General features: G+C 42.7%; 105 protein-coding genes, 3 pseudogenes and 2 riboswitches. Of the genes and pseudogenes, 28 read left to right on the forward strand and 80 right to left on the reverse strand.

Annotated features, from left to right (window positions below):
- The 5 genes from AOQ70_RS15540 to AOQ70_RS15560 all read right to left on the reverse strand — a co-directional run.
- Window positions 1-989: amidohydrolase family protein (locus tag AOQ70_RS15540; RefSeq protein ID WP_059377193.1), on the reverse strand; the 989-nt coding region annotated here is incomplete at its 3' end.
- A gap of 727 nt (window positions 990-1,716) precedes the next feature.
- Entirely contained in the window at window positions 1,717-3,174 is a 1,458-nt protein-coding gene (locus tag AOQ70_RS15545; protein ID WP_059377195.1) for a glycoside hydrolase family 32 protein, read from the reverse strand.
- A gap of 19 nt (window positions 3,175-3,193) precedes the next feature.
- On the reverse strand, window positions 3,194-4,582 hold the full coding sequence (locus AOQ70_RS15550; RefSeq protein WP_059377197.1) for a sucrose-specific PTS transporter subunit IIBC: 1,389 nt from the start codon (window positions 4,580-4,582) through the stop codon (window positions 3,194-3,196).
- Window positions 4,583-4,838: 256 nt separating this feature from the next.
- Window positions 4,839-5,672 (reverse strand): PRD domain-containing protein, encoded by an 834-nt coding sequence (locus AOQ70_RS15555; protein WP_039182354.1) that lies wholly within the window; start codon window positions 5,670-5,672, stop codon window positions 4,839-4,841.
- A gap of 52 nt (window positions 5,673-5,724) precedes the next feature.
- Complete coding sequence (locus AOQ70_RS15560) at window positions 5,725-6,003, reverse strand: hypothetical protein (protein WP_059377200.1); 279 nt, start codon at window positions 6,001-6,003, stop codon at window positions 5,725-5,727.
- Window positions 6,004-6,503: 500 nt separating this feature from the next.
- Between AOQ70_RS15560 and AOQ70_RS15565 the strand changes: the two genes are divergently transcribed.
- Window positions 6,504-8,930, forward strand: coding sequence for a S8 family peptidase (locus AOQ70_RS15565; RefSeq protein ID WP_058838483.1), 2,427 nt, complete (start codon window positions 6,504-6,506; stop codon window positions 8,928-8,930).
- Window positions 8,931-9,250: 320 nt separating this feature from the next.
- On the opposite strand, the gene AOQ70_RS15570 is transcribed toward AOQ70_RS15565, so the two are convergent.
- From AOQ70_RS15570 to AOQ70_RS15580, 3 genes are all read right to left on the reverse strand, one after another.
- A complete protein-coding gene (locus tag AOQ70_RS15570; RefSeq protein ID WP_059377204.1) occupies window positions 9,251-10,255 on the reverse strand; it encodes an LLM class flavin-dependent oxidoreductase in 1,005 nt (334 codons plus the stop codon).
- Between the two features lie 53 nt (window positions 10,256-10,308).
- Window positions 10,309-11,058: an oxygen-insensitive NADPH nitroreductase gene (nfsA, locus tag AOQ70_RS15575; RefSeq protein WP_058838481.1), complete on the reverse strand. Its 750-nt coding sequence runs from the start codon at window positions 11,056-11,058 to the stop codon at window positions 10,309-10,311.
- A gap of 111 nt (window positions 11,059-11,169) precedes the next feature.
- Entirely contained in the window at window positions 11,170-12,384 is a 1,215-nt protein-coding gene (locus AOQ70_RS15580; RefSeq protein ID WP_059377207.1) for an FtsW/RodA/SpoVE family cell cycle protein, read from the reverse strand.
- A gap of 475 nt (window positions 12,385-12,859) precedes the next feature.
- Between AOQ70_RS15580 and AOQ70_RS15585 the strand changes: the two genes are divergently transcribed.
- The gene (locus AOQ70_RS15585) at window positions 12,860-13,123 is read left to right on the forward strand and encodes a spore morphogenesis/germination protein YwcE (protein ID WP_008345491.1); all 264 of its coding nucleotides are present in this window, start codon (window positions 12,860-12,862) and stop codon (window positions 13,121-13,123) included.
- Window positions 13,124-13,200: 77 nt separating this feature from the next.
- Here AOQ70_RS15585 and qoxD read toward each other — a convergent pair whose 3' ends face one another.
- From qoxD to AOQ70_RS15625, 8 genes are all read right to left on the reverse strand, one after another.
- A complete protein-coding gene (gene qoxD / locus AOQ70_RS15590; RefSeq protein WP_007497818.1) occupies window positions 13,201-13,581 on the reverse strand; it encodes a cytochrome aa3 quinol oxidase subunit IV in 381 nt (126 codons plus the stop codon).
- Window position 13,582: 1 nt separating this feature from the next.
- The gene (gene qoxC, locus AOQ70_RS15595) at window positions 13,583-14,200 is read right to left on the reverse strand and encodes a cytochrome aa3 quinol oxidase subunit III (RefSeq protein ID WP_039182371.1); all 618 of its coding nucleotides are present in this window, start codon (window positions 14,198-14,200) and stop codon (window positions 13,583-13,585) included.
- Window positions 14,200-16,158: a cytochrome aa3 quinol oxidase subunit I gene (gene qoxB, locus AOQ70_RS15600; protein WP_007497822.1), complete on the reverse strand. Its 1,959-nt coding sequence runs from the start codon at window positions 16,156-16,158 to the stop codon at window positions 14,200-14,202. Before qoxB ends, qoxC begins: the two co-directional genes overlap by 1 nt.
- Window positions 16,159-16,185: 27 nt before the next feature.
- On the reverse strand, window positions 16,186-17,142 hold the full coding sequence (qoxA, locus tag AOQ70_RS15605) for a cytochrome aa3 quinol oxidase subunit II (protein WP_099663814.1): 957 nt from the start codon (window positions 17,140-17,142) through the stop codon (window positions 16,186-16,188).
- 517 nt (window positions 17,143-17,659) lie between these two features.
- Window positions 17,660-18,742, reverse strand: coding sequence for a M24 family metallopeptidase (locus AOQ70_RS15610; protein WP_059377210.1), 1,083 nt, complete (start codon window positions 18,740-18,742; stop codon window positions 17,660-17,662).
- A gap of 12 nt (window positions 18,743-18,754) precedes the next feature.
- The gene (galT, locus tag AOQ70_RS15615; RefSeq protein ID WP_059377214.1) at window positions 18,755-20,266 is read right to left on the reverse strand and encodes a UDP-glucose--hexose-1-phosphate uridylyltransferase; all 1,512 of its coding nucleotides are present in this window, start codon (window positions 20,264-20,266) and stop codon (window positions 18,755-18,757) included.
- 35 nt (window positions 20,267-20,301) lie between these two features.
- Window positions 20,302-21,294 carry a UDP-glucose 4-epimerase GalE gene (gene galE / locus AOQ70_RS15620; RefSeq protein WP_058838477.1) on the reverse strand — a complete coding sequence of 331 codons (993 nt, stop codon included), beginning with the start codon at window positions 21,292-21,294 and terminating at the stop codon, window positions 20,302-20,304.
- Window positions 21,294-22,475 (reverse strand): galactokinase, encoded by a 1,182-nt coding sequence (locus tag AOQ70_RS15625; protein ID WP_059377294.1) that lies wholly within the window; start codon window positions 22,473-22,475, stop codon window positions 21,294-21,296. Before AOQ70_RS15625 ends, galE begins: the two co-directional genes overlap by 1 nt.
- A gap of 181 nt (window positions 22,476-22,656) precedes the next feature.
- Between AOQ70_RS15625 and AOQ70_RS15630 the strand changes: the two genes are divergently transcribed.
- Window positions 22,657-23,502: an AraC family transcriptional regulator gene (locus tag AOQ70_RS15630; protein ID WP_059377217.1), complete on the forward strand. Its 846-nt coding sequence runs from the start codon at window positions 22,657-22,659 to the stop codon at window positions 23,500-23,502.
- Window positions 23,503-23,536: 34 nt separating this feature from the next.
- On the opposite strand, the gene AOQ70_RS15635 is transcribed toward AOQ70_RS15630, so the two are convergent.
- Window positions 23,537-23,794 (reverse strand): hypothetical protein, encoded by a 258-nt coding sequence (locus AOQ70_RS15635; RefSeq protein ID WP_039182389.1) that lies wholly within the window; start codon window positions 23,792-23,794, stop codon window positions 23,537-23,539.
- A gap of 27 nt (window positions 23,795-23,821) precedes the next feature.
- Window positions 23,822-24,253 carry a GtrA family protein gene (locus AOQ70_RS15640; RefSeq protein WP_039182392.1) on the reverse strand — a complete coding sequence of 144 codons (432 nt, stop codon included), beginning with the start codon at window positions 24,251-24,253 and terminating at the stop codon, window positions 23,822-23,824.
- Between the two features lie 407 nt (window positions 24,254-24,660).
- Here AOQ70_RS15640 and AOQ70_RS15645 point away from each other — a divergent pair, with 407 nt between their 5' ends.
- From AOQ70_RS15645 to AOQ70_RS15665, 5 genes and pseudogenes are all read left to right on the forward strand, one after another.
- On the forward strand, window positions 24,661-24,801 hold the full coding sequence (locus tag AOQ70_RS15645; RefSeq protein ID WP_008345506.1) for an anti-repressor SinI family protein: 141 nt from the start codon (window positions 24,661-24,663) through the stop codon (window positions 24,799-24,801).
- 300 nt (window positions 24,802-25,101) lie between these two features.
- Window positions 25,102-25,792 (forward strand): annotated as a pseudogene (locus AOQ70_RS15650) (class I SAM-dependent methyltransferase).
- A complete protein-coding gene (locus AOQ70_RS15655; protein WP_059377220.1) occupies window positions 25,785-26,453 on the forward strand; it encodes a glycosyltransferase family protein in 669 nt (222 codons plus the stop codon). Before AOQ70_RS15650 ends, AOQ70_RS15655 begins: the two are co-directional and overlap by 8 nt.
- A gap of 107 nt (window positions 26,454-26,560) precedes the next feature.
- Window positions 26,561-26,875, forward strand: a complete 315-nt coding sequence (locus AOQ70_RS15660) for a DUF485 domain-containing protein (RefSeq protein WP_024423845.1) — start codon at window positions 26,561-26,563, stop codon at window positions 26,873-26,875.
- The gene (locus tag AOQ70_RS15665) at window positions 26,872-28,413 is read left to right on the forward strand and encodes a solute symporter family protein (RefSeq protein ID WP_024423846.1); all 1,542 of its coding nucleotides are present in this window, start codon (window positions 26,872-26,874) and stop codon (window positions 28,411-28,413) included. Before AOQ70_RS15660 ends, AOQ70_RS15665 begins: the two co-directional genes overlap by 4 nt.
- A gap of 27 nt (window positions 28,414-28,440) precedes the next feature.
- Here the strand turns inward: AOQ70_RS15665 and AOQ70_RS15670 are convergent, their stop codons facing one another.
- The 4 genes from AOQ70_RS15670 to cidR all read right to left on the reverse strand — a co-directional run bounded on the left by AOQ70_RS15670 (window position 28,441) and on the right by cidR (window position 31,333).
- Window positions 28,441-28,815 (reverse strand): nuclear transport factor 2 family protein, encoded by a 375-nt coding sequence (locus AOQ70_RS15670; RefSeq protein WP_047203665.1) that lies wholly within the window; start codon window positions 28,813-28,815, stop codon window positions 28,441-28,443.
- A gap of 133 nt (window positions 28,816-28,948) precedes the next feature.
- Window positions 28,949-29,617 carry a thiamine phosphate synthase gene (gene thiE, locus AOQ70_RS15675; RefSeq protein ID WP_059377223.1) on the reverse strand — a complete coding sequence of 223 codons (669 nt, stop codon included), beginning with the start codon at window positions 29,615-29,617 and terminating at the stop codon, window positions 28,949-28,951.
- Window positions 29,604-30,428 carry a hydroxyethylthiazole kinase gene (thiM, locus tag AOQ70_RS15680; RefSeq protein WP_059377225.1) on the reverse strand — a complete coding sequence of 275 codons (825 nt, stop codon included), beginning with the start codon at window positions 30,426-30,428 and terminating at the stop codon, window positions 29,604-29,606. The genes thiE and thiM overlap by 14 nt, the downstream gene beginning before the upstream one ends.
- Before the next feature lie 17 nt (window positions 30,429-30,445).
- Complete coding sequence (gene cidR / locus AOQ70_RS15685) at window positions 30,446-31,333, reverse strand: cidABC operon transcriptional activator CidR (protein ID WP_059377299.1); 888 nt, start codon at window positions 31,331-31,333, stop codon at window positions 30,446-30,448.
- A 165-nt stretch (window positions 31,334-31,498) separates the two neighbouring features.
- Between cidR and AOQ70_RS15690 the strand changes: the two genes are divergently transcribed.
- Window positions 31,499-31,882 (forward strand): CidA/LrgA family holin-like protein, encoded by a 384-nt coding sequence (locus AOQ70_RS15690; protein ID WP_080967207.1) that lies wholly within the window; start codon window positions 31,499-31,501, stop codon window positions 31,880-31,882.
- Window positions 31,876-32,556 carry a CidB/LrgB family autolysis modulator gene (locus tag AOQ70_RS15695; protein WP_039182414.1) on the forward strand — a complete coding sequence of 227 codons (681 nt, stop codon included), beginning with the start codon at window positions 31,876-31,878 and terminating at the stop codon, window positions 32,554-32,556. Before AOQ70_RS15690 ends, AOQ70_RS15695 begins: the two co-directional genes overlap by 7 nt.
- Before the next feature lie 237 nt (window positions 32,557-32,793).
- On the opposite strand, the gene AOQ70_RS15700 is transcribed toward AOQ70_RS15695, so the two are convergent.
- A complete protein-coding gene (locus AOQ70_RS15700; RefSeq protein WP_059377228.1) occupies window positions 32,794-33,975 on the reverse strand; it encodes a class I SAM-dependent rRNA methyltransferase in 1,182 nt (393 codons plus the stop codon).
- 118 nt (window positions 33,976-34,093) lie between these two features.
- Between AOQ70_RS15700 and AOQ70_RS15705 the strand changes: the two genes are divergently transcribed.
- On the forward strand, window positions 34,094-34,477 hold the full coding sequence (locus AOQ70_RS15705; RefSeq protein ID WP_039182421.1) for a VOC family protein: 384 nt from the start codon (window positions 34,094-34,096) through the stop codon (window positions 34,475-34,477).
- Window positions 34,478-34,564: 87 nt separating this feature from the next.
- On the opposite strand, the gene AOQ70_RS15710 is transcribed toward AOQ70_RS15705, so the two are convergent.
- From AOQ70_RS15710 to AOQ70_RS15720, 3 genes are all read right to left on the reverse strand, one after another.
- Window positions 34,565-35,293 carry an amino acid ABC transporter ATP-binding protein gene (locus AOQ70_RS15710; protein ID WP_039182423.1) on the reverse strand — a complete coding sequence of 243 codons (729 nt, stop codon included), beginning with the start codon at window positions 35,291-35,293 and terminating at the stop codon, window positions 34,565-34,567.
- Window positions 35,290-35,934, reverse strand: a complete 645-nt coding sequence (locus tag AOQ70_RS15715) for an amino acid ABC transporter permease (RefSeq protein ID WP_059377231.1) — start codon at window positions 35,932-35,934, stop codon at window positions 35,290-35,292. Before AOQ70_RS15715 ends, AOQ70_RS15710 begins: the two co-directional genes overlap by 4 nt.
- A gap of 70 nt (window positions 35,935-36,004) precedes the next feature.
- A complete protein-coding gene (locus AOQ70_RS15720; protein ID WP_024423857.1) occupies window positions 36,005-36,769 on the reverse strand; it encodes a transporter substrate-binding domain-containing protein in 765 nt (254 codons plus the stop codon).
- Window positions 36,770-37,288: 519 nt separating this feature from the next.
- Here AOQ70_RS15720 and AOQ70_RS15725 point away from each other — a divergent pair.
- Together AOQ70_RS15725 and AOQ70_RS19805 are read left to right on the forward strand one after the other, a co-directional pair.
- Window positions 37,289-38,374 (forward strand): Rap family tetratricopeptide repeat protein, encoded by a 1,086-nt coding sequence (locus AOQ70_RS15725; protein ID WP_039182425.1) that lies wholly within the window; start codon window positions 37,289-37,291, stop codon window positions 38,372-38,374.
- A gap of 19 nt (window positions 38,375-38,393) precedes the next feature.
- Window positions 38,394-38,534, forward strand: coding sequence for a hypothetical protein (locus AOQ70_RS19805; protein ID WP_180272453.1), 141 nt, complete (start codon window positions 38,394-38,396; stop codon window positions 38,532-38,534).
- 44 nt (window positions 38,535-38,578) lie between these two features.
- Here AOQ70_RS19805 and AOQ70_RS15730 read toward each other — a convergent pair whose 3' ends face one another.
- From AOQ70_RS15730 to AOQ70_RS15750, 5 genes are all read right to left on the reverse strand, one after another.
- A complete protein-coding gene (locus AOQ70_RS15730) occupies window positions 38,579-39,211 on the reverse strand; it encodes a GTP pyrophosphokinase (protein ID WP_039182427.1) in 633 nt (210 codons plus the stop codon).
- A 93-nt stretch (window positions 39,212-39,304) separates the two neighbouring features.
- On the reverse strand, window positions 39,305-40,318 hold the full coding sequence (locus AOQ70_RS15735) for an ABC transporter permease (RefSeq protein ID WP_039182429.1): 1,014 nt from the start codon (window positions 40,316-40,318) through the stop codon (window positions 39,305-39,307).
- A complete protein-coding gene (locus AOQ70_RS15740; RefSeq protein ID WP_059377234.1) occupies window positions 40,315-41,811 on the reverse strand; it encodes a sugar ABC transporter ATP-binding protein in 1,497 nt (498 codons plus the stop codon). The genes AOQ70_RS15735 and AOQ70_RS15740 overlap by 4 nt, the downstream gene beginning before the upstream one ends.
- 69 nt (window positions 41,812-41,880) lie before the next feature.
- A complete protein-coding gene (locus AOQ70_RS15745) occupies window positions 41,881-42,999 on the reverse strand; it encodes a sugar ABC transporter substrate-binding protein (protein WP_041087658.1) in 1,119 nt (372 codons plus the stop codon).
- A gap of 171 nt (window positions 43,000-43,170) precedes the next feature.
- A riboswitch (SAM riboswitch) is annotated at window positions 43,171-43,280 on the reverse strand.
- A gap of 97 nt (window positions 43,281-43,377) precedes the next feature.
- Complete coding sequence (locus tag AOQ70_RS15750; protein ID WP_059377236.1) at window positions 43,378-44,805, reverse strand: DUF1565 domain-containing protein; 1,428 nt, start codon at window positions 44,803-44,805, stop codon at window positions 43,378-43,380.
- A 368-nt stretch (window positions 44,806-45,173) separates the two neighbouring features.
- Between AOQ70_RS15750 and AOQ70_RS15755 the strand changes: the two genes are divergently transcribed.
- Entirely contained in the window at window positions 45,174-46,265 is a 1,092-nt protein-coding gene (locus AOQ70_RS15755; protein ID WP_059377239.1) for a branched-chain amino acid aminotransferase, read from the forward strand.
- A 95-nt stretch (window positions 46,266-46,360) separates the two neighbouring features.
- Window positions 46,361-46,555, forward strand: coding sequence for a hypothetical protein (locus AOQ70_RS15760; protein WP_039182442.1), 195 nt, complete (start codon window positions 46,361-46,363; stop codon window positions 46,553-46,555).
- Between the two features lie 19 nt (window positions 46,556-46,574).
- Here the strand turns inward: AOQ70_RS15760 and AOQ70_RS15765 are convergent, their stop codons facing one another.
- The 13 genes from AOQ70_RS15765 to sigY form a co-directional block, all read right to left on the reverse strand.
- A complete protein-coding gene (locus AOQ70_RS15765; protein WP_059377241.1) occupies window positions 46,575-46,973 on the reverse strand; it encodes a hypothetical protein in 399 nt (132 codons plus the stop codon).
- Between the two features lie 122 nt (window positions 46,974-47,095).
- Window positions 47,096-48,424 (reverse strand): 6-phospho-beta-glucosidase, encoded by a 1,329-nt coding sequence (locus AOQ70_RS15770; RefSeq protein WP_059377243.1) that lies wholly within the window; start codon window positions 48,422-48,424, stop codon window positions 47,096-47,098.
- The gene (locus AOQ70_RS15775) at window positions 48,421-48,747 is read right to left on the reverse strand and encodes a PTS lactose/cellobiose transporter subunit IIA (protein WP_039182451.1); all 327 of its coding nucleotides are present in this window, start codon (window positions 48,745-48,747) and stop codon (window positions 48,421-48,423) included. Before AOQ70_RS15775 ends, AOQ70_RS15770 begins: the two co-directional genes overlap by 4 nt.
- Window positions 48,748-48,773: 26 nt before the next feature.
- A complete protein-coding gene (gene celB / locus AOQ70_RS15780) occupies window positions 48,774-50,123 on the reverse strand; it encodes a PTS cellobiose transporter subunit IIC (protein WP_024423868.1) in 1,350 nt (449 codons plus the stop codon).
- A gap of 14 nt (window positions 50,124-50,137) precedes the next feature.
- Complete coding sequence (locus AOQ70_RS15785) at window positions 50,138-50,443, reverse strand: PTS sugar transporter subunit IIB (protein WP_003214824.1); 306 nt, start codon at window positions 50,441-50,443, stop codon at window positions 50,138-50,140.
- A gap of 122 nt (window positions 50,444-50,565) precedes the next feature.
- Window positions 50,566-52,509: a BglG family transcription antiterminator gene (locus AOQ70_RS15790; protein ID WP_058838462.1), complete on the reverse strand. Its 1,944-nt coding sequence runs from the start codon at window positions 52,507-52,509 to the stop codon at window positions 50,566-50,568.
- 238 nt (window positions 52,510-52,747) lie between these two features.
- Window positions 52,748-53,359: a class F sortase gene (locus AOQ70_RS15795; protein ID WP_059377245.1), complete on the reverse strand. Its 612-nt coding sequence runs from the start codon at window positions 53,357-53,359 to the stop codon at window positions 52,748-52,750.
- Between the two features lie 59 nt (window positions 53,360-53,418).
- On the reverse strand, window positions 53,419-54,810 hold the full coding sequence (locus AOQ70_RS15800) for a hypothetical protein (RefSeq protein WP_059377247.1): 1,392 nt from the start codon (window positions 54,808-54,810) through the stop codon (window positions 53,419-53,421).
- 121 nt (window positions 54,811-54,931) lie between these two features.
- Complete coding sequence (locus AOQ70_RS19985) at window positions 54,932-55,045, reverse strand: hypothetical protein (RefSeq protein WP_223250414.1); 114 nt, start codon at window positions 55,043-55,045, stop codon at window positions 54,932-54,934.
- 82 nt (window positions 55,046-55,127) lie between these two features.
- Complete coding sequence (gene gdhA / locus AOQ70_RS15805) at window positions 55,128-56,498, reverse strand: NADP-specific glutamate dehydrogenase (protein WP_039182467.1); 1,371 nt, start codon at window positions 56,496-56,498, stop codon at window positions 55,128-55,130.
- 311 nt (window positions 56,499-56,809) lie between these two features.
- A complete protein-coding gene (locus AOQ70_RS15810) occupies window positions 56,810-57,022 on the reverse strand; it encodes a hypothetical protein (protein WP_039182469.1) in 213 nt (70 codons plus the stop codon).
- Complete coding sequence (locus AOQ70_RS15815; RefSeq protein ID WP_039182472.1) at window positions 57,019-57,330, reverse strand: YxlC family protein; 312 nt, start codon at window positions 57,328-57,330, stop codon at window positions 57,019-57,021. The genes AOQ70_RS15810 and AOQ70_RS15815 overlap by 4 nt, the downstream gene beginning before the upstream one ends.
- Window positions 57,327-57,860 (reverse strand): RNA polymerase sigma factor SigY, encoded by a 534-nt coding sequence (sigY, locus tag AOQ70_RS15820; protein WP_039182475.1) that lies wholly within the window; start codon window positions 57,858-57,860, stop codon window positions 57,327-57,329. The genes AOQ70_RS15815 and sigY overlap by 4 nt, the downstream gene beginning before the upstream one ends.
- A 452-nt stretch (window positions 57,861-58,312) precedes the next feature.
- Here sigY and AOQ70_RS15825 point away from each other — a divergent pair, with 452 nt between their 5' ends.
- A complete protein-coding gene (locus AOQ70_RS15825) occupies window positions 58,313-59,350 on the forward strand; it encodes a pectate lyase family protein (protein ID WP_059377250.1) in 1,038 nt (345 codons plus the stop codon).
- 53 nt (window positions 59,351-59,403) lie between these two features.
- Here the strand turns inward: AOQ70_RS15825 and cydC are convergent.
- The 15 genes and pseudogenes from cydC to AOQ70_RS15900 all read right to left on the reverse strand — a co-directional run bounded on the left by cydC (window position 59,404) and on the right by AOQ70_RS15900 (window position 75,924).
- Window positions 59,404-61,136, reverse strand: a pseudogene (gene cydC / locus AOQ70_RS15830) (thiol reductant ABC exporter subunit CydC).
- Window positions 61,126-62,862, reverse strand: a complete 1,737-nt coding sequence (gene cydD / locus AOQ70_RS15835) for a thiol reductant ABC exporter subunit CydD (RefSeq protein WP_059377253.1) — start codon at window positions 62,860-62,862, stop codon at window positions 61,126-61,128. Before cydD ends, cydC begins: the two are co-directional and overlap by 11 nt.
- Window positions 62,862-63,878, reverse strand: coding sequence for a cytochrome d ubiquinol oxidase subunit II (gene cydB, locus AOQ70_RS15840; protein ID WP_059377256.1), 1,017 nt, complete (start codon window positions 63,876-63,878; stop codon window positions 62,862-62,864). The genes cydD and cydB overlap by 1 nt, the downstream gene beginning before the upstream one ends.
- Window positions 63,865-65,280 (reverse strand): cytochrome ubiquinol oxidase subunit I, encoded by a 1,416-nt coding sequence (locus AOQ70_RS15845; RefSeq protein ID WP_039182485.1) that lies wholly within the window; start codon window positions 65,278-65,280, stop codon window positions 63,865-63,867. The genes cydB and AOQ70_RS15845 overlap by 14 nt, the downstream gene beginning before the upstream one ends.
- Window positions 65,281-65,601: 321 nt before the next feature.
- Entirely contained in the window at window positions 65,602-66,717 is a 1,116-nt protein-coding gene (gene isdG / locus AOQ70_RS20100; RefSeq protein WP_269433634.1) for a heme oxygenase, read from the reverse strand.
- 7 nt (window positions 66,718-66,724) lie between these two features.
- The gene (locus AOQ70_RS15855) at window positions 66,725-67,738 is read right to left on the reverse strand and encodes a FecCD family ABC transporter permease (protein ID WP_047202949.1); all 1,014 of its coding nucleotides are present in this window, start codon (window positions 67,736-67,738) and stop codon (window positions 66,725-66,727) included.
- Entirely contained in the window at window positions 67,735-68,673 is a 939-nt protein-coding gene (locus AOQ70_RS15860; protein WP_059377261.1) for an ABC transporter substrate-binding protein, read from the reverse strand. Before AOQ70_RS15860 ends, AOQ70_RS15855 begins: the two co-directional genes overlap by 4 nt.
- 18 nt (window positions 68,674-68,691) lie before the next feature.
- Window positions 68,692-69,441 carry a class B sortase gene (gene srtB / locus AOQ70_RS15865; protein ID WP_059377264.1) on the reverse strand — a complete coding sequence of 250 codons (750 nt, stop codon included), beginning with the start codon at window positions 69,439-69,441 and terminating at the stop codon, window positions 68,692-68,694.
- A 26-nt stretch (window positions 69,442-69,467) separates the two neighbouring features.
- Window positions 69,468-70,238, reverse strand: a complete 771-nt coding sequence (locus tag AOQ70_RS15870) for an ABC transporter ATP-binding protein (protein WP_059377267.1) — start codon at window positions 70,236-70,238, stop codon at window positions 69,468-69,470.
- Entirely contained in the window at window positions 70,225-71,211 is a 987-nt protein-coding gene (locus AOQ70_RS15875) for a FecCD family ABC transporter permease (protein WP_059377270.1), read from the reverse strand. Before AOQ70_RS15875 ends, AOQ70_RS15870 begins: the two co-directional genes overlap by 14 nt.
- 34 nt (window positions 71,212-71,245) lie before the next feature.
- Entirely contained in the window at window positions 71,246-72,133 is an 888-nt protein-coding gene (gene isdE, locus AOQ70_RS15880; RefSeq protein WP_059377273.1) for a heme ABC transporter substrate-binding protein IsdE, read from the reverse strand.
- Between the two features lie 76 nt (window positions 72,134-72,209).
- Window positions 72,210-74,066: an NEAT domain-containing protein gene (locus AOQ70_RS15885; RefSeq protein ID WP_059377276.1), complete on the reverse strand. Its 1,857-nt coding sequence runs from the start codon at window positions 74,064-74,066 to the stop codon at window positions 72,210-72,212.
- A gap of 19 nt (window positions 74,067-74,085) precedes the next feature.
- The gene (gene isdC / locus AOQ70_RS15890; RefSeq protein ID WP_059377302.1) at window positions 74,086-74,742 is read right to left on the reverse strand and encodes a heme uptake protein IsdC; all 657 of its coding nucleotides are present in this window, start codon (window positions 74,740-74,742) and stop codon (window positions 74,086-74,088) included.
- A 20-nt stretch (window positions 74,743-74,762) separates the two neighbouring features.
- Window positions 74,763-75,221 carry an NEAT domain-containing protein gene (locus tag AOQ70_RS15895; RefSeq protein ID WP_048237822.1) on the reverse strand — a complete coding sequence of 153 codons (459 nt, stop codon included), beginning with the start codon at window positions 75,219-75,221 and terminating at the stop codon, window positions 74,763-74,765.
- A 370-nt stretch (window positions 75,222-75,591) separates the two neighbouring features.
- Window positions 75,592-75,924: a winged helix-turn-helix transcriptional regulator gene (locus tag AOQ70_RS15900; protein ID WP_047202942.1), complete on the reverse strand. Its 333-nt coding sequence runs from the start codon at window positions 75,922-75,924 to the stop codon at window positions 75,592-75,594.
- A gap of 177 nt (window positions 75,925-76,101) precedes the next feature.
- Here AOQ70_RS15900 and AOQ70_RS15905 point away from each other — a divergent pair, with 177 nt between their 5' ends.
- The 3 genes from AOQ70_RS15905 to ribD are packed head-to-tail and all read left to right on the forward strand — an operon-like array spanning window position 76,102 to window position 78,812.
- Window positions 76,102-76,956, forward strand: coding sequence for a VOC family protein (locus AOQ70_RS15905; protein ID WP_047202941.1), 855 nt, complete (start codon window positions 76,102-76,104; stop codon window positions 76,954-76,956).
- A gap of 16 nt (window positions 76,957-76,972) precedes the next feature.
- Window positions 76,973-77,734, forward strand: coding sequence for a GTP cyclohydrolase II (locus AOQ70_RS15910; protein ID WP_024427515.1), 762 nt, complete (start codon window positions 76,973-76,975; stop codon window positions 77,732-77,734).
- Entirely contained in the window at window positions 77,721-78,812 is a 1,092-nt protein-coding gene (gene ribD, locus AOQ70_RS15915; RefSeq protein ID WP_041087597.1) for a bifunctional diaminohydroxyphosphoribosylaminopyrimidine deaminase/5-amino-6-(5-phosphoribosylamino)uracil reductase RibD, read from the forward strand. Before AOQ70_RS15910 ends, ribD begins: the two co-directional genes overlap by 14 nt.
- Before the next feature lie 44 nt (window positions 78,813-78,856).
- Here ribD and AOQ70_RS15920 read toward each other — a convergent pair whose 3' ends face one another.
- The 8 genes and pseudogenes from AOQ70_RS15920 to AOQ70_RS15950 all read right to left on the reverse strand — a co-directional run bounded on the left by AOQ70_RS15920 (window position 78,857) and on the right by AOQ70_RS15950 (window position 85,945).
- Window positions 78,857-79,225 carry a VOC family protein gene (locus AOQ70_RS15920; protein WP_039183384.1) on the reverse strand — a complete coding sequence of 123 codons (369 nt, stop codon included), beginning with the start codon at window positions 79,223-79,225 and terminating at the stop codon, window positions 78,857-78,859.
- Window positions 79,226-79,524: 299 nt separating this feature from the next.
- Window positions 79,525-80,373 (reverse strand): polysaccharide deacetylase family protein, encoded by an 849-nt coding sequence (locus tag AOQ70_RS15925; protein ID WP_059377278.1) that lies wholly within the window; start codon window positions 80,371-80,373, stop codon window positions 79,525-79,527.
- A gap of 65 nt (window positions 80,374-80,438) precedes the next feature.
- Entirely contained in the window at window positions 80,439-80,768 is a 330-nt protein-coding gene (locus tag AOQ70_RS15930; protein ID WP_024423898.1) for a PTS lactose/cellobiose transporter subunit IIA, read from the reverse strand.
- A gap of 19 nt (window positions 80,769-80,787) precedes the next feature.
- Entirely contained in the window at window positions 80,788-81,111 is a 324-nt protein-coding gene (locus tag AOQ70_RS15935) for a PTS sugar transporter subunit IIB (RefSeq protein ID WP_047202937.1), read from the reverse strand.
- Window positions 81,112-81,123: 12 nt separating this feature from the next.
- Complete coding sequence (locus AOQ70_RS15940; RefSeq protein ID WP_059377281.1) at window positions 81,124-82,557, reverse strand: glycoside hydrolase family 1 protein; 1,434 nt, start codon at window positions 82,555-82,557, stop codon at window positions 81,124-81,126.
- Between the two features lie 31 nt (window positions 82,558-82,588).
- Window positions 82,589-83,898 (reverse strand): annotated as a pseudogene (locus tag AOQ70_RS15945) (PTS sugar transporter subunit IIC).
- 89 nt (window positions 83,899-83,987) lie between these two features.
- Complete coding sequence (locus AOQ70_RS20105; protein ID WP_269433632.1) at window positions 83,988-84,836, reverse strand: BglG family transcription antiterminator; 849 nt, start codon at window positions 84,834-84,836, stop codon at window positions 83,988-83,990.
- Window positions 84,830-85,945, reverse strand: a complete 1,116-nt coding sequence (locus AOQ70_RS15950; RefSeq protein ID WP_269433633.1) for a BglG family transcription antiterminator — start codon at window positions 85,943-85,945, stop codon at window positions 84,830-84,832. The genes AOQ70_RS20105 and AOQ70_RS15950 overlap by 7 nt, the downstream gene beginning before the upstream one ends.
- A 137-nt stretch (window positions 85,946-86,082) precedes the next feature.
- Here AOQ70_RS15950 and AOQ70_RS15955 point away from each other — a divergent pair, with 137 nt between their 5' ends.
- Window positions 86,083-86,286 (forward strand): hypothetical protein, encoded by a 204-nt coding sequence (locus tag AOQ70_RS15955; protein WP_039182539.1) that lies wholly within the window; start codon window positions 86,083-86,085, stop codon window positions 86,284-86,286.
- A gap of 48 nt (window positions 86,287-86,334) precedes the next feature.
- On the opposite strand, the gene AOQ70_RS15960 is transcribed toward AOQ70_RS15955, so the two are convergent.
- From AOQ70_RS15960 to AOQ70_RS15985, 6 genes are all read right to left on the reverse strand, one after another.
- Complete coding sequence (locus AOQ70_RS15960) at window positions 86,335-86,760, reverse strand: YwqH-like family protein (protein WP_039182541.1); 426 nt, start codon at window positions 86,758-86,760, stop codon at window positions 86,335-86,337.
- A gap of 287 nt (window positions 86,761-87,047) precedes the next feature.
- Window positions 87,048-87,311: a YwqI/YxiC family protein gene (locus tag AOQ70_RS15965; RefSeq protein ID WP_024423905.1), complete on the reverse strand. Its 264-nt coding sequence runs from the start codon at window positions 87,309-87,311 to the stop codon at window positions 87,048-87,050.
- 37 nt (window positions 87,312-87,348) lie between these two features.
- Complete coding sequence (locus AOQ70_RS15970) at window positions 87,349-87,774, reverse strand: YwqH-like family protein (RefSeq protein WP_041118256.1); 426 nt, start codon at window positions 87,772-87,774, stop codon at window positions 87,349-87,351.
- A gap of 293 nt (window positions 87,775-88,067) precedes the next feature.
- A complete protein-coding gene (gene nhaC / locus AOQ70_RS15975) occupies window positions 88,068-89,474 on the reverse strand; it encodes a Na+/H+ antiporter NhaC (protein ID WP_024427525.1) in 1,407 nt (468 codons plus the stop codon).
- A 145-nt stretch (window positions 89,475-89,619) separates the two neighbouring features.
- Entirely contained in the window at window positions 89,620-91,041 is a 1,422-nt protein-coding gene (aspA, locus tag AOQ70_RS15980) for an aspartate ammonia-lyase (RefSeq protein WP_039182553.1), read from the reverse strand.
- A gap of 28 nt (window positions 91,042-91,069) precedes the next feature.
- Window positions 91,070-92,059 (reverse strand): asparaginase, encoded by a 990-nt coding sequence (locus AOQ70_RS15985; RefSeq protein ID WP_024427527.1) that lies wholly within the window; start codon window positions 92,057-92,059, stop codon window positions 91,070-91,072.
- 205 nt (window positions 92,060-92,264) lie between these two features.
- On the opposite strand from AOQ70_RS15985, the gene AOQ70_RS15990 reads away from it, so the two are divergent.
- The gene (locus tag AOQ70_RS15990) at window positions 92,265-92,612 is read left to right on the forward strand and encodes a helix-turn-helix domain-containing protein (RefSeq protein WP_039182556.1); all 348 of its coding nucleotides are present in this window, start codon (window positions 92,265-92,267) and stop codon (window positions 92,610-92,612) included.
- Window positions 92,613-92,660: 48 nt separating this feature from the next.
- Here AOQ70_RS15990 and AOQ70_RS15995 read toward each other — a convergent pair whose 3' ends face one another.
- The 5 genes from AOQ70_RS15995 to AOQ70_RS16015 form a co-directional block, all read right to left on the reverse strand.
- Window positions 92,661-93,125, reverse strand: a complete 465-nt coding sequence (locus AOQ70_RS15995) for a helix-turn-helix domain-containing protein (protein ID WP_039182560.1) — start codon at window positions 93,123-93,125, stop codon at window positions 92,661-92,663.
- A gap of 98 nt (window positions 93,126-93,223) precedes the next feature.
- Window positions 93,224-93,751: a YfjD family protein gene (locus tag AOQ70_RS16000; protein ID WP_058838437.1), complete on the reverse strand. Its 528-nt coding sequence runs from the start codon at window positions 93,749-93,751 to the stop codon at window positions 93,224-93,226.
- A gap of 21 nt (window positions 93,752-93,772) precedes the next feature.
- Window positions 93,773-94,531: a hypothetical protein gene (locus AOQ70_RS16005; protein WP_059377284.1), complete on the reverse strand. Its 759-nt coding sequence runs from the start codon at window positions 94,529-94,531 to the stop codon at window positions 93,773-93,775.
- A 12-nt stretch (window positions 94,532-94,543) separates the two neighbouring features.
- Entirely contained in the window at window positions 94,544-95,740 is a 1,197-nt protein-coding gene (locus AOQ70_RS16010; protein ID WP_024427531.1) for a DUF6861 domain-containing protein, read from the reverse strand.
- A 4-nt stretch (window positions 95,741-95,744) separates the two neighbouring features.
- Window positions 95,745-96,068, reverse strand: a complete 324-nt coding sequence (locus AOQ70_RS16015) for a WXG100 family type VII secretion target (RefSeq protein ID WP_024427532.1) — start codon at window positions 96,066-96,068, stop codon at window positions 95,745-95,747.
- Window positions 96,069-96,294: 226 nt separating this feature from the next.
- Between AOQ70_RS16015 and pepT the strand changes: the two genes are divergently transcribed.
- Together pepT and AOQ70_RS16025 are read left to right on the forward strand one after the other, a co-directional pair.
- Window positions 96,295-97,527, forward strand: coding sequence for a peptidase T (pepT, locus tag AOQ70_RS16020; protein WP_047202931.1), 1,233 nt, complete (start codon window positions 96,295-96,297; stop codon window positions 97,525-97,527).
- A 289-nt stretch (window positions 97,528-97,816) separates the two neighbouring features.
- Entirely contained in the window at window positions 97,817-97,996 is a 180-nt protein-coding gene (locus AOQ70_RS16025) for a hypothetical protein (RefSeq protein WP_039182574.1), read from the forward strand.
- Window positions 97,997-98,081: 85 nt separating this feature from the next.
- Here AOQ70_RS16025 and AOQ70_RS16030 read toward each other — a convergent pair whose 3' ends face one another.
- Both AOQ70_RS16030 and AOQ70_RS20005 read right to left on the reverse strand, forming a co-directional pair.
- Window positions 98,082-98,579 carry a DUF3298 and DUF4163 domain-containing protein gene (locus AOQ70_RS16030; RefSeq protein ID WP_231730886.1) on the reverse strand — a complete coding sequence of 166 codons (498 nt, stop codon included), beginning with the start codon at window positions 98,577-98,579 and terminating at the stop codon, window positions 98,082-98,084.
- Window positions 98,560-98,760, reverse strand: coding sequence for a hypothetical protein (locus AOQ70_RS20005; protein WP_231730887.1), 201 nt, complete (start codon window positions 98,758-98,760; stop codon window positions 98,560-98,562). The genes AOQ70_RS16030 and AOQ70_RS20005 overlap by 20 nt, the downstream gene beginning before the upstream one ends.
- A 161-nt stretch (window positions 98,761-98,921) precedes the next feature.
- Between AOQ70_RS20005 and AOQ70_RS16035 the strand changes: the two genes are divergently transcribed.
- The 5 genes from AOQ70_RS16035 to AOQ70_RS16055 all read left to right on the forward strand — a co-directional run bounded on the left by AOQ70_RS16035 (window position 98,922) and on the right by AOQ70_RS16055 (window position 105,078).
- Window positions 98,922-99,779, forward strand: coding sequence for a MurR/RpiR family transcriptional regulator (locus AOQ70_RS16035; protein ID WP_175297110.1), 858 nt, complete (start codon window positions 98,922-98,924; stop codon window positions 99,777-99,779).
- 198 nt (window positions 99,780-99,977) lie between these two features.
- A complete protein-coding gene (gene garR, locus AOQ70_RS16040; RefSeq protein ID WP_059377287.1) occupies window positions 99,978-100,871 on the forward strand; it encodes a 2-hydroxy-3-oxopropionate reductase in 894 nt (297 codons plus the stop codon).
- A gap of 7 nt (window positions 100,872-100,878) precedes the next feature.
- Complete coding sequence (locus tag AOQ70_RS16045) at window positions 100,879-102,300, forward strand: four-carbon acid sugar kinase family protein (protein ID WP_059377290.1); 1,422 nt, start codon at window positions 100,879-100,881, stop codon at window positions 102,298-102,300.
- A gap of 50 nt (window positions 102,301-102,350) precedes the next feature.
- On the forward strand, window positions 102,351-103,670 hold the full coding sequence (locus AOQ70_RS16050; RefSeq protein ID WP_024423918.1) for a gluconate:H+ symporter: 1,320 nt from the start codon (window positions 102,351-102,353) through the stop codon (window positions 103,668-103,670).
- 82 nt (window positions 103,671-103,752) lie between these two features.
- Window positions 103,753-103,865: riboswitch (SAM riboswitch) on the forward strand.
- 88 nt (window positions 103,866-103,953) lie between these two features.
- Window positions 103,954-105,078: a 5-methyltetrahydropteroyltriglutamate--homocysteine S-methyltransferase gene (locus tag AOQ70_RS16055; RefSeq protein ID WP_059377292.1), complete on the forward strand. Its 1,125-nt coding sequence runs from the start codon at window positions 103,954-103,956 to the stop codon at window positions 105,076-105,078.
- Window positions 105,079-105,123 lie beyond the last annotated feature (45 nt).

The raw sequence follows: 105,123 nt of genomic DNA on the forward strand, positions 1-105,123 counted from the left end.
GTAGCCTTGGCAGTCTCAGTAGAAGTAGAATCCAGAACCACAAGGTTATTTGGAGTAAAAGTAAAATCGTCAATTCCTAACAATTTAGGAGCTGTTACCAGAACGGTTCTAAAAGCTTCATCTAGAGACAGTCCACCTACAATCATTTTAGAAATGATGTAGCTCATGTTATAAACAGGGTGTTTTCTCCATGACGCGCTTGTTAAATCTGAACTGATCGTATCTGGTTTAATTCCCTCAGCTAAGCATTTATAAAAAACATTCCAATTAAAGTGTTTTCTACCGTGACCGATATCTAATACTATCCCTCTTTCTACTGCAGCTAGAAATTCTTTTTTTACCTTCCCGGCAGTATTTAACACGTTTCCATCCCTTCCTTGAAATGGATGAGTGAGAATGTCCCCTTTATTAAAATATTGTGTTACCTCTTCAATATCTAGTTTAGTTTCAGTTAAATGAACCATCATTCGTAAATCAGTTCGATCGGCTGCTTCTCTTGCTAAGCGTAATAAAGACCGGTCAGTCGTTATATCTACCTGACCTAAGCGAATCTTAATTCCTAATAAACGATCATCAGCTAAAGATGCAACTTCAACAATTCGATCCAACGAAATACTTTCTGGCTTGGTTGGGTTAGGGTTGGGATGATTGGTTAGCCCTTCTGGTAAGGCTGATAACCAAGAACGAACTGTTAATGGGCTCTTTTCCCAATAACGATTTGCTTCCTCCCATCCGTCATAGCCAAAAGTACCTGCGTCCCCAACTGTCGTTACTCCTGAGGAGAGATATTGTTTATCTTTCACACCAATCTCCGCTCCAGGTGCCCATAAATGACAATGAAAATCGACTAGTCCTGGTACAATTACGCTAGATTCAGATAAATGAATATCCCTATCATCCTCATGAGTAACTGTTATTCTTGTAGACTTATTTGGAATGAATCCCTTTTCTGACCAAATAGAACCGCCTTTAAAATTCCATACTCCCATGCAAATACACCCCTTAACTTCATATTGATATAATAGATTCGTTTATTTAATTATTGACAATAGCATCTTCTTTACATGCCTTGATAACATCCAACCACTGTGCTAAATCACTGACCAATATACACTTCTCTTCTTTTTGGATAGTGGAACAATCAACTAAGTGGTTCATTTCCATACACAAACCAATAAGATAGCGCTTTCAAAAATAAAATGAATGACGCAACCCCTATCCCCAAAGGATTATCACGCACCTCGAAAAATTTTTGTGATTTATCTTACGTAATAAAAATTACTATTTTTTATATAAAAGTAATTTTTATTACCAACAATTTAAATGTATGTTATCACTCATACTTAATAAAGTAAACCTTTTTATAAAGAACAGCAGATAAAGTAAAACGAACAGTGAAGCAAATGGGAAACGATCGTTTTCCGGAAATATAATGGAATTGATGGCGAGGGATATATAGACGTTGTGATTACCATTGGTCTAAAAGCAAAAAAACAATGAAAATAAAAATTCCACTTATGACAGTGGAATAAAATGAGGATGCGGTATTGGGGTACCCAATTTTCCGCACCTCGCTTATCTGATAGAGAAATGTATTCTACTTGCACCTTTCTATCAATCGTGCAGACGGCTCTGAATCTCCCTTTTTTATATGACGTGCTGTTTTTGGTTACTTTTAATTTCACATCATATTAATCATCACATGTAGGGTTCGGATCAACGACCTACTTCTTTTTGTAAATGCCATGTCTTCAATGTCAGCTTTGTTTCATTTCTTCCACTGATGGAGATTGATTTATTTCCCGGGGAAGGAAAGTAACGTGCAGTAAAAACTTCTCGGCCTCCGTTTACAAAAATCTCAATCGACGATGCATCAATAAAGATATGCAGGTCGTGTAATTCCTCTATGACCGCTTCACGAACTTCCTTTGATCGATCTTCAAATCGATCCCGTTCTAATGTCAGCTTCCCTTCCTCTTTATCATAGATGATCCGTGCAGCTGCACGGATACAGCATTCAAACCCTTTCTGTGTGTCAATTTGATCAATGAATACCTCTGCGCTCGTAATATCATCTACAGGGATAGAATGAACAGAACGTTTAATATGAAAAACATACTCTTGTTCATTGGTCCGCATGGATTGAAGTTCACTTACTGGTTTTTGAATGAGATGTCCGTCATCATCTAAACGGAGCTCTCTCGGGATCGTGAGGCAGTGTATCCATTGATAAGAAATCGTCGGATGATGCTCTTCTCCTTGATCAGGCGCCCCCATCCACCCGATTAAAAGACGTCTGCCTGATTCGTCTAGAAAGGTTTGCTGGGCGTAGAAGTCAAAGCCTCGATCCAGCTCCTCAAACGCTCCATGCGTATATTGATAAGTATGATCATCCAATCTCCCAACAAAATAACCTGATTGATGGGTATTGTGATATTTTAAACCATCCGGCTTGAGCCCTTGCGGTGATACAATCAATACATCTCGGCCGTCTAACTCAAACAGGTCTGGACATTCCCACATATAGCCGAAATTGTCTAAACCATTCTTTCCACTGCCTGCAATTGTGCCTTGAAACGTCCACTTCTCTAACGTATCAGAGGTAAACAAAACAAGGTGTCCTTTCAGGTCTAAACTTTGTGCACCAAGAACCATGTACCACTGTCCATTCCTCTTCCATACCTTTGGATCTCTAAAATGGGCAGTGAAACCTTCCGGCAGCGTTGCCACGACACCTTTTTTCTGAAAGTGAATGCCATCCTCTGAAACAGCTAAACATTGATACGTCTCACGGTTCCCTTGTTCATCCCGAACGTTTCCAGTGTACATCACATGCATCTGCCCATCGTCTATAAATGCACTGCCAGAATAACAGCCGTTTTGATCAAACCAATCACTTGGGGCAAGAGCGGCTTCTTCGTGATGCCAATTCACTAGATCTGTCGATGTGTAATGACCCCAGAATTTTGCTCCATGTCCCGTTTTGAATGGCTGCCACTGATAAAAAACATGATAAATTCCTTTCCACTGAATCAGCCCATTCGGATCATTTAAAAGACCGACTGGCGGCATTAAATGAAATTGCTGCCGGTACACATCCTTTTTAACCAAATGCTCATAGTTTCGAATACGTTCTGCTATCTTTTGACGAAGTGCTGCGTCAGTTGTTGTCATGTCTGTGACCACCCCTTGATTATTTTTCGACTTCTTTAACTTTAAAAATGATGGTGAGAATAAATGAAACAGCAACAGCGATTAACATACCAATTACATAATTGACCACATTTTGAACACCGAATGGTGCTGCAATCGCAATCATCGGAATGCCTGTTAAACCATAAGCATTGGCGGCTACCTTCGTGAAAACGACAAATGCCCCGCCCAATGCGCCCCCGATCATCGCCGCAATAAATGGTTTACGGTAGCGGAGGTTTACACCGAATATGACAGGCTCGGTAATTCCTAAAAAAGCAGAGAAGGCAGCAGGAAGGGCAATTTCTTTTGTTTTTGCACGCTTGGCTAAGAAAAAGACAGCCAATCCTGCCCCGCCTTGCGCGACATTGGACATTGCCCAAATTGGCAGCAAATAGTTACGTCCAATATCATTCAGCAATCCTGCCTCTATCGCATGGAAGCTATGGTGAACCCCTGTGAGCACAATTAAAGAGTAAGCACCGCCGAAAATGAGTCCTGCTAAGAACCCTGCATGGTCATAAATAAACGTCAGCGCATTCGAAATTCCTGTACCAAGCATTCTTCCAAGCGGTCCAACTGCAATAAACGTCACAAATCCAGTTACAATCACCGTCACAAATGGGGTCACAAGTAAATCAATACTGTTCGGAACCACTTTTCTTAAATTCTTCTCAACAAGACACATGATATATACGGTCAATAACACTGGAATAACCGTCCCTTGGTAACCAAGAAGAGCAATATCAACATTGAATAAATGCATATATTCTGGTTTTGCTTCCGTCAATCCCCACGGATTAAGCAGATTCGGGTGAATCATAATTCCCCCAATGACGGCTCCTAAATACGGATTTCCGCCAAACTCTTTCGCTGCACTGACCCCAATTAAAATCGGCAAAATGATAAAGGCTGCACTCGAGAACATATCAAGCATTTGGAAGACCGCAGAGCTTGGGTCAGCCCATTTGAAGGCTTTCATCATACCTAAGAGACCCATTAATAAACCGCTTGCCACAATTGCTGGAATGATCGGTACAAAAATATTCGATAACGTCTTTGCAAAACGCGCAAGTGGATTCATTTTTTGTTTCACTGCTTCATCATGGCTGACAGGCTTTTGTTTCTCGTCGCCTGTCTCGAGACCAGTCTCACGAGCAAATGGTTCATACACTTTGTTGACAGATCCCGTTCCGAAAATGACCTGAAATTGCCCTGAACTCGAGAAAGCCCCCTTCACTCCTTCAAGTTCTTCAATGGCCTCTTTGTCAATCAAATCCTCATTATTCACCACCAATCTGAGTCTTGTTGCACAATGTGTGGCACTGATGACATTTTCCTTGCCGCCTAACAGACTTGTTAATTCTTTGGCTGTTTTTTGATAATCCATGATGTCTCCTCCTTTTTTAAAGCAAAAAAGACCTAAAATTCACCAACGAGCAAAGGACATACACGTCCCCTCGTTACGCAAATTTTAGGTCTTGCCTGCCTGACAGTCACAATCCCGCGATATCAAATTTTGATGACGCTTTCATCATAGTATAAGACTGTGACATGCGTCAACCTCTTTTTTCAAATCCAATGACCCATATACACTAATAAGAGTAGTGTGCATAAAAAAAAGCCTGCATGCAGGCACGATCATTTTAAACCAATTCGGCTTCCTGCAGACGCTGGACATGCAGCGTGATGTAGCCGATCTCCGATTCAGGGAGATGAAGTCCATATTCATCTTTTAACAAATCAGCGAGTCCAAGTGCACACCGGTAAGCCGTATCATACTTTGTTTGGATAAAAATCAGCATGTCATCGTCCATGATTTGAAATGCCTCATTCGATTCCAACCTGCCTAATGCATACCTCAAATGTGTCACAAGCCGCTGATAGGAAATACTATCCTCATCAATTGAATGCTGAAAATAGCTTTCAATATGCTCGATCATTTCTTTGATCATCGTTGTATATTTTACGGTCTTTTTCATGGACTCCGTATTCATTTTGGCCGTATGAATATGAAGTGCCACATATCCTGCCTCATCGTCCGGCAGTTCGACCCCAAGCCGCTCCTTTACATAACGAATAGCATACTTTCCAATCTCATATTCCTGCTTATATAAGACTTTGATCTCACCAAGCAATTTATTATATAACACAATGCCTTTTTGAAGGCGTTCAATGGCGAAGGACAAATGATCAGTCAGTGATATGTGGATGTGATCACTGAGCGGCATCATAAGTTTACCTTCTGCATAACTGATGATATGCTCTGCCACCTCAATATGCGCTTCTGGCAATGTGGCAAGAATTTGTTTGAATTTCTCATTTTCTTCACGCACAACAAAGATTTTCTCTATTTTTTGAAGAGGAACGACGTCATTTTTCCCCTTCTGAAAAGCAATTCCGGGTCCCATCACAATTTTCTCCTGATCGCCCTCCTTTACAACCACTGCGTTGTTATTCAATATTTTATATATCTTCAAGGGGTATCCTCTCCCAGCAGATAACATTTCTTATGTGGGATTTTACCCTGTTTCACTTTTTCTGTAAAGGTAAGAGCGGACCAGCACGCGCCTCTCGCATCGTCTTCTCTTCAAGCATCATCAGACTTTGAGTCATCCGCTTCTCTGTCCTGCATTTCTTCTTATGTTCTTCTGCCAGCTTTTCCAGCTCTCTCTCTTTCACTACTTGAAAGAATCCGGCATCCGCCGCGGCCACCTGAAACCCTTGCTGCTTCATCATCACACCAGGGTTCACAAGCACATTCATCATGAAACCAAACCATAGGCTCAACCAGCTTTTTAATTTCTTCACTGAACATCCCTCCGCTTTTCTTAGAATCTAGCAACTCTATCAAAACAACTGCTCCTATCATATCCCGAGAAAAAAGAGAGGTTTGTCACAATCTGGGTGAAAAAACAAACTAGTTTTCAGAAGTTTTGTTGAAAAGTGCAGAAGATCATCATGTGCCTAGATGTTTCATTGAAAATTTTATGCACACGCTATCCCAAAGATAAGCACACCTTATCAACAGGGTTTATCCACATATCAACACCCTCTCACTAGATTTTGTGTATGTAAATTTTTTATTTTCCATATATGTATCTTAATAATCGAGTTATCAACAGACATTTGTGAATAAGTGTGACTTTATAAACAAAATAGTTCTTTGTAACTATGTAAAATAAGACCATTTTAGTAAAGGAATTGTTTTCAACATATTGAATACTTAATAACGGGCAGTGAATCTTTCCTATTTATCCACAAAAAGAAAGGCTATCTCCCTAAAAACACAGCTAGAAAGGGGAAAATTAATGAAAAAGGTCATATCTCGTTCTTCTGTTCTATTGTTCTCCACTATTTTTATTTTATCCACATTCTTTACCGGTCAACAGGCTGCTGCTGCTCCATCTAACAAAAAGGTGGAACTAGAAAAAGCAGAAATCTTCGGTGAAATCAATGTCAACTCGAAAAAACAAACCACTGTCATTGTTGAATTAAAGGAAAAATCCTTAGTTGAAGCTAAGCAAGACGGCGAAGCACAAACAAAAGCCTCCCTCAAAAAATCTCGAACAAAAGTAAAGAACGCAGCACTCAAAGAGGTAGATAAAGCGAGTGTTCGTCAAGAATACGAAAAAGTCTTCTCTGGTTTCTCTATGAAACTTCCTGCAAACGAAATCCCGAAGCTGCTCGCAGTTGATGGAGTAAAAGCTGTTTATCCGGATGTTACATATAAAACCGATGAAGTGAAAAAGGAAAGCATCCAGCTTCCAAACGAAGATGTCTCCCCGCTTATGGATAAGAGCGCTCCATTTATCGGTGCACCAAAAGCATGGGATGCCGGCTATTCTGGAAAAGGGGTCAAAGTCGCAGTCATTGATACTGGAGTAGACTATACCCACCCTGATTTAAAAGGAAACTTCGGTTTATACAAAGGCTATGATTTTGTTGATAATGATTATTCTCCGCAAGAGACACCTAAAGGAGATCCTAGAGGTGAATCCACAGATCACGGCACACACGTCGCAGGAACGATCGCGGCAAATGGACAAATTAAAGGTGTCGCAAAGGATGCCACACTTCTTGCATACCGTGTACTTGGACCAGGTGGATCTGGAACAACTGAGAACGTTCTTGCAGGCATCGACCGGGCGGTTACTGACGGAGCAGATGTCATGAACCTCTCTCTTGGAAACAGTGTCAATAACCCTGATTATGCAACGAGCATCGCTCTCGATTGGGCCATGTCTGAAGACGTTGTCGCTGTTACATCCAATGGAAACAGCGGTCCGAACAACTGGACAGTCGGTTCACCTGGCACATCAAGAGATGCCATTTCTGTCGGAGCAACTCAGCTTCCGTACAGCCTTTACAATGTGAAATTCCCGAACTATTCCACTGCAAAAGTCATGGGCTACTACCAAGAGAGTGATTTAAAAGCGCTTGACCAAAAACAAGTCACACTCGTCCAAGCTGGAATCGGTGACGAAAAGGCCTTTGAAGACATCGATGTTAAAGGAAAGGTGGCCGTGATTGAACGTGGTGCCATTGCTTTTGTGGATAAAGTCGACAATGCAAAAGCAGCTGGTGCAATCGGCGTTGTGATGTATAACAATACCGATGGAGAAATCCCAGTCGATGTACCAGGTCTCGCACTTCCTACAATTAAGCTGTCAAAAGCTGAAGGAACAGCGCTTGTGAAAGCCATTGAGGCTGGAAACAATACAACGGCTTTCTCCATTCAATTTGTCAAAGAACTTAGTGAGCAAGTCGCTGACTTCTCGTCCCGCGGACCTGTTGTGGATACGTGGATGATTAAGCCTGATCTATCAGCACCCGGCGTCAGCATTGTGAGTACGATCCCAACGCATGATCCTTCTCAGCCTTACGGATACGGTTCTAAGCAAGGAACAAGTATGGCATCTCCACATGTGGCAGGAGTTGCAGCGATCATCAAACAAGCAAAACCATCGTACTCAACTGGACAAATCAAAGCATTACTGATGAATACAGCAGAAAAACTGTTTGACGCAAATGGCAGCCCATTCCCTCATAACACACAAGGAACAGGCAGCGTTCGAATCATGGAATCACTTCAAGCGTCTTCTATCGTTTCTGATGCGAGCTATTCTTACGGCACTTTCTTAAAGGAAAAAGGCGTTCAAATCAAAACGAAGAAATTCAAGGTAGAAAACCTTTCAAAAGCACCGAAAACGTATACCATTGATTACAAATTCAATGGCAGCGGCATTAGTACAAACGGAACGAAAAAAATCACCGTCAAAGGGAATTCCACTGGATCCTTTACTTCCGCAGTGCAGGTGAATTACGGAAAAACCAAAAAAGGGACGTACCAAGGCAGCATAACCATTCGCGAAAATGGCAGAAAGGTCACGGAAATCCCTACTTTATTGATTGTGAAAGAGCCAGATTATCCGCGCGTCACTTCTGTTTCCGTAGAGCCTGACAACCGTGCTGGAAGCTATGTCATCAGCAGCTACCTGCCTGGCGGTGCTGAGAACCTTGCATTCCTTGTCTACTCGACAGATGGAGAGTATTTAGGTGAAGCTGGTGTTTATCAACATGTTGATAAAGGAGAGCATCGCGTAAAATGGAATGGTACGATCAATCAAGGCCAGAAGCTTGAAGCTGGTGAGTATACAATGCTTGCGTATGCAAGTTTGAAAGGAAAATCAGATACCGTACAAACGAAGGAACCTTTCGAAATTTACCCTGAATAAATGTGAATCACAAGAAAAGCCTTGTATGAGCGGATAAGCTCATCAAGGCTTTTCGATCATATATGGAGGAAAGAGAAACTCATGTTGATATGGCTATGGATCTTTTCTTTTTTTACTGCTTTTTTTCTGACGATCACCTTGGTTTATTTACTAACTTTTTTACATACGAAGCAGCCTCGTCCTTTTCATCAAGCATGCGAGCTGACTGTTTATGCTTCCTGTATCTACCCGCTCAGCCTGCTGGTGTCAGCCGCCTTCTTCCTCACTCTGATGCTGCTTTTCCCCTTTTACTGGCTGCGTGGACGATAAATATACATACGTTATGCATCAAAGGCTTCTTTTAATAAACGATACGATGTGAGCCGGTCTTGCATGTGATGTGTGATGGTCACAGCAATCAATTCATCTGTCCGATAAGCCTTGGCGAGAGTGGTCAGCTGCTTTTTCACAGATGCTGGTGTTCCAACAACCATCCTTTGACGATTGGCAGCCACTCGTTTTTGTTCATATGGACTGTAAGAATACACCTGTGCCTCTTCAAATGAAGGAAAACCCTCAAGCTTCAGCCCCTGTTCATTGGCAAGTAAAGATAAATCTAAGCTGACAGCCAGTTTTTCTGCCTGCTCCTCTGTTTCAGCACATAAAACAAAGACTGCCAGACTGACACGCGGCTTATCACCGAATACTGAAGGTTCAAACCGATTGATATATTGCTCTACAGAATCTTCTCCGCCTTCACCATTAATAAAAAGAGCAAACGTGTAGCCTGCACCTGCTTTCGCCGCAAGCCTTGCACTCCCTCCAGAGGAACCGAGCATCCAAACTTCTGGCGCGGTCTCGACCTTCGGAGAAGCAGTCAAATGAGGCAGCGGGTAAAATTCATCCGCTAGATCGTGTAAATACACCTTCAACTCTTCTACTTGCTCAGGATATTGATCACCTAAACGCTTTCGCTCCCCATGATGAAGGGCAATAGATGAAATGGGCATACCACCAGGGGCACGTCCAATCCCAAGATCAATTCTGCCAGGAGCCAGCGCTTCGAGAACCCTGAAGTTCTCTGCTACTTTATAGGCGCTATAGTGGGGAAGCATGACGCCGCCCGAGCCAATGCGTATATGCGACGTAACGGCTGATAAATGGCCGAGAAGCACCTCTGGACTTGATCCTGCAAGCCGATTTGAAAAATGATGCTCTGATACCCAAAAACGGTGATAACCCCACTTTTCCGCCTGCTTCGCCAGTTCAACCGTCTGCTTCAAAGCCTCAGCAGGCGTAGCACCTCCTATCAAAGGAGATTGATCCAGTATACTTAATTTCATCATGCTGCACCTCTTACAGAAATCCCCCTCTCTCAAGCGAAAGGGGGATGTCTTATTTATTTTCGATTAAAGCCCTTCTCTTTCACAAATTCTCCAAGGAAGGCACGCTTTGGCTGGCTAAAGCCTCGCAGCATCTGCTCAGACCAAGTATCTTTTCTCTCGCCGTTTGTTCTTGCTTCATAATATGCGGAAATACGATCGTCGTATTCTTTTAAATAACGATCCACATGCGCTTCATCTTGCTGATATGAATTTTCATGATATATGAGTTCAACTGGCAGCCGTTCCTTTTGAGACGACTGATTAGCTGGATGGCCAACAGCCAGACCGAATAACGGCAGCACATAAGATGGTGTTTCAAGCACTTCAGAGACTTCTCTCAGCTGGTTACGCAGTCCCCCAATATAGCAGATTCCAAGTCCCATTGATTCTGCAGCAACACTGACATTTTGTGCAGCCAATGCCGCATCAATGACGCTAATGAGAAAGGCTTCTGTATTCTCAAGCGCCTCCTGATGATTCTTCCCTGCTTTTTTTGCAATATGATCATGGCGTTTCAAGTCTGCACAGAAGACAAAGAAATGCCCATTCTTCTCAACGTAAGGCTGACTCCCAGCCAGTTCAGCAAGCTTGGCCTTCTTCTCCTGATCTGTTACACCAATAATACTATACGCCTGTACGTAGCTTGATGTTGAAGCAGCCTGTGCACTTTTGATCAGTGTCAGCACCTCTTCTTCTGTCAAACGCTCGTCTGTAAACGAACGAATGGATCGATGATTTAATATGGTTTCTATCGTTTTGTTCAACTCGAAGACCTCCTTGACTTCTTCTATCATAAAACAAAGACATAGGGCTTTTCAAAAATTAAAACTCGCAATAAAAAAAGACAGCCTATACTTAGACTGCCCTTACCCGTTTTATTTAAATAAATAACTTTGATATTTCGTCAATTGAACGCTTGCGTTATAGGCGATCCCGAATCCAATGAGAACGGACAAGACAGAGCTTCCTCCAAAGCTGATAAATAAGAGCGGAATCCCTGTTACAGGCATCACGCCTATATTCATTCCAATGTTCTGGAACGTATGGATCACAATCAAGGCTGTATATCCGACGCAGAAGAATGACGCAAATCGGCTATAAGGATGTATTCGGTCAATCAGTACGACAAGCCGGTAGATCAAGAAGAAGTACATGATCACGACAAACGCACAGCCGATAAAGCCAAAGGCTTCACCTATAATGGAGAAAATCATATCCGTTTGTGCTTCTGGGACATAGACCTTTAAGTTTTTAATACCATTTCCAAAAATCTGCCCTGCACCAATGGCCATAATAGCTCTATCAACCTGAAATTTGTCACTACTTGTAGCATCTTGTATTTTAGTTTCTTCAGAATTCGCAGAGCCATCTGGAATCCAAGCAGTTATCCTATTAATTTGATATGGCTTAACCCCAAGACTTTCTTTAGCGAAATCCGGAAATAATAAAACTACAGAAAGAACCGTGATTATTAAGAGTACAACAACAGAACCAATCAACGAGATTATCTTCCAATTAACTCCAGACAAAAAAATCATTACCATTACAATAAACATACAAACAGCAGCAGTACCTGCATCCTGCAAGAAAATTAAGCCTACTGGGACTATTGAAACTCCAGCAATTTTTAATAATAGATGAATGTCGTCTTCTAATCGCCGTCTTTCTTTAGGTGTTGCTTTACCAATCACAGAAGCCAACATCATGATCAGACCTATTTTCATAAACTCTGAAGGCTGAAATGTTCCAACACCTGGAAGAACAAACCAACTTTTTGCACCATTTATAGTAGGAGCAAAATCATGACCCCCAATTTGTGCAGGAGCGACTTTAAGAAGAATTAACAGCATAATGCCGCCTATAAATATATATAAGCTCAGTTTCTCTAATTGCTCTAAGTCAAAATAATTAATAGCAACAATACATATAACTCCGACCATATAGTATATGATCTGCCTTGTCCATGCATTAGATCCATACTGCCCAAATTGACCCGCAGCATAAATCGCAATGACACTGATGGCAAAGAAGGCTAAAAATATAAAAATCAAATCTCCTTGATAGTAAGGAGATGTATTCTGCTTGTTCATGAACTAACCACCCTTATTACAAAACATAAAAGCCCTTATTTATATTAGATTGAAATTTTCACAAAATCAACTCACTTTAAATATGACGGAAGATACATCCGAAAGGTTCCATTCAATTTTCAAAAAATGAAATACTTTTCATCCTAACAATAGGAAAAAATTCCTCTATACACTTTTCATTCAACCGATCTCAAGTCCTTTAAAAAGTTTATTTTACAGATTTTAAGGGGAAAATTCAATGACCTATGTGGCGATATGACAAGTAAACATCAGATGAGATAGCTGCACTGAGGAATGAGGAATAAAACCATTTTGTATGGAATAAGGCCCATTTTCCAATTATTACGTTTACTTCAAAGTCAATTGTGGTATAATACCTGTAACAAAATGTTCACAATATCTCCTAAAAACAGACACAATTGCATCCTGACCTCTCATTTGATTTGAACATCAACTTACAAAGGAGTTGGATACGATGGATATGTTCTTTGCGTACCTATGTATTGCAACGGCTACACCCCTGTTTTTATGGCTGGAAAACAGAAAGATTGCATTAGCATCTATTCCACCCATTATGATTATGTGGATTTTCTTCGGTCTTTACATGACAAGCAGTTTATCTCCAGCAGGACATACCTTCATGATCGCATTCTTTGCCATTAACGTGATTTTGGCTCACATTGCAGCGTTCCTCATCTACGGACTTCCATTCATTCGCAAAAGATTCAGCAGCAGATAGATATCGCCCAACTATTGGAAGCGTTATCACCATTATGATAAAAACCACTCACCTTTAAGAGATGAGTGGTTTTTTTATTATTTCTCTGAATGCTCAGACTGCTTTGGTGCAGACGGTGAATAACCGTCTTTACTGTTCTCTCCGTGGCTGTAGTGAGCCGCAAAGATCCAAACAGATCCGATGACGAAGATAATCGCACAGAACAGACCAAACAAAGTATTTCCGACTTGAACAGTTCCGTTCTCGCTCTCTGTCATGTGCATAAACATAAACAGCTGCAAGAATGCTTGAATGAACGCAAAACCAAAGATAATCCATAGTTTTGCGGAACTGCCAATTTCAGCTCCAATGGCAATCCAGAATGCTAAGATTGTCAGCACAATGGATAGAATGAAGCCAACTACGTGTTTCCAAGGGAAGTGTTCGTGCTCTGCTGAGGAATGTGTTTTTCCAGCCATATCACAAAAGCCCCCCTAATCCGATCAAGTAAACAGCTGTGAAGATGAAAATCCATACAACATCAAGGAAATGCCAGTATAGACTTGAGATGAAAATCTTCGCTGCTGTTTGTGGAGTTAATCCACGTTTTTTAATTTGGAACAAGATTCCGGTAATCCAGAAGATACCGATCGATACGTGTAGTCCGTGAGTTCCTAAGAGTACAAAGAATGCAGACCAGTACGCACTTGTATGGATGCTCGCACCCTCATGTACATAATGGAAGAACTCAAAAATCTCAAATCCAACGAAGCCTGCACCTAGAAGCAGTGTGAGAATCGTCCAGATGACAACCCCTTTTGTACTTCCACGGCGCATTTCATGAACGGCAATCCCACATGTAAATGAACTAACCAATAGCAGGAATGTCATGATCAATACAAGCTTCATATCAAACAGCTCAGCTGGTAAAACGCCACCAGCTGTTCTGCCATGTAGAACAAAGTAGGTCGCAAAAAGTGTTGAGAATAACACGATTTCCGCGCCAAGGAATATCCAGAAACCAAGGATGTTTAAACGTCCGGTTTCAGAGCGATATTCAAGCGGTGCATTTGCATAGCTGCTATCATTATGTCCCATTACTTCTGCGCCTCCTTATTCTTTTTCTCTGTTTCGATTACTTCTTCAACAGGAATATAGTAGCCATCGTCATATTCGAATGAACGTAAAATCATCGTTGCGAATACACCGATTAAGCCAATAACGCCAATCCAGTACCATTCAAATACAAGACCGAATGCACCAAGTCCAAAGAATGCAGACATGATCAACGGTCTGCCTGAATTGTGCGGCATGTGAATTTTCTTGAATTCTTTTTCAGGATGAACGTCTACATTGTTTTGCTTCCAATGATGGAATGCATCTGGTGTTGTCACTTCTGGAAGTGCTGCAAAGTTATAATGCGGCGGAATTGCAGAAGATGTCGCCCAGTCAAGTGTACGTCCTTCTCCCCAGCTGTCTCCAGACACTTCACGTTTTGCGTGTCTCCAGCTGTAGTAAATGTTGTAGCAAAGGATGATGAATCCGATACCCATCATAAATGCACCAATTGTTGAAATAAAGTTTAGTGCAGTCCAGCCATCTTCTGGTCCATACGTATAAATACGTCTTGGCATTCCTTGCAGTCCTAAGAAGTACTGCGGGAAGAAACAGATGTTAAATCCGATCATGAATACCCAGAAGAACCATTTGCCGATTCTTTCGTTTAACTTGTAACCAAACATTTTTGGATACCAGAAAACAAGACCAGCAAAACAAGCAAATACAGTACCTGCGATTAATACATAGTGGAAGTGGGATACAAGGAAGTACGTGTTATGGTACTGATAATCCGCAGCTGCCATCGCAAGCATAACCCCAGTTACACCACCGATTACGAAATTCGGGATGAAACCAAGTGCCCAAAGCATTGGTGATGTAAAGCTGATACGGCCTCGATACATCGTAAAGAGCCAGTTAAAGATTTTCACACCTGTTGGTACAGAAATCGCCATTGTTGTAATCGAGAAGAATGAGTTAACCGCTGCACTGTTCCCCATTGTAAAGAAGTGGTGAACCCACACAAGGAAACTAAGAACAGAGATTGCCACAATCGAGACAACCATCGCTTTGTAACCAAACAACTGCTTTCTTGAGAACGTCGCAAAAATTTCTGAGAAAATACCGAAAGCCGGCAGGATAACAATATATACCTCAGGATGTCCCCAAATCCAGAATAGGTTCGCCCAAAGCATCGGCATACCGCCTGCTTCGAGTGTAAAGAATGCAGAACCGAATAAACGATCAAATGTCATAAGTGCTAAAGCAACTGTTAGTACAGGGAATGCAAAAACGATGATGACAGACGTAATCAATGTTGTCCATGTAAACATTGGCATACGCATAAGTGTCATACCTTTTGTACGCATTTTTAAGATGGTCACCATGAAGTTAATACCTGTCATAAGTGTACCAATACCTGCAATTTGGAGCCCGAGCAAGTAGTAGTTCTGTCCAGGTCCTGGTGAGAAATCATTTCCGGCGAGCGGCATGTAACTCGTCCAGCCTGCACTTGGTGATCCTCCAATAACGAAGGAAATGTTGAACAGCATTGCTCCTACCATGAATGTCCAGAAGCTAAGGTTGTTCAAATAAGGGAATGCAACGTCACGTGCACCAATTTGAAGAGGAACAACGACGTTGATTAAACCAATTAAAAATGGCATCGCCATGAATAGAATCATGATCGTACCATGCGTTGTAAAGATTTCATTATAGTGGTTTGAATCTAAAAACGTATTATTAGGAAGCGCCAGCTGCGCGCGCATCATCAGTCCGTCTACCCCACCGCGGAAGAACATAATCACAGCAGCAAGGATATACATGATACCAAGCTTTTTATGATCAACTGATGTCAGCCATTCTTTCCAGAGCCATTTCCACTTTTTAAAGTAGGTTAAAACAAACACGATGGCAATGGAGGTAAGAGCGATAGAAATTTGCGCACCAAGAATTAATGGGTCTCCAGTTACAAAAAACTCATCCCATTTTAAATGCATAACGGCCTCCTCCTTTCCTTAGTCAGTTTATTCTGTTTCTAATTTTCTTTTATAGTTCTTCACATTCTCGAAAGGATCTGTCTTGGAATGCGGAGAAACTGCTTGGTAACCTAAACGTTTGCGTGCTTGGAGTGCATATTCAGAATCCTCTCCGTGCTTCGCAAAGGATAAATGTGTTGATGAGAATGTCTGCACATCTGCAGCATCAGGAAGCATCAAGTAGTCATACGTTTTCTTCGTTAACTTCGGTGCTTCTTTCTTTGTTTTATTTACCCATTTATCATAGTCAGACTGCGTCATCGCATTGACTTTGAATTTTTGCTGAGCAAAGCCCTCGCCTGTGAAATTGGCGTTTCTTCCTTGATATGTGCCAACTTGATCAGCTTGAAGGTATTGTTCCATCTCCATTCCAGCCATCGCATACTTCTCCCCGCCTAGCTGAGGAATCCATAGTGATGCCATTGTATCAGCGGAAGTGATTTTGAATAAAACCGGCTGATCTTTTGGAATGTTTAAGTAGTTCACTGTCTCAATATTTTCCTCTGGATAGCTAAAGATCCATTTCCAATCAACAGCTGTCGCATAAACGACAAGAGGATCTTTATGGCTTGTTGCTTGAGGTGCCTCTTCCAAAGAGTAAATTGTTTTTACAGTTGGAACTGAAAGGGCAGCAACGATTAATATTGGGATCACTGTCCAGACAACTTCTAGAAGCGTGTTCCCGTGTAGTTCTGGGTTATAAGAGGCGTTTCCAACGTCCTTACGCTCACGGTATTTAACCAAAATGATGGTAAACATTACAAATACCGCACCAACGATAAAGAGCATAAATCCGATCGATAAAAGGATTAAGTCTTTTTGTTGTGCTGCGACTGGTCCTTTAGGATCTAAAACAGCGATATTGCTGCAACCTCCTAATACAAAAACACTCACGAGCATCGCTAATAAAAGCATAGGTTTAATGGCTCTGAACAAGAAGATCACCATCCTTCCTTAGATAATGTATAAATTGCTGAATAATTGTGAAAAGCCATCTGCCTTCGAAAACTTTTCTTCCCTTTGTAATGCTATCAAAATCTGTTAGAGTTAGCTTCCCTTTTTTCAAAAGTTCATTTATTTTTCAACAGATTTCTTTTAAAATGTCATAAATTCGACATAAATTTATATTATTGCACACACAATAAATTTCTAGGATTTTGAAAAGTTGAGAGTTGAAGGCAAAGGACAAACAATCAAGAACTTTGTCAAATTTAGGTTTACCACAATAAAAAAGTTTGGTCAAATTTCAATTTAACTTAATGAAATTTTATCTAGGTAAACAATTTCAAAATAGGTATCCCCACATTTAACAAAAACCTTACTTATTTTAACGCAAGTTGATAAGAAAAGAAAGTATCGATCCTCTGACTATACGCTGTAAGAATTGGTAATCATGTTGAATATGTGGAATCCCACTTAATGACTTCCAGCAAAAAACCGGCTTAGCGCCGGCATTCTGCAATTATTCATCTCTTACTAAAATATCAGGGCGCCTATAGATGTCCCCTTCATGTTCAACGTCAATGTATGTCCACTTGCCTGTATAGGTTAAAAAGCGGTTCCCCTCTTTCTCTACGACCATCGTATCCTCTGATTTCAAACCAGGCAATGAAGGGTTCCATGTAAACACTTGCTGCAGCTGAATTTCTTCCTTCGATGAAGGCACTGCAATCATTTCTCTAGATACAAAGCCCGTTTTTCCTCCTTGATGAAGCTTTTTCCAGCTATCAGGGAAGCCTTCTTTTTCATACTGAGCGATACCTGCTTTCAACACGTCTCCCAAAGTCTTACCGGGGCGCGTAGCGGCATTCATGACCGTGTCAATTCGTGCAAGCCGCTCTTTGTTCTCTTCAAGCTCCTGTGGAAGCTGACCGAAGTAAACAGACCTTGTGACATTCGCCACGAGTCCATGCCGTTCAGCACAAAGGACAACAAGCGCATGCTTTTGAAGTTTTTTGTCTGTTGGAATTGGATGACGGTATTGATGAATCCGGTCATCTGTTGCTACAAGCAGCACTTCAATCGTCATTCCCTGCGCGATCGCTTTTTGAGCCGCTAAAGAAGCGATTTCGTGCTCCGTCTGTCCTGGAACGATTTCTTTACAGACACTCTCTACAATGACCGCTGTTTCATGACAAAGTGTTTCATATTGGCGGAGCTGTGATGCAGAAAGAATGGATCGAACTTGCGACAAATCCGGCTCAACCCATTCGAATCCAGCCATTTGAATGTCTGACCCGATTCGTTTGTCTTTTGTGAGTGTTTGAATGTGTGCCGTATCATCCTCAAACCAATCCATCGTCACCACTTGAAATGGGTGATCGATATACGCCATCTCTTCTTCAATGATCCGCTTTTCTTCCATTTGATTCACAATGAGGACGATGTCGTCTTTTAACACAAGCAGCTTGCACACGCCCTCTGGTGTATTTAACACGATATGATTTCTTCTTCCTCCTGTCAGCCAGGAGAAGTTATTTCGCTTGTGAATTAAGACACCGTCGAGCTGTTTTTCTTCCATTATTGTTCTTACTTGTTCAATCATCTAATCACCTGCCTATATGAGTGTATGAATGAAACGTTTAAAAGCTGTTTTCCCTTGCTCGGTTCTTTTAAACACACCCGCCTGTGAGAGAATTCGAGAAAAAATCATGCCGACTTCTTTTTGTAAAATGGCTTCTGTATTCTCCTCTGTAAAGGTGTTCTCTTCAAGCAGACGCTTTGCCCATGCTTCGTGTTTCGTGATAGCAGAACGGGCTTTGATTTCTTCAAGGGGGTTTTGGGATAACAGCGCTTCTTTTAATTGGTTTAATTCCTCTGCTAATCTACCAGGAAGAACTGCAAGACCCATCACTTCAATTAATCCGATATTCTCTTTTTTAATATGATGGACTTCTTCATGCGGATGGAAAATTCCGTCCGGGTGCTGCTTGTTTGTACGATTATTACGCAGCACTAGATCTAATTCATAGTCATCTCCATGTCGGCGTGCAATTGGTGTAATGGTATTATGCGGCGTCTCTCCTGTATGAGCTAGCAGCTCCACTTCTTCATCTGAATACATTTTCCACTCGTTTAAGATAAAGTCAGCGGCGTCTGCAAGCATCTGCCTATCGCTGCTTCGAAGGCGGATCACAGACATCGGCCATTTCACAATCCCGGCCCTCACATTCGGAAAGGCACTCAGAGAAAAAGCATCTTCAAGCTTCGCCTTCGCCATCGGAAATTCATGCGCACCGCCCTGAAAATGGTCATGACTTAATATACTGCCCCCGACAATCGGAAGGTCGGCGTTCGATCCGATGAAATAATGCGGGTATATATATATGAAAGAAAGCAATCGTTCAAAGGTCTTTTTGGTGATACTCATCGGCTCATGTTCGCCTTTGAACACAATGCAGTGCTCGTTGTAGTACACATAAGGTGAAAATTGTAGAAACCAAGATTCATCTGTGAGTGTCACAGGAATAATCCGGTGATTCTGTCTCGCTGGATGGTTGATCCGTCCCCCAAACCCAACGTTTTCTTTACAAAGCAGACAAAGAGGATATTGCTTTTGACTAAGTTTTTTGGCTTCAGCGATTGCTTTTGGGTCCTTTTCCGGCTTCGATAGATTAATTGTGATCTCCAGCTCGCCATCATCTGTTGGTGTAAACCACTGCACATTTTTGGCGATTCTGCCAGTATGAATATAGTGTGCGTGCTGCTGCATTTCATAGAACCAGCTTGTAGCCGCCTCTGGCCCTTCATGCTGGCGTTTCTCTTCAAACTTCGCGTAGATGACACTTGGAGGCGCCACCAAGCATCCCATGATTTTCGCATCTAGTAAATCGCGATACGTATCCGTCCCCTCAGGGATATTGCCAGTCTCTACTGCCCAATCCAGTATTGGCATTAAGATGTCTTCAAGTTCCGCATCCCCTGAGACTGTTCTTGCCTCAGCTTCATCCAGCCCAAGCACCTCAAGCAGCCGATTTCTCGTATAATCGATATCTAGTGGTGTAATCAGCTCTTGATTAACTCCGTATTGAATCAGCTGTTCCAGTTTTTCAAAAATATCTACCGCCATTCTCTTTGTCCCCTCTCTTGCCTGCCTGTTACGCGTTATTTACTCTGGTAACCGTCTGGATGCTTCTGGAACCAATCCCACGCACTTTGAATAATGGTGTGAAGGTCAGCATATTGAGGTGTCCACCCTAATTCTTGCAGCGCTTTTTCAGAAGAAGCAATCAGCTTTGCTGGATCTCCCGCGCGTCTGTTAGCCACCTGTGCTGGAATCGCATGCCCCGTGACGTTTCTTACAGCATCTACTACCTGCTTCACGGAGAAACCTGTGCCATTCCCTAAGTTATATGTTGCACTTCCTTTTCCAGCACGCAGACGATCAACTGCTAAGATGTGCGCCTCTACTAAATCCATGACATGAATGTAATCTCTAATACACGTGCCGTCCTCTGTCTCATAATCATCACCGTAAATCATGATCTGATCTCGTTTTCCTAAAGCCACTTGCAGAATGATCGGAATGAGGTGTGTCTCAGGCTGATGATCCTCTCCGACAAGTCCTTCTGTATGAGCACCAGCTACATTAAAGTAGCGAAGCACGACGTATTTCATTCCATATGCCTGCTCAGACCACTTCAGCATTTTTTCAATCGCAAGTTTTGTTTCTCCATAAGGATTGGTTGGGTTCGTCTCATCCGTTTCAACGATCGGCACACGCTTTGGTTCACCATACGCAGCTGCGGTTGAAGAGAAAACGATGTGTTTCACATCAAATTCATTCATCACCTGAAGTAAAGCTGTTGCTCCCCCAACGTTGTTGTCATAGTACTTTAGCGGGTTTGTTACACTCTCACCTACAAGTGAATCTGCGGCAAAGTGCATAACCGCTTCTATTTGATGCGTTTTGAAAACCTGTCTCAAAAAATCTTGATCTCGTAAATCTCCCTCTTCTAAAACAGCTCCCTCCAAAACAGCTTCTTTGTGGCCTGTCTGCAAATTATCCACTACTACTACTTGTTCACCTTTCGCTAATAGAGCCGCTACAGCATGACTGCCAATGTACCCTGCTCCCCCGCACACTAAAATCGTCATTACACTTCCTCCTTCGTGAGTTCTCTTGCGCCGCCTCCAATTCCAGCTGTGTAAAAAGAGGCTTCAATACCTGTCTTCTCTTGATAAATCGCACCCGTTTCTTCTATAAATGATGCCAGCTGCTTTTCTTTCACAATACTGATCGTGCAGCCGCCAAAACCCGCGCCCGTCATACGGGAGCCAATCGTTCCAGGATGGAGCCAAGCGGCTTCTGCCAGAGTATCCAGTTCAAATCCAGTCACTTCATAATCATTCTTTAAAGAGAGATGAGATGCCTTCATAAGCGCACCTATTTCTTCCATTTTATCATCTTTCAGAAATTTGACTGCTTTTATGGTTCGGTCGTTTTCTGTCACCACGTGCCTTGCACGTTTGCGGCATGTTTCATCCTGAATCAAGTGGGCATGCTCGGCAAATTCATCAGCCGTGAGCTCACATAAGTGGACTAGATCGATTTCTTTTCGCAAATCGTTTAAGGCTGATTGACACTCTGACCGGCGTTCATTGTATTTGGAGTCTGCCAGTGTCCGCTTTTTGTTTGTATTGGCAATGACAAGCGCCAGCCCCTCTTGCCGAAACGGACTGTATTCAAAATCAAGGGTATCGCAATTAAGCAAGATGGCGTGATCTTCTTTTCCAAGAGCGATTGAAAACTGATCCATAATGCCGCAATTGACGCCAATAAATTCATTTTCTGCACGCTGCGAAAGGAGGGCAAGACGGGCACTTGAAACGCCGAATGAATGCCATTCATTGATAAAGACAGCGGTGACAAGCTCGATGGAGGCAGAGGAAGACAGCCCTGCGCCATTGGGAATATTGCCGCCGTATACAATGTCAAAGCCTTCTTCTATCTTCATCCCTGCTTCGATAAACTGATGGAACACGCCCTTCGGATAATTCGCCCAGCCGTCTGACTCCAAGTAAGCGATTTCAAAAAGGTCGAATTCTTTCACACCATCGCCATCAAAGTTCAAGGAATACATTCTCACGCGGCCATCTGACCGCTTGGCACATGCTGCATATGTACCGAGAGTGAGCGCACAAGGGAATACATGACCTCCATTGTAATCTGTATGTTCACCAATCAGGTTCACTCTTCCTGGGGCAAAAAAATAGCGAAGTTCTTCTTCTCTATCCCCAAATTGCTGGTGAAATGCTGTGCGTAACATATCGATCATATCCATTCCCCTTTTCTCTTCTGATACTCTTATTTTAGTTGCCTGAACTGCGTAAGTTCAATGGTAAAAAAATCGTTAAAAAATACCCTTTTTTTGCTGTGAATGGTACGATGTGATATGAGGTGTACTATGATTCAAAATAGAAAAAGGTTGTTTTTTGCTGTGAAGGAGGTTTTCCAATTTGAAGAAGGAAGCATTTGCATTTCGTTTTCACCATTCTGATGTTACATTGCCGGCACAAATATGGTCTGTTGGCTGGGAGGTTCAATCATCTTCGTTATACAGCTGGAATGGCGTGGAGCGGAAGGATCAGGGCAAGTGCATCTTTCAGCTCACACTGTCTGGACACGGCATGATTGAAATCGGACAGAAGCGGTTCAAAGTCTTGCCAGGGCAGGCCTTTCTTGTGAAAAGCCCAAGTGCCTATCAATATTATTTTCCAGAAGACAGTGAGCATTGGGAATTTCTCTATTTGACGCTTTATGGGGACGCCTGCGATCTTTGCTTTGACCAATTTATAGACCAAGGAAAGCAGGTCATGCGTTTTCATCCTAATTCCAAACCGATCCGCCTGCTGAAGAAAATTTATGATGAAGCCAGTGAAAGACGGATTACCAATCCATTTGAGGGGTCTAGCCTTGCTTATCAATTTGTCATGGAACTGTATTCATATTTGCCAAAGCTTGAGGGACAAATGGAGAAATGGCCTGAGCCCATCGTTCAAGCGGCCTTGTTTGCCAGCCATCATTTTCACGAGGAAATTGGCCCAGACGATATGGCAGCTGCGGCACGTTTATCCAAAAGTCATTTTACGAGGGAATTCAAAAAGGCCACTGGCTTCACACCAATTCACTACTTAACCAATATCCGGTTAGAGAAGGCGGAAACATTACTAAAAACAACGAAATACTCGATTGAAGAAATTGCCATACAGTGCGGCTACCGAAATGCGAATTACTTGAATAAAGTCTTTCGAAAGAAAATCGGCATGTCTCCAAAGCAACTGCGGGAAACAAGCGATGCATAATAAAAAGCAGCCGCTTTATCATTGGCTGCTTCTTTTACGCTTTTGACAGGTCAACATGAATTCTCCCTTGTCTTAAAACAATGGTCATTTGCGTATCAGGGGTCATTAAGTTTTCTAAAATGTCCGTTGCCGTTTGAAGCGCAATGTCCATTCGGTTGATCTTTTCCTTTTCTTGTTCCGAAAACGCTTCTGGATGTGCGGTCATTTCTTTGACTAGCCTCAGCACTTGTTCATGCTGCTTTTCTGTTTGTTGATATATGGCATCATATAAGTCGTCTGACCTGCTGCTCATTTCACATCACCTATCTTTTTTTATGTGTTAAATCGCATCTTCTTTTGTTTTCTTGAAGACGAACCATTTACTGGCGACATAATTGACCACCACAATCACAAAGTTGACGAGAATTTTTGCGACGGTTTCATTGAGCGCCATTTGGCTCACAAATAAAATCATCAGCCCCAGATCTACACCTAGAGACATGAGACGGACACTAAAAAATGAAGAAAGCTCACGCATGAGGCTTTTTGTGTCACGAGCCTTTTGCTTGAAGACATACTTCTTATTGGTGATATAAGCAAAGAGAACAGCAAATACCCATGAAACAACCGTAGCTGTTTTGTAATCCATGGAAAACATCTCAACGAATAAATAGAAGCTGACGATATTGACAATGGTTGTACACACACCCATCACAAGATACATGACAACTTCTCGATACTTTTGAAAAAGGCTATACATGTCTTTCTTCATTCCTTTTTGCTGGTTTCTGTTTCTTTTAGAATACCATCTTAAGAAGAACTTCCCAAACGAACAATATGTACGTCCTGCAAAGATGAAATTTGTTCTACTCGATGGCAAATGTCAACACAATTGGTTTATATGAGTCAAATGTTTTAGGTCTTTTTCATTATTTTAATTTATAATCTTTCAACTGACATAACAATTGTTTATTATTAGAAGTAAGATTTCAATATTTATGGGTTTTTTAGTCATTTTTTTAGGGACGTGGTAGGTGATAGATTTTACAAAATAGGTTAAATGTCATCATTTTTCGACAAAATTTATTTTGTGCTGTTTTCAACCACACGTACAGTTACTAGACGGTTTGTTCAAGTCATTGGTTGCAGTGAATATGTCTTATTGAACTGGAGGATATTATGGATACGCAAGTGAAAAGAAGAGTTGACGAAGAGTGGGTTTATTTGATTCAGGAAGCGAAAAAAATTGGACTAGGCATCGAAGAAATACAAGCTTTTTTAACATCCAACGGTGATCAGAAGATGATAAACAAACCGTAAATCAACGCCGTTATCCTTTGTCTTTCAGACTGCTTTGGCTAAAAGTTCTGACCTGTCAATTGACCTTTTGAAAATCCTTTCATGACGATACGCTACAATAATTGAACACCTCTCCATACCAATCCCTTCACTCAATGGGGTTCTGTCTTTCTATATTAGGAGGACAGTCCACTTCCCGTTCTCTATATGATCCCTTTTTAGTTGCATTCATGAAAATTGTCCTTCTCTCGTTATAAAACCAAGCTGCCCACCCATATATTAACCATGAAAACAATGAGAAAGCAGAAAGGTGGGTAGAGCGTGAGTTCAGATTCCCTTTCGTATTATCACCAAAAAAAGGATCAGTATTATCATGGGGTAAACCCGGTCATCGTCAGTCGTATTCGCGCGGAATGGACGTCTTTATTGGATATCGGATGCGGCACAGGCAAGCTTGGAAAAGTCCTGAAACAAAAGGGCCGAACCATCTATGGCATTGAGTCATTTGAGGATGCAGACAAAAGAGGCTGAGCAAGAGCTGGATCATGTTCTCTGCGGAAATATTGAACAGATGGCTCTCCCTTATGACCATGAACAATTTGACTGCATTATTTTCGGAGATGTCCTCGAGCATTTATTGGACCCTTGGGCCGTTTTAAAAAGGATGAAACCCTTCCTTAAAAAAGAGGGTGCCATCTTGTCATCTATTCCAAATATCGGCCACATTTCAACGGTTTTAGAATTACTAGCCGGCAGATTTACTTATACAGATGCAGGGTTAATGGATCAAACCCATTTACGCTTCTTCACGCTTCACGAAATACATGCACTCTTTCATTCAGCGGGTTTTCGCATTCGCGAATTCGAGGCTATTCGCGTACAGCATCCTTCCTATGCAGGCGTGTTGAATGACCTACATGAATTACTCATGAAACACGGCATTCGTTCTGATTTTCACGAGGCTGCTACAGCCTATCAATATGTAGTCGAGGCGGTTCCATTTCATGAGTAATCCGACCATCCTGTTTGTTTTATGTGTAAATGATGAATCGATGTTTCAGGCTTGTTTCCGGCAGCTCGCTTCGCTTCCGGCTCCTCATGGATACCATGTGGAGGTCTTACCAATCAGACAGGCATCAAGTATGACCTCTGCCTACAATGAAGCCATCACTCATCCAGCTCAGTTTAAAATTTATCTTCATCAGGATACCTTGATTGTCAAACAGCATATGCTGCTTGAGCTCATCCCCCTTTTTTTACAAAATCCATCACTTGGCATGATTGGCGTGATTGGAGCAGAAAACGTGCCTGACAATGGAATTTGGTGGGAGAGTGCTGATTGTAGGGGAAAAGTCATTGAATATCGCCACGACACCTATCAGCTGCTTTCCTTTGAAAGAGGCCGTCAGCAGCCCGAAGTACAAGACTATATTAAAGCTTCGGCTATTGATGGTCTATTCATGGCAACACAATACGATGTGAGGTGGCGTGAGGACCTCTTTGATGGCTTTCATTTTTATGATGTCTCGCAGTCCTTTGAATTCACTCAGCAGGGCTATGAAGTTGGGATTGCAAAACAAGAAGAGCCTTGGTGTATTCATAAATGCGGAGATCATTTTGACGCAGAAGCATATGAAAAAGCGAGAGAACAATTTCTTGCAAATTATCGATAGAAAGCACCCTTTTCGGGTGCCTTTTTTATGATATACTGTCATAAACAGCCAGATCGTCTCATATGCATTGGAGTACCTTGTCCCTAATTCGTACAAAGGAGGAAACAATGGCAGACAAAAAAGTTCATTATAAGAAGGTTGCCGCTTCAGAGGATTTTCGAAAACTTCTTGAGGAAAAACGCAGATTTATCGTACCGATGACGATTTTCTTTTTTCTCTTTTACTTTTCACTTCCGGTCGCTACATCCTACTTTACCTTTTTGAACACGCCGGCAATTGGCGCGATCTCATGGGCTTGGTTATTCGCCCTCACACAATTTGTCATGACCTGGGTTTTATGTGGACTTTACGCAAAAAAAGCAGCTAAGTTCGACAATTATGTAAGCGCTTTAAAAACTGAATCAAGAGGTGATGACGAATGAGCATGACCGCTTTTATTTTGTTCGTAGCGATCGTAGGTCTCACATTGGTCATCACATATTTTGCTGCGAAAAAAACAAGCAATGCGAGTGATTTTTACACTGCAGGAGGGGGCCTGACTGGGTTTCAAAACGGCCTTGCCATTGCTGGCGACTATATGTCTGCTGCATCCTTTTTAGGGATTGCTGGAATGATCGCGTTAAACGGATTTGACGGCTTTTTCTATAGCATTGGTTTTCTAGTAGCGTATCTTGTCGTTCTTTACGTTGTGGCTGAACCGCTACGAAATCTAGGGAAATATACGATGGCAGACATGATCGCTGCACGATTTAAGCGCCCTGCCATTCGAGGGGTTGCCGCCTTTAATACCATTACAGTCTCTACTTTTTATATGATTGCACAGCTTGTTGGAGCAGGTGCGTTAATCAAGCTGCTTCTTGGCATTGATTACTGGATCGCAGTGCTGATCGTGGGTGTCCTGATGACCATTTATGTCGTGTTTGGCGGCATGATTGCGACCAGCTGGGTACAGATCACCAAGGCTGTGCTTCTCATGCTTGGGACGCTCATTATTTCTCTGCTTGTGTTTGCAAAGTTTGATTTTAGTCTGCTAAAGATGTTTGAACAGATGAAAACTGCAACCCCGCTTGGTGAATCGTTTCTTCACCCGGGAAATAAATATGATGTGCCTTTAGAAACCTTGTCTCTTAACCTCGCCTTAGTGCTTGGGACAGCAGGTCTGCCGCACATTTTGATTCGTTTTTATACAGTAAAGGATGCGATTTCTGCGCGAAAATCGGTTCTTTCTGCTACTTGGATCATCGGGATTTTTTATTTAATGACGGTTTTCCTTGGCTTTGGTGCTGCTGCCTTTGTTGGAACAGAAGCGATAACAGCAGCAGATGCAGCCGGAAATATGGCCGCACCTCTTCTGGCACAAGCCCTTGGAGGAGATTTATTATTTGCCTTTGTTTCCGCTATCGCCTTTGCGACCATATTGGCAGTGGTGACTGGTCTTGTTTTATCCGCCGCGTCAGCTTTTGCCCATGACTTTTATAGTCAGATTATCCGCAAAGGAAAAGCGAGTGAGCGGGAGCAGGTGAAGGCAGCACGCTTTGCTTCAATCGGCGTGGCGATCCTCTCCATCATTCTTGCATTATTTGCCCAGTCCTTAAACGTCGCTTTTCTTGTGTCTCTTGCCTTCGCAGTCGCAGCGAGTGCGAATTTACCTTTGATTATCTTCACTGTTTTTTGGAAACGATTTAACTCTACGGGTGCCATCGCCGGAAGCTTAACAGGCCTTCTGAGCGCACTGATTATCGTCTCGCTCAGCCCAAGCGTCTGGGACCCATCAGGAGCAGCCATCTTCACAGGAGAGCCGCTCATCCCGCTGTCGAACCCTGGGATTATCTCGATTCCACTCGGATTTCTTGCCGCATACTTAGGCACGATATTCTCGTCTGAAAAAGCAGATGAAGACACCTTTACGGAAATTCAAGTAAAGGCACATACAGGCATGCATATGGATACTGATTCATAAGGAAAAGCCGGCTGCTCAGCCGGCTTTTTAATAGCGCTGGAATAACTCTGGGTTTTTCGGAACGTTTTCTAAATAAACGATCTTCCCTTGGTCGTCCAGCTCTGCGATATCAATTCCTTCTGCTGTATAGACACGGCCATCCGAAAGCTTTCCGCACACGGCCCAGTTTGTTTCATACTTTCCATCTTCTCTTTTAATCCATCCATCCCACATATGCTTAATGTCATCATGTACGTGAAAAAATGTGTTCAAAAATTGTGTGAATGCTTGGATTCCAGGCCTCCGGGCGCCATTTAAGACAATCATGACATCGTCAGAAAACAATGCCAGCAATTCATCCAGTTGCTCCTGCCCTTTTCCTGCTTCATCGTATCGGCGAAAATACGTATCGAGCACTTCCATGTTCATTCTCCTTTATTTACCTGTCATTTCGAAAACATTCGAACTATATAATTGTACACAATTGTTTCTCGCCTGTCTATTTTCCCCGACATAAGAAAAGACATGAATTGATTCAATTCATGTCTCCTTTAGATCAAAGAGATGCTTTTTCTGCTTCAACAAGTGATTTCAGCTTTTCTGCTGCTTTTTTTGGATCGGTGCTCTGGCTAATGGCGCTAATGATGCTAATGCCATCTGCCCCAGCTTGTATGACTGGAGCCGCATTGTCATATGTAATCCCTCCGATACCCACAATCGGAATTTGAAGGCCATGACGGCGGACTTCAGTGATCAAAGACACCCCCTGGACACTGCGTGTATCCTTTTTCGTTTCCGTTGGATAGACCGGGCCCATCCCGACATAATCTGCTCCGTCTTTCATGGCCTGTTTCACTTCATCTAGGTTATGCGTCGACACGCCTAATATTTTATTCCCGATCCTTTGTCTGACGTCTTTTGCGTTTGTGTCTTCCTGTCCAACATGAACGCCATCTGCATCAAGATCAATCGCTAGCTGTACATCATCATTCACAATAAAAGGAACATTTGCTTCTTGGCAAAGCGCTTGAATTTGACGAGCCAATTGTTTCTTCTCTTCACCCTGCAAGGCTTTTTCACCCTTTTCACGAAATTGAAACATGGTGATTCCGCCTTGAATGGCCTCTTTCACAACATCAAGCGGCTGTCTCGTTGAATTTGCTGTTCCCATAATAAAATAAACCGATAATTGCTGTTTGATTTGCTGTTGATCAGCCTTTGTCATGTGAAACTCCCCCTAATTTCCCTAGTGTCAGCACATCATCGCCGGTTGTGTGTGATAGTGCATTTAACAATTCCATTTGAAAGGTTCCCGATCCTTTATCCTTTGTGTGCAGAGCAGCCTTTTCAGCTGCCACACCATAAAACAGCAATGCAGCGGCCGACGCATGAAGCGGCCTTTCACCTGCTGCACAAAATGCTCCAATGATAGATGTCAGCAAGCAGCCGGTTCCCGTCACCTTGGTGAGCCATTCATGTCCATTATGAATGGACAGTACTTCATTTCCATCTGACACCACATCGACTTTTCCTGTGATCACCACTATTGTCTGAAGTACAATGGACGCTTGTTTGGCTAATGCCGATACATCTCCATTCGCCGCTTTTGCATCAACGCCTTTTGACTCCCAGCCATCCACTCCAAGTAAATGAGCCACTTCAGCAGCATTTCCTCGGACAACGGTCATTTTTACTTTCTCTAACAGCTGTTTAGCCGTATTCGCTCGAAACGTTGTCGCACCGACGCCGACAGGATCTAACAAAACAGGTACACCTTTTTCATTGGCGGCTTGTCCAGCGAGAATCATGGCTTCCACCGTCTCCTTGGTCAGTGTGCCAATATTAAGCACCAGTGCATCCGCTAATTGTGCCATTTCAGCCACTTCTTCTTTGGCGTTTGCCATGACTGGCGAAGCACCTAAAGCAAGCAGTCCATTCGCTGTAAAATTCGTCACGACTTGATTCGTGATATTATGAACGAGTGGATTTTCCTCTCGAACCTTCTCCAATAAATGAGACGCGCTGCTTGTTTTCATCTGTATCATCCTCCCTTTTACTCTGCATCCCACACGTAAGATTTCGTATGCTTTAACCATTCTCTTGCCGCAAACGACAAATAGCGGTCTTTTCGCCAAATGACACCTAAATGCCACGGGATTGATGGGTTTAGGGAAATGACCTTTACCTTTTCAGGATCAAGATCACGGCAGATTCGTTCTGGCAGAAGTCCAATCCCTAAGTTTTCAGCTACCATTTCACTAATGAAATCCCACTGAGACGTTTCATAAATGACATTTGGCCGGAATCCCGCATTCATACATTCATTTAAAATCCGGCTGTGCAGAACAAAATCTTCTCTAAAGAAAATAAACGACTCTTCCCTTAAATCAGCTAAATGTACCTCCTCACGACCGGCCATCGGATGGGATGGATGCGTCACGAGCTTCATGTTCTCTTTAATAATGGTGTACGTATGAAAAATTTTATCATTTGCAGGCAGAACAATGACACCAATATCTAACGACCCATTCTCGACCCCTTCCTCTACTTTAATGGAGCCGTGCTCGACCAATTGAAATGTGACATCTGGATATTGCTGGCGGAATTCTCCCATGACATTCGGGAAGAAACTTGACCCAATCATCGGGGGCAGTCCGATTCGGATATGCCCTTTTTTCACATTCATTAAATCATTTAATTCGCTCGTTAAATTCTGAAATGACTGCGTGATTTCACTCGCCTGTGTATACATGGTTTGGCCGGCATCTGTCATTTCAACCTGCCGTCCATTTCGGTAAAACAACTGCACCCCCAGCTCATCCTCCAGGTTTTTGACCATTTTGGAAATGGTCGGCTGTGATACGTAAAGGGACTGCGATGCTTTCGTGAAGCTCTTTAATCTTGCCACTTCTAAGAAATATGTTAAATGTCTAATGTCCACATGCTTCATCCTTCCTATAGACAAAAGGAATAATTACTATTCGATATATGTATTTTACCTATAACTAAACGTGCTGTACACTTTAAAGTAAACTCATCAATTGGAACGTTGTCATGTTTTTGTGAAATAGTGAACAATTTATATAGAAAAAGGAGTGAACAGAAAGTGAAATTGCTCAAAAAGCCGCTGATTGCTGCCCTTCAGATTATGGTCTTGTTTATTTTTGCGAAATTCATGAATGTGCTGGCGGCCTTTTTGCATTTAAGAATTCCGGGCACGATCTTAGGCATTCTTGTCATTTTCTTATTACTTCATTTTAAGATCATTCAATTAAAATGGATAGAACTTGGCGCCGTATGGCTGCTCGGAGAACTGCTGCTTTTCTTTATTCCATCAGCAGTTGGTGTCATTGATTATGGAAAACTGCTTTCTCAATCTGGCACAAGTATTGTCCTTGTCGTCTTAATTAGTACGTTTGTGGTCATGCTCTCAACTGGTATCATGACGCAAATGATTGCGAAACGAAAGGAGCGAAAAAAGCTATGTTAGTTGGCGGACTATTTCTGATTTTAACCGTTCTTTTATATCTCGGATCAAAAGCGGTGTACAAACGGCATCCGAAGGTTTATGTCTCACCATTACTTGTCACTCCGCTTGTTCTTGTCGTCTTGCTGTTAATCGTCAACATTCCTTACGATGCTTACAATCAAGGCGGGAAATGGCTCACGAATATGCTGCAACCTGCGACTGTTGCTTTTGCCATTCCTTTATATAAGTATTTTCATATCCTGAAGAAGCATGCAGTGGAAATTCTTTTGAATGTGGCTTGCGGCTCTATCATTGCGATTTTATCAACGGCATTTATCGCCAAGTTATTTCATCTGGACACAGGCCTTATTGAGAGCCTTGTCCCAAGATCGGTCACAACACCTGTAGCAATGAGTGTGTCAGAAATGATCGGCGGCATGCCGTCCGTTACGGCTGTGTTTGTCATTTTAACCGCACTGTTTGGATCGATTATCGGTCCAATGGTGATCCGTTACTTCCGCATCGATAATGACATTGCCATGGGCGTCCTGCTTGGAACAGGTGCACACGGTGCAGGAACATCGAAAGCCTTTGAAATGAGCTCCGTCTCAGGGACGATCTCAAGTGTATCGATGATTATTTCAGCCATTATTACATTATGTGCAGCGCCGATCCTCATGTCGTTTGCCTTATAAAAAAAGCTATTTCCCTTATAGGAAATAGCTTTTAGATTGTTGACAAAGTGCTAAAATGTTCTTTATTTTAGCACTTGTCTTCTTTTCAGCGTGATAGAAAACCTTTGCAGTCTAGGAAGGACGAGTACCGGAGCGGAGCAAATTTGACATTCGTGAGCACCGGAGCGCAGACCTGCGGGCGAATGCGAGGGTTTGTCTACACGCTGAAAGCCATTCCTTATCGGAAATGGCTTTTTCTTATGCTTGTATGAAGACAACCTTTAAATAGTTCCCTTCAGGATAATTCTTCGTTGTACGAAAATCCTCAGGAAGTGTATATTCTTCAAGAATCCGATAGGTTTTCCCTGATTCTTTAAAGGCCTGCGCAATAAATCCTTTGAACTTTTTCATGCCAAATGCACTGCTATTCGTTGATGCCACAATGACTCCGTTCTCAGCTGTGATTTGGATGGCTTCTTTTAATAGCTTCTTATAATCCTTCGCCGCACTGAATGTGTGCTTTTTCGTTCGTGCAAAGGAAGGCGGATCTAAGATGACGAGATCATAGGTCCAGCCTTTTTTCGCTGCAAACGGAAAATATTTAAAGACATCCATGACTTTGATATCCTGCCCGTCCACATCAATATCATTGACTTCAAACTGCTCAGATGTTTTTTTCAAGCTGCGATTTGCAACATCCACACTTGTCGTACGGCTCGCTCCACCAAGCGCAGCTGCTACTGAAAAAGCACCTGTGTAAGAAAACGTATTGAGCACAGTCTTTCCCTTTGCATAACGATCTCGAATCGCTTTTCTCACATGACGCTGATCAAGGAAAATGCCCGTCATCGCACCATCATTTAAGTAAACTGCTACGTTCATGCCGTTTTCTTTCACGATGAGAGGAAATTCACCTTTCTCTCCCTTCACAAAATCATCATCTTCTATATACTGTCCAGACGTATCAAATCGTTTCTTCTCATAAATACCTTTATAATCTGGATAGACGTGCTCAAGTGCAGCCAATACTTCTGCCTTCAATGTATAGACTCCTTCGCTATACCATTGGATGAGGTAGAATCCGTCATAATGATCAATCGTGACGCCGCCAATTCCATCCCCTTCTCCGTTGAACACACGAAAAGCAGTCGTCTGTGCATCACGAAATAAATGCGTTCTGCTTTTTGCTGCCTGCTCAAGCCTAGAGACAAAAAAAGCTTGATCTATTTTTTCGTTCGCATCAAAGGTTAGTACCCAGCCGATTCCTTTATTTTGCACACCATAATACCCTTTTCCTAAAAAAGCGCCTCGCTCATCTACCCATTCAATGAGCTCGCCTTCCCGTACACCGTTCACATTCGATACTGCATCTTTGGAAATGAGCGGATATCCCTTTTTCACTTGTTCCGCAAATGTTTGTTTTAATGAGATTTTTTTCATTTGTGTCATCCTTATCCTAAATTGACTCTCTCTATCCTACCATATGAATGTATACGTTACTTCTATTATGATAAGATGAGGAGAAAAATATCAACATGACATAGAGGAGGCACTTCGTTTGACGACATTACGCTTAGATCATACAGGTATTATGGTTTCGAATATTGATCAATCGATTGATTTTTATGAAAAAGTGGTGGGGATGAAATTAAAGGACCGCATCACTCATACAAATGGAGTGATTGAGCTTGCATTTCTCGGTTTTAAAGATGAAGCAGAAACGGAAATTGAGCTCATCCAAGGCTACAGCAGTGACCTGCCATCTGAAGGGAAGGTCCATCATCTCGCCTTCACAACAGACAATATTCATGCTGAATTCAATCGAATTCAAAAGCTGCAAATTGAATTAATCGATGAAGAAATCACAACATTACCAAATGGATATTGCTACTTCTTTTTCAGAGGACCAGATCAAGAATGGATCGAATTCTTCCAGCGCTAATATTTCCTAGGAAATCGTGCCGCTAAATATATCTTCCATTTATTCATAAAGAAAAGAGTAAGAGCATGTATATGCCCTTACTCTTTTTTATAACACTTTACTAAGAAATGATTTTGTACGCTCATGCTGCGGGTTTCCAAAGAGAGCTTCCGGTTTGTCTTCCTCGACAATATATCCGCCATCCATGAAGATGACACGGTCTCCTACCTCTCTTGCAAAGCCCATTTCATGTGTCACCACAATCATGGTCATGCCTTCGACAGCTAATTGTTTCATTACAGCTAATACATCCCCTACAACTTCAGGATCAAGAGCTGATGTCGGCTCATCGAATAATAGTACTTTCGGGTCCATTGCCAAGGCTCTTGCAATGGCAACACGCTGTTTTTGTCCACCGGATAATTGGTTAGGGTAGCTTTGGGCTTTGTCTTTTAAGCCGACTTTTTCAAGCAAGTCTAGCGCTTTTTCGGCCGCTGCCTTCTTTTCAATGCCTTTTACCTTTATCGGTGCGATCGTAATGTTTTCTAAAACAGTTTTATGAGGAAATAAATTAAAGTGCTGAAACACCATGCCTACTTCTTGTCGTACTTTATTGATATTCACCTTTGGGTCTGTAATCGTGTGTCCGTGGACAACGACTTCTCCAGCAGTGATATCTTCTAATTTATTGAGGCATCTAAGAAACGTGCTTTTCCCTGATCCAGAAGGACCAATGACACACACTACTTCCTTTTCCTCGATGACTGCATTAATATCCTTTAATACTTCGTGATCGCCAAAGGATTTCTTTAAGTTTTTCACCGTAATCATACTCATTTGATATCAAATCTCCTTTCTGCGTAGCTAGCCAGTAGAGAAAGTAAATAAATGATCACGAAATAAATGACACCGACAATGAGCCAGACATTCAATGGATCAAATGTAGCCGATGCTTGAACTTGTCCTCGCTGCATAATATCGGCAATCCCGATAATAGATAAGAGAGATGTATCCTTCAAGCTGATGATGGCCTGGTTTGTAATCGCTGGGAGCATGCGGCGGAAGGCCTGCGGAAGGACGATAAAGCGCATGTTTTGTCCCCCTGTAAAGCCTAATGAGCGCGCAGCTTCTGTTTGCCCTTTATCAATGGACTGAATCCCTGCACGAATAATTTCTGAGAAATAAGCCCCTGCATTAATCGCTACTGTAATAATCCCTGCGGGCACTCGATCAAGCGAAATGAATTCAAGTGTATTCAAACCAAAATAAATGAAGAATAGCTGTACGATAAATGGTGTGCCTCGAATGGCATTCACAAAGACGAGTGCGATGAAATTTAAGAGTTTAAATGGTGACAGACGGAATAATGCCACAATTAACCCGATGATAAAACCTAAAATGATGGCAACAACAAAGATATATAAAGTGGTTTGCAAACCATCCATTAAATACGGAAATGCATTAATAATTGTATCCATGTTTCTCCCTCCCTAATTCACATACGGCTGACACATAAAGAAAGCGCGCTCGAAGCGCGCCTCGCTTGTGTTATGACTTCAAATATTTATCAATAATTTTGTCATATTCACCGTTTTTCTTTAGGTTCTCCAGACCTTTATTGATTTTCTTCAATAGGTCTTGATTTTTCCCCTTCATGACAGAGATACCATACTGATCTCCATTCAAGCGGTCTCCAACTGTTTTCAATTTTAAATCTTGTTGTGCGATCGCATACGTAATGACAGGATAATCCTCAATTAAGGCATCTGCATTTCCGTTTGATACTTCTTGGAACATAGATGGGCTGTCATTAAATTGAACGACTTCATACCCATATTTATCTGCGTTATCAGATGCGAACTTTGCACCAGTCGTCCCGTTTTTAACAGCTAGCTTTTTCCCCTTTAAATCATTAATTGATTTGATGCTGCTGTCCTTTTTCACAACAACTGTCAGCCCAGCGTCAAAGTAAGGATCTGAGAAATCTACTTTCTTCTTACGCTCATCTGTAATACTCATCCCGCCCATTCCAACATCAAGCTGTCCTGCCTGCATTGCTGGAATGATACCTGAGAAGTCCATAGCTTCCAGCTTCACTTTGAAACCTTGATCTTTTGCGATTGCATTAATTAAATCAACGTCTATGCCTTCATATTTACCGCCCTTTTCAAATTCAAATGGCGGATACGTTGTATCTATCCCAATTTTATATGTGCCTTTGCCTTCTCCCGAACCACTGTCTGATTTTGATCCACAGGCTGCCATGACAAGCACAACAATTAGTCCCATGATCAATAACATCGATTTCTTCATAAAACACGACCCCCATTGTCAGTTTTGTCTAAATATTCGCAATAACAATAATACTATAACACGCTAAAGCTATAGTGTGTGATATTTTTTATCAATACCAAAGATCCATACAATTCTAGATCAATAGTCTCTTTAAATTTTACTTTTTTGCGAATAACTCATTTTATTCTAAAAGAAGAGTCATTCACAATTATAATGTAAGATAATCTTACAAAAAAATGAGGCATCACCTTGATTAATGATGTTTTTTTCTAGTATACGAAAGTAAACTCAACAACCGGCTTCCTCGCTTTATTGATATTGTAATATATTTTTTTCAAAACCCTCTTTTTACCTAAAAATATGTAAGCGTATACATAATGTCGCCTTCTCCCTATTTCTTTCACTACTGGTTGAATTTACATCAAAAAACATGTTTTACAAACTGCATGAGAGAGCTTAAAATATAAGAATATACTGGAATATGGAAAGTTGATTCAAAAGAACGGATTTTAATAGATGAAGAAAGGAGGATATGAATTGGCAGAAGCAGGTGTTTTGTCGTCCGTAGATGTAGCAAATATGCTCAATGATTGGTATGTCATGATGAAGAAAAGAGAGATACAAGGTGCCATCCAGTTAAAAGAAGACATTCTTCAGGCGTTTGATCGAATGGAAGAAAATCAAGACGTCTTACTTTACTATCAACTGCTAGAGTACCGTTTTAAAGATCTAATAGAAGATACAGCTTCGTTAGATCATAGTCTTTTTGTTGATGAAAATGCCATCCGTACGGATGATATGCTCAGCTATTATTTCTATTTCTTTAAAGGGATGTATGAAATGCGCAGAGGCAATCAGGATACGGCATTTCACCATTTAAAATTGGCCGAGGATAAATTAGATCTCGTGCATGATGACATTGAAAAAGCCGAATTTCATTATAAAACAGGGTGTCTTTACTATAATATCAGGTCCACGCTTCTCTCCATCCACCACTTAAAGAAGGCTTCATCTATTTACGACGCAGATCCATGTTATGTGAAAAAATCAATCAGCTGTCAAATGATGCTTGCTTTGAATTATGCGGATCAGTCGAAATATGATGAGGCAGAATCGTTGTTCGAAGAAGTGATTCATTCACTAGAACAGATGGAAGATCCAGATTTACTTGGACACGCCTATTGCAATGCAGCCTTTATTAAAAGTCTAAGAAATGAATACAGTGAAGCTGTGCCACTCCTAGAAAAGGCTTTAATGATAGAAACATTCGAAACTTCTTCTCCAGGCGGCTATTTACTTGCCATGTACGCCTACACAAAAGCACTATTTAAGCTGAAAAAGCCAGGTTTGTTCCACTATTATGTACAGCTTTCACTTCAAAAAGCAGAAAATTTAAAACAACGAAACATTTCACTTAAATTATCCATTTTAGAAACACTTATGATTCAGCCAGACAACATGATTGAGCAAATCAAGTCTTATTGTGATCAATTAGAATCGATGAATTTCCTTGTTGATCTTGAAGCTATTTGTCAGGATGCAGCTGCTTACTTAATGGATCTTGGACTTCATGAAGAATCCTCTTATTTTAGAAACAAGGCGTTGTCCTTAAAAACTTGTTAAGAATATGGAGTGATGTATGATGAAGAAATGGCTTATCACAAGTGCGATTTTTACCCTCTTGATAACAGGTGTTTCTATTGGTGCTTCCGTTCAAAAAGACAGCAAATCTGCACAATCTCAAGATATCATTCAAAAGAGGGATCGTGGAACCAACCCTTAATATGAAAAAAGCAGCTGTGATCAAAACAGCTGCTTTTTTATGTGTTAATCAATTTCTCGTTTGATATTTTGCATTTTTTCATCTAAGTAATGGGCAATATCTGCGGCTTCCTTCAGTTCATCAGTCAGTTGATGAGGAACATCGTTTTGCAGTTTATAATAGATTTTATGCTCTAGACTCGCCCAAAAATCCATCGCTATGGTCCGTACCTGAATCTCAACCTTCACATACTCCACACGATTCGTTAAGTAGACAGGAATCTCAACAATTAAGTGAAGGCTTCTGTAGCCATTTGGTTTCGGATGTTGAATGTAGTCTTTCACTTCAAGAATCTTTAAATCCTCTCTTTGCCTCAATACATCCATAATATTATAGATATCTTGAATAAAAGAACAGATGATGCGGACACCTGCGATATCATGGATATGCTCCTTGGCACATTGTGTCGTGATGTCGCATCCTTTTCTTGCTAGTTTATTCACTATGCTTTCAAAGGATTTGATCCGTGATTTTGTATGCTCTATAGGGTTATGTCCATGGATTAAATTATACTCCTGACTGATAATCGAAAACTTTGTATCCATTTCATCTAATGCAAATTTATATACTAATAGTTCATTTTTCCAGTCTTCCATGACATTTTTCAAATCTTCAACATGAGTTGCTGACATATTCATTTTCTTTGTCATCTCCTTTTGGGAAACGGCAGCTGTACCGCTTTCCGTTTACTAGACGGAGAGAGGACTCGAATGGTTTTAAAAAATACGCAGTTAGCCTCTTTGTTTGTAATAGGTCAGCGCCAGTGCAAGAGCCAGCACAGAACCTTTCACAATATCCATTGCATAATAAGGAACAGACATCATCACAAGCCCATTTTGTAAGATTCCGATGAGTACAGCCCCGATAAAAGTACCAAATGCGTTTGGCTTACCTGCTCCCATGACGGAAAAGCCGATAAAAGCAGCCGCTACTCCATCCATTAAATATGGTGCACCAGCATTAATTTCTGCTGTCATCACCCTTGATGCCAGCACGATACCTCCGATCGCTGCAAATAACGCAGAAAGCAGATAGGCCGCAATTTTGTATTTGTTCACATGAATGCCAGACAATCGAGCCGCTTCTTTATTCCCACCGATGATGTACATGAATCTGCCATGCTTTGTGTAGGTCATGAAAACATGCGCAAATAGAACAATGGCAGCCATAATGAGAATGATATATGGCACCTGTCCGATTTTGCTAAAAAAGGCAGGGATCGTTCCCGTTGAAAACGTGCCATCGGGCAGCACCATATTTTCAGAAATGGTCGCCCCTTTCGTATACGTTTGAGCCAGCCCTTGAATGATAAACATCATGGCTAATGTCATGAGCATATCTGGAATTTTCATTTTGACGATCATCCATGCATTTAACAATCCAACAATGATAGAAGCCGCTAGTGCAGAAAGGATGGCAATCAGTGGGTTTTGCGAGAACCATACGAACATCGAAATGACAATAGCATTTGACAGCGTAGCGACTGATCCAACTGATAAATCAAAACCGTTTACTGCCAATGAGATGGTTAAGCCCACCGCAATGATGGTCACAATTGAGATAGACCGTAAAATATTGATGATATTTCCCGATTGCAAAAACGCTGGATTCGCTGCCGCAAATACCACAATTAACACGACAATGGTTAAAATCGTCCCATATCGATAAAAGAAATCAAACAGATGAAAGGATGGCCGCTGTTTTTTGATTTGCTGCACAGGGGCTGGAATTTGTTGTTCGCTCATGATTGTCCTCCTGTTGAATGATATAAAAGCTCCTCTTCAGTCGTCGGTGCAGTCATTTCCCGGGCAATGCTGCCATCATATAACACGTATACTCGGTCAGCGATACCTGCAATCTCTGACAGCTCACTCGACGCATAAATGACAGATTTTCCGCGGGCGGCAAGCTCTGCGATCAAAGTGAAAATATCTTTTTTCGCTCCAACGTCTACACCTTTAGTTGGTTCATCAAAGAGATACACATCTGCCTCAGCAAGCAGCCATTTTCCGATGGCAACCTTTTGCTGATTTCCACCAGATAGGTGCTTCACCTTTGCTTCAAGAGACGGCGTTTTGACACCAAGCCGTTTGACGATGTCGCCTGCTTCCCGCTTTTCCTTCGAACGATGTAAGAAGCTGAATATCCGTGAAAATGAATGAAGACTTGCAGCCGTTAAGTTCCACCCCACGCTCTCTTCGGTCAGAACCCCTTCTTTTCTCCGCTCTTCAGGCACAAGGGCTATTCCAGCTCTCACAGCTTGATGAGGCGATGTGATGTGAATGGTTTGACCATGCAGCTGCACAGTCCCCGTCTTTTTTTCTGAGGCACCGAAAAGGGCTTTGCACAATTCTGTTTTTCCAGCACCGACAAGTCCTGCGATCCCGAGAATTTCTCCTTTTTTGACATAAAAGTGAATGTTGTTTAATTTGTGTTGATCATTTAAGTCTTTCACTTCAAGCACAATAGGTGCATCCTTCAAAGGTTTGCGAGGCGGGAATTGTTCCTCTAATGGCGCACCTAGCATTTCTTCAATGACTTGCTGCGGATTTGTGTCTTTGACAAGGTGAGCTGCGACATCCGTTCCATTTCGCATCACTGTCAGTTCATCACAGATGGTGAAAATTTCAGGCATGCGATGGGAGATAAACACGATCCCTGTCCCATGCTGTTTCAGCCGAACAATCATGGAGAATAATTTGCTTGTTTCTGCATGACTAAGCGGAGCTGTTGGTTCATCTAAGATTAAAATGCTGCATTGAATGGAAACGGCCTTAGCAATGAGCACCATCTGTTTTTCAGCAAGGGTCAGATCGCTGATAAGTCGTTTTGTGGAGATGTCGATGTCCATTTCTTTTAATAGCTGAGCCGCCTTGCGATGCAGCTCTTTCCAGCTGACAAATGTTTTTTTCTCAATCTCATGCATCATCATATTCTCGCCAACACTTAAGTAGGGAACAAGAGCCGTATCCACTTCTTGATGAACCGTCTGCACACCATATGAGGATGCATCCTTTGGGGTTTGAATAGTTGCCGCCTGGCCATTGATGTGGATGGTTCCGTCGAAGTGGGAATGAGCGCCAGAAAGAACCTTCATTAACGTGGACTTCCCAGCACCATTTGCTCCAATTAGTGCATGGACCGTCCCTTTTTTTAATGTGAAATTCACTTGATCTAAAGCTTTGACCCCTGGGAATTCAATTGAAATATTTTTCATACGAACAAGCGGCGCTGTCATAGGTGTCCTCCTTCTCTTGATATCATCTGAAAAACGAAACACCCTCTATGGAAAGAGAGTGCACGTCGCTTATTTTGTATAATGCTTCTTCAAAGTCTTCATCCAATCTTCCTCAAAAGCAGTCGATGAACCGAATCCCTTCACTTCGTCTGCAAGATTGACCATGTTAATGGCTTTTCCTGCTTGTTGAAGCTGCTTTTGCGAGATGAGAGAGGCCTCAAGGTCATAGGAAGATGGTGTTTTCTCACCAGCTATTTTCTTCGCAAGAATCCTCACGTCGACTGCGCCGATGAGCTTCGGATCAACCGCTGCTGTGTACTTCCATGGACTGTCCTTCGCTGTCATTTCTTGAAGATCAGCATTTGACACATCAATCCCATAAATCTTCACTTCTGTTCTTCCTGCTTCCTTTAACGCTCTTGCTGCCCCAATGGCAAAGGCATCCCATGTGGCAAAAATAGCGTCCAGTTTGCCCTTTGGATACTTATTCAGCATGGCTGCTACTGCATTTTGCGTTTGAACAGACGTATCAGAAGAGGCTACACCAAAGCGGTCAAGCTCCTTGATCCCTGAATGTTGTTTAAGCGTTTCTTGATAGACCTTATTTCGTCTCACCATTGGCGGGAATCCATCTACCCACAGGTACGCAATATTTGCTTTTCCTTTAAAATCAGACACGAGCGCGTCTAATGATTTTTTCGCTAATTGTTCGTCATCTTGAGACGTCACTGTAACCCCTTTGATGTCCTTTAGCTTAGGATTCGAATCAAACGCTACAACCGGAATGCCTTTCGCTGTGATCTTTTTCACATCAGCGACTGTCGCCTCGTCGTCCCCGTGAGAGATGATAAAGCCATCATAATTTTCTTCCAGCGCCTGAGAGATGGCATCATGGAATTTCGCTGTATCACCATTGGCGGTGTAGACATCTACCGTAAAGCCGAGTGCTTCACCTTCTGCCTTCGTTCCAGCTAAAAATTGAGCTGTATGATCGTCTCCTCCAATTTTGCGGATGACTTTAATTTTTGCTCCCTGTCCCTTTGCAAATCGCTTCGGTACATTGTCAAAAGAGACTTTTTCGTTTGCATTTGCCTTTGAGCCTGCACTTGATCCAGTGCCGCAGCCAGATAATAGGACGGTTAATGCCGTTAATAAGACAAGAAATGATGTAAAATGCTTACGCTTCATTGCTGTTCCTCCTCAAGTTGTTTTAAATTTTTCACATCGGAAAACTAGGTAAAAAAGTGGAAATACGCCTGTCAAACAGGCATTTGATTCGAAAAAGAGACGAAAAAAAGCCTCTCTTGGAAAGAGAGGCTTGATCACCGTTGCATGAAACATGTATCGGGAAGTCTTCCTCTCTTATCTGTCAAAGCTGTAACAGCTTTGCAGGAATTAGCACCAATTTCTATAATAGAAACGGTTGCTGGGCGTCATAGGGCCAGTCCCTCTGCCTCTCTTGATAAGAGATCCGTTATGAAATTTGTTTTCGTTGAAATGTCTTCTTTACTTTAATGTGATGTCACATCAATGTCAATGACTTTTTTGAAAATTTCTAAAATATCATCAGCTTCCGATAATTTTCTTAGCAGGTGATGATTTCTTCAGACGGAAATCATATTTTTTCTCATTCACAAATTGTGGGTTGAGATGGGCTGATCCTTTATCTTGACCGCTATTAGAGAGATAGGTTTTGTAGCCTTCCATCCATTTCCCGCGCCAAATCCACTGTGATGCTTTCGCACCTTTGCGATCATCATAAACGTTCTTCTGGAAGGTATTCTTTTGGTTCACTTGATAAAGATTCACGACTAAGTAATGCGAGGCGCTAGCCGTCATGATATTATTCGTGATTCGATTGTTCACTGCTTGATACTGCATTAGCAATTGGCCGCCTTCTAAGCCGGCTGTGTCATTTTTGTACAAAATATTATGTGAAATCGTCGTATTGGTTGTACCGCCACGCTTCGTATCATAGCCGCCAATAGATATGCCTGTATAACGGTTTAAATATACTTGATTGTGTTCGATGCGGATGCGATCTGCCATTTTTCCTTTATGTTCGCTTGTGACTTCAATCCCCAGGTCATTGTGATGTGAGATGTTATGATCGATCACAATGTCTTTTCCGCCATCAACATAAATTCCGCCAGCGGAGATGTCGCTTCCATAGGCTGGGTTCCCTGCACTCGTAATCTCATATACCATGTTTCTAGAGACGACTCCATTTCTAACTTGATCATACTTTTTAGAGGGTGCTACGTTCTCGAAACCAATTAAATCAATGCCAATATTATCAGTGTGCCGGACCGTGTTATGTGTCACACGGAACTTTTTGACGTTTCCATTTAGCACAAGCGCTTCACTGAAGCCCAGTTTTAATTTTTCAACGGTATTTCCTTTGATTTCAATGTCTTCTATTGCTGCAGGAGCTTTTGTCCCATAGACAGCAATTCCATGTGCATTTCCATTTTCATGTTTCGTCTGAATGTCATACACTCGGTTATTGAGCAGTTTTACGCCTTTACCGCTTCCTTTGATGAAAATACCAACTGGTGTTAAATCTTCTTTATTCGTCTTAAGATGTCCTACAGTGAGGCCTTTGAGGGTGATGTAGCTCTTTTGATCGACCGTGACAAGGCCGCCATCGGCTTGATTTCCTTTAAGGGATGCCCCACTAATCACAGGTTTTTCTTTTCCGTAAGCTTGAAAGACAACGGGTGCTTTCTTTGTTCCGGAATAACGGACAATCAATTTCTCTTTGTATGTACCGCCTCTCATGTAAATGGTTGTCCCAGCCTTCGCCATACTTGCTGCTTTTTTCAGCGTGCGGAAAGGTTTTTGCTTTGTTCCCGGGTTTTTGTCGTTTCCGTTTACCGCTACGTAATAAGCTGTGCTTTGCTTAGCACCAGCTTCCTCTGTCATCGCTTGACAGCCAAAGCTGATCATGGACATGAATACAATGAGTAAAATGCTTGGTATCACTCGTTTCATCTTGTTGTTTGCTCCTTTCCCTTCTCTTCTTCCTTTATCGGTTAAAAAAAAGAGGATTAAAATATGACAATGTCCCTTGCAATGTACTAGTCAAAAGGTGTATGGTTGAAAGAATATCTTACAGGAAAACCATTCGTTTTTAAATTGTCAGATTAATCAGTTAATAACGTATTTGGATTTTATTTCTTTTTTAAAAAGGGGGGACATGAGCCAAACTGACAGCAGAGAGAAGGAAAGCGCTTTAACAGATTTTTCTTGTCTGAATTCCAGAAAACCTATTGCTAATATTTTGTGAAGGTATAGAATAGAATCATAATTATTTCATATTATTAGAATTTTCAAATAATCAAACAGCAAGGAGATTTACAATGCCAAAACAACCCATCCGCGTTGAACTTAGTTCAACAAAAAAACCAAAACCTCAATCTGATCAACTTGAATTCGGAAAAATCTTCACAGATCACATGTTTGTGATGGATTATTCAATTGATAAAGGCTGGTATGATCCAAGAATTATTCCTTATCAGGCTATTCCAATGGACCCAGCTTCGATGGTCTACCATTATGGTCAATCTGTTTTTGAAGGCTTAAAGGCTTATGTTTCTGAGGATCAAAAAATTCTCTTATTCCGTCCGGAAAAGAACATGGAACGCTTAAACAGATCCAATGACCGCCTGTGTATTCCGCAAATTGATTCAGAAACAGTATTAGAGGGCTTAAATGAACTCATTCGCATTGATAAGGATTGGGTACCTGATGCAGAGGGCACTTCCTTGTATATTCGTCCATTCATTATTTCCACTGAGCCATATTTAGGCGTTGCACCGTCTAGCACGTATAAGCTGATCATTATCTTATCTCCAGTGGGATCATACTATAAAGAAGGCATTCATCCGGTCAAAATTGCCGTTGAAAATGAGTTTGTCCGTGCCGTTAAGGGTGGAACAGGAAATGCCAAAACAGCTGGAAACTATGCATCAAGCCTTAAAGCACAGCAAGTGGCTGAAACGAAAGGATTTTCACAAGTTCTTTGGCTTGATGGGGTCGAGAAAAAATACATTGAAGAAGTCGGCAGCATGAATATCTTCTTTAAAATCAACGGAGAAATCGTGACGCCTGAATTGAACGGCAGCATTTTAGAAGGCATCACACGTAACTCTGTACTTGAGCTGTTAAAGCATTGGGGAATTCCAGTCACAGAGCGCAAAATTTCAATTGATGAGTTAATTGAAGCACATCAATCTGGCGAGCTTGAAGAAATCTTTGGGACTGGAACGGCGGCCGTGATCTCTCCTGTCGGGGAATTAATTTATCATGATCAGCCATATGTGATCCAAAATGGTCAAACAGGCGAAGTATCCAAGAAATTGTATGAAGCCATTACTGGCATCCAAAAAGGAACACAGCCAGACTTCTTCGGCTGGACAGTTGAAGTTGACTCGGTCGTCAAGCAAGCATAAGCATGTAAAAGAACCTTTCATTCACGAAGGGTTCTTTTTTGTTTATTTACCTCTCCTTTATCCCTTATAATGGTAATAAATTGAGGAGGGATGGTATGTTTTTTACTTATCTATTAGCGTTCATTGGGATCTGTATCGGATCGATGATCGTCGCTACTGGTTTCGACGATTCACCGTTCCTCACCCGATTTCTATTTAAGGCGCTTGGGATTTCTATCCTTGCTCTTTCCATCTCTTTTGTAAAGGTTAGACGAAAGAAGTTACAGAAACAAAAAGCGAAAAAGACTTAGTTGACTCGTCTGCTTGCCATCAAATCGTGCACCAAAACAAGACCGATACGGCAACAATTGCCCCGACGTATATCCACTGTTTCCCCTTGATGCTCCGCTTTCTTTCGATCAGTAAAAAAATCTCTGGCAAAAAGATGATCATGATTTCTAGGATAAAGACAAGATAGTAAACAAGCGGCATCGGCTGGAAATCAAACTTTCTTGCATCTCCTCCAATCGTTGCGAAATACATCAACAGGTTGGTCACTGGAATGGTGAAACAAACAAGCAGACGGAGAACATAGATCCACACATAGCCCTTATGCCGAACGAGACCAACAAATGAAGCAATAAGGCCATACAAAAACAAGATCACTGTGCCATAACTGATGACAGGCTGTACGACAAACCCGTAAAGCATTAAACCAATTGCAACCATATTCCAACAGTCCTTTCTTTGAAGCCATACATGCTGTTTTTTCTATCATACACTTCTTTCTCCAGTTTCCATATGAAGAAATCATAAAAAATGACCCCATAAAAGGGGTCACTCATTATGTGTTAAGCATTGACTGATTTGAAGAATTGAGGTAAATATTCACGATGCGCTTCAAGCATTTCATCTAAAATTTGCTTTGCAATCTCGTCAGATGGGACGAGCGGGTTGATCGTCATCGCAACAAGAGCCGTCTCGTAATCTCCAGTTACAGCCGCTTCAGCTGCCACACGCTCGAATGATTTGATTTGTTGAACGAGCCCTCTGACAGCTACAGGCAGATCACCTGTCGCGATTGGCTTTGGTCCGTCCTTCGTAATGATACAGTTTACTTCAACAGCTGATTCAGCCGGAATGCTGGCAATCGCCCCTTTGTTCACTGTATTGACTGGTTGAATGTCGTGCTTATCATTATAGATGGAGCTGATTAAGTTACAAGCCGCATCGCTGTAATAGGCTCCGCCTCTTTTTTCGAGCTGCGGTGGTTTAATCGACAAATCAGGATCTTTATAGAGCTCAAATAGTTCCCGCTCGACCTGCTGTACAACCTCCGCTCGTGTTCCTTTTTCTTGAGCCGCCTTTTGTTCTTCTTCCAGCATATCTTTCGTTTTATAGTAATAGCGGTGATACGGACATGGGATGACCCCTAATCCTTTCACAAAAGAAGGCTCCCAGTTTTTCGCTTCAATGTTTTTCATGGACCACTGGCTGTTTGGATTTCCTAGTTCATCAAGCACTTGATCCATAATGCTGACCCCGTCTAAATATACGTCTAATCCATAGACCATGTGATTGAGACCGGCAAACTGTACCTCAATGCGTTCTACATCCACTTCAAGCGCCTTAGCGATTCCCATTTTGATCCCAATCGGCACATTGCATAGACCGACGACTTTTTTGAGATTCGTGTAGCGTAAAACAGCTTCTGTGACCATGCCGGCTGGATTCGTAAAGTTCACAAGCCATGCGTCTGGGCAAAGCTCTTCCATATCCTTTACAATGTCTAAAATGACTGGGATGGTCCGAAGGCCTTTAAATAAACCGCCTGGTCCGTTCGTTTCCTGACCGATGACGCCGTATTTAAGCGGTATTCTCTCATCCTTTGCCCGTGCTTCCAGTAGTCCTACACGAAATTGTGTCGTCACAAAATCTGCGTCCTTCAAGGCTTCCCGGCGGTCAAGAGTCAGGTGTACCTCAATCGGCAGACCTGCTTTTTCGACCATACGTTTCGCCAGAGCGCCCACGATGTTTAACTTTTCCTGACCCGCTTCAATATCCACAAGCCATAATTCCTTTACAGGCAATTCATGATATCGTTTAATAAAACCTTCGATGAGCTCAGGCGTATAGCTCGATCCACCGCCTATTGTGACAATTTTGATTCCTTCTTTCATGAATTGACACCTCCGAGTTGCTTCATTTTTTCATGGAGCTCAATGATTTCTGCTGCGAGCTCCTTAACGGTCATTGCGTTCATGAGATGATCCTGCGCATGAATCATGAGGAGGCTAATATCCGTCTTTTCGCCCCTGATTTCTCCTTGGATCAGCTCTGTCTGTGCGTGATGCGCCTCATTTAACGCGTCTTGTGCTTCCTGCATTTTTTGCTTCGCCTCATCAAAATTACCTTGCTTTGCACACGTAATGGCTTCCATCGCTGAGCTTCTGCCATTTCCGCCGTGCAGGATGAGTTGAAACACAATTTGTTCCATTTCCATCGGCCGCATCCCCCTTGTTCCCTCTATTACATGCTGACAACATTTTCATCAGTTGATGCTTTTGTTTCTAGTTCACTTTCTTCTTTCAATTTCTGCTTATCCCACATTCTAAAGAATGGGTAGTATAGAGCAAATGACAACGCAAGGTTAATCAGCTGCATGACAGCACCAGAGATTTTGCCTCCTGTGGCGAGATAGCCTGAAATGATTGGCGGCATGGTCCATGGAACAGCAATCCCTGCAGGTTTTGCCACAAGCCCTGTGCTCATTCCGATATATGTGGTGATGATCATCATGATTGGCGTAAGGATAAATGGAATGAGAAGCATTGGGTTCATCACAATCGGCATTCCAAAAATGATCGGTTCGTTGATGTTAAAGATGGCTGGCCCAATGGCAAGGCGGCCAAGCTGTTTCATTTGTTTACTTCTGGCACGTAAGATCATGGTCAGCACCAAAGCAAGCGTTGCACCGCTTCCGCCGACGTTGATGAAGATTTCAAAGAACTGCGCTGTGAAAATATTCGGCAGCACTTCTCCTGCTTGGAATGCAAGACGGTTCTCATCCATTGCACCGAGCCAAATTGGCCCCATGACGCCCCCGACAATGGTTGCTCCGTGAATACCACATGCCCATAGAAGCATTTGCACACCCATTGCAACGATACTGCCGCCTAAGCTGCCACCAAGAATGGAAAGCGGTGTACCAATTAAGACCGTGATGATATTATGAATACTCTCAAAAGGTGTCATCTCAATCACAAGTCTAGCGACCCAGATCAGCGTGATGACCACAAAGCCTGGAATAAGTGCAATAAACGATTTACTGACTGCTGGCGGTACACCATCAGGCATTTTGATGACGATGTTCCGCTGTACAATAAAGCGGTAAATTTCGGTTGAAAGCATGGCAATAATCATGGCAACGAATAAGCCTTTACTGCCCATCAGTGTGACAGGAATTCCCCCGCCCACTAGGATAGCTTCTGTTGAGCCTTCAGGTGTGAAAGGTACTTGATATGGAGTAGCCAACAGGAAAGCCGCAACAGCGATCGCACCAGATGATAGTGCATCAACGGCATACTTTTCAGCTAGCCTGTAAGCAATTCCGAAGGTTGCAACAAGTGCCATAATGTCAAAGGTTGCATTAACAGGATAGGATAGTTTCGTGGCCCATTCTGCTCCGAAGATACTTGCCATAAAATCGCTGTATCCTGGGATCGGAAGGTTGGCTAAAATGAGAAACAGTGAACCGACAATAATGAGAGGCATCGTTAAAACAATTCCGTCACGCAATGCTTGTAAATGTCTTTGAGCGGCAATCTTCCCTGCAAACGGCATGACCTTCTCTTCTAGAAATCGGTTGAATCCATTCATCCCCTCCGCCCCCTTTATCCGTTCACTAGCTGTTCAGCAGATTTTAAAACCTCGGCGCCATTACATACGCCATAATGCACGGTATTAATTACGTCTACTGGTATTCCTTTTTCTTCTCCGAGCTTTTTCATTTGCGGTAATAAATATCGAACCTGAGGTCCTAATAAAAGCACATCGGCTTGATCAATATGATTTTTCGCAGAATCTCCAGATACTGCCCAAATACGATAATCTTTTCCTTGTTCTTGTGCGCTTTTCTCCATTTTTGTGACAAGTAAGCTTGTAGACATACCTGCTGCGCAAACCAATAAGATATTCATGTGTAAACGCCCCCTTTTCAAAGTGTGAAGCTATTCTTTACACATTCATCATATTATGAAACCGCTTTCATAAACACCCATACTTTTTCCTTTAGGAAGCGGAAAAAGTTAATATCACACAGTTAGTTCTTGTACGAAGGAGCCTTTTTATACATGATATCAAGCATGTCTTCAAATGTATCACAGGCGATCAGGTGCTGAATGAATTTCACATTATGCACAAGCTCCCCCAGCAGGCGGTACATGCCTTTTAAATCTTTGGCATTCTCTTTTTCGACACAAAGCAGGCAGACAAATTGAACCTTTTTCTCTCCCCAAATGATTGGTTTTTCTAATGTACATATCGCCCAAAACGTCTCATCTGTCAGCGGCGTCATCGGGTGCGGAATCGCCGTATAATGTCCAAAAGAGGTAGGGGCAGCCTCTTCTCTTTCCATGACAGATGGTGTGAGCTCAGCTGGCGCTAATCCCATATCGATGACTTTTTGCGTTAAAAAGGTGATGACCTCTTCTTTTGTGTGAAAGGCGCGTTTTGTAAAAACCAATTCCTTTTTCATATATTGCGAGGCCAATGTCACCCTTGTTTCACTCGTCAGGGCTTCTTCAATTTTTAAAAAATCGCCGCCTCCCAAAATGGTGTTCACTTGAATGACTGGAACCGGTAATTCCATATGAATTGGAATGGTTGTAATAATCAAATCCAGTGCATGTAAAGAGACATGCGGAAGCGAATATAGCTCTGCTGTTCCTAAAATGGTCAGCTTTGACCCAAATTGAGACCGCAAACGATCCTGCAGCAGCCTCGCACTTCCTGCACCAGACGCACAGACAATGAGACATCGCTTCGGCGGGATCTCCATTTTCCTCCGCTCTAAAGCCGCACCAAAATGAAGCGCCATATATCCGATTTCATTCTCATGAATACTCAGCCCCTCCTCTTCTTCAAGGACCCTGCTGGCGATAATCCCCGCTTCAAAGGCAAGTGGATACCCCGCTTTTATTTCATCAAGCATCGGATTTCTTAAGTTCATTCCATATTTACATCGGTTGATGGCAGGCTTTAAGTGCAGACTCAATCCAATCATTAGTTCCGTATCGCCGGCTAAATCAAGCTGCAATTTTTGATCAATGGCCTTCAGCATGAGCTGTACAAGCCGACTCGTGTCATCATCGACAATTTGTTTTTGACCGCTCGAGGAAAAGGACTGTACCATTTTGGCTGTTCCTAGTAAATGAATGGTGATATAGACGATTTCCTCTTGTGGAAATGAGACATCCAGCAGCCCTTCAAGACGCTCCACCATTTTTTTAGCGACCTTGTATTCTTTTGCCCGCGGAATTTCGCTGATTTCCTCTGGAAGAACAGATACATAGTTTCCGTGTCTAATTCGTTTGCAGGCAATAGCAACATGAACGATTAAATTATTCATGCAAATGTCTGATAGATTCATGCCTTCCTCATTGATATAATCTATCATTGTTTTCTGAAGCAATTCGAGTTCATGCTTTGGCAAAATGGTGACCGCTGTGTTCAGCATCGTTTGATAAGAACGACGTTCATTGAATAAATATTCTGACATGCAATAACGAATTTTCATCTCTGATCCCTTGATCCGGCAGCCTTTGCTCGGCTTCGCTTCCAGCTTCAGATCAAAGGGCTCCAGCTTACGTTTGACCGATTTCACATCGTTGCTCATCGTCGATTTACTAATAAACAGCTGCTCCTGTAAATCCTCTAGCTTCACATAGGATTCTGCCAAAAGAAGCCTTTTTAAAATAAACCGAACTCGCTCCTCTGGCAGCACAGCAAGCGGCTCTTCCTGCTCAACCTCCTCCTTCATAAAACGGCGAAAGGCATTCTCATCGTTGATCAACAGCTCATAGCCAGCTCCTCTTACAGCTGTTACAGCTGCTTGATAAGGGGCAAGACGGTCGTTCAGTTCCTTTATGTCTGTACGAATGGTGCGGCTTGTCACTTGTAAACTGGCAGATAGTGCAGCGCTTGTGAGCGGGGTCTCAGCTGCCATGAGCTGACTTAAGATGTGCGCCAGTCTTTTACTCAGCATCAGATCGGCCTCCTTATGTAGGGGTGGAGAATCTGCCTTGTCCGGACAGGTTGTATACGCTTGCAGTTCTCTTCATTACTCATATTCTACTGAAAAGAAATAAAAATTGCCAACTCATTTATATGACAAATGCCCCTATTTATACAACTAACCATATCTAATGTCCTATGAATCTTTTTGAAAGATACTTGCGAACCACGAAAAAAAGGCGTACACCATCGTGTATCCGCCTTGTTTATCAAGAGATCATCTGGGTAAAGACAACCAATCTTTTTTCATGCGTGCCTGCTGCATGATCAAATGTCCCTGTACAAGTGATTAAATTGAGATTCCGTGTAAAGGCGTATCCAAAAAACGCATTGGGCTTCTCTTCACGCGGATAGCTTCTAACTTTTATGACTTCAAAGCTTCGCTTTTTTCCCGATGAGGACGTGACGATCACCTTGTCTCCCTTTTTCAGCTCCTTTAATCGATAAAAAACCGATGGCCCCCATTTATTATCTACATGGCCATTCATGACGGCATTCCCTTTATCCCCCGGTTTTGGACCATCTTCAAACCAAGCCGTGTTGTCTGTATCCCGAGGGACACCCATACTGCCATCCTTTAATAAAGCTGTTTTCTCCACTTTTGCTTTGACATCAATAGCGGGAATGGCGATTTCAGTTGGTACTATACCAGATGGCTCGTCTTTAAATGTTTCGTGTGAGTGGTTCTGTTTCTCAGCTTGATGTGTGGTCATTTCCTTAGAAGCTGATATGTTTTTTGAGGATGACGATTCATCCATTGACTGTGATGAACAGCCTGTGATGATGAGAAATGAAAATATGCTGAGCAGCCAATTCTTCATCTAAGCCGGCCTCCTTTTGAAGAAAGGAACGGCACGATTGTGCACGTTCCCGTCTGTCTTTATGAGTTAGAATTTGATGCCTTACGGCGATTAAGGAAGAATGCACCTGCCACGCCGCCTGCGAGGATCAAACTTGCGATCATTCCCGCAAATGCTTCATAGGACATGCCTAAAGGACCGGCTGTGCCTCCCATACCTGTTTTCGGCATTTCATTAGGCATGTTGGATTTGAACAGCTCAGGATACTGTTCAACAATTGCTGCTGTGACATCTTGACCAACCATGAACATATGACCATAAGCCTCTCTCACTGTCGGGTAAAGCTGATCATATTCGCCATTATGGTAAGACGTATACGTTTTGATCAGCTCATCAATATGTGTTTTCAAACCAGCTTCTAAATCAGCTGCCTTCAAACGTCCATCTGTCGCTTGATCTAGGAATTTCGCTTGCTTCATTCGATACGCATCTAAATCTTTGACAGCCTTTTCTTTTGCTTGATGATCCCCTGATGCATCCGCTTTGACATAATCAACTAAGTAACCGATATGGCTTGACCAAATGTCTTTGAATTGTTTGCCTGCATCCTTACCATAAACAGATGCAATTGCATCAGATAAATCATTTGTGTTTTCATTTAAAGCCGCTGCTGCTTGCTTAAAGTCTTTACTGCCATCATTTCCTTTTTGCATGGCAACTACTGCGAGTGCCAAATGTTCTGAAAACAAGTAGTTTAAATCTTCACGAAGATCCGCTGCTGGTGTATCCACTGACTTTTGATCAAATTTCCCAGGAAATTGATCTGTGATGGCCCATGACACGCCTTTTCCTACCTCAAACATATGATGAATGGATTTTCTCACTGTTTCATAGGTCGTATCAAAATCCTTTTCATTATAGCTATCAAACGCTTTTAGCAGTTCGTTCACATGCATCTTCAAGCCCTCTTCAAGCTCACTTGCTTTCAGTCTGCCGTCTGTTGCTTGATCGAGCATATCGGCTTGTTTCATTCGATATTGGTCAAGCTGCTTGATCGCTTTCTTTTTACCTGCATCATCTTTTTTCGCTGTGGCTTGTACATAGTCAACAAAGTAGCCGATATGACTTGACCAAATGTCTTTGAATTGTTTGCCTGCTTTTTTACCATACACAGAGGCTATTGCATCTGATAAGTCATTCGTGTTGTCATTTAAAGCCGCCGCTGCTTGATCGAAGTCTTTACTGCCGTCAATTCCTTTTTGCATCGTGATCACCGCTAAATAGGCATGCTCTGAAAACAGCTGATCTAGTGCTGCTCGAAGATCTGTTGCTTTATTTGATACCTCTTGTGACGAAGACGTCTTCTTCGCCTCCCCATGCATATGTCCTTCGTGTGCACTTGCGCTATGAGCCGCTGGGAATAGTAACGCTGCGCTCAGTGGAATGGTTAACATTGCTTTCTTCATGTTCATCTTTTATTTCCTCCTCTTTCCGTTTGTTATGTACTTAACGGAGAGAGGGATGAAATGGATCATTCGATTCTATTATTTTTTTACAACACAGGATCTGTATGTTTGCATAAAAAAAGCCGGATTATCCGGCTGATACGTTACGACGTTTAGATGCTTTTCGCTCTTTATATATTTTCCTCACCACTGGATAAATCACAGGTGCCCATTTGACAATTTGTTTCAGCCATTTTTTCATTTCTCCCGCGCCTCCTTATTGTCATTCTTAAAGGACGATTCCCCATCTTGTCATGAAATAAACAGGTGCGGGAGAGCAGGAGTTAAATCACGCCTTGTGCAATCATGGCATCTGCCACCTTACGAAATCCTGCAATATTTGCTCCAACCATGATGTTCCCTGAGTGTCCATATTCGTCCGCTGTCTCTGTACACTGACGATAAATAGACTGCATCATTTGTTTCAGCTGATCATCTACTTCTTCAAATGTCCAAGACATTCTTGCACTGTTTTGCGCCATTTCCAGTGCTGAGACACCTACTCCGCCAGCATTCGCCGCTTTTGCCGGCGCAAACAAAATACGATTCTCTTCAAATACTTTGACCGCCTTAAGAGTGGACGGCATATTGGCTCCTTCTCCAACAGCGATGACACCATTTGCCACAAGCTGCTGTGCATGCGCCTCTGATATTTCATTTTGTGTTGCACATGGCAGCGCAATATCACAAGGAACGGACCAAATTTGTTCACAATCTTCAATTAATTCAGCATGCGGGTGAATGTCTATGTATGCCCCAATCCGCTGATTCTCGACTTCCTTCAGCTGCTTAATGGTCTCAAGTGATATCCCTTGAGGATCATATATTGCTCCGCTTGAATCACTGCAAGCCACAACCTTACCGCCTAATTCCATTACCTTTTCCATTGCATAAATAGACACATTTCCTGAGCCCGACACAACAACTGAACGCCCTTCAAATTGGAGCCCATGTGCTTTCAGCATTTCCTCCATGAAGTACACCAGTCCGTAGCCTGTCGCCTCTTTTCTCGCTAAGCTGCCTCCGAATCCAGGGCTTTTCCCCGTGAGTACACCCGCTTCATAAGCACCGCGCATTTTCTTATACTGTCCGAACATATAGCCAATTTCGCGTGCTCCTACACCAATATCACCTGCTGGCACATCTTGATCAGGTCCAATATATCGGCCGAGTTCACTCATAAAGCTTTGAACGAAACGCATGATTTCTCCATCAGATTTTCCTTTAGGGTCAAAATCCGATCCGCCTTTCCCTCCACCGATCGGCATACCAGTCAGTGCGTTTTTAAAGATTTGTTCAAACCCTAAAAACTTGATAATGCTTGCATTGACGGTTGGATGGAAACGAATTCCTCCTTTATAAGGACCGATGGCACTATTGAATTGAACCCTAAACCCTCGATTGACTTGTACTTTGCCCTCATCGTCTACCCATGGCACTCGAAATATCACAAGCCGCTCAGGTTCAATGAGCCGTTCTAAAATGCCCTGTTTTTCATACTCTGGATGCTTCGCAAAAACTGGGACGAGTGATTCCAGAATTTCTTTTACCGCTTGCTGGAATTCCTCCTCGCCGGGATTTCGTTTTTCCACCTCTTCTAACACACGGTGGATGTAGCTTTGTGCTGTTTGTGCTGCTCGATCTAAGGTCAACATGTCGCATCTGCCTCCTTGTAGATATCTCCAGACTTTTAATTGTTAGATTTTCTAACGCATATTGAGATTAATTTAACACCAATTGTAAAATCTGATCAATATTGATAACAGATGAAAATGATGCCGAATTGAGATAGATCAAGCAGCCTCAGCATTTAACTTTAAAAATAAGCGCTCAAGGAATGACTAATGTGCTAGAAACGAACAAGCGGATGTTTCTCATCCCGTTTTCTTTGACAAATACATGAATCATGATGAATTTCTAGCTTGTTTTCCAACGAAAAAAGGGTCAAAAGTTTGATCGGATGCACTCAATCTTTTCGGAGCTTCCCGCCTCTTTTTCGATCAGGTAGCACGACACAAAGCCAATATAAAATAGAAGACGATGGAAAGTTAATGAGACCGACAATACCCCAGAACCACTTGTAACGCCCTCTTTTCTTTGCATCCATAAATAAAAGAAAGCCCTGTGCAAACAATAACGGCAAGACGCACAATAAGATGATCATTTCTGTCTGACTCATAAGGAAGACCCTCCTTTGATATGTTGATATTCCTTGTAGCCAACAATAAAGCAGATGGGTACGCTCACTATTTGGAGAAGAATGAAGATGATAGGCAAATGGGTAATGGCAGCTGCAAAGAGGGCCAGAATGGTCAAACTGATCAAAACGTATGCCAGCACTTCTTGTTTAAAACGCCTTTTCTCTTGTTCCTTCGCCTGTTTCAACATCATCATGACAGCCTGCTCACTTGGCTTTTCCACTTCAATTTGTTCATCTAGCTGCTGCAGCTCTTCTTTTAAACGTTCGGTCAAACGATCTTCCTTCATACATCCCACTCCTTTCGAATTTTCTTTAATCCATGATGAACCCTCGATTTCACAGTGCCTTCTCTCATTCCGAGCATTGAAGCCATTTCTGGGTAGGTAAAGCCATAATAATAGTGCAGAATAATGGGTGCCCGCTCCTGAGCCTTTAATTCATTTAAAGCATCCCACATGTCATGCCATGTGTTCCCCTTTTGCTGAACGTCCCATTTGAAACGGCGTATGGCCTCCTGATTCGCTTTTCCTTCTCTCAATTGTTCACGTTTTCTTTTCTTCTGGTGATCTAAAAATTGCCTAGATGCAATCGAAATGAGCCAGGTTGAAAATAAGGCTTCTCCTCTAAATGAAGAAAGTTTCATATACGCTTTCAGCATCGTTTCTTGCATGATTTCCTCTGCCAGCTCTTGTTGAAGGGTCAGCTTCAACATATATCGGTAAAGAAAGGAATAATGATGCCGATAAAGGGCCGTAAACGCGGCATCATCGCCCTGTTTTGCCCGCTGAATCAATAATGTCTCTTCTGTCTGCTCCAAACACGTCCCTCCTTCCTTTTCTTCTCTTACTCATCAGACGACACGAATGACAATACCGTTTAAAATAGACCTTATTTTTTAGCATAACTTCTATGAAACCCATTTTATATGCCATTTTTTCTTATGTAATGATTATGGCATTCCTTCTTCTCTAACAAAATGATGCGTTTTGATTTTCTAGCAAATGGAGAGCCTCCTCTCCATAATCATGATGTCATCCACATACCTATCGACAATGGTCCTTATCTCATGAAGATGAAATAAAATAATCATTGGCTTAGCTTCCTAGAAAATCATGGAATACGCTGCGCCTATCCTTAGCCGATGATACCTTTTTGCATGCTATGCTCTTCCTACATTCCAAATGAGGCGATGCTTGTGAAGGAAGGAGGATTGGGTGAATCACAGCTTATTTTGGAAACGTTTTCATTAAAACAAAATAGAGAATGGAGATGTTGACTTTGAAGAGAAAAGTTCCAATGTTAGCCGGTGTATTAGCTGTTGGTCTCGTCACTTCATTATTTGCACCAAACGGGGAGGCAAAGGCAGCAAACAAATACCCAGAAAGCCCTTCTATTATGGCCAACTTTAATCAACAAGGCTTCTCCACATTAAATGGCGGCACAACAGGCGGTGAAGGTGGTAAAACCGTCACAGTCAAAACTGGAAATGAATTATTGGCTGCCCTCAAAAATAAAGGAACAAACGAAAAATTAAAAATTGTAGTAGACGGGACGATTACCCCTTCTAATACATCAGCCAATAAAATAGATGTGAAAGATACAAATAATGTTTCGATCGTCGGTAAAGGGACGAACGGTGAATTTAATGGGATTGGCATTAAAGTATGGCGTGCCAATAACATCATCATCCGCAACTTGAAAATCCACCACAGCAAAATCGGTGACAAAGATGCAATCGGGATCGAAGGCGGTTCTAAAAACATATGGGTCGACCATAATGAACTGTACAACACATTGAATTCTGGGAAGGATGACTACGATGGTTTATTTGATGTCAAAAATGACTCTGACTATATTACCTTCTCGTGGAACTATGTACATGACAGCTGGAAAACAATGCTCATGGGCAGCTCCGATAACGATAACTATAATCGAAAAATTACGTTCCACAACAACCGTTTTGAAAACCTGAACTCTCGTGTACCGTCTATGCGCTTCGGGGAAGGCCATGTCTATAACAACTATTATAAAGGCATCTTGGCAACAGCGATTAACTCACGTATGGGCGCAAAGATGAGAATAGAACACAACGTATTTGAAAACACCAATAATGCCATTGGAAGCTGGGACAGCCGTCAAGTTGGAACATGGCATGTCATCAACAACTCTTATATTAACAGCACAGGCAGTCTGCCAACATCTTCAACAGGTACGTATAACCCTCCTTATAACTACTCTTTGCTTAACGTGAACAATGTGAAATCAGAAGTGATCTCAAATGCAGGTGTTGGTAAAGTAAACCCTTAAACCACAAAACGTTCGGGCAGAGATTTCCTGTCCGAACGTTTTTGTCATTTCATTTAGATTGTAGAAAAAGGACGATCCATTTCATACAACTTTTGATAACGCTTGTTTTCTTTTAGTAAAACCTGATGCTGACCCTGCATCTCAATGCGTCCGTCTTCAATAAACATGATGCGGTCACACGCCTCACAGCCAGTCAGATGATGGGTTATCCAAATAACTGTTTTCCCTTTTAACACACGGAAGATGGTTTCAAGCAATTCACGCTCTGTCCGTGGATCAAGCCCGACGGTCGGTTCATCTAATACAACAACCGGCGTGTCCTGCAGCAAAATCCGAGCTAATGCCATACGCTGTCTTTCTCCACCTGAAAATCGAACCCCTGTCTCCTGAACACCTGTGTGATAACCTTCTGGCAAAGACTCGATGTAATCATGCAGCTGCACTTGTCTAGCTGCTTCTTTTACCTGCTCTTCTGTCGCCTCTGGAGATCCTAAACGGATATTGTTTAAAACAGACGTATCAAATAAATAAGGCTGTTGATTGAGCACAGACACATAGGCAGACACATTCTCTTGAATGCTTTGAACCGGTTTTCCTTGAATGCTGACAGCTCCTTGATTTGGAACGACTGCCCCTTCTAACAATTTTAAAATGGTCGATTTGCCTGCACCGCTTTTTCCTAATAGTGCGAGTGATTCCCCTTGCTTCAGAGAAAAGGACAGGTCTTGAAGTACATATTGATGCGTGTCATACCGAAAGGACACCTGATTGAAACAGACCGCTTCATCGTGAGAAAGGGTTGACTGATCCACTGCCTCGCTCTCAGTTTCTCCTTCATATGACTGCTTTTCATAATGATGTAATCTGCTGACAGCATGCTGATAGACAGGGATATCACCTGCCGCATCTGACAGCGGAAGAAAGGCTTCTGTTAACGGAAACAGCACAAGCACAAAGGCTGCAATCAGGGTGTGTGACATGGATCCTGACTGAACGACCGAGCCGCTCCAATACACGACTAGTACGACAGCTCCTCCAATCAAGAGCTGTGCAAAAAATTGGCGCAAGCGGATAAACCGGTGCTTGGCTGATTCAAGCGCTAACAGCTGCGCTTCTTTTTGTTCATAACCATCAACAAAATCTTTCTGCCTGCCGCTGAACAGCCAGTCACTAACGCCCATAACTGCATCTGTTAAATGGCTGTACAGTTCATTTCTGCCTTTTTTCATTTGAATTTGTCTTGCCCGGTTCACAAGCACTGTGACGTATGGGAAGACGAAGAGAGAAGTGCCATATAAAGCAGCATCAGTCCAGCAAAAGGCCATGAGAAAAGGCCAAGTGCTCCAATGGATGCGGCATATAAAAGCAGTGCACCGATGGATGGAAAGATGGTTTTTAAATAGGCATCCTGCAGTCTCTCTACATCATCTGACAAGAGACCAAGCATTTCACCTGTCCCCAGCTTTGTCTGTTTGGCACTTCGTTCAGCCATGTCATACAGACGCACACGCATTTTTTCAATCATTGTCAAAATGAGCTGATGGCTCGCCAGCCTTTCTGCATAGCGGGCAGCAGAGCGCGAAATACCAAAGGTACGTACAGCCACGATTGGGACGTAGACCATGAGTATATTCTCAGGTCTTGTCGCGGCTTTTGAAATGAGAAAGCCCGACGTGTACATCAGCATAGAAGCAGAGAATACCGCAATGGCTCCTAAAAATAAAACCAAGGCAAACAGCTTTCGATTCTCCTTGATATAAGGTATAAACCAGCCTTTACTGATCATGTGTGACCGCCCCCATTTGCTCCTGTACCAATTGATAATACACGCCTTTTCTTTGCATTAATGATTCATGTGTCCCCATTTCTGCGACGGTTCCTTGATCCATGACAATGATTTCATCCATGTCCGGCATCCAATGGAGTCTGTGTGTCGCTAAGAACACAAGTTTATGTTCAAACAGTGGAAGCATTGTTTTCTTCAATTCGTACTCTGTTTCAATATCGAGATGCGCCGTTGGTTCATCTAACAGCATAATCGACCGCTGGCCCAGCACAGTTCGAGCAAGGGCAATTCTTTGCGCCTGTCCGCCGCTTAGCCCTCTTCCCTGTTCTCCAATGACCTCATCCAGGCCATTTGGCAGCTGTGTGACAAGCTGAGTTAAACCAGACTCATGCACAGCTCTTTCCACTTCTTCATCTGTTGCATTCGGTTCATAAAAACGAATGTTTTCTCTTAATGTCATGTGAAATAAATAGGGGTGCTGCGGCATATAGACAACTTCCTTTTGCCATTCCTTCATCTGTAAATGAACAAGCGGCTGGCCGTTTAGCGTGATTTCACCCGAAGACGGTTCAACAAATCCGCCAAGGACATCGGTTAACGTCGATTTCCCTGAACCACTGGCACCAATAATGCCGATTTTTTTCTTCCCTTTGACAGTGAGATCTACATCCTGAATGGAATAAGGGGCATGTTCATCATGCTGGACACAAACATCTTGCAGCGTGAGGACAGATTGTGCATCCCACTTGTCCAGCTGCACAGATTGTGTCTCCTGCGTGCGGAAGCCCTTTTCTTCTAAAATGACCTGCATAGCTTCATTCGCTTCTTTTCCATTTAACGTCGCATGATAATCATTTCCTACTTCACGTACCGGCAGGAAATACTCTGGCGCCAGCATAAGCGCCGTCAAAGCCGGCAATAAGAGAAGCTCTCCTTCAATTAATCGCAAGCCAAGAAAAACAGCGACGGTTGCAATTGATAGCATGGAAAAGAAATCGAGCGCAAACGATGACAGAAAGGCGACCTTCAGTGTGCTCATGGTCGCTTTTCGATATCGCTTTGACACCTCTGCAATATTACGGGAGTGCTTTTTGCTGATACCTAAGTACCGAAGCGTCTCAAGGCCGCGGAGAGAGTCAGTAAAATGATTGGATAATTTCTCATACGATCTCCATTGTTTGGCCGCTTTACGCTGAGCAACAAGGCCTAGCAAAATCATAAAAATAATTAAAATAGGCAGCGTCACAATTAAAATGACGGCCGATGTTTCATCTAATGTCCACACATAGATCAGGACCATTGCCGGAATCACTGCCATGTTCACCATTTTCGGCAAAAACAGCTGTAAATACTGACGGTATTGAGCAATTCCTTCCATTGCTAATGTGACAAGCTTTCCTGTCCCTTTTTTCTTTGCGAAGGCAGGCCCTAATCGAAAGAGTTGGTCTAGCAGCTGCTTTCTGACGTCTGCTCCAATTCGGGAAGAGTACGTAAACATGACCTTCTCCCGAATCAAGGTGAGACCGTGCCGCACAAGAAAGGCAGCAAGAAATAGCAGGACATATGGCGTTGCCTGCGAGAGGCTTTTCCCGTCAAACAGCGTTGTAATGGCATGTGCCAGCCACTGTGCTTGGAAAATAATACTTGCTCCTTGGATGAGTGACACAATACCTAAGAGGGCAAGAAGCCCTCTCATTCCTTTTAGTTGAAGCAAACGTTTATCCATTAGTAGGTCATTGGCTCCTTACCGCTTACACGTTTACGGAAGACGTAATAGCTCCAAATTTGATACCCAAGCACAAAGGGCAGCAAAGAAATGGCCACAATCGTCATGACCGTCAGTGAATAAGATCCAGATGCAGCGTTTTGAATCGTGAGATCAAATGAATGGCTGATTGAACTAATCATGACGCGCGGGAACAATGCAGTGAACAGCATGGACACCGTCACCATGATGCCTGCGCCTGTGAATAAGAATGTCCAGCCATCACGTTCTTTTCTCATCAAAACAAGAGCAGCTATATAACAAGCCACAATCAGCACAGTTAACGGAATGGTGATGATCGGGCGTACGGTATAAATGTCTGTTTCTATGATGGACACACCGACAAAAATAACAAGAACAGGGAGTGCAATAAGCAGGACACGCTGGCCCAGTTTTCTTGCACGATCTCTTAATTCACCCTCTGTACGAAGTGTGACGAAAATCAAGCCATGCAACAGGCAAAGAACTGTCACAGCTACCCCGCCGATCACTGAATAAAGATTCACAAAGTCCGTAAAACCAGCGTACATGTTCATGTCTTGATCAATTGGCATCCCGCGTAAAATACTCGTGAATAATACACCTAGTAAAAATGGCGGAAGCAGACTGCCAAAGAAGATGACCCAGTCCCATGTCTTGATCCAAGAGGCTTTCTCAACCTTCCCTCGGAATTCAAAGGCGACCCCGCGCCCAATGAGCGCTAAGAGGAGAACCGCAAACGGAATATAGTATCCGCTGAACATCGTGGCATACCAGTGAGGAAATGCAGCGAAAATAGCGCCGCCAGCTGTAATCAGCCAGACCTCATTCGCATCCCAGAAAGGACCAATCGTATTGATTAAAATGCGGCGCTCGTGCGCGTCCTTTCCAAGCAGCTGCATGGACATCCCGACACCAAAATCAAATCCTTCTAAGAAGAAAAATCCAACAAACAATACTGCGACAAGAATAAACCAAATCTCGTTAAGATATGCCATGATATGCGCCTCCATCAAATGGATCTGTAGACAGGTCCGTTTCATCCTTTTGATCTGTATCTTCTTCAGAATGTGCACCTTTTTTAATTTCTCGAATGAATAAGTAAGCGAGCACAATAGCAAGAATCAGATACATCGCCGTAAAGCTAATGACTGAGAATAACAGCATGCCATACGATACGTTCGGTGAAATCGATTGAGCCGTCGTCATCATGCCAAAGACGGTCCACGGCTGACGCCCGATCTCAGTCATGATCCAGCCGGCTGAGTTCGCAATAAACGGGAACGCAATCATCCATACCATGAAGCGTAAATACCATTTGTTTGTTTCAAGTTTCTTTCTAAAGCTTAAGTACAAGCCAATCATACTAGCAAAAATCATCAGCATGCCGGCACCGACCATAATTCTAAAGCTCCAGAATGTTGTTTTCACTGGCGGAATGTAGTCTCCAGGGCCAAACTTGGCTTCATATTCTTTTTGAAGCGTCAGCATACCTGGAACGTCTCCACTGAACTTCGAATAAGCCAAATAACTTAAGGCAAACGGAATATTGATCTCCGCAGAGTTTTCTTTTTTATCCGTGTCAATGTTGGCAAATAGTGTCCAAGCCGCTGGATCTCCACTATCCTTCCAAAGGGCTTCACTTGCTGCCATTTTCATTGGCTGTGATTTCATTAAATGCTTCGCTTGATCATGTCCAGAGAACGCCACACCTAAGCCAGAAATTAAAGCGAGGACCATCGCAATCTGGAATGACTTTTTGAAAAAGGCGATTTCTTGTTTTTTAATCATTTTATAGGCACTAACTCCTGCAATAAAGAAAGCTCCTGTTGCCAGTGCACCAAACAGAACGTGCGGGAATTCAACCCAAAGCTGCGGGTTCGTTACAAGAGCGCCAAAATCATTCATTTCTGCACGACCATTTTTAATGGCAAATCCAACTGGCTCCTGCATAAATGAGTTGGCGAGTAAAATCCAAAACGCCGAAAAGATCGTACCAAGGGAAACAAGCCAAATGCACAATAAATGAATCTTCTTCGGCAGACGATCCCAGCCGAATATCCAAAGTCCAATAAATGTAGATTCAAGGAAAAAGGCCAAAAGCGCTTCAATGGCAAGCGGTGCACCAAAGACATCACCGACAAACCTTGAATAATCTGACCAGTTCATCCCAAACTGGAATTCCTGCAGAATCCCTGTTACCACACCTACTGCAAAGTTAAGTAAGAACAGGTGACCCCAAAACTTCGCCATCTTTTTATAGATGTCTTTTTTCTTGACGACATAAAGGGTCTGCATCAATGCGACGATAAACACCAAACCTATTGACATAGGAACAAAAATAAAATGAAATAATGTCGTTGAAGCAAATTGAAATCTTGCTAAAAACAGCTCACTCACAGCCTTACATCCTCCCTTACTTTCACATGCCGAACGATTCATGCTCACCATTTCACAAAATGTTCACTATTTGTTCAATGATTCACAAATAAAAGTCCATTTGAAATGGTTCACTCGGTGAAATTTTACTCTTGATTTTCATTCGGTTAGTTATTTATACCTGTACTTTACACCCATACGCTTCAAAAATAAAGTAAATTTTACCTAAAAATTGGATGGTATTGTGTCAGTTGTTTGAATACTTTGTCAAAAATATGTGACGGAAAATAAAAAAGCGAAAAAAATAGCGCTGCATGTGGGCCGCAGCGCTGTGTTTCTATTTTAAGCTTTTTTCTGTAAAGCAGGTCTTGTCACTTGTACTTCATAGTACGTAATTTTGTTTTTTAATAGCCCTTCAGGTTTCGCTTTTCCGTGAGCGTGTGCATCTCCAAATGCCTGAGATTTTGTCCAGTTCACAAAATCTTCTTTTCGATTCCAGCGGGTATGAATGGTCACTTCATCGTAATCAGTTGTCTGCTGTGTGACCCAGACTTCCATGCCTAAAAATCCTTCCATGAATTCTACTTGTCCCTGCTTGTTAAAACGCTTGACGAGGTGGTCTGCACTGCCTTTTTCTACTCTAACCTGGTTGTTTACAATGATCATGTTTGATTCATCTCCCTTTTGTTGTTGGATCGAAGCGATTGGGATAATGAGCGGATGCTCTCCATCTAAGTGAACCTCTGCCTGAATCCCAAAGACTTCTTTGAAAAAGTTTTCTGTTAATACTTCGTTTGGTGTCCCTATTTGGTAAACCTGACCACGCTTCATCGCAATCAGGCGGTCACAATATTTTGCTGCCTGCTGCAGGTCATGAAGAACCATTAAAATGGTGATCCCATGCGTTTCATTCAGCTGTTTGAGCAGCTCTAGTAAATCAAGCTGGTGCGCAATATCTAAGTAAGTGGTAGGCTCATCCAGAATAATCGTCTCTGTCTTCTGAGCCAGTGCCATTGCAATATACGCCTTCTGCCTTTCTCCGCCTGACAATGTATGCAGCATCCTGTTTTCATTCACGCGGCTATTGGTCACATCAAGCGCCCACTCTATCGCTTCCTGATCTGTCTGCGAGCTCTTTTTCCAGATCGAACGATGCGGACTGCGTCCAAGTGCAACCAGCTCACGTACTGTCATCGATGGGATGGCAGTTCTCGTCTGCATCAGAACGGCAATTTCCTGTGCAATCTCCTGTGCTGTCATTTCTTTTTGCGGGATATTGTGAATATAAATCATGCCGCTTTCGATCGACGTAAGGCGTGCGGCCGCTTTAATAAACGTCGACTTCCCTGACCCATTCGGTCCAATAATTCCTGTTACACTCCCTTTAGGCACAGCTGCTGAAATAGACGACAGCCGAAAGCCTCCTTGACTGAGGCTCACGTCATCCATCGCAATCACATCCAACTTAACCCCTCCCTTTCTTTTTTAATAAATAGAGGAAGAAAGGTGCACCAATACAGGCAAGCAGAATACCAACAGGCAGTTCAACCGGTGTAAACCATACCCGTGCTGCTGTATCAGCAAAGACCACAAGTACGCCGCCGCCCAGCATTGAGATCGGAAGCAGGTACCGGTAGTCATCTCCAATTAAAAGGCGGATAAAATGAGGAACGACAAGACCGACAAATCCAATTAAACCGCTCACGCTTACCGCTGCACCCGCCAAAAGCGCCGCCAGTGCAATTAAGAAAAAACGGGTTCGCTCGACTCTAAGGCCAAGCAGCTGCGCTGACTCATCACCAAGTAAAAGAAGATTTGCGGGCTTGATCGCAAAAAAACAAAGACACAAACCGGCAAGCGCATAGGGTGACACAAAGCTCAGATGATGCCAGCTCCGTCCATTTAACCCTCCTGATAAAAAAGGCAGAACAGCCTGTACACGCTCACTATAAAGCACCATCAACCCATTCATGACCGCACCAAGCAGGGCATTGACTGCCACTCCCGCCAGAATCAATTTCAGTGGCGAAACCCCTTGGTCAAATGACAGGATATACACAACGAGTGCCGCTAATAAAGCGCCAAGGAAGGCAGCCGCTGGAAGCAGATACGTGAATTGTGGAAACACAATCATGCTGAGTACAGCAGCTAACCCACCGCCGGCGGTCACTCCGATGATGCCAGGGTCAGCGAGTGGATTTCGGACGACTCCTTGTAAAATCGCTCCTGATGCTGCGAGACAGGCCCCGACGATGAAGCCTATGAGAACGCGCGGCAGGCGTAAATCCATGACGATTTTTTCATGGACAGGCTGGCCTGATCCCGTCAAAGCAGCGATCAAATCTGGCAGCGATAATTGAACAGAACCTAATGCAAGCCCTAGACATATGCCCACACCTAGCGAAAGAAGCAGTCCTGGTATCAGCCACCTTCGTCTTGACTGTCTTTTTTGAAAATCTAACTCTGCATTCACCTTCATGATGACAATCGCTTCAATCTCTTCTCTAGTTCATCAATCGCCTTGATGACGTCTGCGCCTGGATTTGTCCCGAATAAATCACTAGGCAGAATCTCCACGCGGCCATTTTTGACAGCTGATACGTCGTGCCATGCTGCATTCTGTTTCATTTCACTCATAAAGCCCGCTTTCACATCTTCAGGATTGCTGTGTGTCATGAGCAGAATGAGATCAGGATCGGCTTCGATCACCATTTCTGCATTGATTTGGGCGTATTGAGGGAATTTTTCGAGTGCTGGTTCATTCTCAGCAATGTTTGCACCCCCGGCGATATGCAATAAATCTCCGCTTAAGGATTGAGGAAGCGCCGCCATATATGTGCCGGGTGCACCGTACACAACGAGTGTTTTTACTTTTTTCTTAGGCTGCTTGACCTGCTTTTTCCGCTCATCAATTTGATCATTGAGTGCTTTAGCCTTTTGCTGCTTCCCAAGCAACTCCCCAAATAACGAAATTTGGCGCTGGATGTCCTTCACTGAATTGGCGCTTGTCAAAAGAAGCTGTGAACCAATTCCTTCTATTGTCGAGATGTCCTTGCTGTTTAATTGTTCATTTCCAAGCACAACATCAGGTTGTAGGCTTGTGATCAGCTCTACATCAAATTGATGCGTTGTGCCAATCGTTTGTACGGACTTTGCCTTTTGTAAGCTGTCTGGTAACTCGGCAGTTGGCCTGCCGACCGCCTCACCGCCTAAAGCATATAGAATGCTCAAGTCCCCGGTCGATAAGGCGACGATACGCTGAGGGGATTCATCAAATGACAGCGTTCTTCCGGTAAAATCCTTTATCTTCAGCGCTCCTGCCGCGCTTTCTTTCTCTACAGGTGCTGCCTGACTGCATCCGCTGAGGAGAAGCATCAAGACGAGTCCCGCCAAGATCACATGTGAAAATTTCAACCGTCTGTCTCTCCTTTTCTAGTAAACTTTCTTTAGCTTTGCCTGTACCACGAGACGCCCGTTTTTAGGTGCAAGTACATGATCACAGGTCGATAAGGTGAGGATGAGGTCATCTGTGGACACGTCTGTCTTCGTTTGATAGATTGATTTCTTCCGCACAGCTTGCAAGTAATGTGCATATTCGCCAAGATCCTGAAAATCGGTTTGAATATAATCGAAGTCAACCGTCGTTTCATACACGGCAAAAATCTCCGCTTCATAGCTTTGATACAGCGTATCGTACTGAAATGTCCGGTGCTCATTAAAGAAATCTTTTTTTAGATAGTTTGTGAGTCCAGCAAACATGGATCCATCCCTCATCCGATGGCCGTACACCACCGTATTTGGGCTTTCATGCAGGACATCATTACGATAATCCATAAAGATACTGCCTGCCCGGGTGTCGTTTTTTAAATAATTACGAGTTAAGTAGAACGCATTATCGCGAGATTGAACGATCGGATACTGAATCATCGTATCCTCCATATTGATCCAGCCGACAATGTCCTCATTCACCTTCCGCAACTCATCAAATGACGAACGGATCTTTCCCAACTCCCGTTTTTCATTCATTTCTTCATGTCCATACATCGTCTGAGCCTTTGCAAGCACCTGGCGATTTTGATAATAACCGAAAAGTTCGAAGCCGATGGCTGTACCGCTATAAATCAATACTCCTAAACAAACGATCGTCAGCATCCGCTGCCAAAGCCGTTTTCCTCGTTTCACACTGTCTCACCTGCTTTTTGCCCAGCTTATATACCAACAGGCACGATGTACATCCCTGTTTCTGCATCCTGTCGAATCGTGACGGACACATCATAAATGTGCCGCACGTTTTCCTCTGTTAACACATCGTTTGGCTGTCCTTCACTGATAATCTGTCCATCCTTCATCGCTATGATGATATCGCTGTAGCGGACAGCCTGATTCATATCGTGGAGCACCATGACAATGGTTAATCCATGCCTGGCATTCAGCTCACGAATCAGCTCAAGAATGTCAAATTGATAGTAGATATCCAAATAAGTTGTCGGTTCATCTAAGAAAAGGATCGGTGTTTTTTGCGCAAGTGCCATCGCAATCCATACACGCTGCCGCTCTCCACCTGACAGTGAGGCGAGCGGCACCTTTCGTTTGTCCGTTAGCTTTGTACTGGACAGCGCCCATTCTATCGCTCTCTCGTCCTCTTCCTTGTCTCCTCCGCGCATTGTCTGGTACGGCGTTCTGCCGAATGCCACGACCCGTTCGATCGTTAAATCAAGAGGCGCTTCATTTTGCTGATGGACGACAGCGAGCTTTTTCGCCAGCTCCTTTGGCTTGAACGCATTCAGCGCTTGCCCGTCTAAGTGTATCTGCCCTTTATTTGGACAATGATTATTTGCCATTAAGGAAAGCAGTGTGGATTTTCCCGAGCCATTTGGACCGATAATGGTTGTGATTTTCCCCTTTTCAATCTGTGTTGTGACCGATTGAACGATGTCCTTCTGCTGGTCATATGAGAATGACACCTCATGAATGTCCATGGAGACGGTCCCCCCTTCTTAATAAAAAGATCAGAAACGGCCCGCCAATCACGGCCATGATCGTAGAAGCAGGAATCTCATTTGGCGCCAAAAGCGTCCTACCAAGCGTATCAGCCGTCAAAATAAGCAAAGCCCCGCTTAACGCAGAAAATGGAATCAGTACTCGGTGATCCGAGCCGACAAGCCTTCTTGAAATGTGCGGAATGAGCAAGCCGACAAAGGCTATTACGCCCGCTACTGCTGCTGTCACTGCCGCAAGTAAAACGGCTGTGATGGAAATCAAAAGGCGCATTCTGGTCACACGCAAGCCTAAGTTTTTCGCTGTCTTGTCTTGAAGAGCCAACAGGTTACACCATCTGCTGAAGAAAAGTGCCACGACAAGGCCAACGACACCATAAACACCGATTAAACGGACATCTCCCCACGTTTTCATCGTGAGATTCGACTGTCCTGACTGATTAATTGTGATATTGAAATAGCTGCAAATGGTCACAAAAGCTTCAGCCATCCCAGTAAACATGGCATTGATGGCAATCCCAACTAAGATCATGCGGATCGGGCTTAAACCACCCTTCCAAGACAGAACGTACACGAGGAAACACGCAATCGCCCCGCCTAATACCGAAAATAAAGGTGAGTAGAAATAAAATTGAGGAAGCGCTGTAATCGCCATTAATGAAAAGAAGCTGGCTCCTGATGAAATCCCAATGACGCCGGCATCAGCTAACGGATTTCTCATGACCGACTGCAGCAGTACACCGGAGACAGATAAGGCGGCCCCTGTAAACATCGCGATGAGCACGCGGGGGATTCTCAAATCTTTAATGATTTCTACCTGTGCATGTTGACCGGTGATGAGCCCTTCTAATAATTCAATTGGGGTCACATGAATGCTCCCAGTAATGGCTGAATAAATAAACACGCAGACCAGTAAGAGACTGACTATCAGAAATAAAAATCCTGTTTTTTTCATCTTGAACGTCCTTTTATCATTAAGATTCGCAAACTTATGACGGATACAACATACGAGTCAATTCATCTAATGCCTCTGCTGCCTTTAAATTGCCTGTTGTCCCGAATAAGCTTTCTTCGAGGTCATACACCCGGTCTTGTTTGACCGCATTAAAATGTTTCCAGATGTCATTTGTTTTAAATTCTTGATCAAACATTTTGACGACTTCATCCGGCATCCCATGTGCGGCTCGGAGAATGATATCTGGATTGGCTTTTTGTAAATACTCCGTATTGGATTCCAAATACTCCATTTTCTCGCCTTCCACAATGTTCTTTCCTCCTGCGATACGTACAAGATCACCAATATATGAATTTTCTGTCGCCACCAAATAACTGCCTGGCACACCAAGCAAAATCAGAACGGACGGCTTGCGTTTTCCTTTTGTCTTCTCTTGTATGTCTTTCTTTTTTTGCTCAAACGCAGACACAATGCGCTCAGCCTGCTTCTTCCTGTCATACTTATCCCCAAGCTTCGTGATGGCCTTCTCCATGTTGGCCATACTCTCGAGATTTAAGTATGTGGCAGGGACACCTGCTTGCTGAAAGGGTTTCTCTAAATCATATTGAAGGGTTGTGACAGACAGGACATCTGTCGGTTGAAGTGATTGGATGATTTCCATGTCCGGGCTCATGGGATTGCCGACTTCTGGCAGTCCTTTGTAACGAGCTGGCAAGGATTTTTGACTTGTTGGCACCCCGACAAGATCCACCTCTAAAGCATCCATGATCTCCGCAGCAGCTACAGTCGTTGCTACAATACGCTCACTTGATTCAGCGCTTTTTTTGCCTTTTGCTGAGCTTTCAGCTGACTGTGAGCAGCCCGATAAGATCATGCACACACTGAAGGCAGCGATCAAGGTACATAACATTCGATGCTTCAAAAACAGAAGCCTCCTTTCGAAAAAAGAGAGTGGATGCGCCGAGGTAAAAGGCGCATCTCACTTAAAATAAAACGAACTATCTTGTCCGTGTTTGATATTTTCTGACGAGTACGAATAACGAACCGCCGAATAAAAGAATATACACCCAAAGAAGAGAGGCATCTCCCGTTTTCGGATTCAGCTGTCCAGACTCAGATTTGGTTTGGTCATCTGATGGCGTAAATGTCATCTGCTCCACACCCGTTTCCTCTGGTGCTACATTCTCAAGTTGAGTTGTTTGAGAATCGTGATCATTTGGATTTTTGACAAATCCGATACTCTCATCGTCTCCAATGACCGTTGAAATGCCGCTTCCCTCACCGAGAGCGATTCCTTTTGTGTCATAGACAAGTTTGACATCGTACTGCTCATGATAGTTCGCAGCTGGAATATCAATTTTTACGCGTGCAGCCTGAGCACTGCTTAAACTTTTTGCTTCATATTGAATGACACGTGTATCTGCTTTTTGATCTGTTTTCGCGACAAGTGTCTCTTCAAACTTTCCGCCTGTTCCTACTTGGAATGACGTGATCGCTGAGCTGTTTTTCACTTTATATGAAACGAAATGGCGGCCATTTTTCACAACCAGTGTCGCAGGGCTCACGACGTAATCGTTCATGCGGGAAAGCTCATCCTTGTCTGCTTTCTTCATTGAGAAAGGAAGCTTGTATACACCATCTTTTAGCTGAGTAGTCTCTTGATCAGCTCCGCTGTTATTTGTTTCTGGTGATGGTGTATTTGGTTTTGGCGTTTCTGGTGTAGCTGGTGTTTCTTCCTCTACCACCTGTCCATCCTTCACTGGAGCGATACTCTTTGAATCAAATTGAAAACGAATATCGTAGGTTTGGTCATAGTTAGCGGCTGCTACTACAATGTGCACTTTTCCTTTCACCGCTTTTTTCAAATCAGCAGCATCGAATGAAACCACTCTTGTATTCTTCGCTTCATCTGTGCTCACTATCTTTGCTTCTTGATAAGAACCGTTTTTCTCTGTTTTCAAAGAAGCGACAGACTTATGATCCTTCACCGTAAAGGAAATGGTCTGCTTTCCATTTTTGACGGTTAAGGATGCGGGATGTGAGAAGTATTGATTCATTCGAGATGCTTCATCCGTATCCCCTTTTAGCACACTGTAATTGATACGATATACGCCATCTTTTAATTGATTTTGCGCAGAATCATCTGGCTTTGTGCCATTGTTATTGCCTGGTGTTGTCGGTTGATCGTCTGGTTTTGTGCCATTTTGGTCATCCGGTTTAGTTTCATTGTCGTCTGGCTTTGTACCGTTTTGATCATCCGGCTTTGTTTCGTTATCATCTGGCTTTGTACCGTTTTGGTCATCCGGTTTAGTTTCATTGTCGTCTGGTTTTGTACCGTTTTGATCATCTGGTTTTGTTTCGTTATCGTCTGGTTTTGCAGGCGTAACGAGTGTTAAGCTGCTTTGATCGAATGCAAGCTGTACGTCATATGCTTCGTCATAAATAAAGCCGCCTAAATCCCAGTAAATTTTCACCCAGCCGTTTAATTTCGCTGATAAGTCGGCGACATCAAATTTGATCACACGTGTATTGGCTGTTTCGTCCTCACTGACCGTTTCAGTGGTAACGAGAGCACCATTTTGTTCAACCTTGAAATCTGTTATTTCTTTGCTTTGCTTCAGTGTGACATAAGCTGTTGTCTTGCCATTTTCCACAATCAGCTTAGCTGGCTTTTCTGTATAGGTATCCATCATAGACGCTTCTGAGGTACCATCTTTTAAAATGGTGAATCCGACTGTGTATTCCCCATCAACGAATGATGCCGCTTGAGCTGTTCCTTGAGGAATCTGAAACGCAGTCAACAAACTGAATAAAACAAGCAGAATGGCTGCCTTTAGATGAAAAAGACGTTTCAAATGGTGACACTTCCTTCCGTTAATGCTTGATGATCCACTTTCTTGCTAAAAACCCGCCAGAACATAAGACAAGCACAAGGAGCCATCCTATCTGGCTTGTATCACCAGTTTGAGGGTTGTCTTCTTGTTGTTTCGTTGTGGATGTATCAGCTTTGTTTGTTGATTCTTTTGATGGCTGCTGACTTTCTTGTGCACCCGTTGATTTATTTTCACTGGTAGACGATAGCGATTTCATACTGCTTTCATCAAATTTCAGCTGAATGGTGTAATCATGATCATAATCAGCAGATTTCACAGTGACATGAATTTTGGACTTGATCGGTTTAGACAAGCTTTGAGCTTGGAACTGAACGAGCCTTGTATTGGCTTTTTTATTTGTTGAGAGAACGGTTGTATCGACATAGCCGCCATTTCCCGGCACTTTAAATTCCGTTACCCAGCTGCTATTTTTAATCGTCATTTGTACTGTCAGGTTCCCATTTTTCGCTATCACTTTTGCTGGCTTCAGCCAGTAATCATTTGCCATTGAGACCGCATTTCCTTCAGCTTTTAGCACTGTATAATTGACGGAGTATGTACCATCCTTTAATGCGGCAGCCTGTGCGTTTGAAAAAGGCAGCATAAGTGCCAGTAAAAAAACCGCCATGAAGACTGACAGCTTCATTCTTTTTTTCATCAAGCGAATTTCCTCCCTTTCTATTGAACAGATGGCGCATCAAACTTGAGGCGAATGTCGTAATTGCCTGTATATCCGATGGCTGGTACAGTCACACTCACTTTTGCTGGTACAACCTCAGTCAGGCTGTTCACATTGAATTCTACTGTTCTCTTATTCGCAGCTGTATTTGTACTGATCACCTTCGCATCTTTGTAGACACCTTGATCGAGCGTTTTAAAGCTTGTGATCCAAGAGCTGTTCGTTAACGTGACTTGTGCTTTGATTTTTCCATCCTTTACGACAAGCTTGGCTGGTTTTTCAAAATACGTATTCGCTGTTGAAGTCGAATCGCTATCTGCCTTCCATACCACATATTGCGCTGAATATTGACCATCTGCTAAGCCAGCTGCTGAGGCCGAGCTAACAGGTGCTAGAGCAAATAATAGAACAAAACTAAGGAATAATAATACGGGTGATGTTGAACGAATGACTTTCATGTGAACCCTCCTAAATGATATTGATAATTATTCTCAATAGATAATAAAAAAAATAACCTTCACAAGTGCTGGAACACACTTATAGATGATTATGATAATCATTATCAATTGAGTTAAAAAAATAAATCTTTGCTTCCTAAAAGTCAAAGATGTCTGCTTCTAAATGATGGATTGATACGAGTTTTAGGCAATCTGTCCCATTTATAATACCATGGCATAACCTCCATTCCATTACAGGGAAAAGAACCCTCTTCTCCTTGATATTATATAATGCATGAAATGATTGTCAACATCATTTTTCATACTATTGTCTTAGTTTTCTGGAAAATCACACAAAAAAATTTCGATCAGACACACTGATCGAAATGGATTAAGATGAAACATGTTCCTCTATTTTGCTGTGTTTACGATCTAAAGACCAAGCATACATTTCACGAATAATCGGTTCAATTTTCTTCCCTTGAACTGTTAATTCGTATTCAATCCGTACTGGAATATCGGGGTATACTTTTTTCTCAACAAGTCCCTCAGCTTCTAAATCCTTCAGCCTTTCTGATAGTAATCTTCCGCTGATGTTCATTTCATTTTCAAGCTGACAAAAACGCTTAGGCCCTGTCAGAAGCTGATTGATGATGAGAATGACCCACTTCTTGCCTAGAATCTCCATGGCATCTGTAATTGGACAGCCATCTACTTGAGCCATATCTTACTCCCTCCTGCTTTTTTCTCTTTTTTTTATTATAACACAATTAATTACTTGAAATAAGTCACTAACTATTATATAGTTTAGTTACTAAAAGTAACAAGGTGTTCATTTTTTATAGATTTTCAAAAACATTTGAACATGCCGATGCATATATCATGAAGGAGATGACCGAGCTTGAAGACAATTGAGCAGCTAAGGCTGGGTGTAACAGAATTACATGTGTCCAGCTTTGATCGTTCTTTACCTTTTTATACAGACATTTTAGGATTTTCTATATTAGAAAAGACAGATTCCACGGTGACACTTGGCAGCAATGCAAAGGAACCGATTCTTTTGTTAAAAGAAGATGCACAACTGAAAGAAAAGCCTGATCATGAGCCAGGACTTTATCATTTTGCTGTTTTATTACCTACCAGAAAAAACCTGGGCACATGGCTGGCACATGTAATCAAAAAAGGCTATCCTTTAATTGGAGCAAGCGATCACTTTTTCAGTGAAGCCATTTATTTAAGTGATCCTGACGGCATTGGCGTAGAAATTTATGCTGACCGTCCTCAGGACATTTGGGTCGGTGAGCATGGAGAACTGAAAGGTGGCGGAAATGCACCGCTTGATGGAGATGGCCTCCTGCAAGAAGCTGCTGATACCACATGGGAAGGACTCCCTGCCGGTACAGTGATGGGACACTTGCATTTCCATCTCAACCCAGAAGAAGCAGATTCCTTTTATGTCAATACGCTTGGTTTTCATATCCGAATGGCTCCACCAGCAAGCGTATTTATCGCCGCTGGTGTGTACCACCACCACCTTGCCTTTAATGCATGGGGACGCGGACGAAAAGGAGCCATTGATCCACGTTTTTCAGGAATTAGAAGCTATACACTGGTTTTCCCAGAAGAAGCAGACAGACAATCCGTCGTCGAACGTCTGACAAAAGCAGGCACTCAAGTCAACACGACAGGAAAAAGCAGCGAATTTGTTGATCCATTTGGCGTTCTCGTTCGTTTACAGATTGAAGAAACAGACTAAAAAGAAGGTGCAGAATATGGACAAACACACAGAGCTTAAAACAGCCATATTAAAAGATAAAATCAAACGAGTACAGCAAGAAGACGGGTATATCTATATCACTGGACCCATTAAACTGCCAGTGAATTTAGACGGCAGAACCGTGATGTTTAACTGGTATTCATGGTTAAAAGACGATGGAAAAGAGCCACTGTCAGATGAAGCTTTAATTGAAAGCCTTTCGTCCCGCCAGCTGGCTGATCATCAGCAGTCAAGCGTTCTTGTGTATGGGGATTTCGAGCACGCTGACGAAGCTCTTATCCGTATGCATTCCATTTGCCACACTGGCGATATTTTCGGAAGCAAGCGCTGCGACTGTGGATTCCAATTGAAGCAGTCTATGCGAATGATTGAGGACAATGGCGCAGGAGCCCTGTTTTACTTAGCCAATCATGAAGGCCGCGGCATTGGTCTTTTCAGTAAAGCCATGGCTTATATTCTTCAAGAAAACGGCTATGATACAGTAGAAGCGAATGAAGCACTTGGTTTTGAAGATGACACACGTCAATACGAAGAAGCCATTGCCGTTCTTCAAACACTTCGTACAAAGCCGGTCAGACTCATTACCAATAACCCGAAAAAGACAGATGCGATCAGCCATGCAGGTTTATCTCTTTCTGGACGCATTCCGCTTTGGGGAGATGTCTCTGAATTTAACGAGAAATACTTGCAGACAAAAATCAACCGCTCAGGTCACATGAAGGCGGAGCAAGAGGTGCGTACGATTGCCACATCATGAGCGATATATGAAGCTAGCCCTTGATAATGCACGGGCAATGAAAGGTCAGACATCTCCGAATCCGCTCGTCGGGGCTGTGATTGTGCGAGAGAATGAGATTGTTGGAGTCGGCGCTCATATGAAAGCCGGTGAACCGCATGCTGAAATTCATGCACTCAACATGGCTGGAGACAAGGCAAAAGGAGCAACGATTTATGTGACCCTTGAGCCTTGTTCCCACCATGGGCGCACAGGCCCTTGTGCCGAAGCACTTGTGAAAGCCGGCGTCGAAACCGTTGTCGTCGCGGCTCTTGATCCGAATCCACTTGTCGCTGGTCGCGGGATTGCCATTTTACAAGACGCGGGCATCCAAGTTATCACGGGCGTACTTGAACAGGAATCCATTTTGATGAATGAAGTATTTAATCACTTTATTACGAAAAAAACACCTTTCGTGACGCTCAAAGCGGGCATTACCTTAGATGGGAAAATCGCCTCTGCCACGTCTGACAGCAAGTGGATTACATCTGAGACATCCCGTTATGATGCTCACCATATCCGCAGTATCAATGATGCGATTTTGGTCGGTGCTCAAACTGTCATTCACGATGATCCTTCATTAACTGCGCGGATTCCAAATGGAAACAATCCGATTCGAATTGTTTTAGACTCTAAGCTGTCTACACCACTGACAGCAAAGATCGTCACAGATCAGATGGCACCTACATGGATTTTTACAACAAAGCAAGCCGATGAGGAAAAACGAGCGGCTTTAGAAGAAGCTGGCGTCCGTGTCTTTATGACTGACAGCGACACGCGGGTTCCCCTGCAGGAAGTGCTTCAAGTGCTGGGAGAAAAAAATATCTCCTCCCTCATGATTGAAGGCGGCGGCCAGATTAACGCCTCTTTCTTAGAACAGCAGCTTGTAGATAAATTGGTCATCTATATGGCGCCTAAACTCATTGGCGGACGACTTTCCCCTTCCTTTTTCGGAGGCGAAGGCATACGCCTCATGAGTGATGCCATTGAACTGGATCAACTCGCCGTGGAACCACTCGGGAAAGATATCAAAATGACGGGCTATCCCGTTTATCAATAACAAATAGGCTGTCGAGATTTCCTCGACAGCCTTATTTTTGTCTTCTAGTCTCTTCTCTCTAAAAACTCAATTCGATTCCCAAATGGATCTTCTACATAAAACCGATTGGCTCCCTCCAATGGCTCATCTTCTTTTATACTAATCTGATGCTTCAATAATACCTCTTTTAATTCTGATAGGCTCTTTACAAGAAAAGCTGGATGAGCTTTCTTTGCAGCTTGAAAATGTTCTTGAATGCCAATGTGAAGCTGATGATGACCGCATTGGAACCAGACACCTCCTCGTTTAGCTAAATTACTAGGCTTAGGTATTTCTTTCATCCCTAAAATTTCACCAAAAAACAAGCGAGCTTTCTCTTCACTGCCTTTTGGGGCAGCTAGTTGAACATGGTCGATTCCAACAAAGTTTGACATATTTCCCTCTCCCTTTCTGTTCTCAATTGGTTTTTCAATGTAGTGTTTCTTCAGTTTTTTGTGATGCTCAACAAATTTGATTGTTTCTTCATTGGTGGGCTTGATACTTGAAGATTTTCTTTGAGGTGTTTCATAAGATGTAGTGTTTGAATGCAGTATTTTTTTCAAAAACAGAACTCCCATGGTCATGAAAGTTCTGTCCATCTAAGTGTCTCTTGTCATGACATTTGAGACCAAGATATATCATGATTCATTTTGATGAAACTTGTCGTAAAATGTTTCATGTGAAACATTGATCGTTACTTCGCTTCAACCAGCCTGCCAAAGCTTTCTGGTGAAAGTCCCGGTGAAATGCGGATGCGGTGCAAGGACATCATGCCTTGTTCCTTCTTCGCATGTCCTGGTTCAGTGGTAACAGCCATTTGGTATCCGGCTTCCTTCGCCAGCTTCAACGTCTCTTCATTATAGCGCCCGACAGGATAGCTGACCATTCTCGTACGCTGAGAAAATCGCTGATCAAAGAATGTCTTTGATCCTTTTAACTCCTCTTCCTGCTGCTGCTTTGATAATTGATTGAGCTCTAAATGATGAATCGTATGACTCTCAATCGAGATCCCATGTGCGATCATCTCATCCATTTGCTCATCCGTTAAGTGATTCGGACGGCCAATGGATTGCTCAATCATGAAAATCGTTGCTTTCATTCCATGCTGTTTTAAAATCGGAAATGCCTTTGTATAGTTATCCGTATATCCATCATCAAATGTAATGAGGACACTCTTCTTACTTGGCATCGAATTTGTTGTGAAAACGCGGTACGCCTCTTCTGGCGACAGTGTGACATAGTCGTTGTCCTTCAGCCATTTCATATGAGATGCAAATTCGCTCTTTGGCACACGTAACGAGTTGCCGCTTGAAATACTGTGATACATCAAAATTGGAAGCTCGACCGGCTCCTTTTGCTTCATCCAGTTTTGTGTCTTTATCACTGTCGTTTCTTTTTTCTGATGCATATCTTTTGTTTGTAATGGACCCTTTTCATCTTTGACGACTTGCTGGCTTCCTTCCGCCTGCTCCTTCATTCCCATACAGCCAGAAATGAGCAGCAGCATAAGACCAACCGTCATCAGCATACATGTTTTCTTCATTCACCAATCCTGCTTTCTCTTTATCTACCGAATGATTATAACAGAAATTGGTTATTCATTGATATCTATTTTGACAGGGTATTCATTTTTTTACACATTTCGATCATCTCGATGGCGAGCAGATGAATGGTCTCTGTTGTGAGCATTTGATCTTCTGCGTGTATCAGCAGTAAAGAAAACGGAAGCTGTTCACCTGCCGCTTCTTTTTGAATCAGCGACAAGTGCAGGTTGTGGATGCTTCGAAACGCTTCCTCCCCTTTTTCGATCAACTGCTGCGCTTTTTCAAAATCATCAGCTCTTGCTAGACGAATCGCTTCTACATAATGACTTCTTGCCTCGCCAGCATGGGCAATGATTTGAAAGGCTGCTCCCTGCATTTCCTCTAATACCGTCATCTGCTTCTCCTCCAATTACTCAAGATTCATTTGCTAGTTTCAGTGCATGATCTAGGATTTTTTCTCCGTTTGCTGTTCCGTATAACCTCACATTGACGACATCGACAGGGATTTGATAAGGTGCCGCTGTTTTTTCTGCTGCTTTTTTCATAAAACTTACTTGCGGTCCAAGTAAAATCGCCTTTACATCCTCTCCATGCTCTTCTAGTTCATCCGCAATGGCTCCTTCAGGTATAGCATAAATATAGTAATCCAGCCCTTTAGCTTCTGCGGCGGCCTTCATTTTCGACACCACAATGGACGTCGACATTCCTGCTGCACAAGCGAGAATGATTCGTTTCATATCCCATCACTCCTATTGATAAATGACTTCTGTTTCAACTGTCAGTCCCCTAGTTTTGATTAATGTCTGGTACCAATACGCAGATGCTTTCAGCTGTCGATTTCGTTCATTTTCCAGCTGGATTTCGACTAAGCCGTAGCGATTTTTAAAGGCATTCATCGGTGAGACATTGTCTGTAAATGCCCAAAGCATATAGCCCGTGCAATTTGATCCTTCTGCTTTCGCTTGAAGTGCCCGCTTCAAATGCTGGCTGATAAATGAAATGCGATACTGGTCATCAATGATACCGTCTTCTTTTTTAAACCGTTCTTCCTTTTCTACACCCATGCCATTTTCGGCCACAAACCACTCAATATTTCCGTATTCTTCTTTTATCCTCATCCCCATATCGTAGACAATCTTCGGGTAGATTTCCCAGCCTCTGAAAGGATTCATTTTTCTCCCTGGAAGCTCAAACATATCGTAATAATAGGATGGATGAAAAGGCGTCCCTTCGTTCCAAGCCTTACTCGGCGCCTTGACACGATGCGGATAGTACAAGTTAAGTCCGACGACATCTACCGTATGATTCTTGATGATTTGAAGCTCTTCCTCTGTGGAATCGAAAAGAATATCATGCTTTTTCAACACATCGATCAGTTCCTCTGGATACTCCCCTTTGATGGAAGGATCTAAGAACACTCGATTAAAAAACAAATCATACATACGTGCCGCTTCTTGGTCATGCGGAGCAGACGATCTTGCATACGTCACTTCTGGATTGAGAATCACCCCAATTTTGGCTCCTGTCGATTCCTTCAAACCCATCTCCTGAAACAGCTTCACCACTTTTGCTGTTGCCAGTGCTTTATGATAGTTCCACTGCATCCATTTCTTCGTATTTTGCTCATACGGATATCGGATAGCATCTAGATAAACGCGTGTCTGGACAACAATCGGTTCATTAAAACTAAACCAATGCTTGACCCGGTCTCCGTAGCGCTCAAACACTTTTTCTGCATAGAGAACAAACAGATCAACGACATGCTTTGATGACCATCCGCCGTACTTCTCAAGCAAAACGGCAGGAAGCTCATAATGCTCTAAGCAAAACATCGGTTCTACACCTGCTGCGATTAATTCATTGATCAGATCATCAATGTAACGAGCGTAGGCCTCATCCACTATCCCATTCTCGTAATCTATGAGAAATCTCGACCAATTGATCGATGTCCTGTAATGTGTCAGCCCAATCTCTTTCATTAAGGCTACATCCTCAGGATAGCGCTCGTAAAAATTCGTTGCACCAGCCGGCCCATAGCCTTCGTGCCATACGTGATACCCTTCCTTATACCATAAATCGATGTACGAGTCCTGATGCGCCCGCTTTCCCTTCCAGCCCTCCGTCTGCCATGCAGAAGCCGCAGCACCTAGGATAAAATCTCTTGGAATCTCAATGCTGTTCATGTTGCCGCCTCCCTTTTCTTTGTCTGAATGTTTATTCTGAATCTGGTGCTGCTTCTGGCTTGCGGTTAGACAAGAGAACAAACGGTAAATAGATGAAAACAGCAACCACAATGCAGATAAGCTGTGTGATGACGGCTCCCATGCTGCCAGCGGTTGACAGCCATGCATTCACAAGCGGCGGTGTCGTCCACGGCACCATCACGACCGCTTTTCCAGCGAATCCTGTAGCCGTCGCAATATAACCAATCGTACCTGTCACAAGCGGTGTGACGATAAATGGGATCGCCATCACAGGGTTTAGCATGACGGGTAATCCAAAAATAACGGGTTCATTGATGTTGAACAGTCCGGGTCCTGATGAGAGCTTGGCAATGCTTCGCATCTCTTCCCTTCTCCCAGCAATAAAAATCGCAATCAAAAGACCAATGGTCACACCTGAACCGCCGATGCTCATATACACATCCCAAAACGGCATCGTGATAATATTCGGGATCTCTTTTCCCTCTTGAAATGCAGTCATATTCACTGCAATTGATCCTAATAAGAGCGGCTCCCGGATCGGCTTAATCATCTGGTTACCATGGATGCCGATCACCCAGAAAAATTGTGCCACAAACATCAACGTTAAAATCCCTGGCAGCCCCTGCACAACACTTTCTAGCGGACGCTGCACAACGTTATACACTGCTTCATGCAAATAAATGCCTGTCACACGATGAAATGCAAACCCGAATGAACTAATGATCGTAATTGTAATGATAGAAGGAAAAAGTGATGAAAAAGACGTTGCCACATTCGACGGAACCGAATCTGGCATCTTGATTTGCAGCCATTTCACCTCAGTCAGCTTACAAAAGATTTCCACAGATACGATCGCAATGATCATCCCTAAAAATAAGCTTTTTGGATCGGAAAATTGTCTTGCCAACACGTCTACAACCTCACGCATCGATCCATCAACTTCAAGAAGAAGTGTCGTTGGAATAACGGATATAAATGAAATCAACGCCATCAATCCTGGGAACAGCGACTTGTGCCCGTTGATTTTCCCAAGCTCAATCCCAATGAGAAACACAGCCCCAATGGTTAAAAAGTTCAGCGTGGCATAATTGATTGCCTTCATAATAGGCTGAAGCTCTGCTAAAAACCTGAATATCTCAAAATGAGCAAGCCCTGTTTCCGGCTCATGATCATATTCGCCACCAGTACAGCAAAAGCTCCTGTAATGATGATCGGCATCAGTGTGACAAATGCCTGTTTAATCGCCATAATATATTTCTGATTGGTGATGCGATAAGCCACATGCCCCATGACATCTGCCGCTTTCTCCTTGAAGCTCATGATCCGTCTCCCCCTTTGCACAAACTCGTGATCATCCTCCTTTTTGATGTTATTTTAAAAGCGCTTTCATTAACATCTAATCTTTTTCCTCACAGATGCGGAAATGGGTGTCGCGTTTTTTCATTTGGCTGCTCCAATACTTGAAGTGCTGCTGTCAGTTCTTCAAATGAAGAGGCTTTGATGAGCTGTTCCACCACTTCCTTCCGTTCTGTCAGCCGCACAAGAAATTGATAAAGCGACTGTAATTCTTTTTGATACGTCTTCTGGATGCTTAATAAGCAAACGACTTGTACTCGATCTTCTCCCCACAACACCGGCTTTTTTAACGTACAGATTGCACAAAACGTATCGTCTGTTGCCGGCTTAATTGGATGAGGAATCGCAACCAAATGACCGAAAGAGGTGGGTGACACTTGCTCTCTTTCTAGCAATAATTGTTCAAACTCGTCTGGGATTCGATGCTGCTCCTTTAACACGTTCACGAAAAATTGAAGAACCTCTTCCCTTGATTGAAGGTCTTGCTGAAAAAATGTCAGCGCCGGACTCACATACCGTAAAACCCCTGTATCCTGTGAATTTTGAACAAATCGTTTTAGCCGGACAATATCATCGTCACTTAGAATCGTATGTACATCAATTACTGGTACCGGCAATGTATTCTGTAGCGGAATGGTACTAATAATAAAATCAATGCTTCTCAAATCATATGAAGGAAGTTCCCCGGCACTTGCAGTTCCAGCGATCTCCAGTCTTCCGCTAAAAGCCGCCGTGAGCTTATGAAGAAGAAGCTGACTGCTGGCGACACCCGTCGCACACACAATAAGACATGTCTTTCTCACATGCTGTGATTTTGTCCGCTCGATTGCAGCTCCAATATGAAGTGCCAAATATCCGATTTCATCCTCAGGAATCTCAACACCCTCTTTTTCCTTCAGCACCTGCCCATATAAACACCCGCCTCAAACGCAATGGGATAGTGCCTTTTAATGTCTGGTAAATAGGGATTTCGAATATTCATATCGTATCTAAAACGATGAATGGCGGAACGCAAATGAAGACTTAAACCAACGATCAGCTCCTTATCAAACTGAATATCAAGTGACATATGCTCCTCCACATAAGCAAGCAATTGGTGAGTGAAACGAAAATGATCTTCTTCCAGCAGATGAAATAGCGTATGGCCAGCCTCTCCATATGCCATCATCTTTGCCCCCATTAAGTGAATTGCGATGTACGCCATTTCAGATAACGGAAAATCAATCGCTAATACACGGCGAATATCTTCTGTCATTTGTTGAGCTATCTGGAAAACTGGCTGCACTTGAATTTCTCTCAATTCCGCTTCTGGCATCTGAACCAGCTTTTTTTCTTCTATTCGTTTGCATGCGATGGCAATATGGGTCACTAAATTACTTAAACCGATTTCCGATAAATGAAGCCCGGTGGCTTTTGTACGTGAACGCACGATGTCCTGAATCAGTTGATACGTTTCTTCAGGTAACAGTGTAGAGTGCGCTTGATCCTGCTGAAATACATGCTCTGCCATACAATATCTTAATTTCATTTCATCGCCTGTCAGACGCAGTCCATATTTAGGGCGGTGCGATATAGAAAGTCCATGCAATGAAAACAAATGCCTGACAGCTTTTAAATCATTTTTCACTGTGGATTCACTCACAAATAATTCCTCTGCCAATCCCTCTAATTTGATATAGTCTTCTGACAGAAGCAGTCTTTTCAATAGATAAGCCACGCGGTCCTCAGGCTGATTGGGAATGGACTGTTCCTTTTTGTCATTTCTTTCTCTCAGTGAGGTTTTCAAAAATGTACGAAATGCTCCATAATCTTCAACACTCAATGTATACCCTGCCCCGCGTTTAATATGCAGTGCGGCACCATGTTCTTCTAAGATTCTTTTAAGCGCTTTCATATCTGTGCGGATGGTTCGTGATGTGACTCCGATCACACGGGCAATTTCTTCACTTGTCAGTTCCTGCTCCGCTTGCATCAATCTTTTCAGAAGCTCCTCCTGACGTAGAGATAGCATGGGCTCTCCTCCCTTGGCATTTACTTTTGCCTATCATCATAAACGAAAATAGAACTCTTTGCCCAGTTTTTCTTTCAAATCGGGAACCTAGATATGGCTCATTCGTATGAATATGAAACTAGAGGAGGGATGCTTTTATGTTTGTTGTCATTATCATATTAGCTTTTTTAGGAGCCATCATTGCCAGCTTGTTCACACCAAAGGATAAACGTGCATCTGCTAAGCGTTCTGCACATCATAATTCAACGACAAGTACATATACTGATTCGTATACCCATCACGCTTCTGACGCCTCCTGCGGGAGTGATTCAGGTGATAGCGGCGGTGGTGGATGTGACTAAACAAAAAAACAGCCGCCCTTTTATGAGACGGCTGTTTCGTTTATGGTTTTAAAGAGCTTTCCAGCCCCGTTCAATCAAATGTTTAACGTCCTTTGCAAAATCCTCGCCCTTTTCCATCACGTCCTGAGCTCTTCCTGCAAAATTACTGGCAACGGCCAGCTCCATTTTTTTCAATTCAAAGTGTAAGATTTTTTGGTCAATCTCTGTTATATATTTTTCATATTCATCGTTGACGATGTCGTGCATCACGCTGTAAGCGTCTTTTCGGTGGCGATGAAAGTCGGTTCCTCTCTCGCCTTTCCATGACGAATCTAGAGCAGGCTTCTTAATTTCTTTGATATCTGACTGGGCAAGATCTTGTTCTGTTCGAATATTGCTTTTGGCTGTCTTTAACCGAGAGATCATTTCGTCAAATTCTGCACGTTTGTTCTCAATTCCCATATGCAGATGGTGCAGCATCTCGGATAAACTCATGTCATCCACCTCTATCTGACCTCATACGAAAGCACGGCGTGAGCACCTTTGGAAACCATCGACTCACTTGATTTTTCCAATCCTGACATTTCTATCGTTCTGCTTTCATTAAGTATAGTATAAGGTGAAAAGCCTCAGGCTTAAATAGGGAAAAGGTGTCCTTTTAGCGACGCGTTTGGAAGAAAAACGGAATAATACAAGGTCTTACACCCTGGATTTTATATAAGTCTTTGTAACTATAATTACTTCATGTAAATGATATCCATAAATAAAAGCGATTGTGCTGATTATTTTGCAGCAATCGCTTCGTCTTGTTCTTTTAATGTTTTCACGTTAGAACGTGTATCCTGAACGTTTTTGATTAGGGCTTCTTTAAAGCTTGAAACCATTTCGCTTACCTCTGCTTCACGTGCCGTCCACTTGGTTACAAATTCAAGGCTGTTTTCACCCGCTTTATCTGCTGCCTTTTTCATCGCTAAAGCTTCGACTGCTTGGGAGACTTCATCTAGTTTATCCATGACTGTTTGGTAGTTTAACTTAATTTGTCCCATTGTGATATCCTCCAGATTTGTTCAGCATGAAGCTTGCTTACAAGCTGCTCCATGCTTTTGAGATCAAGCGTTTTGCGTCCTCTACTGCGTCTTCTCCTTTTTCAGCAAGGCGTGCGGCGTCTCCAGCTAAGGAACTGGCAAAGGATAACGCAGCTTGTTCTGCTTCTAATGTACTGATTTTGAATTCGATACGGCTCACATAGCGTGGGTATTTATCATTCACGATCGTTTGCAGCGCATCATGTGCTTCATTTCGGTCTGTTTTGAAATCCTGGCTTCGCTCACCTTTCCAAGAGGTCCCAAGCTTTGGCTGCTTGATTTGCTTTAAATCTGTTTCTGCCGCATCTTGTTCACGTTCAACCTTGCTTTTCGCCTTTTTGAGCCGAGCGATTTTCTCTTCAATTTCTGCTTTTTTATTTGAAATGCCACCGTTAAGGGCAGACAGCATATCCGATAAGCTCATATGGGTTCCTCCTCCTGTCAAAATAAAAACGCTGCTTAGAGTCCCTCTAAACGAGCGTAAGGTGAATAGCACTTTTTCCAATATTGTTATTATAAGGTTCAAAGACTCATGTTTGAATAGGGATTTGTGCCCTTTTTATGGGATAAATATGCTTTCACTCTGCTTCTCACTCCCTCTTTTGACCTCTTTTATAGGAGGTCTAAATTCCTGTTCGTTTGCTATATGTCACATATAGTCTCTCGGTCCTAGGACAAACAAAGCCGCCCCGTGCAGGAGCGGCTTTTGCAAACGGCTTATGAGGCCGATTCTTCTCTTTCTTGTTGATCTTTCACGTACCAAATGAATTTGCCCGTATATCCGTAAATGATCGCAAGACCAATGGCGACAAAGCTCAACCACATAAATGGTAAATAAGAGAATGTCGATACGCCAAGAATTCCTGCCATGTAAATACCGTTATCTGACCATGGAACCATACCAGAAGTAAGCGTACCACCGACCTCAGAGTTTCTGGATAAAACTCGTCTGTCTAACTTTAATTTATCGTAGCTCTTTTCCATAATTTTTGGTGTAAGGATAATTGATACATACATTGCACATCCAAAAATGTTAGCAAAGAATGCAACAAGAATAGTGGAAAGAGTAACATTTCCCGCATTGTGCAGTTTTTTCTCAAAGGTTGAGACAATGACTTTCAATACACCCAGATGTTCTAATACTCCCCCGAAACCAAGCCCAAGGATAATCACTACCAAAGAGCCAAGCATGTTGACCATTCCACCACGATTGAGAAGTTGGTTTAGAAAGTCTACATCTGATTGAATTGAAAATCCATTGTATGCTGCACCAATTGCATCACTAGGATTCGCACCTTGAAAAGCAAAGGCCCAGATCGCCCCAAACAAAGCACCGATTGCAATAACCGGCAGAGCAGGCTTTTTCATGACAAGCAAAACGACAACAATTAGAGCTGGAATGAGCATCCATACATTAATATTGAATGTATCGAGCAGTGCATTCTTTAAGTATTCAACCTTTTCTTGATCAATATTACGTCCTCCATAGATAAAGCCGGTGACCGTAAACATAATAGCTGTAATAACAAAGGCAGGTATGGATAACACCATCATCGCTCTTACATGCGCCAGCACTTCTACCTTTGATAAGGACGAGGCGAGAACTGTACTGTCTGACAGTGGAGAAAGCTTGTCCCCAAAATAAGCACCTGACAAGACGGCACCTGCAACGATTGGAAGAGGAATCCCTAAACCTTCACCAATGGCAATCATGGCAATACCAGCTGTACCAACTGTTCCCCAAGAAGTCCCTGTTGCGACAGACATAATGGCACAAATAATGAGTGTTGCCAGTAAGAAGATATTTGGATGAATAAATTCAAGACCATAATAGATCAGTGTCGGTACGACCCCGCCAGCGATCCAAGTTCCAATTAAAGCACCTACAGCAAGTAAAATCAAAACAGCATCTAATCCATTTGATATCCCTTTTGTAATAGCACCCTGTAAATCCTTATATGAGTGTCCTAAATGAAGACCAAGCCCAATTGCTAAAAACCAAGAAATAAATAAAGCCAGTTGAATATCCAAGTCAAAATAAATAGTAAATGATAAGACAATCGCCAAAAATAAACCTAGTACGGCGATGATCTCCACCATAGATGGCAAGCGAACCGATTTCAATGTTGTTTCCTCCCTTTGTGCGTGCGTTAAGCGTTTTCAAAATATTGTGAAAAAAGTGTGTCAATTCGAAAGAAAGTGAATTGCCTGTTTTTTCTCTTTTTCACAGGCAATTCCACATATTAATAAAATAAAATTTTTGATAATATTATCGCTCTAGGAGCTCTGCACCCGCAATGCCAGGCTTTGTCATCTCAAATGGATTTAAGATAATATCAAGTTCTTCTTCCGTTAAAACATCGTTCTGCAAGCAAAGGTCTCTGATCGATTGACCTGTTAAAATGGCTTCTCTTGCAATTCTAGCGGCTGCTTCATAGCCTAAGTGAGGGTTCACGGCAGTGATTACGCCTGCACTTTTTTCTACATATTCTTTCAAACGTATTTCATTTGCTTCAATGTCCACTAAGCAATGATCTGTGAATGAGCGGAATCCGTTATTCATTATACTAATAGACTGAAGCAAGTTAAAGACCAGAACTGGCTCCATCACATTTAACTCAAGCTGGCCTGCTTCAGAGGCAAGACAGATCGTGTGGTCATTCCCAATGACCTGGAATGCGATTTGGTTAATGAGCTCTGCCATGACTGGATTGACTTTCCCAGGCATAATTGATGATCCAGGCTGACGGGCTGGCAATGCAATTTCAGCAAGACCTGCACGCGGACCAGATGCCATTAAGCGAAGGTCATTGGCAATCTTAGACATGTTCATCATACATACTTTTAAAGCGGCGGATACTTCTGTGTAAGCATCTGTATTTTGCGTTGCATCCACGAGATGCTCTGCCCCTACAAGAGGAAGACCCGAAATATCAGCGAGCTTTTTCACCACGATCTCTATATAACGAGGATCTGCGTTTAAGCCCGTCCCAACAGCTGTCGCACCCATATTGACTTCATATAAATGCTGCTTCGATTGGTTAATCCGCTTAATATCACGGCTCAGCACGCGGCTGTAAGCTTCAAATTCCTGTCCCAAACGGATTGGAACAGCATCCTGCAAGTGCGTACGGCCCATTTTGATCACATGATCGAATTCTTTTGCTTTCTTTTTGAAGACGTCCTGCATGGCTTGCATCGTTTCAAGCAGAATATCTAACTGCTTGAGCACAGCAATATGAATCGCCGTTGGGAATGAATCATTCGTTGATTGCGACATATTCACATGTGTGTTTGGGCTTAAATGGATGTATTCACCCTTTTGATGTCCCATGATTTCTAGCGCTCTGTTTCCAATCACTTCATTGGCATTCATATTCATGGACGTTCCTGCGCCGCCTTGAATTGGATCGACAATAAAGTACTCGTGCAGTTTGCCTTCAATGACTTCGTCAGACGCTTGAACGATGGCATTTCCAATTCCTTCATATAAACGTCCGACTTCCATATTGGCTTGAGCTGCTGCTTTTTTCACGATGGCAAAGGCTCTGATTAGTTCCTCGTGCATCCGATATCCTGTAATCGGGAAATTCTCTTTCGCACGAAGGGTTTGAACCCCATAATACACGTCTGCTGGAATTTCTTTTTCACCAAGAAAATCCTTCTCATAGCGATAAGTTGCTTGAACCATCTCTTATGACCTGCTTTCTATAGAATAGTTAAATCACTAAATCTTCTGCGATTGGCGTTTCCATAATCTTTTTGACTTCTCTTGGATCTGTTGTTTTGCCTAGTGCCCACATCAGTTTCGGCACGATAGCTTCTGTATTCATATTTCTTGAACGTGCCACCAATTCTTGATTGATCTTGCGTCCTACCTCATACACACTCATGTCTTCGCCTTCTTCAAGACACTGAGTGGTGATGACAACAGAAATGCCTTCTTCCAGCAATTCGTTGATCTTTTCTAAAAGGTTTCTTCCTTCGAAAGGAATTCCGCCGCTGCCGTAGCTTTCAATGACAACGCCTTTGTACATGCTTTTGACTGCATCTAAAAACTCAGGCTTCAGGCCTGGGTGCAATTTTAACAGACACACATCTGTGTTCAAGGATGCATCTAATTTAAGCGGTTTCATTGGTGTTCTTTTTACTTTGCTATTGTATTCAATTTGATGGTTTTCAATTGATGCAATATATGGGTAGTTAATGCTTTCAAATGCATCATAGCTTTTCGTTCTTAGTTTGATCGCACGTGTTCCTTGGATGACTCTGCCATCAAACACGACATATACGCCGCCAACACCGTCACATGCAAAACGAATCGCATCTGTGATGTTTTTCTTCGCATCTGTTTTCTTAAAAGTAATCGGAATTTGTGAACCTGTAATCACGATCGGCTTATCAGGATTTTGCAGCATATAAGACAGCGCTGCTGATGTATAGGCCATTGTATCGGTTCCGTGAGTCACAACAAACCCATCATACTGATCATAATTCTCATAAATGGCTGTTGCGATATCAACCCAGTATTCAGGCTGCATATTTGTACTATCTATACTCATTAGGGACTTTGTGTCCATTGTATATTCTGCATTAATTTCGTTTAAATAGCTCAAAAGATCCTCAGCTTTAACACCTGGAGCTAATCCATTTTCACTCTCTACAGATGCTATCGTCCCACCAGTCGTTAAAAGCAATAATTTCTTCAACAGGTCCACCTCTTTCGTAAAATTACTTCGTTTGTCACACATATTATAAGCTAGCTTGTGCTATTCTATAATATACGCTTTACGCGTACCTTCATTGCCATTATAGTCACATAACGCGAATTAATCAAGAAATTGTTACGCATAACGCGTACATTCTATGCCAAAATATGATATACTGTTGTTGTAAATAAAGGAGCGTTCATGTATGATACTCGATCGTTTAACCACTCTTAGAAAAAAGAAAAAATGGTCTCTCCAGCATACGGCAGATCGCCTAGGTATCGCCAAAAGCACCTATGCCGGTTACGAATCTGGGTACCGACGACCTTCGCTTGAAGCAGTGAAGCTGCTGGCTGATTTGTATGATACGTCCATTGATTTTTTACTTGGTAGAACGGACGAGCCAGAGATACAACGCAAAATCTCTGATATCAAAATTGAACTGACGGAAGCAAAAGAAGGAACCATTCATGTAGACGGCGTTCCCCTAAATGATGAAGAAATCAAACAGCTTGTTGCCTTTATTCGGGCGAAAAACACTCTAAAAGTATAAACACAGAAAAGAGAGGCACCTATCAAACAGGTGCCTCTCTTTCCAATCTCAATATGGAGAAGACAGCTGGCTTAATTCCTCTAGCCGCCGCTTCGCTTCTTCTTTATTAAAAGAACTATAATAGCGATAATTCTCCTCATCTAGGATGCGGTAGTGCTGACTAAGTACATTTTGCTGAAGGCGAAACGTGCCTTTTTTGACAGCCGTCCTCCACCAAACCTTTCCGCCAATCGTACGCTCAACTGATAGATGTAATTCATCATGTGCCACAACTTCCAAAATCTCAAGCGGGTCATCCCCTAGTGTCCCTTTCAGAATGTCACTATCTCTGAATAATGCACATACGGCCGCGGATTGCGTCCAATTGAGACGCAGCCTGTTTTTTTCAACCTGCTGTAAATGCCGTTTCGATAGACCAAGTACCTCCGCCATGCGATCCTGCGTATAATCCTTTTCTTTTCGAATCCGTGCCATTTGTTCTGTGACGAGGTCAATTACCATCTCTTTATCCATATCTCATCACCTCTTTCGAGTGTTCAGTCTTTACTGACATCATACACGATTTTTTCGAAAAAGTGGCGCCTCATCCTATACAATTCTGACAAAACAGCTTAGTCGGTCTTCTCTTCTCCCTGGCCATGCTGCTGTCTCCAATTTTCTTGGGCTGCCTGATGTAAATATGGATAGATCTCCTGTTTGACGGTCTGCTCAAATACTTCTTCATCTAAAATGCTGTACGCCGGAATTCTGATCAATTTCCCATCGACTTTCCGAATGAGCACATCCATAAAAAGAAATCCTCTTATACTGTAACGATGCCTGCGCATGTCGATTGATTGAATATCTTGAAAAGGAATTGTTCGCTCCCGGTGCAGCACAGCGCCATTCTCTCCGCGCTGAATGCGAAAAATCACATTTCCCCTCTTCGTAAAAGCAGGCAAAATCATCAAAAAGGAGATCCAGCCATAGACAATACCTAATAGTCCGCCTAAAAATAAAAACAATGTATAGTTCGATTCAAATGTAAGAGCTTCTGAAAATAACCAAATACCGATGATACCGAAGCCGCCCGTTGCTAAGAATGCCCATACTCTTAAAAAAGGTCTGCTCCTTACTTCTATTACTTCACTTGGATTCAAGCGTCATTCTCCTTTTCTCCATTAGAATATAGAACGGAACCCGTCTCGATGAGCCGTCTCAATGCGAAATTGATTTTCTTTTACTCCTGATACAAGCCACGATTGGTTCTCACCTGGAATGACAAATATCATCGACTCCACATCAGGCGTATTATTTTTGTCATAGACGACCTTCATGAGGGAATCCATCTTTCCTTTTCTCGTCTTTACATCAGAAACAAATGCCTTCACGAGCTCTTGATTCTCTGCTTGATTCAGAAAGGATGGCCACTCATTTTTTGCTTCGCTTGCTTGCTCTAACAGCATTTCAAATTCGTCTGCCTGGAGGCTGATGACAGGTTCAGGGTGTTCATTCATCTGTATATTGAAAAAGGCTGTCACTTGCTCTTCTGCCTGCTGATCGCCGCTCAGTTTACGAATCTGATGCACTTGTTGATCATAAAGCGTATGATGCGCATATACACCCGCCTGAGTTGTGTGAAAGGAGGTGCTGATTTCTTCATCTAAATCTCCAAATCTAGACGCCTTGACCGTGTAAGAGGCATCATTCATCGCCTGGATGAAATGACGGTATTCGGCTTTATAACGGTATTGTCTGTTTCGAAATTCCAGTACACCTTTTGCGAGCAAAGAACGGCACGCAATTTCAAATAAAAACCCAAGGCGTTCATCCTCAACATCAGGATAATACGCTTCCTTTAAGGACATGCCTTGTTCAAAATAGCCTTCACTGTAAAAACTAAAGATGAGTTCCTCAATACTTAGACTTAGCTGATCCAACTTGATCTCTCCTTATCCAAAAGAAAATGCACCCTTAAAGAAATCGCCTGCACCCTTTATGAGCGAATCTGCGGTTTCTTTTGTTTTCTCTATCCCTTTATGTATCACCTGATTTGCCTGATCAATGGTATCATTGACAGCTTTCACACCTTGACCCGCCAGTTCGAATGCTTTTTTCCCTTTATCCACGACCGCATGAATCGGGTCCTTTAATTTCACTGCCATCTGTTCAGCAAAACCGGATGTCAGCTTGGCGACTTTTTCTCCAATAAATCCCCCTACTGCTGAACCAATGGCTCCGCCAACAACGGTACCAATCGGGCCTGCAAAGCTTCCAAGAGCGCCGCCGACAACGGCACCTGCGACAGAACCTCCAGCGATAAAGACCGTATTGTTCACTGCATTTCCAACAGCCTTTGCATTTTCACGCTTAAGAACTTCTGGCTGATCACCGAATTCTGCATAGTTCTCGGCAATTTTCAATCCACAGCCCACTGTTTCTGTTGCACCAGTGACAACTGTTGCAATGATGGCATTCCCTTTCGCAAACCTTGCACCATTTTTCAGAACAGACTTGATCGCAGCTGTGTCCTTCCAATTAATACTTCCTTTTGTAAAATCACGGACACTGTTTGTGAACGCAACTGTATCGTCAGGATAAAATTTTGTGAATTTCTTATGGACCAAGTCAGCCATCGGCCAGTTCGATCGTTTTAATAATTCTTTTTTACTCAGCCAAATCCTTGCTAACCGGTCAAATCTCGTTCCTTCTACCCGGCTGGTCAGATCAAGCAGCAGCTTCGAATGCTGCGCTGCATATCGGCCATTTTCTTTAATGAAGGTCGTCATCCCAAGCCCGTAATATTTCGCCTGCATCATCACGATACCTGCTAAGCTCGTGAGTGTACCATATTGATCATAGATGCTGTACAATTTCCGCAATATATCATCTGCTTCGACCATTTTATCTGTTGCATGACGAATGGCAATATCATCGCTGCTCAATTTGCTGATTAACGCTTGTCCTGCTCCCCATGCATCCCCGACACCAGAAAAACAGCTTCTATACCGAGGATCGCAGCCTAAAATCAGCCCGTCCAGTTCACTATGTAAATCGCGGTGCTTCGTTTCAATGGCTGACAGCTCGCCTACAAAATCATTCGCCAGCCCTGTCAGCTGATCTGGATCAACCACAATGTCACGTGCCATCACATCATCTCCCTTCTCGGTTTCTTTCTCTCCGTTCTTCTCGTCTCTTTCGCTCAAGCTCTTCCATTCTGGCAATTTCAGCTTTACGCTCCTCAATTTTGACCGCTGCATCCCGCAGTTCCTGACTTGTTTCAAGCAAATCCTTTTCAAATTGATCATAGCGTGCCGTTGTTTCTTCAAAGCTTTGATCAAATTTATCTCTTGCTTCTCCCTGCCAGCCTGATCCTACTGCCTTCAGCCGATTTTCCAGCAGCTGCTTTGACTGCCGAATCTCATCAGCCGCTTCCTGAAACTTTTGAGCGAGTGCCAGCGTTTGACTAGAATCCAACTTTCGCACCCCTTTCTCCCAATTTAACGTACAAATGGATGATTTTATATGTCCTCATTATAAATAAAAAGACACCCAAAAAAATCACCCTAAAGAACCATTCAGCACATCACCTAATGAAAGTAGGCCTTTTTCCTCTCTAATTGCCAGAGAAAGCCTTTCTTGTTATGAAGCGCATTCAAGACGTGATAAAATGGACGTATTCTACAAAAGGAGTGACGTATAGATGAAAGAGGAAATGATTCAGCGTTTCACAAGTTATGTGAAGGTAGATACGCAGTCAGATGCAGAAAAGGAAAGCTGCCCATCTACTGAAGGACAATTGAACCTGGCGAGACAGCTTGTTGAAGAAATGAAGTCCATTGGGATTCAAGAAGTGACAATGGATGAAAACGGCTATGTCATGGGAACGATCCCATCTAACACAGACAAAGACGTGCCGACCATTGGCTTTTTGGCTCATATCGACACAGCCACTGATTTCACCGGCAAAAATGTAAAACCGCAGCTTCATGAGAACTATCAAGGCGGCGACATTACCTTAAATGAAGATCTACATATCGTTTTATCTCCACAACAGTTTCCAAATTTACAAAAGTACCAAGGACATACGCTGATCACAACAGATGGCACTACCCTGCTTGGTGCTGATAACAAAGCTGGTATCGCAGAAATTATGACAGCTATGCATTACCTAATCGAACACCCAGACATTAAGCATGGAAAAATCCGCGTCGCTTTTACGCCAGATGAAGAGATTGGCAGAGGGCCGCACAAGTTTGATGTTGATGCCTTTGGCGCTTCCTATGCTTACACAATTGACGGCGGACCGCTTGGCGAGCTGCAATATGAAAGCTTTAACGCAGCAGGTGCGAAAGTATCCATTAAAGGAAACAACGTCCACCCAGGAACAGCTAAGGACAAAATGGTCAGCGCTGCGAAAATCGGGATGCTCTTTCATAACAAACTTCCTTCTGACGAATCTCCGGAGTATACAGAAGGCTACGAAGGCTTTTTCCACCTGACGAAATTTGTAGGAGAAGTAGAAGAGGCGGAGCTGCAATATATTATCCGTGATTTTGATAAAGAGAAATTCAACAATCGCAAGGCATTGTTTGAAAAAATAGCAAATGACTTAAAAGCCACCTACGGAGAAAACAGCATCACCCTCAGCATTCAGGATCAATATTATAATATGAGAGAAAAAATTGAGCCGGTGAAACATATTGTGGACATAGCTCATGAAGCCATGGAAAATCGCTCAGTCACACCGGTCATTGAACCAATCCGCGGCGGCACAGATGGCTCCCAGCTTTCATATAAAGGTCTACCAACGCCAAACATCTTTACTGGCGGAGAAAACTTCCACGGTAAATATGAATTTATTTCCGTTGAAAACATGGTGAAAGCAACCGAAGTTATCGTTGAAATTGCCCGTCTATTTGAAGAAAAAGCATAGACATGTTTACAACCGTTCCTGTTCGGGAACGGTTTTTTAATAAAAGTTTACAATTTTCTGAAACTTTTATGACACTTATTCGTACTAATAGAGACAACCCCAGAAAAAATTCTTCTTGACGAGTGAAATAACTGGAAATATAATAGTTAAAAACAACCAGTATTTTAGACCTAAAATAGCAGATCGAATGAACCTTAAGGACTAAACCGATTCTGCTGCTTATTTTCAGTTATAAACATCACTCACCCTGTCTACACTTAAAGAATAGGATGAATTGGAGGAATGTCATATGATGATTTTATTGATTATCGCTTCACTTTGCTGCTACTTACTATTCTCTTTCAAAAAAGATAACCGCACCCAAAAAAGAAAAAGCGCAGAGCTTTCGGAGTTTGAAATCTTTCGTATGCGCCGCCACTACAACGGAAAACGCCGTCACCCACTAAACGAAGCACCTAAACAAGTATAAATCCAAATAAAAGAGCCTCATGAGGGGCTCTTTTTTGTTTGCATAAACAGCAAAAAACGACCAGATTCAGTGGTCGTTTTTCTTTTTATTTATATACCTTCGCAGGAACTTGAATCATAGGAATTCCAACATAATAAGGTGAAATTTCATATGGCTGGAAGACAACAGCAATTCCCTTTTTCGTGAAGTAATACTGTGTGTTGTAGTTGATTTCAATGTCACTTTTTTTCAGGTTCGCATAGAATTTACTTTTATGTTTCTTTGTGTAGTTATAAATATAATCTCTTACTTTCGTACGCTTTTTCTTTGTTTTCACAACGTCAGTCAAGAACAGCTGCTTTGTTTTTTTCTTTGTTAACACATAGTTCATGCTGGAAACCATTGTGTCCCCGTGCATGCTGCCATCATTCATGTAGTCATAGTTTAAGATACTTAGTTTCTTCCCATTGTTAAATTTCGTTTTAAACGATCTCTCGTACGTGATCTTCCCAAAGCCTTCCTTTTTCGCTTCATCCTTTAAGAACAAGTAAGTAGAATAAGAGAAAGCAATATCTTCTTTTAAATCACGATTGATGGTTTTCATATGCGCCTTGCTTAGGTTTTTCACCTGTGCATATTTGAACGTTTTTTTCTTTTTTATAATAATGTGTGCTTACTTTTGCTTTTTTTGCTTGTTTGGCATCCGCAGATCCAACTGGCGCAAACAAGGAAACAATCAGTGAGAAAATAAGCAGGCTGATCGTTAGGCCTTTTTTCATTGTCATAGTAAAAACCCCCATTTTTGTCTATTACCAGATGAGTATACCATGACAAAAGAACCAAAAGAAGTGTTTTTTCCATATTATTCTTCATTTTTCCACATCTGGTTTGTTTACCGTTTTCATAAGTTCCTGTATGCTTAATGTAGAATGCTAGATGAAGTGTGGTGTTTATCATAGAAGAGAATATTTTTAGTCACATTCGGACGACGTTTCATAGTTTGTCCCCAACCCAGAAAAAGATTGCCAATTACATCTTACAAAACCCTCAGAAAGTTGTGCTTCATTCTATCAGTGCACTCGCTGCTGAATGCAGCACAAGTGAAACGACGATCTTTCGTTTTCTAAGAAAAATTGGCTATGAATCGTATCAAGTGTTTCGTGTCCATGTCGCACAGGATATCGCGACCAATACGCCTCAATCCATATACGGCGAGATCGAGGCATCCGATAGTGTAGCTGACATTAAGCATAAGGTCATAGAGTTAACAACAAACTCTATCCAAGATATGAAACATATTTTAGAGGATCATGCCGTCACACAATTCATTGAACACATGAAACAGGCACATAAAACCGTCTTTTTTGGAGCAGGTGCGTCCAGCTTTATTGCTGGTGATGCTTATCATAAGTTCCTGCAGCTTGGTTTTGAAGTGAGCCTCTGCAGTGATCCGCATATGATGAATATGATTGCAACACACGCCACGGAACACGATTTTATCGTCGCAATCTCCCATTCAGGAGAAAGCAGAGAAATTCTTGACGCTGTACAGTTTGCAAAAGAAAAAGGGGCAAGGGTTGCTTCTATTACCAGCTATCCGAAATCTGAGCTCGCAAAACGGTCTGATTTTCATCTGCTTAGCTCTTCCAGAGAGACAACCTATCGATCGGACTCCATGATCTCCCGTATCAACCAGCTTGTGATCATTGATGTGCTATACGTCGCCGCTGTTTTAGAGCTAGGATCAAATGCCATTGAAAACGTGAAACGATCTAGATTAGCCGTAGCTAAAAATAAAACATGAACACAAAAGACCGGAGCTGATTCCGGTCTTTTTTTGTGACTTTTTTCATATTTTCCGTTGACACGTTCCTATCACGTCATGTACATTAAATGAACAATAGTTTATTTCCTACTATTAAATTTAAAAGATAGTATATATACTAACACAAAGAAAAGAAAGCGCTTTTTGTAAGGGTTTTCTATATAGGAGGCGGTCAACGTGACAAAGAAGATTGGATTTATTGGACTAGGTATTATGGGAAAACCGATGGCACTCAATCTATTAAAAGCCGGTCATACTTTAACGGTTTTTGACCTAAATGAGGAAGCGATTCGATCGTTACAGAAAGCCGGAGCAAAAGGTGCTGTTTCAGCAGCTGAGGCAGCTTCTGAAAGCGATATCATCATCACAATGCTTCCTAAAGGAGAGCATGTAGAGGCAGTCGTTTCAGGTGATCAAGGCATTTTAACGACAGCCGCACCTGGCACTGTCATCGTAGATATGAGCTCAATTTCTCCTGTAACCTCTAGGGCTTTAGCTGCTCTTGCCAAACAGCATCAGGTGGAATTTATCGATGCACCTGTCAGCGGCGGAGAACCGAAGGCAATAGACGGAACACTTGCCATCATGGCTGGCGGCGAAGAATCCATCTTTGAGAAAGTGAAGGATGTCCTGCTTGCGATGGGCACTGAGGTCGTATTAGTTGGGGCAAATGGGAGCGGCACAACAGCGAAGCTAGCCAATCAAATCATCGTCAATTTAAATATTGCGGCCATGTCCGAGGCGCTCGTTCTAGCCGCTAAATCAGGCATTGCCATTGATAAGATGTATGAAGCCATCCGCGGCGGACTGGCAGGAAGTGCCGTTCTCGATGCAAAAGTTCCTCTCATCTTAGAACGAAATTTTGAACCTGGCGGACGCATCGACATCAACTTGAAGGATTTAACCAATGTCATGGAAACTGCTCATGATATCGGTGTTCCTCTTCCCCTTTCTAGCCAGCTGCTTGAAATCTTCCACGCCCTCAAAGCGGACGGAAAATCCGGGCTTGATCATGGCGGCATCGTTCAATATTACGAAAAAATGGCTCATGTCGAAGTAAAGAAAGGATGAGATGATCATGAAGCAAAGCACTGACATACTGAATGCCATTCCGAAAGCAGATTCAAAGGCCATTCAATCAGCATACGAACAAGCACTGAGCAGCTTTCAGCATAAAGTCATTGTATTAGACGATGATCCAACAGGGATTCAAACCGTACATGGCGTCTCTGTTTTCACCGATTGGTCAGAAGAAAGCATTGAGGCTGGTTTTCTTGAAGACAGCCGCATGTTCTTTATACTGACCAATTCTCGCAGTATGACAGAGAAAGAAACTGCCGCTGCGCACGAAACCATTGCTGCAACCATTGTAAAGGTGGCTGAACGGCTTAATCAGGAATTCATCATTGTAAGCCGAGGAGATTCTACTCTTCGCGGACACTTTCCGCTTGAAACTGAAGTACTCAAAACGACCATTGAACAGCAAAGCTCCCGCCAGTTCGATGGAGAAATCCTTCTTCCTTTTTTCCAAGAAGGCGGACGCTTTACGATCGACAATACTCATTACGTACAGGAAGGACACGAATTAATTCCTGCTGGTGATACAGAATTTGCAAGAGACCGTACATTCGGCTTTCAATCCTCTCATCTAGGAGAATGGATTGAAGAAAAGTCAGAGGGATTGTTCACAAAAGAGAACACAACCTACATTTCGTTAGCTGATCTGCGGGCTTTACGCATCGATCAAATCAAACAACAGATCATGGGTGTGAAGGATTTCAAAAAGGTGGTTGTAAACGCAGTGGACTATGACGATGTCAAAGTCTTTGTCACCGCTCTCATTGAAGCCATTCAAGCAGGACAGCAGCTGATGTTCAGAAGTGCGGCCGCGCTCACAAAAGTACTTGGCGGTATAGGGGATCACGCCTTATTAACAAGAGGTGACTTGATACAAGAAGAAAGCCCTCATGGTGGTCTCATTATGATCGGTTCTCATGTAAAAAAAACAACAGAACAATTACAAGCGCTTGAGCAAAATAAAGAGATGGCTTTTATTGAATTTAATACCCACCTCGTGTTAGAGCCTGATGCCTTTCGCAAAGAAATTGACCGTGTCATTCAGCAAACTGAAGCACTGTTGGTAGCAGGTCAATCTGTGGCTGTTTATACAAGAAGAGAACGGCTTGATCTTGGGGATGATCGCCAAGAGGAAGAATTAAAGCTCTCTGTACAGATTAGTGATGCTGTAACAAGTATTGTCCAGCGCCTCACCATTCGTCCTAAGTATCTCATTGCCAAAGGCGGAATTACCTCCAGCGATATTGGGACAAGAGGACTTAGCGTGAGACGTGCGACCGTGGCAGGTCAAATCAAACCAGGGATCCCTGTTTGGCAAACAGGAGAAGAAAGTAAATTCCCTTTCATGTCTTATGTGATTTTCCCGGGAAATGTTGGGTCAAAGGATACGTTAAAAGAAGCTGTAGACATACTTGAAGGATAAGGCATAGGGGGTGTTTGCGCCCCCTTATGTACCACAAAGGAGGAAAGATCATGTCGTTAGTGTTTATTGGACTTGGCGTTTTGTTATTGCTTTTACTCATGGTTGTCTTTAAGTTAAACGCTTTCATTTCTTTGATTATTGTCTCTTTAATTGTTGCTGTGTTAGAAGGGATGACACCACTAGAAGCGATTGCTTCCGTCGAAAAAGGACTTGGAAGTACGCTTGGACACCTGGCACTCGTTCTCGGTTTTGGAGCGATGCTTGGAAAATTGATGGCTGATTCTGGCGGTGCTCAGCGTATCGCGATGACACTCATTGACCGATTTGGCATCGGAAAAATCCAATGGGCGACGATGCTGACTGGATTTGTGATTGGAATTGCTCTATTTTATGAAACCGGATTCATTATTTTAATTCCATTAGTCTTTACGATCGCTCAGGCTGCAAGACTTCCTGTGCTGTATGTGGGCATGCCGCTTGTCGCTGCTCTCATCACCACACATGGCTTCCTCCCTCCTCACCCAGGGCCGACTGCCATTGCGAATGTCTTTCAAGCAAACATGGGACAAACCTTATTGGTTGGGATTATTTTAGCGATTCCTGCTGTTTTAGTAGGTGGACTTCTGTTTACAAAACTATTTAAAAAAGACCAGTTGCACGCACATATCCCAAAGAACTTATTTAATCCAAAGGAATTCACAGAAGAAGAAATGCCTAGTTTCGGCATTAGCATATTCACCGCTGTTTTGCCTGTATTGCTTATGACTTTCAGAGCATTTCTAGAAATTTTCTTCCCTTCCTCCCCATTGCTGCCTACCGCTGAGTTTTTAGGCGAACCGGCGATTGCACTATTAATCTCAGTGCTGCTTGCCATCTACACGTTTGGGCTTGGAAGAGGAAAGAGCATGCAGGACGTGATGAAGTCCATCACGGATTCTATCGGCTCTATTGCCATGATTTTATTAATTATTGCGGGCGGAGGCGCCTTTAAACAGGTGCTCATTGATAGCGGCGTCGATCAATACATTGCAGGGATCATGCAAGGAAGCACACTTTCTCCCCTGCTTCTGACTTGGCTCATTGCTGCTGTCCTTCGTGTCTCTTTAGGATCAGCGACTGTCGCCGGTCTCACGGCGGCTGGCATTTCTGCACCACTGATTGGCCTGACGGGTGTCAGCCCTGAATTAATGGTGATCGCAACAGGTGCCGGCAGTATCACGTTCTCTCATGTGAATGATGCAGGTTTCTGGATTTATAAAGAATACTTTAACCTATCAATGGCTCAAACCTTTAAAACGTGGACATTGATGGTCACCGTGCTTTCACTTGTCGGACTTGCTGGTGTTCTTGTTGCTGATTTGTTCATGTAGGAAATTAAATTGTAAAAACCATTGACTTTTCCCTGAAAAGGTTGAATAATTGTGTTTATTAAGAAAATTGAATCAAAAGGTAACCTTATTAAGAGTGGTGGAGGGACTGGCCCTGTGAAACCCGGCAACCGCTGTTCCTAGGAACAGAATGGTGCTAATTCCTTAAGCAAGCAGATGCTTGTTTGAAGATAAGGCAGAGTTCTCACAGTATATGATGCTCTTCCTTATCCAAGGAAGAGCTTTTTTATTTGATTTTTTAACCTGAAGAAAGAAGGGATTCAGCATGACACAAGTACAAACCATTGGAAAGAAAACAACGAAACCGCCATACCGCGCAGATCAAGTAGGAAGCTTACTACGTTCAGAACGCATCAAGGAAGCACGCAAGCAAAAGGCAGACGGTACGCTGACAGCAGAACAGCTCCGACAAATTGAAAACGAAGAAATTACACGTATTGTAGAGAAGCAAAAAGAAATTGGGTTAGAGGTTGTCACAGATGGTGAGTTCAGACGTGCATGGTGGCATTTTGACTTTCTGGAAGGACTCGATGGGGTTGAAGGATTTGAAGCAGATCAGGGCATTCAATTTCATAACACAACGACAAAAGCAAGAGGGATCAAGGTAACAGGCAAGATCGATTTTACAGATCATCCAATGCTGGAGGATTATCGTTTCCTTCACAGCATCGCTGGTGATCATACGGCTAAAATGACGATTCCAAGTCCGAATATGCTCTTTTTCCGTGGAAAGCTTGAAAAAGGAGTGTATGACAGCTTAGAGGAATTCCACCATGATGTGGCACAGGCGTATAAGAAAGCCATCCGTGCTTTTTATGATGCAGGCTGCCGCTACTTGCAGCTGGATGATACGGCATGGGCCGTGTTCTTTTCTGAAAAAGGTCACGAGCAAATCAAAGCCTTTGGCCGTGAAGAGGATGAACTTCGTGAGTCGTTTGCGAAGACAATCAATGAAGCTGTTGCCGATCGCCCAGAGGATTTGGTGATTACTATGCACATTTGCCGCGGTAACTTTAAATCAACTTGGGCTGCTGAAGGTGGTTACGAAGCAGCGGCAGAAACAATTTTCGCCGGCTTAGATCTTGATGGTCTCTTTTTAGAATTCGACGACGATCGTTCTGGCGGATTTGAGCCTCTTCGATATGTGAAGAACCCAAACCTTCAAATCGTACTAGGCCTTGTCACTTCAAAATACGGTGAGCTTGAGCCAGTTGAACAGATTAAAAAACGCATTGAGGAAGCGGCTCAATATGTGGACATTAACCAAATTTGTTTGAGTCCACAATGCGGTTTCGCCTCAACAGAGGAAGGCAACCTGTTAACAGAAGAACAGCAATGGGAAAAGCTGCGTCATGTGATTGAGATTGCTGATCAAGTGTGGACTTCGTAGTTCCTCAAAGGACAAAAAAAGACAAACCGCTCATACTGCGGTTTG

Source organism: Bacillus sp. AM 13(2015) (assembly GCF_001518755.1).
GTDB classification, from domain to species: Bacteria; Bacillota; Bacilli; order Bacillales; family Bacillaceae; genus Bacillus; species Bacillus safensis.

Excerpts from the sequence above, each read along its gene's own strand:
- AOQ70_RS15545 (WP_059377195.1), bottom strand. The coding sequence starts at position 3,174 with ATGACAACAACTGACGCAGCACTTCGTCAAAAGATAGCAGAACGTATT.
- AOQ70_RS15550 (WP_059377197.1), bottom strand. The coding sequence starts at position 4,582 with ATGGATTATCAAAAAACAGCCAAAGAATTAACAAGTCTGTTAGGCGGC.
- AOQ70_RS15565 (WP_058838483.1), top strand. The coding sequence starts at position 6,504 with ATGAAAAAGGTCATATCTCGTTCTTCTGTTCTATTGTTCTCCACTATT.
- AOQ70_RS15570 (WP_059377204.1), bottom strand. The coding sequence starts at position 10,255 with ATGATGAAATTAAGTATACTGGATCAATCTCCTTTGATAGGAGGTGCT.
- AOQ70_RS15580 (WP_059377207.1), bottom strand. The coding sequence starts at position 12,384 with ATGAACAAGCAGAATACATCTCCTTACTATCAAGGAGATTTGATTTTT.
- AOQ70_RS15585 (WP_008345491.1), top strand. The coding sequence starts at position 12,860 with ATGGATATGTTCTTTGCGTACCTATGTATTGCAACGGCTACACCCCTG.
- qoxD (WP_007497818.1), bottom strand. The coding sequence starts at position 13,581 with ATGGCTGGAAAAACACATTCCTCAGCAGAGCACGAACACTTCCCTTGG.
- qoxC (WP_039182371.1), bottom strand. The coding sequence starts at position 14,200 with ATGGGACATAATGATAGCAGCTATGCAAATGCACCGCTTGAATATCGC.
- qoxB (WP_007497822.1), bottom strand. The coding sequence starts at position 16,158 with ATGCATTTAAAATGGGATGAGTTTTTTGTAACTGGAGACCCATTAATT.
- AOQ70_RS15610 (WP_059377210.1), bottom strand. The coding sequence starts at position 18,742 with ATGATTGAACAAGTAAGAACAATAATGGAAGAAAAACAGCTCGACGGT.
- galT (WP_059377214.1), bottom strand. The coding sequence starts at position 20,266 with ATGGCGGTAGATATTTTTGAAAAACTGGAACAGCTGATTCAATACGGA.
- galE (WP_058838477.1), bottom strand. The coding sequence starts at position 21,294 with ATGACGATTTTAGTGTGCGGGGGAGCAGGGTACATTGGCAGTCATGCT.
- AOQ70_RS15625 (WP_059377294.1), bottom strand. The coding sequence starts at position 22,475 with ATGATCGATATGTTACGCACAGCATTTCACCAGCAATTTGGGGATAGA.
- AOQ70_RS15635 (WP_039182389.1), bottom strand. The coding sequence starts at position 23,794 with ATGAGCAGCAGGTCAGACGACTTATATGATGCCATATATCAACAAACA.
- AOQ70_RS15640 (WP_039182392.1), bottom strand. The coding sequence starts at position 24,253 with ATGAAGAAAGACATGTATAGCCTTTTTCAAAAGTATCGAGAAGTTGTC.
- AOQ70_RS15645 (WP_008345506.1), top strand. The coding sequence starts at position 24,661 with ATGGATACGCAAGTGAAAAGAAGAGTTGACGAAGAGTGGGTTTATTTG.
- AOQ70_RS15655 (WP_059377220.1), top strand. The coding sequence starts at position 25,785 with ATGAGTAATCCGACCATCCTGTTTGTTTTATGTGTAAATGATGAATCG.
- AOQ70_RS15660 (WP_024423845.1), top strand. The coding sequence starts at position 26,561 with ATGGCAGACAAAAAAGTTCATTATAAGAAGGTTGCCGCTTCAGAGGAT.
- AOQ70_RS15665 (WP_024423846.1), top strand. The coding sequence starts at position 26,872 with ATGAGCATGACCGCTTTTATTTTGTTCGTAGCGATCGTAGGTCTCACA.
- AOQ70_RS15670 (WP_047203665.1), bottom strand. The coding sequence starts at position 28,815 with ATGGAAGTGCTCGATACGTATTTTCGCCGATACGATGAAGCAGGAAAA.
- thiE (WP_059377223.1), bottom strand. The coding sequence starts at position 29,617 with ATGACAAAGGCTGATCAACAGCAAATCAAACAGCAATTATCGGTTTAT.
- thiM (WP_059377225.1), bottom strand. The coding sequence starts at position 30,428 with ATGAAAACAAGCAGCGCGTCTCATTTATTGGAGAAGGTTCGAGAGGAA.
- AOQ70_RS15695 (WP_039182414.1), top strand. The coding sequence starts at position 31,876 with ATGTTAGTTGGCGGACTATTTCTGATTTTAACCGTTCTTTTATATCTC.
- AOQ70_RS15700 (WP_059377228.1), bottom strand. The coding sequence starts at position 33,975 with ATGAAAAAAATCTCATTAAAACAAACATTTGCGGAACAAGTGAAAAAG.
- AOQ70_RS15710 (WP_039182423.1), bottom strand. The coding sequence starts at position 35,293 with ATGAGTATGATTACGGTGAAAAACTTAAAGAAATCCTTTGGCGATCAC.
- AOQ70_RS15715 (WP_059377231.1), bottom strand. The coding sequence starts at position 35,934 with ATGGATACAATTATTAATGCATTTCCGTATTTAATGGATGGTTTGCAA.
- AOQ70_RS15720 (WP_024423857.1), bottom strand. The coding sequence starts at position 36,769 with ATGAAGAAATCGATGTTATTGATCATGGGACTAATTGTTGTGCTTGTC.
- AOQ70_RS19805 (WP_180272453.1), top strand. The coding sequence starts at position 38,394 with ATGAAGAAATGGCTTATCACAAGTGCGATTTTTACCCTCTTGATAACA.
- AOQ70_RS15730 (WP_039182427.1), bottom strand. The coding sequence starts at position 39,211 with ATGAATATGTCAGCAACTCATGTTGAAGATTTGAAAAATGTCATGGAA.
- AOQ70_RS15735 (WP_039182429.1), bottom strand. The coding sequence starts at position 40,318 with ATGAGCGAACAACAAATTCCAGCCCCTGTGCAGCAAATCAAAAAACAG.
- AOQ70_RS15740 (WP_059377234.1), bottom strand. The coding sequence starts at position 41,811 with ATGACAGCGCCGCTTGTTCGTATGAAAAATATTTCAATTGAATTCCCA.
- AOQ70_RS15745 (WP_041087658.1), bottom strand. The coding sequence starts at position 42,999 with ATGAAGCGTAAGCATTTTACATCATTTCTTGTCTTATTAACGGCATTA.
- AOQ70_RS15750 (WP_059377236.1), bottom strand. The coding sequence starts at position 44,805 with ATGAAACGAGTGATACCAAGCATTTTACTCATTGTATTCATGTCCATG.
- AOQ70_RS15755 (WP_059377239.1), top strand. The coding sequence starts at position 45,174 with ATGCCAAAACAACCCATCCGCGTTGAACTTAGTTCAACAAAAAAACCA.
- AOQ70_RS15760 (WP_039182442.1), top strand. The coding sequence starts at position 46,361 with ATGTTTTTTACTTATCTATTAGCGTTCATTGGGATCTGTATCGGATCG.
- AOQ70_RS15765 (WP_059377241.1), bottom strand. The coding sequence starts at position 46,973 with ATGGTTGCAATTGGTTTAATGCTTTACGGGTTTGTCGTACAGCCTGTC.
- AOQ70_RS15770 (WP_059377243.1), bottom strand. The coding sequence starts at position 48,424 with ATGAAAGAAGGAATCAAAATTGTCACAATAGGCGGTGGATCGAGCTAT.
- AOQ70_RS15775 (WP_039182451.1), bottom strand. The coding sequence starts at position 48,747 with ATGGAAATGGAACAAATTGTGTTTCAACTCATCCTGCACGGCGGAAAT.
- celB (WP_024423868.1), bottom strand. The coding sequence starts at position 50,123 with ATGAATGGATTCAACCGATTTCTAGAAGAGAAGGTCATGCCGTTTGCA.
- AOQ70_RS15785 (WP_003214824.1), bottom strand. The coding sequence starts at position 50,443 with ATGAATATCTTATTGGTTTGCGCAGCAGGTATGTCTACAAGCTTACTT.
- AOQ70_RS15790 (WP_058838462.1), bottom strand. The coding sequence starts at position 52,509 with ATGCTGAGTAAAAGACTGGCGCACATCTTAAGTCAGCTCATGGCAGCT.
- AOQ70_RS15795 (WP_059377245.1), bottom strand. The coding sequence starts at position 53,359 with ATGAAGAATTGGCTGCTCAGCATATTTTCATTTCTCATCATCACAGGC.
- AOQ70_RS15800 (WP_059377247.1), bottom strand. The coding sequence starts at position 54,810 with ATGAACATGAAGAAAGCAATGTTAACCATTCCACTGAGCGCAGCGTTA.
- AOQ70_RS19985 (WP_223250414.1), bottom strand. The coding sequence starts at position 55,045 with ATGAAAAAATGGCTGAAACAAATTGTCAAATGGGCACCTGTGATTTAT.
- gdhA (WP_039182467.1), bottom strand. The coding sequence starts at position 56,498 with ATGTTGACCTTAGATCGAGCAGCACAAACAGCACAAAGCTACATCCAC.
- AOQ70_RS15810 (WP_039182469.1), bottom strand. The coding sequence starts at position 57,022 with ATGAGTCAGACAGAAATGATCATCTTATTGTGCGTCTTGCCGTTATTG.
- AOQ70_RS15815 (WP_039182472.1), bottom strand. The coding sequence starts at position 57,330 with ATGAAGGAAGATCGTTTGACCGAACGTTTAAAAGAAGAGCTGCAGCAG.
- AOQ70_RS15825 (WP_059377250.1), top strand. The coding sequence starts at position 58,313 with ATGTTGACTTTGAAGAGAAAAGTTCCAATGTTAGCCGGTGTATTAGCT.
- cydD (WP_059377253.1), bottom strand. The coding sequence starts at position 62,862 with ATGGATAAACGTTTGCTTCAACTAAAAGGAATGAGAGGGCTTCTTGCC.
- cydB (WP_059377256.1), bottom strand. The coding sequence starts at position 63,878 with ATGGCATATCTTAACGAGATTTGGTTTATTCTTGTCGCAGTATTGTTT.
- AOQ70_RS15855 (WP_047202949.1), bottom strand. The coding sequence starts at position 67,738 with ATGAAGGTGAATGCAGAGTTAGATTTTCAAAAAAGACAGTCAAGACGA.
- AOQ70_RS15870 (WP_059377267.1), bottom strand. The coding sequence starts at position 70,238 with ATGGACATTCATGAGGTGTCATTCTCATATGACCAGCAGAAGGACATC.
- AOQ70_RS15875 (WP_059377270.1), bottom strand. The coding sequence starts at position 71,211 with ATGAAAAAAACAGGATTTTTATTTCTGATAGTCAGTCTCTTACTGGTC.
- isdC (WP_059377302.1), bottom strand. The coding sequence starts at position 74,742 with ATGAAAAAAAGAATGAAGCTGTCAGTCTTCATGGCGGTTTTTTTACTG.
- AOQ70_RS15895 (WP_048237822.1), bottom strand. The coding sequence starts at position 75,221 with ATGAAAGTCATTCGTTCAACATCACCCGTATTATTATTCCTTAGTTTT.
- AOQ70_RS15900 (WP_047202942.1), bottom strand. The coding sequence starts at position 75,924 with ATGGCTCAAGTAGATGGCTGTCCAATTACAGATGCCATGGAGATTCTA.
- AOQ70_RS15910 (WP_024427515.1), top strand. The coding sequence starts at position 76,973 with ATGGACAAACACACAGAGCTTAAAACAGCCATATTAAAAGATAAAATC.
- AOQ70_RS15920 (WP_039183384.1), bottom strand. The coding sequence starts at position 79,225 with ATGTCAAACTTTGTTGGAATCGACCATGTTCAACTAGCTGCCCCAAAA.
- AOQ70_RS15925 (WP_059377278.1), bottom strand. The coding sequence starts at position 80,373 with ATGAAGAAAACATGTATGCTGATGACGGTTGGTCTTATGCTGCTGCTC.
- AOQ70_RS15930 (WP_024423898.1), bottom strand. The coding sequence starts at position 80,768 with ATGACGGTATTAGAGGAAATGCAGGGAGCAGCCTTTCAAATCATTGCC.
- AOQ70_RS15935 (WP_047202937.1), bottom strand. The coding sequence starts at position 81,111 with ATGAAACGAATCATTCTCGCTTGTGCAGCAGGAATGTCGACGTCCATT.
- AOQ70_RS15940 (WP_059377281.1), bottom strand. The coding sequence starts at position 82,557 with ATGAACAGCATTGAGATTCCAAGAGATTTTATCCTAGGTGCTGCGGCT.
- AOQ70_RS15950 (WP_269433633.1), bottom strand. The coding sequence starts at position 85,945 with ATGCTATCTCTACGTCAGGAGGAGCTTCTGAAAAGATTGATGCAAGCG.
- AOQ70_RS15955 (WP_039182539.1), top strand. The coding sequence starts at position 86,083 with ATGTTTGTTGTCATTATCATATTAGCTTTTTTAGGAGCCATCATTGCC.
- AOQ70_RS15960 (WP_039182541.1), bottom strand. The coding sequence starts at position 86,760 with ATGAGTTTATCCGAGATGCTGCACCATCTGCATATGGGAATTGAGAAC.
- AOQ70_RS15965 (WP_024423905.1), bottom strand. The coding sequence starts at position 87,311 with ATGGGACAAATTAAGTTAAACTACCAAACAGTCATGGATAAACTAGAT.
- AOQ70_RS15970 (WP_041118256.1), bottom strand. The coding sequence starts at position 87,774 with ATGAGCTTATCGGATATGCTGTCTGCCCTTAACGGTGGCATTTCAAAT.
- aspA (WP_039182553.1), bottom strand. The coding sequence starts at position 91,041 with ATGGTTCAAGCAACTTATCGCTATGAGAAGGATTTTCTTGGTGAAAAA.
- AOQ70_RS15990 (WP_039182556.1), top strand. The coding sequence starts at position 92,265 with ATGATACTCGATCGTTTAACCACTCTTAGAAAAAAGAAAAAATGGTCT.
- AOQ70_RS15995 (WP_039182560.1), bottom strand. The coding sequence starts at position 93,125 with ATGGATAAAGAGATGGTAATTGACCTCGTCACAGAACAAATGGCACGG.
- AOQ70_RS16010 (WP_024427531.1), bottom strand. The coding sequence starts at position 95,740 with ATGGCACGTGACATTGTGGTTGATCCAGATCAGCTGACAGGGCTGGCG.
- pepT (WP_047202931.1), top strand. The coding sequence starts at position 96,295 with ATGAAAGAGGAAATGATTCAGCGTTTCACAAGTTATGTGAAGGTAGAT.
- AOQ70_RS16025 (WP_039182574.1), top strand. The coding sequence starts at position 97,817 with ATGATGATTTTATTGATTATCGCTTCACTTTGCTGCTACTTACTATTC.
- AOQ70_RS16030 (WP_231730886.1), bottom strand. The coding sequence starts at position 98,579 with ATGAAAACCATCAATCGTGATTTAAAAGAAGATATTGCTTTCTCTTAT.
- AOQ70_RS20005 (WP_231730887.1), bottom strand. The coding sequence starts at position 98,760 with ATGACAATGAAAAAAGGCCTAACGATCAGCCTGCTTATTTTCTCACTG.
- AOQ70_RS16045 (WP_059377290.1), top strand. The coding sequence starts at position 100,879 with ATGAAGCAAAGCACTGACATACTGAATGCCATTCCGAAAGCAGATTCA.
- AOQ70_RS16050 (WP_024423918.1), top strand. The coding sequence starts at position 102,351 with ATGTCGTTAGTGTTTATTGGACTTGGCGTTTTGTTATTGCTTTTACTC.
- AOQ70_RS16055 (WP_059377292.1), top strand. The coding sequence starts at position 103,954 with ATGACACAAGTACAAACCATTGGAAAGAAAACAACGAAACCGCCATAC.